Origin of the sequence: Sinorhizobium medicae (genome assembly GCF_007827695.1) — a bacterium.
GTDB classification, from domain to species: domain Bacteria; phylum Pseudomonadota; class Alphaproteobacteria; order Rhizobiales; family Rhizobiaceae; genus Sinorhizobium; species Sinorhizobium medicae.
The window spans coordinates 114841-224150 of record NZ_VITA01000005.1; the positions used below are offsets into that span (position 1 = coordinate 114841).

Consider the following 109310-nt stretch of genomic DNA (forward strand, 5'->3'; position numbering starts at 1 on the left):
GGTCCGCACCTCCGGCAACGGCTGCCTCCAGCCCGTCGGGATCGTCGACGCAGACCTCGAGCAATATCCGGTTCATGCCGATCTCCCTTCGCAACCGAGCAGCGCAGCGCCGATCAGCCCCGGCTCTACCCTACACTCGCCACGCACCACGAGCGGTCGGTCGAAGCGCCTGAGAATGCGGTCCCTCACCGTCCGGTCGATCTCGGCAAGCAGGGGTTCGGCATTGGAAAGACCGCCGCCGACCGGCACGATCGTCGCTCCGGTGATGTTGATCACCAGCGCCAATGGCGAACTCACCAGGTCGACGAAGACGTCGATCGTCCGCGCTGCCTCGGCGTTACCGTCCAGCCAGGCGTCAATGATGTCATGACTTGAGAGTACCTTGCCATGGACCGTCTCATGGAGCCGTTCGAGCCCGCGCGCGCCGCCGACCGTATCGACGCAGCGGCTTTGGCCGCAGCCACAGGGAAAAGGCGGTACTGCTACCGGCGGATGCCCTGCGTCGGCCGCAACGGCAGGACCGTGGCCCCACTCGCCGGCGAAGCCGCCGTCGGAATTGATCAGCCGGCCGTCGATCACCAGGCCTCCCCCGACGCCGGTGCCGAGGATGGCTCCGAAGACGATGCGGTGGCCGCGACCGGCGCCCACACCGGCTTCGGCAAGCGCGAAGCAATCGGCATCGTTGGCGATCACCACAGGCAGATGCAGGGCCGTCTCGAGCTCGGCGACGAGCTCGCGGCCGTTGATGCAGGGGATATTGGCGCATTTGATCCGGCGCGTCTCAGGATCGATTACCCCGGTGATCGATATCGCCACTCGTTCGGGCAGGCCGCCGGCTTCGTCGAGCACGGATTCCATCGCTTCGACGAAGCGGCGAAAATCGGTGAGCGGCGTCACGCGCCGGGGCAAGGGAAATATCCGGTCCGGCGAATGGGTGATGGCGCCCTTGATCGCCGAGCCGCCGATGTCGAAGCAGACGATCATGCATCGCCCCGGATGATCGCCTCGGCGGCGAGCGCTGCGGATAGCAGGCGGTCGTCCTGGTGGTGAGGTGCCGAAAGCTGGAAGCCGACCGGCATGCCGGCCCCACCCGTGCCGCACGGGATGGAGACACCACAGAAATCCAGGAAGTTTCCGATCGAGGTATTGCGCAGCGTCCTGGCGTTTGTCTTGAAGAAGAGATCGTCGTCGGCAAGCAGCGGATCGAGCAGCGGCGCGACATGCGGCAGGGTCGGATGCGCGATCAACTCGCCGGCCGAGATGCTCTCGCCCGCCTCATGGATCAAGCGGTCGCGCGCTTCGAGGAGAGCGATATAGTCGCTGACGGTTATCTTCTCGCCGAGGCGGGTGCGGGCGACGACGCGCGGATCCATGTTGGCGGCCTCGGCCCCTGCGAGGCGCTCCCGATGCAGCGCATAAGCCTCCGCCGTCACCAATGCGCCGTGGCGGGCGGTGAGCTCGAAAATTTCGGCAAAGCTCGGAAAGGCCTGCCGCCGGATTTTTACGCCGGCTGCCTCGAGCCGCTTGATCGCTCCTTCGAAGGCCGTCACGATCTCCGGCTCGGCATCGTCGAAGACGATCGTATCGGCAATGACGATCGAAAGATCGGCGAGCTCGGCACGGCGGATCACCGGTGCGGTCAGTCCATGCATTGCCGCGTCTGCCCAGACCGCATCCTGCACCGTCCGGCAAAGCGGGCCGAGCGAATCCAGACTGCGGGCAAGCGGAAAGACGCCTCTCATCGCGTAGCGCCCGCGTGTCGCCTTGTAGCCGACGATGCCGTTCATTGCCGCCGGGATGCGGACCGAGCCGCCGGTATCGGTACCGATCGCCAGCGGCACGAGGCCGGCGGCGACAGCCGCGGCGGAGCCGGAGGACGAGCCGCCCGGGATGCGGTGGGCATCCGTGGAACGCGGGTTGCGCGGCGTACCGTAATGCGGGTTGATGCCAAGCCCCGAAAAGGCGAACTCGCTCAAATTGGTCCGCCCGATGCTGACCATGCCGGCGCTTGCGAGCTTTGCGACCACCGCCGCGTCGGTAACGGCCCGGGACCTGTTTTCGAGCACGGCGGAACCCGCCGTGGTGACGCTGCCGGCAAGATCGAAGAGGTCCTTCCAGGCGACCGGCAGGCCGTCGAGCAGTCCGAGGGACCGGCCGGCCCTCATGCGCTCGGAGGCGGCCTGGGCTTCCCGTGTTGCGCGCTCCCGCGTGAGCGCGACGAAGATCGATTTGTCGGGATGGCTCCCGATCTCCGTTAGCGTTTCCTCGACGAGGGTGATGGGATCGAGTTGCCCGGACTGAACGCGAACCGCGAGGCTCGCGAGTGTTTGCTGATTGGTCATGGCGCCTTCCTCATCCCGCTCCAGCATATCGCATCCGCCGACCGTACACGACAGTGCCCTGCTTTCCAGCAATGCAATAGAGCAAGGCTCCTCCAGCGACAATTCCTGAAATCCGGCCAGCACAGGTCTTGGCCGAAAAGACTCCCGCGTCGCAGTTGCGCTGCCGGAAACGGGCGACAAGCATAGGTTTGCGATGAAAAACAAATCCCCTATCCTTGGCCGAGTTACGCCGCAGGCCGGAAACGATCGTCGCGGGAAAACCGCTTCACTTGCCTTGTGCCTTTCAACCGCTCTGCCTACATGCCTTTCGGTTCAACTCATCGGCCAGGGAGACGGACATGATATTCGATGCGGCGCGCCTTGCCTTCGCCAATCTCTTTGCGACGGAGACGCGCACGGTCTTCTGGAAGGTCATTGGGTTGACGTTGCTGGCGCTCGTCGCACTCTGGTTCGCGCTGCGCGAAGTTTTCGTCTGGCTTGCTCTGCCCTGGATCGATGCACTCATGCCGGGCACACCCGACTGGGCGGGATGGCTCACTTTCGTTGTCGGATTATTCGCAAGTCTCGGCCTCGCACTCGCACTGGCGCTGCTGCTGGCGCCGGTGACGGCGCTGATTGCCGGCTTCTTTCTCGACGATGTGGCCGAGGTGGTCGAGAAGCGTGATTATCCCGCCGAGGCGCCCGGCACGCCGCTGCCTCTGGTAGAGGCGATCACCGGTTCGGCGAAATTCCTCGGAGTCGTCGTTCTCGGCAATATCGTCGCGTTGTTCCTGTTGTTGGTGCCGGGCGTCAATATCGTCGCCTTCTTCCTCGTCAACGGCTATCTGCTCGGCCGCGAATTCTTCGAGTTCGCCGCCATGCGCCATCGTCCGCCTGCGGAGGCGCGCCTCTTCCGCGCCAAGCATCGCTCGACGGTGTTTCTCGCCGGCCTCTTGCTGGCGGCGTTCCTTGCCGTGCCTCTGCTTAATCTGCTGACGCCGCTCTTTGCCGCGGGGATGATGGTACACCTGCACAAGATGCTTTCAACGCGAGACCCCGACTTTGCGGGCACCGCAACTGCGGGTGCGCGGGGATTGAAGTCGACGGCATGAAGCAATCGCCGAGGGCCTTGAACAGAGGCGCGCGGACGCTGCCTTGACACGCGACGGCGTGTCGTCATTCTGCGCCCGACCTCTACAGCGCCGTGCGTCTTATCAGACGCACAAAGGTCGCTGTAGCACTTTGATCTGCTGCATGTTCTTGTCCTTCAATCGGATCCGATTAAAGGAAACATGCAGTAGCCAGCGACGGAGAAGCACGATGGGCGATGCAGAGGACCGGATCACCCGCCTGGAAGAAGCGGTGGCGCACCAGCTCAAGACGATCGAAGAGCTTTCGGATCAACTGGCCGAACAGTGGAAAATCGTGGAGCAGACGCGTGTGAAGCTCGAGCGTCTGACCGAGCGCTTCCTTAGTCTCGAGGAAGAGTCGCGCGAGGCGGTCCCGGTAACGCGGCCGCCGCATTTCTGATCCGTTCCGCTATAGAAGGAAAAGCCTCCGGTCATCACGAACCGGAGGCTTTCTCGAACATCCTGTATGAAGATCAGTAAGGGCAGGTCTCGTCGGTCATATAGTCGTGAACCTGAACCTTGCCGGCGATGATATCGGCCTTCACCTTCTCGACGGCATCCTTCATTTCCGGCGTGACAAGCGCCTGATTGTGCTCGTCGAGAGCGTAGCCGACGCCATCTTCCTTGAGGCCGAGGTTGGAGACTCCGAATTCGAACTTGTCATCCTTTGCGGCCGTGAAGGCGTCGTAGACGGCAACGTCGACGCGCTTCAGCATCGAAGTCAGCACCTTGCCCGGCTGCAGCATATTCTGGTTGGAGTCGACGCCGATCCCGAGCTTGCCCGCATCCGCTGCCGCCTGGAGCACGCCGACACCGGTTCCGCCGGCGGCGTGATAGACGACGTCGGATCCCTGATCGATCTGCGATTTGGCGATCTCGCCGCCCTTGACCGGGTCGTTCCACGCATCGGGCGTGGTGCCGGTATAGGCTTCCAGCACCTTGACGCCTTCGCCGGTAGACTTCGCGCCGCCCACGTAGCCGCAAGCGAACTTATGGATCAGCGGGATGTCCATGCCGCCGACGAAGCTGACCGTCTTGGTCTTGGAGGCGAGCCCGGCGAGCACGCCGACGAGGTAGGAGCCTTCCTGCTCCTTGAAGACGATCGATTTGACGTTGGGCTTTTCGACAACCATGTCGATGATCGCGAATTCGGTATCCGGATATTCCGGCGCGATCTTCTCGAGCGATGCGGCCCAATTGAATCCGGCCATGACGATCGGGCTGTTGCCGTCGCTGGCGAAGCGGCGCAGCGCCTGTTCGCGCTGCGCGTCGTTGGCGATCTCGAACTCGCGATATTCGATGCCGGTTTCCGCCTTGAATTTTTCGGCGCCGTTGAAAGCCGCTTCGTTGAAGGATTTGTCGAACTTTCCGCCGAGGTCGTAGATGATCGCCGGCTTGATGTCGGCGGCCAATGCGGTCGCGGACATCATCGAGAATGCAAGGAGACCGAGAATGGTTTTTTTCATTGTACAGCCCTGTTGTCGCTATTGATCTTATCGGGTCTTCCGCTGGTCCCGAACGGGGCCCCCACCGCGGAACCCGCCCCTCTCTTTAAGGCTTGGGTGGCCGCATCCTTGCACGGCTTCGGCAAAAAAAACACTCGAAATTTTTCGGATGGTAAAAAGCTAACCGGCCGCCGAAACGGGCTTGGCCGAAGGCGTCTTCCGGCTGAAATCAGGAGCGGAAGTGCCCCCGCACTTCCGCTCGACAGGAGGGGTCAGGCGCCGATCGGGCAGCTGACGCCGGTACCGCGCAGCCCGCAATAGCCGTCCGGATTCTTGGCGAGATATTGCTGGTGATATTCTTCGGCGAAATAGAATGGTCCGGCCATCGCGATCTCGGTGGTGATCTCGCGATCGTGCTTGTACGCCTTCAGAGCTTTCCGGAAAGCGTTTCGCGCGGCATTCGCCTCGGCAAGCTGCTCCTCGTCATAGACATAGATGGCCGAACGATAGGTCGTGCCGACATCGTTTCCCTGGCGCATGCCCTGGGTCGGGTCGTGCTCCTCGAAGAATGTCTTCAGCAGGCGCTGAAACGAAACTCTGGCCGGATCGTAGACCACGAGCACCACCTCGGTGTGGCCGGTCAGCCCCGTCGTCGTCTCCTGATAGGTCGGATTGGGCGTGAGACCGCCGGAATAGCCGGCTGCCGTCACGTAGACGCCCGGGATCTCCCACAGAAGACGTTCCGCTCCCCAGAAGCAGCCCATGCCGAAAAGCACCTTCTTCATGCCGTCCGGGTAGGGGCCCTTGAGCGGCCGGCCGGAGACGAAGTGGTCGGCTGCGGTCGAGATTTCCCCTTCCCGGCCGGCCAGCGCGGTCGCCGCATCGGGCAGGATGGTCTTCTTGTTGAACATATCGATCAGAAACATCTGCGGCTCCTTTCGTCAGCGCTCGCCAGGCATGAAACCAGCTGGACGGGTCCGGCGCTCAGGCGGCAAAGCGCCCCGCGGCGGGTTTTCTCCTGTATCCGGCCATCCACAGGAGGAGGGCGACGCAAAGAAAAACGGCGAAGGCGGGTTGCGCCAGAATCCAATGCAGCGCCCTCAGCCAAATTGCGGGCCCGGCTCCGGTACGCTGAAGCGATTGAACCCAGTTCAACGCGTCGGACCCGATCGCCGCAATACCTTCCGCAAGAGAGGTGACGACCGGCTCCGAGGCCGCGACCGACTGGATCGAATCGATGGTCCCGGCAAAGACCGCGGCCATCAGCGCCAGAAAGCTCGCAAACCGCAGCAGCAACCGCATCCGCTCCCCCTTTCGGCTCATCCTGCGCAAGAGATAGGCGCAAGGCCTGCCAAGCGCAATGGTGCTCGTGCGCAGCACCTTTCACGGCATGTCAATAATATGTCAGAAACCAGTTGATCCCGCGCGTATCATCGGTATATATCGCGCCCGTCCGCCGCTGTTGCCGGCGACGCGGAGAAGCTTCTGCTTTTCCCCATCCAGCCGGATCGACCGTCGGCTGCCGAAGGATGGACAGGTGGCCGAGTGGTTGAAGGCGCACGCCTGGAACGCGTGTATACGTGAAAGCGTATCGAGGGTTCGAATCCCTCTCTGTCCGCCATCAGCACTTGGTCCATTCTGGACACATAGGTTACGATTTATTCCTGAGACATAGGTAACACTGTCGGCCCGAACGGATTTTGAAGTGGTTCCAGTCTGCATGTCTCGTCATCGAAATATCCCAGATCATAATGCATGAAGCTGGCGAGCCATATGTGGTCGCGGCCCGATGCCCTTGTCCAGGCACATTCCGCGATAAACGGCCAGCGACCTGCGGCCTGCCTCGATCAGATCGTGGTCGCTTTGGCATAGAAGTCGGCCCCCCATTCAAGTCGACAAACTCGCCGCGCGTCATCTGAATCTCAGCATCGAAATCGACAATCGCCTACTCGCCGTTGATTCCACAACATTGTTCATGGCTCTACTCCGTGTTCGTCCAGCCATTTCCGGATGCTGGCAACTGCACCCTCGTCCGTAGCCGGTGAGGATGCGGTCGATGAGAGACGCGCACTTCGCCGAACAGAAACACGCTCATCCAAACAGCGCCTCGATGTCGGCCCGGCGGATCGAGCCGTGCTCATTATTTGGTACCATATTCAAGTTCGGTCTCGACCCGGCATTGCCACTCGCTCGGCGCTTCTTGCGAGAGCGCGGCTCCGGAGCGCGATGAGGAGCGCACCGATGACAAGGACGCCGGCGACTGCGAAAGTGACTTGCATCCCGGCCGAAACGGTCCCGGCATTTGCCGCTGCGACATCTTCAGCCGTTGCGAAGGCGAAGATGGCGCCCATGGCCGATGCGCCGGTGACGAGCCCGAGATTTCGCGACAGGTTGAGCATGCCGGAGACGACGCCGCGCCGATCCGGGCGGACATCCCTCATGACAGCGGTGTTATTGGCTGCCTGGAACAGCTGGTAGCCCGGCGTCAGGACGAGCATGGCGGCAAGATAACCCGCGACGCCGAACATTTCCGGAAGCACCGACAGGGCGAACGAACCGGCGGCCATCGCGACGAGACCGGCGAGGATCATGAATGGGGCGCCCAGGCGGTCGACGGCACGGCCGGCAGGCAGGCCGCTGAGGGCGGAGACGACCGGGCCCGCTGCCATCACGATCCCTACCATTGTTGCGCCGAGGCCAAGCGAGCGCGAGAGGTAGAAGGGTCCGACCACCAATGTCGCCATCATCACCGTCGAGACGAGGGTGCTCATGGCGAGCCCCGCGGCGAGAACCGGGTTGCGAAGGGTCTGGAGGCGAATCAGAGGCGATGCCGCCCGACGCTCGACAAGGACGAACAGGCCCGCACCGAGGATGGCGGCCGCCAGCAGAGACAGGTTAAGCGGGCCGAGACCGCCGCGCGAGACCGTCATGGCGAGCGCGTAGGCAGCGATCGTAAAGCCGAGCAGCAGCGTGCCCCGAACGTCGAAGCCCGGGCGCTCCGCCTCAGGCGTTTGGCGATCGGCGGGTAGCGATCGCCAAGCGAGAAGAAAGGCGAGGGCCCCGAGCGGCACGTTGACGAGAAAGATCGCCCGCCAGCCGAGACCGGCAATCAGCACACCTCCAAGGGACGGCCCGAGAGCGGTGCCGACTGCCGACATGGTGCCAAGCAGGCCCATTGCGCTCCCCGTCCTTTCCTTTGCGACGGCATCGCCGACCAGCGCCATTGCGAGCGTCATCATGACCGCCGCCCCGAGCCCCTGCACCGACCTGGCGAAGATCAGCACCGGCAGGTTCGATGCAGCGCCGCTCAAGGCCGACGACAGCGTGAACAGAAGGATTCCGGCTAAAAGCAGCCGCCGGCGCCCGATAATGTCGCCGAGACGGCCGACGGTCACGATCAGCGTGCTGATGGCGAGCAGATAGGCAAGGACGACCCACTGGACCTGCTGAAACGAGGCGGAGAATGCCGCAGCGAGGCTCGGCAGACCGACATTCGCGATGCTGGTTCCAAGTGAGGACAGCAAGACGGAGAGCGAAAGACTGGCGAGCGCCCATTGCGCCGCAGCGGCCCCACCCGATCCTGAAGCCTCGTCCGGTGCGGCAATGGCTGGTTTCGACATGAACATTTCTCCTGAGGACCAAAAGCTCCTCGGGAGGCTAGCCGTTCACCTGGTATGGCGGAACCCGCACGATTTGCACTGCATTCGTGCGTTTCACGCTATATCATGACCGAAACGGTGCTACTATCCATTCATGCCGAAGCCCGATCTCAACCTCCTCGTCACCCTGGACGTGCTGCTCGCCGAAGGCAGCGTCGCGCGCGCCGCGAAGCGGCTGCGCTTGAGCCCCTCGGCCATGAGCCGGGCGCTCCAGCGGTTGCGTGAGACGACGGGCGACCCGCTTCTCGTTCGAGCCGGGCGCGGCCTCGTTGCCACGCCGCGGGCGCTCGAACTGCGCGAGAGGGTCGGCCGGCTGGTGGAGGAAGCGGAAGCCGTCCTGCGTCCGCAAGGAAAACTCGAGATCGAGCGGCTGGTACGGACCTTTACCCTGCGCACCAGCGATGGCTTTGTCGAGAATTTCGGGCCCACCCTCCTTTCCCGTCTGGGCGCGGAAGCGCCCGGCGTGCGCCTGTGTTTCGTGCAGAAGCCGAACAAGGACAGCGGTCCGCTTCGGGACGGGAGCGTCGATCTCGAGACGGGCGTCCTAGCCGAGACGACGGGGCCGGAATTACGGACACAAGCTCTGTTTCGCGACCGGTTCGTTGGCGTCGTTCGCAAAGGCCACGGCCTGAGCAGGGGCGAAGTGACTCCGGAGCTTTACGCGGCCGGCAGGCATATCCTGGCCTCGCGGCGGGGCCTCGACAAGGCCGTAACAGGTATCGACGTAGCGCTGGGGGCGATCGGGTTGGAGCGCGAGATCGTCACCACGGTGGGCGGCTTTTCGAGCGCATTGGCGCTGGCTCGCGCTTCCGATCTGGTCGCCAGCGTTCCGGAGCGCCACACGAGCGTTTTACGGGCCGGAATGCACAGCTTTCCGCTGCCGTTTCAGGTGCCGCAGATCACGGTATCTCTGCTCTGGCATCCGCGGCTCCATGCCGACCCTGCGCATCGCTGGCTGCGCGGCTGCATCCGGGAGGTATGCGGCTCAGTTGCGGTTTGCCGGCTGTAGAAGTTTGATAGGTCGCCAGTCGGCGCAACGCGCTTCAGTCTTCGCCCTCACGCATGACCAGCCTGTTTTCGACGCTCGAAACGCCGATGACGGATGCGGCTGCCTCGCCGGCAGTGGCGATGTCCGCTTCGCTTCCGACGGTACCGGAGAGTACGACGATGTTGCCCAGGGCGATCACCTCCATATCGCTCGTATCCAGGGAGGTTGCGTAGCGAAGGAAGTGCAGGACTTTTGCTGCGAGATCGTCATCGGTCAGATGAGGATCGTCGTCCTTGTGGGAGTAGGTAGGGTATTCATTTGGCATTCCCAGCGTTCCCTCCTTGGACGCAACGCCCGGCAGCACAGGAATGTTCCGGTCGCACTGTTGCCCGTAAATCTTCTGCAATTGCTGCATGTTGGCTCGCTGCGGCCCCGATTCAAGTCGTCTCATCGGATGAGCCTCCCTTGCCTCCGCGGCGCGAACGGGTCTATGGCTTGGAAACCATTCAAGGCTCTTCCATGTCCGACGTCTTCCTGAACGTTCTACCGATCTTTGTCCTGATCCTGACCGGCTGGCTCATCGTCCGCCTCGGCTATCTGAAGCCGGCTGTCGGCGAAGCGCTCGGCGACTTCGTCTTCCGGGTCGCGGTGCCCGTGCTTCTTTTTCGTACCATCGCCGAGGCGGATTTCAAGGAAGGGTCCCCCTGGCCGCTCTGGGTCGCCTACTTCTCCGGCGTCGCGGTGACCTGGGCCATCGGCCACCTTGCAGCAACGATCGGGTTCGGTCGCGACGCGCGCATGGGGGTGCTTGCGGGCGTCTCGTCCGCCTTCGCCAATACCGTCTTCATTGGACTGCCCCTGGTTTCCCGTCTTGTCGGCGAAGACGGCATCGTTGCCCTGTCGATCCTGCTCTCGGTCCATCTGCCGGTCATGATGATCGCCGGAACGGTTCTGATGGAGAGAGCGGATCGCCAGACGACCGGAACGCCGGGGCAGGGGATATGGAAACTCATGGGCGGTGTTGCGCGCAATCTGGTCCGCAATCCGCTTGTGATAGGCCTTGCCTGTGGCGCTCTCTTCCACCTTCTCGGGCAGCCGCTCGGCGGGCCGGTGAAGACCGTCGTCGACCAGCTTGCAGGCGTTGCGGCGCCTGCAGCGCTCGTCTCTATCGGCATGGCCCTCGACAAGTACGGCCTTGCCGGCAACACCGGCCTTGCAACCGTGACGAGCACGCTCAAGCTCCTGGTGCTGCCCGGCGCCGTTTTTGCCGCGTGCCACCTGCTGGGCCTGAACGACAGCTGGACCGCGGCGCTGGTGCTCACCTCCTCAGTCCCGACCGGCGTCAACGCCTGGCTGATCGCCAACCACTTCAATGTCGGACACGGGCTCGCCTCCTCGACCATTACGCTGACGACCGCGCTCGGCGTGGTCAGCGTGTCGATATGGGCTTATCTCTTGATGTGAGGGGCCGCTGACCAGACACGCTTATGGCGGTTAGAACAGCCGGTCGAGCCAGCCATGCCTGTCCGGCGCGCGGCCGTTCTGGATATCGAGCAGTGCCGCCTTCAGGCGGTTTGCGACCGGACCGGCACCACCGTCACCGATGGTGAAGCTGTGCTCGCGGCCCTTGACCTTGCCGATCGGGGTCACAACAGCCGCCGTCCCGCAGGCAAAGGCTTCGGTGAGACGGCCGCTTTCCGCATCCGCCTGCCACTGATCGATCGCATAGGGTTCTTCACGCACCGTCATCCCCATATCGCGGGCGAGCGTGATCAGCGAATCGCGCGTGATGCCCGGGAGAATGGTGCCGGTGAGCGGAGGCGTCTGCAATGAGCCGTCCCGGAAGACGAAGAAGACGTTCATGCCGCCGAGTTCTTCGACAAAGCGGCGTTCCACCGCGTCCAGGAACACCACCTGTTCGCAGCCCTCCTGCATCGCCTCGGCCTGAGCCGCGAGGCTTGCGGCATAGTTGCCGCCGCATTTTGCCTCTCCGGTGCCGCCGGGCGCTGCCCGCGTGAAGTTCTCCGAAACCCATATGGTTACCGCTGGAGCGCCACCCTTGAAGTAGGAACCGACAGAGGAAGCAATGACGCAGTAGAGGTATTCGGCCGAAGGCTTCACCCCAAGCAGTACCTCCGTGGCAATCATGAACGGCCGGAGATAGAGTGCGGCTCCTTCAGCGGCCGGTATCCAGTCCCGGTCGACACGCACCAGTTCGCGTACCGATCGGATGAAGAGCTCCTCCGGCAGGGGCGCCATTGCGAGCCGAAGTGCGGAGTTGCGGAAACGCCGCGCATTCGCATCGGGACGAAACAGCGTGGCGCCGCCGCCGGGCAGCCCATAGGCCTTCATGCCCTCGAAGATCTCCTGCGCGTAGTGCAGCACGAGTGTGGACGGATCGAGATCAAAGGCTTTTCTCGGGCCAACCTTCGCATCGTGCCAGCCGCGGCTTTCGCAATAGCGGATCGTCACCATATGGTCGGTGAACACGCGCCCGAAGCCGGGATTAGCAAGCAGAGCCTCGCGCTCGCTCGTTGCCAAGGGGTTCGCGTTTTGCTCGAACAGGAAAGTCTGCTCACCGGCACCGGTCATCTGTCGTCTGCTCCTTCGTTGCGAGCGATTGATGCGCCCGCATTATATATCTCTGCTGCTGGACGTTCCTTTCATCCTATACGATGAGAAGACAAGACCTGCAGCAATTCAAAAACGCTCCAGCGGCCTTGTGCGTCCGACGCCCGGCGCTGTAGGTGCGAATGGCCTCGGCCATTCCGTGTCGCGGCATTCTACATCATGACGCGGCCGAGCTCATCACAACTGCGGAATATGAAAAACCCGATCGTTCGACCGGGTTTTCGGGAGGATCGGCAGATGCCTGTATACTGGCGGCAAATCAGTTCGCCGGCGCAGGCGCTGGAGCGCCGGTCTGACCCGCGGGAGCCGTTTCGCCGACAGCAGGTGCCGGAGCTGCGCTGCCGGCAGCAGGTGCTGGCGCTGCGCCGCCTTCGGCCGGAGGCGGAGCCGCTGTGTCAGCTGGAGCGGAAGTGCCTTCAGCGGGAGCAGGGGCCGCGTTGCCTTCGGCGGCGGCGGGCGCCTGACCTTCGGCGGGTGCCGCCTCGGTAGAGCCTGCGCCGGCTTCGGGAAGCGGTGCGGGGTTGTCCGAATGCTCACGCAGCCAGGCGATCAAGTTGGCGCGCTCGTCGGTCTTCTTGAGACCGGCAAAGCCCATGGCCGTGCCCGGCACGTGCTTTTTCGGCGCTTCGAGGAAGTAGCTCAGGTGATCGTAGTCCCACACGACCTTGCCGCCTTCGGAAAAGGTCTGCATGCCGGCGGAATAGCTGAAGCCCTCATGCGAGGCGATCGGGCGATTGACGATGTCCCAGAGATTAGGGCCGACCTTGTTCGGTCCGCCCTTCTCCACGGTGTGACAGCTTGCGCATTTCTTGAACACGGCCTCGCCGGCGGGTGCATCGGCGCTGGCGAGCAGAGGCCCGATCGGCTCGGATTTCGCTTCTTCGCCGCCGGCGGCACCGGCTTCGCCGGCCGTTTCCTCCGCGACGATCGCGAAGCCTTCCTTCTCGGGAGCTTCGGAATGGAAAATGCCTTCCGACGCGATTGAGACGGTCATCAGTACGAAGACCGTACCCAACAAGGCACCCACACCCATGTTCACATATGGATTCATCTGCAAACGCTCCCTTTGCCACCGGTGCAAACAAAAAACCGGCCCATCTTGAAATCGCGCGGAACCTATGTCTTTTGGCTCTGCGTTGCAACAGAGATTATCAACCCCGGAGTGAGACGTTTTGACACTTTCTCCGGGTTTCAAAAGGCCGGATCATGAATCGTGAACAAGCGGGCAAAGCCCTCGTACTCATTCCGGCGCGCATGGCGTCGACGCGCCTGCCCGGCAAGCCGCTTGCCGACATTTGCGGGCTGCCGATGATCGTGCAGGTGGCAAGGCGGGCGGCGGAGGCCGAGGTCGGCCGGATCGTGGTGGCCGTGGATCATCCGGAGGTTTTCGCAGCCGTGAGCGACGCCGGCTTCGAGGCGATCATGACGCGGGTCGACCACCAGTCCGGCTCCGACCGGATTCACGAGGCGCTTCTTAAGGCCGATCCGCAAGGTGAGGCGGAAATCGTCATCAACGTGCAGGGCGATTTGCCGACCATCGAGCCCGGCCCGATCCGTGCGGCACTGAAGCCGCTGGAAAATCCTTCGACGGACATTGCCACGCTGACCGTGGCGATCACCGACGAGCACGAAAAGACCAACCCCAACGTCGTCAAGGTCGTCGGCTCGCCGCTGTCGCAGAGCCGCTTCCGCGCGCTCTATTTCACCCGCGCGACCGCGCCCTACGGCGAAGGTCCTCTCTATCACCATATCGGCCTTTACGCCTATCGCCGCAGGGCACTCGAGACCTTCGTTTCGTTGAAGCCGTCGGCGCTTGAAAAGCGCGAATCGCTGGAACAGCTGCGGGCGCTCGAAGCGGGCATGCGCATCGATGTGGAGATCGTCGATTCGGTGCCGCTCGGCGTCGACACGCCTGCAGATCTCGACAAGGCCCGCCGGATCCTTTCGGCCCGGGCCTGAGATTTTCACATCAAGGGGAACTGACGTGACAGCCAAGACCAACCGGATTTCCTTTCAGGGCGACTACGGCGCCAATTCCGACATGGCCTGCCGCGACATGTTCCCGGCGATGGAGCCGCTGCCCTGCCAAACCTTCGAAGATGCCTTCCTGGCGGTGGAAAACGGCGAGGCCGATCTCGCGATGATCCCGATCGAGAACACGATCGCCGGTCGAGTCGCCGACATTCACCACCTCCTGCCGGAATCGCGCCTTAACATCGTCGGCGAATATTTCATGCCGATTCGCTTCCAGCTGATGGTGCTGCCCGGCGTCAAACGCGACGAGATACGTACGGTTCACAGCCATATCCACGCGCTCGGACAATGCCGCAAGATCGTGCGTGCCAATGGCTGGAAGCCGGTGGTCGCGGGCGATACGGCCGGCGCCGCCAAGCTCGTCAGGGAAGTCGGAGACCGCTCCATGGCGGCGCTTGCTCCGCGCCTTGCCGCCGATCTCTACGGACTCGAAATCATCGCCGAGAACGTGGAAGACACCGACAGCAACGTCACGCGCTTCGTCGTGCTGTCGCGGGAAGAGAAACGGGCGGCGCGCACGTCAAAGGACGAGCTGATCATCACGACCTTTGTCTTCAACGTGCGCAATATCCCGGCGGCGCTCTACAAGGCCATGGGCGGTTTCGCGACGAACGGCATCAACATGACCAAGCTCGAGAGCTATCAGCTCGGCGGCAGGTTCGTGGCGACCCAGTTCTATGCGGATATCGAAGGTCACCCCGACGATATCGGCGTGCGCCACGCAATGGACGAGTTGCGCTTCTTCTCCGAAAACGTACGCATTCTCGGCACTTATCCGGCGCATCCGATGCGCGGTGTGCTCTGAAGATCGGCGCCGATGACGAAGGCGGTCTTGGGTCAGTGGCGCGCGAGATCATTTGAACCGCGCCGGAGCCACTGCGATTGATCGTGGCTCCCCAACTCCGTGGCTCCCAACCCTGTGGCTCTGGCTCTCCCCCAACCCCACAGTCATCCTCGGGTCGAGCCCGAGGATGACTGTGGGGGCCGCCATGACCGATCAGACAGGGGCGCTTCGGGTTATGACGGTCCCACGTCAAAATGGCAAAATTCGTTAACCGGCTACGCGTCCAGCGCATGCCTAATTTGCAATCATGGAACTACTTAAATCTTAAGCAAATGCCTATTTAGCTCTCGTACGAAGAAGGAGCTAAGAAGATGAAAATCCGCCAGAAGATCACGGAATATGTAAAGATGCGCCGCGCGGTCCGCGAGCTCAACGCGCTCGACGATCATGCGCTCAGCGACATCGGTATTTCCCGTTCCCAGATTCAGGCTGCCGTCTACGGCCGCTAATACAGCGATGGCTGCGCGCCGCATTTGAGCGCGCAGCATCCAGAGTCTTCCACACCCCGCCTCCGTGCGGGGTGTGAGCGTTTCAGTGATGCCGTTGCCCAGAGCCGCTCGGTGTCTTCTGGGCAAGATCACTAGGCTGCTCTCAGTCGCGCTCGGGCCAGGCGAGCCAGTCGCGCATGAGCTGGTGCGCAATCGCGCCCTTCGGCGGCGGAATGTGCTCGTCTCCCGTGTCGGCGACGCCGGTGGCGCGCTCCAGCATCGCTTCGGTTTCCGCCCGCGTGAACCAGCGAACATCCTCCAGTTCCTGCTCGTCGCGCTTGATGGCGGTCGACCTCGCTTCCGCGTAGCAGCCGATCATCAGCGAATGGGGGAGCGGCCAGGGCTGTGAGGCGTGATAGCGCACGCGGCCGATGCGGATACCGGACTCCTCGAGCGTTTCCCGCCGCACCGCGTTTTCGATCGTCTCGCCCGGTTCGACGAAACCGGCGAGGCAGGAATACATGCCCGGCGCGAAATGCGGACTGCGGCCGAGTAGGCATTGATCACGCTCGAGGTCGATCGTCAGCATGATGACCACCGGGTCGGTCCGCGGGAAGACCAAATGCCCGCATGCGGTACAGATGCGCCGATAACCTCCGCCGGCACCATCCATCGGGCCCCCGCAGCGGCCGCAGAACCGGTTGTTGGCGTTCCATACGATCAGGCTCGACCCTTGAGCGAACTGACCCAGCAATTCCTCCGGCAGCATCTGCTGGCGATAGAGCATGCGGGCGTCGGCTATCTTGAAGGGCTCCGGAACGGTCTCCTCGGTAAGCCCCGAAGGGACGGCAATACGCGGCTCGCCGTTCGGCAGAAATCCAAGCAGGACCGCATCGTCCATGGTCGGCTCGAGCCCCGCCAGTTCATAGGGGGCGAACAGCGGATCGATGATCTTCTCGTCGTGCTTGACGATCAGCTTCGCTCCGGAAAAAGCCAGGAAATGGGCACCGGGATGCTTAAGCGCCGCCTCGACGCAGTCATCCGGCCGATGCTCGGACCGGCGGTCCAGGTGGTTCTCCGCGAAGGCGACGAGCGTGCTTGGCTCCGGGTGCGGGCTGTGAAGGTCGAAGATCGTTTTCGTCATGCTCAGAGATTTTCCATGATGCTGGCTGCGAATGCCCTGTGGTCCTCCTCCGGCCAGGGCTCGGCCCTGCCGAAACCCCAGACGGGCCCCGGCCAGTTCGGATCACCTTCACGGCGGGCTACGATATGCACGTGCAGCTGCCGGACGATATTGCCCAGCGCGCCGATATTGATTTTCGCGGCGCCGGTCGCCTTTTTCAGGCCTGCCGCAACCAGATTGGTCTCGAAGGTCAGCATCGTCTGGTCGAGCGGCGTCAGTTCGAAGACCTCCGAAACGTCGGCGCGCTGGGGTATGAGGATCAGCCATGGCCAGCGGCGATCATTCATCAGCCGCAGCTGGCAAAGACCGAGTGTGCCGATCGGCAGGCCGTCGCGCTGAAGTCGCTCGTCAAGCGTGAAGGTCGTCAAGAAAATCTCCCGGGATCAAACGAATTCGCCTTTGTTTGTATATCGATACCAGTTTTTTGAAGGCTTGGCTTGCATTTGCTACAGATATTGCCGATATGGAGGCCGGGAGGTTGGTGGTGGACGAGCCACTCGCCAACCGGGTCAGGTCCGGAAGGAAGCAGCCCTAACGAGCCCCGGCACGGGTCACCGTGCCAGCCTCCCACCTTCTCCGTCCTGTCGGGACACCACCTTCTTCGTCCCAGTCGGGGCCTTCTTCGTCCCAGTCGGGGCAAGAGTTCGAACAGCGGCAGGGTCGATGAGCGACGAAGCGCCCACTTCAATCCCGATTTCATCCGTCGAGAAGCCCGCCGCCTACCGTGTTCTGGCGCGCAAATACCGCCCCAAGGACTTCTCCGATCTGATGGTCGGACAGGAGCCTATGGTGCGTACGCTCACCAACGCCTTCGAGACCGGCCGCATCGCTCAGGCCTATATGCTGACCGGCGTGCGCGGAGTCGGCAAGACGACGACGGCGCGCATCCTGGCGCGGGCGCTGAATTACAAGACCACCGGGATCGACAAGCCCACCATCGACCTGAGGCTCCCCGGCGAGCACTGCCAGGCGATCATGGACGGCCGCCATGTCGACGTGATCGAGATGGACGCCGCCTCGCATACCGGCATCGACGATATCCGCGAGATCATCGAGCAGGTGCGCTACCGGCCGGTATCGGCGCGCTACAAGGTGTATATCATCGATGAAGTGCACATGCTCTCGACGCAGGCCTTCAATGGGCTGCTGAAGACGCTCGAGGAGCCGCCGGAGCATGTGAAGTTCATTTTCGCGACGACGGAGATCCGTAAGGTTCCGATTACCGTTCTGTCGCGCTGCCAGCGCTTCGATCTGCGGCGGATCAGCGCTTCCGATCTGGTCGGTCTCTTTTCCACCATTCTCGGCAAGGAGGGTGTTCCCTTCGATCCGGAGGCATTGGCAATGGTCGCCCGCGCGGCGGAAGGCTCGGCGCGTGACGGCCTGTCGCTGCTCGACCAGGCGATCGCCCATGGTGGCGGCTCGGTCGAGGTTGAAACCGTGCGCTCGATGCTCGGACTTGCCGACAGGGCGCGGATCGTCGATCTTTTCGAGCACATCATAAAGGGCGATGTCGCCGCCGCGCTGCACGAATTCGCCGCGCAATATGAAGCAGGCGCCAATCCGACGGTAGTCCTGACAGACCTTGCCGACTTCACCCATCTGGTGACACGGCTGAAATATGTGCCTGATGCGATCAACGACCAATCCCTGAGCGAGATCGAGCGTCGGCACGGGGCGGAATTCGCCGGCAGCGTTGCCGTGACGACGCTGTCGCGCATCTGGCAGATGCTGCTCAAGGGCATACCCGAGGCGGAGAGTTCGGCGCGCCCCGCGGGTGCTGCCGAGATGGTGCTGATCAGGCTTGCCCATGCGGCCCATCTGCCTTCGCCCGAAGAGGCGGCCCGGCGGCTCCTCGATCTTTCGGGCAGCGAAGGAGCCGGGCGCCCGTCGCCGAATGGCGGTGGCGGTGGCGGTGGTGCGCAGGCGTTTGCCGCCGCGTCGGTCGAGGCTCGCGCCGTAGCGACGGGTGCGTCGCGCGCCAGCGGCAACGGCGCGACCATGCTGCGCGCGGTGCCGAACTCGGCGGCGCAACCGGTCGAGGTTGGCCGCATCGAAGAGCGTCCGATTGCAAGCCCGGCTGCGAAGCCCGAACCGAAGGTGCCGGTCAACTCGGTCGGCGACATCGCCGATCTCTGCGCGAAGAACCGGGATATAAAGCTGAAGACGCTGGTGCGTGGTTTCCTGAGGCTCGTGCATATCGAGCCCGGCCGGCTCGACGTCAACCTGCCCGACGATGCGCCGAAGACGCTCTTGAACGAACTCGCCGTCAAGCTCAAGGAGTGGACCGGGATCCATTGGGTCGTGAGCTACAGCCGCGAACAGGGCGAGCCGACCCTGGCCGAGGCCGAGCAGCGCGCCCAGGAACAGCGCGTCAACGATGCGCGCGAAGATCCTGACGTCGCTGCCATTCTTGCGCGCTTTCCCGGCGCGAGGATCACAGATGTTCGCATCCGCGCGGCGGAAGAGGAGATCGAGAACCTCGCACCGGCCGCGGCCGAATCCGAGGACGGCGATATCGTCCCGGGGGACGATATCGAATAGGCGCATCGCAGCGATGCGGCACTTTGGAGCACTTCCAGGAAGACTGTGTAAAGGTTTTCCGCCCGGACGTGCGTAGCGATAAAACACTTGGAAATACCAAAGGACAGGAGACGACGATGCGCGACATCATGGGTATGATGGGCAAGGTCAAGGAAATGCAGGCCAAGATGGAGAAGATGCAGGCTGAGATCGCCGCGCTCGAAATCGACGGCGCCTCCGGCGGCGGCCTCGTCACCGTTCGCCTCGACGGCAAGGGCCATATGAAAAGCCTGAAAATCGACCCATCGCTCTTCAAGGAAGACGACGTCGAGATCCTCGAAGATCTCATCGTGGCTGCCCATAAGGATGCCAAGGATAAAGCCGAGGCGGTGCAGGCGGAAAAGACCCGCGAACTGACCGCGGGATTGCCGATCCCCCCGGGCATGAAGCTGCCGTTCTGATCTCCGGTTCCTCGGCCGCTGCCCCGTGATCGCTGTTTTGGGCGGGAAAGCGTGCTATATTGCCCGCCGTTTGCGGGAGGGATAATGACATGAGCATCGCATCGCTGCTCGTCTTTGCCGGTGCGCTTTTGATCGCCGCCGGCTCGCCGGGGCCGAGCATCGCAGCGCTCGTCGCCCGTGTGCTCGCCAAAGGCGCACGTGACGTCTTGCCTTTCCTCGCCGCCATGTGGATCGGCGAGGCGGTCTGGCTCTCCTTCGCGGTTGCCGGCCTCGCGGCGATCGCCGGGACGTTCCATTGGGTTTTCGTCGCGATCAAATGGGCCGGTGTCGCCTATCTCCTCTTTCTCGCCTGGAAAATGTGGGCGGCCGAGCCGCAAATGCCCGGCGAAAATATTCCGGAAACCCGGTCTTCATCGAAGATGTTCTTCGCCGGGCTGACGGTCACGCTCGGCAATCCCAAGATCATGATGTTCTATGTGGCGCTGCTTCCCTCGATCATCGATCTCGGCTCGGTCGGCCTCTTCGGCTGGGCAGAGTTGGTCGCCACCATGTTCGCCGTGCTCGTCGTCATCGATCTGGCCTGGGTGCTGATGGCCGCGAAGGCGCGGCAGTTCCTGAAAAGCCGCCGTGCGGTCCGGATCGTCAACCGGGCCAGCGCCGGCACGATGGCCGGAGCGGCGGTGGCCATCGCGGTGCGTTGATTTCCGGGCAAATGCGATAAAATGCTCCGTGTCTTCGTCCTCGAATCGCGATCGATTTAAGGAGACATGCACTATGCGGTTGGTCTAAAAGCCGGGCATGGCAAAGCGAGTCACCGGTCCCGAAATTGAAAAGCTCATCCAGCTCCTGGCGAAGGTTCCGGGTCTCGGACCCCGTTCCGCTCGCCGCGCGGCGTTGCATCTCGTCAAGAAGAAGGAGCAGCTGCTCGGGCCGCTTGCCGAGGCCATGGGCGAGGCCCATCGCAAGGTCAAGATCTGCTCCTGCTGCGGCAATGTCGACACCATCGATCCCTGCACGGTCTGCGGCGACGAGCGGCGCGATCAGGCGGTGATCATCGTCGTCGAAGACGTCGCCGATCTCTGGGCGCTGGAGCGCGCCGGCGCGATGAACGCCGCCTATCACGTGCTCGGCGGCACGCTCTCGCCGCTCGACGGCATCGGGCCGGAAGATCTGAACATAAGGGCATTGGTCGATCGTGTCGCCAAGGGCGGCGTGCGCGAGCTGATCATCGCCGTCAACGCCACGGTCGAGGGCCAGACGACAGCGCATTACATCACCGATCAGCTCGAAGGGATGGAGGTGAGGATCACCCGCCTCGCTCATGGTGTCCCCGTCGGCGGCGAGCTGGACTATCTTGACGAGGGAACGCTCGCTGCCGCGCTGAGAGCGAGAACGGCGATCTGAGAATTCGCCTCAAGCTTCGATAACAAGGAAAAGAGATGCTGAGATTCCTTTCCGTCCTGTTCCTGGCCAGCCTGTTCTTTGTCTCCGCCTCCTTCGCTGCGTCCAGGTCTGACGTCGAAGCGCAGTTCCGCCAATGGCTTCAAAGCGATCTCTGGCCGGAAGCGCAGAAAGCCGGCGTATCGAGCGGCGCCTTTAAAGCGGCGTTCAAGGGCGTAAGGCTCAATTGGGATCTGCCCGACCTCGCGCCGCCCGGCTTCCCCAAGCCGAAGCAGCGCAAGCAGAGCCAGGCGGAGTTTTCTTCCCCCGGCTCCTATTTCTCGGAAAAGCGCCTGCAGGGTCTCGCTGCGACAGGCCGCAGTCTTGCCTCTACCCACGCCTCCACCCTGAAGCGCATTGAAAGGACCTATGGCGTTCCCGGTACGATCGTCCTGGCCATCTGGGGCAAGGAGTCCGGCTTCGGCCGCGCCAAAATCCCGCACCCGATCATGGATGTGCTGGCGACCAAGGCCTTCATGTCGACGCGGCCGGAGCTTTTCCGGCGCGAACTGATCGCGGCGCTCCATATTCTAGACAGCGGTGACGTCAAGGAGGCCGAGATGCGCGGCTCCTGGGCCGGCGCCATGGGCCAGCCGCAGTTCCTGCCTACGAGCTTCCTGAAATATGCCGTCGATTTCGACGGGGACGGACGCCGCGACATCTGGAATTCCGTACCGGACAGCCTCGCCTCGATCGCCAGTTATCTGGCGCAGAAGGGCTGGCAGCGCGGGCGCGACTGGGGTTTCGAGGTCGCGATCCCGTCGGGCGTCTCCTGTGCCCAGGAGGGTCCGGACCTTGCTCGCCCGATCGCCGAATGGGCCGGCATGGGGATCGGCCGCGTATCGGGCAAGCCCTTCCCGGCGGCAGAACGCGGGGCCTCAGGCATGATGCTGGTCCCGGCGGGCACGCATGGCCCGCAATTCATCGTTACGCCGAACTTCTACGTGATCAAGGAATACAACAATTCCGACCTCTACGCGCTCTATATAGGCAATCTCGCGGATCGCATCGCGACCGGCGGCGGCGCCTTCCGGGGCAAGTGGGGCGACGTCGGCGGCATGTTGCGGTCCGATGTGCTCGGCCTGCAGAAGGCCCTGGTCGCGAAGGGCTACGACGTCGGCAAGGCCGACGGGCTGCCGGGCTACAAGACCCGCCGCTCGCTCGGCGACTGGCAGGCGAAGAACGGCCTCAAGCCCACCTGCTTTCCGGATGTTTCGCTGAAAGCAAAGCTGCGGTGACCTTCGGTTGGGCGCGCGCGTCCGCCCCTCAACCGGCCTGCCTGCCACCTTCTCCCCGCAAGCGGGGCGAAGGAGACTCGCGGCGCCACCTGATCTTCACGGCCGTGTCGAGCGAGCGAGCGATCGCGGCATTTCCCTTCGCCCCGCCTGCGGGGAGAAGGTGACGGCAGCCGGTTGAGGGGCATTCCCACCCTCCGACCCCCGCTCAGTGCATCTCGACGGATCGCTTGTAGCGCTCGTAATGGTCGGGAACGATCGTCTGCCGCTCGATCATGCGGTGCACCCGCGGCGGGTTCGGTCCCCGATGGAGTGCGGTCAGCTTGTCCCCAATGGCGGCGTCGGCCTGGGTACGGCGCTGATTGTGGCGGACATATTCGACCCAGGTCGGCACGTGATAAGTCTCGGTCCAGGTCGTCGGGTTTTCGAGGTCGCGCATGAGCGCCCAATGCCCGGCCCCGTCACGGATGCGGATGCGCCGCCGCTCGGCCATGGTCTTCAGGAATTCGGGTATGTCGTTATCGGCGATATCGTAATCGATCATGACGACGATCGGCCCGCTGCGCGGCTTCAGGTCGAGTTCGAGCAGCGGTTCGTTGAAGCGGTTGAGCGGGTCGAGGTTGAGCGACTTGAACTCCGGCAGGGCGAAGCGCAGTCCGATCGCCGCCCCCACGAGCATCAGAAGACAGGAGCCGATGAGCGCGTTGGCTGCGCCGTATTGTTCGGCGGTGACACCCCACAGCCAACTGCCGCCGGCGATCCCGCCGAAGGTCATCGTCTGATAGAGCGAAAGCGCCCGGCCGACGACCCAGCGCGGTGTCGAAAGCTGCACCGTGGTGTTGAAGAGCGAAAGCGCCAGCACCCAGCACGCGCCGGAAACAGCGAGCACGAGACAGGTCAGCCAGGCTTCCGAACTAATGGCTGTGACCAATGCGCTGAAGGCGAAGCCGGCAAAGGCATAACGCACGATCGCCTCGCTCGTGAGGAATTCCCTCAGCCTTGCGCTCAAAAGCGCGCCGCCGATCGCGCCGAGGCCGAAGGCGCCGAGCATGACGCCGTAAGTGAGCGGCCCGCCGCCGACGAGGTCGCGCGCCACCAGCGGCAGCAGGGCGAGAATGGCGCTCGCCGAAAGGCCGAAGGCGAAGCCGCGCACGAGCACCTTGCCGATATTGGGCGACATCGCCACGTAGCGCAGGCCCGCGGAAACGGCGCGCCCGAGCGTCTCGCGCGGCAGCCGGTTTTCCGGGGTTACCGGTTTCCATCGGGCAAGCGCGAACAGGATCGCGAAATAGCTGAGTGTGTTGGCGGCGAAGGCGGCCGCGGCACCCGCGGCTGCGACGATCGCGCCGCCGATCGCCGGGCCGACGCTGCGGGTCAGATTGAATCCCATGCTGTTCAGCGCCACCGCTGCCGGCAGGTCGTCACGCGGAACCATGTCGCCGACCGAAGCCTGCCAGGATGGATTGTTCAAAGCCGTGCCGCAGCCGAGAAGAAAGGTGAAGATGAGCAGAAGCCACGGCGTAACGATACCGTAATAGGCGCAGACGGTAAGCAGCCCCGAAACGGCGAGCATGAAGCTCTGAGCGACGAGCATGATCCGCCGCCGGTCGAAATTGTCGGCAAGCGCGCCGGAAACGAGTGAGAAGAGCATGATCGGCAGCGAGGTCGAGGCCTGCACCAGCGCCACCATGTTCACCGATTGCGAAATGGACGTCATGAGCCAGGCCGCACCCACGGCCTGGATCAGCCCGCCGAAATTGGAAGCAAGGCTCGCGATCCAGATCGTGCGGAAGATGTCGTGCCTGAAGGGAGCCAACGGCGATGTGCGGTTCGTCACCTCTGATCTCTTTCGGTTGATCTTCATGTCGATGGCTTCGTTATAAACCTCGATTTGCGATGCGCCAGACGCTGAAACTTGCGATCCGGCCGAAAGCTCCCACGCCCGCCTCCGCGACCCTTGCAATTTCCGGCAATGAAGCGTATATGACGCTCAAATTCTTGATCGGTTAGATGAAGGGTGGGGCCGTGAGGACCCGCTCTTTTTTATTAGCCGGTCCGACGAGGAGAGGATCGTTTGTCCGATACGACAACGGCTGAAAATGCAAATGAACCCCGGCTGATTACCGAGACGGGCCTCGACCGGCGTGTTGCCGATATCATCGAGCCGGTGCTCGTGGACCTGGGATTCCGTCTGGTGCGCGTGCGCATGTCCGGCCAGAACGGCCTGACGCTGCAGGTCATGACCGAACGCAACGATGGCACCATGACCGTCGAGGATTGCGAGGAAGTCTCCAAGGCGATCTCGCCGGTTCTCGATGTGGAAGATCCGATCGACAAGGCGTATCATCTCGAAGTGTCGTCGCCGGGCATCGATCGTCCCATGGTGCGCAGGTCCGACTTCATCCGCTGGCAGGGCCATCTGCTGAAGTGCGAGACGTCGGTTCTGGTCGAGGGGCGCAAGCGCTTCCGCGGCAAGATCGTATCGGTGGACGAGGATGGTTTCCGCCTCGAACGCGACCAGCCGGCCTATGGCGAAGAGGCCGGCGTAACGATCCCGTTCACGGCGCTTTCCGAGGCGCGCCTGATCCTGACGGACGAGCTCATCCGCGACGCTCTGACAGCCGACAAGAAGGCGAAGGCCGCGCGCGCCGCCAACGAAAACTTCGAAGAAGAAGATAGAGATATCGAATAAAGCTGGGTGCGCTTTCGATGCGCCTGCAACAGACGGAGACAAGAGACATGGCAGTCAGTGCTAACCGGCTCGAACTTCTGCAGATCGCAGATGCTGTGGCACGCGAAAAGGTGATCGACCGCGAGATCGTTCTGGCCGCGATGGCGGATGCGATCCAGAAGGCGGCTCGTTCGCGCTACGGTTCGGAATCGAACATCCGCGCCGACATCAATCCGAAGACCGGGGAAATCCGTCTCCAGCGCCTCCTGGAAGTGGTCGAAAAGGCGGAAGACTATTCGACTCAGATTCCGATCGAACTCGCCCGCGATCGCAATCCCGATGCAAAGCTCGGCGATTTCATCGCCGATCCGCTCCCGCCCATGGATTTTGGCCGCATCGCCGCTCAGTCGGCCAAGCAGGTTATCGTGCAGAAGGTGCGCGAAGCCGAGCGCGACCGCCAGTACGACGAGTTCAAGGACCGTGTCGGCGAGATCGTCAACGGCACCGTCAAGCGCGTCGAATATGGCAATGTCATCGTCGATCTCGGGCGCGGTGAAGGCATCATCCGGCGCGACGAGATGATCCCGCGCGAAAACATGCGTTACGGCGACCGCGTCCGTGCCTTTGTCTACGACGTGCGCCGCGAGCAACGCGGACCGCAGATATTCCTGTCGCGCACCCATCCGCAGTTCATGGTGAAGCTCTTCACCATGGAGGTACCGGAAATCTACGACGGCGTCATCCAGATCAAGTCGGTTGCCCGCGATCCGGGCTCGCGCGCCAAGATCGCCGTCGTCTCGAACGATTCGTCGATCGATCCGGTCGGCGCCTGCGTCGGCATGCGCGGCTCGCGCGTGCAGGCTGTCGTCGGTGAACTCCAGGGCGAAAAGATCGATATCATCCCGTGGTCGCCGGATCCGGCTTCCTTCATCGTCAATGCGCTGCAGCCGGCGGAAGTGGCGAAGGTCGTTCTAGACGAGGATGCGGAGCGTATCGAAGTCGTGGTTCCGGACGAGCAGCTTTCGCTCGCCATCGGCCGCCGCGGCCAGAACGTCCGTCTCGCCTCGCAGCTGACCGGATGGGATATCGATATCCTCACCGAACAGGAGGAGAGCGAGCGCCGTCAGAAGGAATTCAACGAGCGCACACAGCTCTTCATGGAAGCCCTGGACGTCGACGAGATGGTAGGCCAGGTGCTCGCCTCCGAAGGCTTTGCCCAGGTGGAAGAGCTCGCTTATGTCGATCTCGACGAAATTGCCTCCATCGAGGGCTTCGACGAGGAAACGTCGAACGAGATCCAGACCCGCGCCCGCGAATATCTCGAAAAGATCGAGGCGGAAATGGACGCCAAGCGCAAGGAACTCGGTGTTGCCGACGAGCTGCGCACGATCAATGGGCTCAACAGCCAGATGCTGGTCGCTCTCGGCGAGGAAGGCATCAAGACGATAGAGGACTTTGCCGGCTGCGCCGCCGACGACCTCGTAGGCTGGGTCGAACGCAAGGATGGTGAGACCAAGCGCTTCGAGGGAACGTTCTCGAAGCTCGAGGTTACCCGGGAAGAGGCCGAAGCGATGATCGTGCAGGCTCGTCTCGCTGCCGGCTGGATCACCGAAGAGGATCTGGCCAAACAACAGGAGGAAGAGCCGGAACAGGATGAGACGATCGAAGTCGCCGAAGGCGCGGATCAGGACGCCTGATCGCGATGATCGTCGAAATCGATGCCGACAGCCTCCCCGTGGACCGGGGTCCGAAGGACAGGGGCCCGAAGGGCGGGAGCGCGAAGGACGGGGACGGCAATAACCGGACCTGCATAGTGACGCGCGAAAGCGGTTCTCCTGAAGAGCTGATCCGCTTCGTTGCCGGGCCCGACGGGGTCGTCGTCGCGGATCTGAAGCGGCAACTCCCGGGGCGCGGATGCTGGGTGAAAGCCGAGCGGCAGCTCGTGGAAAAGGCGGTGGCGAAGAAGCTCTTCGCCCGCGCCCTTCGCGCCGAAGTAAAGGCGAATGCCGGGCTCGCGGACGAAGTCGAGAGACTTCTCGCCGAACAGCTCGCGGGTATGATGAACATGGCGCGTAAGGCCGGCCAGTTCATCTCCGGCGCAACCAAGACGGAGCAGGCGGTGCGCGGACTAGCCGCGCTTGCCGTTTTTCATGCGATCGATGCGGCCGCCGATGGCGTTCGCAAGATAGATAAGGCTCGCAAGGCGATGAGTTTCGTCAGCGAGGATGAAACGGAAATACCTGCTTTCCGCCCCTTTACGGGGGCGGAAATGGACGGACTTTTGGGAAGTAATGCCTTTATCCATGCCGCAGCGCTTGCAGGGCAGGCCGGTGAAGGTGTAGTGAAGCGCGCAATCATGCTCGAAAAGTACCGTGGATCCGTCCCGGTCCGGGCCGAAGGCGGCGCTGGCCAGCCACAGCAATGAAGCGCGTCACCGGCAGAGGCCGGCATAGCGAGCATTGCTTGAGACAATTTGGAAGACAGGGTCAGGGGTTTCGTATCCGGCCCTGATCGCTAGGAACGGAACGGAATGACGGACAACAAAGACGACAAGACGATCAGCGTAGCGGGCAAGAAGACGCTGACCCTGAAGCCCTCCGGGGTGACGCAGGGTACCGTGCGTCAGGATATGGGCCGCGGTCGCACCAAGGCGGTCGTGGTTGAGACCAAGAGAACGCGCAGCCCGCTGAAGCACAAGGACGAGCGCCCGATCACGCCGGTTGCCGCCGCACCTGCTGCCGCGCGTCCGGCCGAGCAGCGGCCGATGCCGCCGCAGCCCTCGGGCCGTCCGGCTCCCCAGCCGCAGCCGCATCAGCCGCGCCAGGAACAGAACCGTCCTCGCGGCGGAGTAGTCCTGAACGATCTTTCGGCAAGTGAAATGGAAGCCCGCCGTCACGCCCTGGCCGCAGCCCAGATCCGCGACGCCGAGGAGGCCAAGCGTCGCGCCGAAGAGGAAGTGCGCCGCCGTCGCGAAGAGGAAGAGCGTATCGCTCGCGAGAAGGAAGAGGCCGCGCGCCGCGCCGCCGAAGAGGCTGCGCGTCCCGCAGTGGAAGCTGAAAAGGTCGAGGAGAAGGTCGAGGCTGCGACGCCTGCCGTCGCCGAGACGCGCCCGCTATCGGAACGTCCGGCTCCCGCCGCAACGCCGCCGGCTCCGGCCGGTGTGGCGCCTCGCGGCCGCCGCGCTGGCGAAGACGAAGAGGGAGAGCGCCGCCACAGCAGTGCCGGAGCTCCCCGCGGCAAGGTCGTGCGGCCTGAGCCGGCCAAGCCCGCTCCCCGTGCAAAGGGTGACGAGGGTCGCCGCCAGGGCAAGCTGACGCTCACCGCTGCCGTCGACGAGGATGGCAGCCAGCGCGGCCGTTCGCTTTCGGCGATGCGCCGCCGCCAGGAGAAGTTCAAGCGCAGCCAGATGCAGGAAACGCGCGAGAAGATCTCCCGTGAAGTCATCCTGCCGGAGACCATCACGATTCAGGAACTGTCGCAGCGCATGTCCGAGCGCGCGGTCGACGTCATCAAGTTCCTGATGAAGGAAGGCCAGATGATGAAGCCGGGCGATCTGATCGACGCCGATCTGGCGGAGCTCATCGCCGGCGAATTCGGTCACACGGTCAAGCGCGTTTCGGAATCGGATGTCGAGGAAGGTATCTTCAATATCTCCGACGCGGACGACGAAATGCACGCCCGTCCGCCGATCGTGACCATCATGGGCCACGTCGACCACGGCAAGACGTCGCTGCTCGACGCGATCCGCCACGCCAACGTGGTGGCCGGCGAGGCAGGCGGCATTACGCAGCACATCGGTGCCTATCAGGTTGAGCAGAACGGTCAGAAGATCACCTTCATCGACACGCCCGGCCACGCGGCCTTCACGGCTATGCGCGCCCGCGGCGCCCAGGCCACGGATATCGCTATCCTGGTCGTTGCGGCCGACGACAGCGTGATGCCGCAGACGATTGAGTCGATCAACCATGCCAAGGCGGCCGGCGTTCCGATCATCGTGGCGATCAACAAGATAGACAAACCGTCTGCTGATCCGCAGAAGGTCCGCACCGAGCTGCTGCAACACGAGGTTTTCGTCGAATCCATGGGCGGCGAAGTTCTGGACGTCGAGGTTTCAGCGAAGAACCAGACCAATCTCGACAAGCTGCTCGAGGCGATCCTGCTGCAGTCCGAAATCCTCGACCTCAAGGCCAATCCGAACCGGACGGCCGAAGGTACGGTGGTGGAAGCCGAACTCGACCGCGGCCGCGGTGCGGTCGCGACTGTTCTCGTGCAGAAGGGTACGCTTACCCCGGGCCAGATCATCGTTGCCGGCGACCAGTGGGGCCGCGTGCGCGCACTCGTCAACGACAAGGGCGAGCATGTGAAGTCCGCCGGTCCCTCGACGCCGGTCGAGGTCCTCGGTCTTTCCGGAACGCCCGCTGCAGGCGACCGCTTCGCCGTTGTCGAGAGCGAGAGCCGGGCGCGCGAGATTTCGGAATACCGCCAGCGGCTTGCCCGCGAGAAGGCGGTTGCCCGCCAATCCGGTTCGCGCGGCTCGCTCGAGCAAATGATGACCCAGCTTCAGACCTCCGGTGTCAAGGAGTTCCCGCTGGTCATCAAGGGCGACGTGCAGGGCTCGATCGAAGCGATTTCAGGCGCCCTGGAGAAACTCGGCACCGACGAAGTGCGCGCGCGCATCGTCCATTCCGGCGCTGGCGGGATCACCGAATCGGACGTGTCGCTTGCGGAAGCCTCGAACGCAGCCATTATCGGCTTCAACGTTCGCGCCAACAAGCAGGCGCGGGATGCATCCGAACGCGCCGGCATCGAGATCCGCTATTACAACATCATCTACGACCTGGTGGATGACGTGAAGGCGGCGATGTCCGGGCTGCTGTCGCCCGAGCGGCGTGAGACCTTCCTCGGCAATGCCGAGATCCTGGAGGTGTTCAACATCACCAAGGTCGGCAAGGTCGCAGGTTGCCGCGTCACCGAGGGCAAGGTCGAACGCGGCGTCGGCGTCCGTCTGGTACGCGACAACGTCGTCATCCACGAAGGCAAGCTCAAGACGCTCAAGCGCTTCAAGGACGAAGTCTCCGAGGTGCAATCCGGCCAGGAGTGCGGCATGGCCTTCGAGAATTACGAAGACATACGCGCCGGCGACACGATCGAGTGCTTCCGCGTCGAACACGTCACGCGGACGCTCTAAACGGTCCGGCAGGATGTTGGCGAGCGCCGGACCGGCTCCGGCGCTCGCTTTTTTTAGAGCGGGATGGAAGCGTGCGCGGTTTTCCGCCCGCATTCCGCTCAAACTCTTTAGAATCGATCACATTTCGATGGGCGCTTGATACCGCCTGGGCTGCGTGATCCAGGGTGAAACCATGGCCAAATCCACATCCTCAGCTCCTTCACAGCGCATGTTGCGCGTCGGCGAACAGGTGCGCGCCGCGATCACACAGGTGCTGCAGCGCGGCGACGTGCGCGACCCGCTTATTGAGAGCACGGTGATCTCCATTTCCGAAGTGCGCATGTCGCCCGACCTGAAGCTCGCCACCGCCTATGTGACCCCGCTTGGGGTCGCCGATCATGCGGCGGTCATCGAAGCGCTGAACAAGCACGCCAAGTTCATCCGCGGGCGGCTCGGCCCGCACCTGCGGCAGATGAAATACATGCCGGACGTCCGTTTCCGGGACGATACCAGCTTCGAAAACTATCAGAAGATCGACTCGCTGCTACGCTCTCCGGAGGTCAGTCGCGACCTCGATCGCGACAGTGACGAAGAATAAGCAACGCAACCATGTCCAGACCCCGCAAACCAAAGGGCCGCCCGATTTCAGGATGGCTAATCCTCGACAAGCCTCTCGATTTCGGTTCGACCGAGGCAGTATCCAAGATCAAATGGCTGTTCAAGGCGCAGAAGGCGGGCCATGCCGGCACCCTGGATCCGCTGGCGTCCGGAATGCTGCCCATCGCGCTCGGCGATGCAACGAAGACCGTGCCTTATGTCATGGATGGCCGCAAGATCTACGAATTCACGGTCGCCTGGGGCGAGGAACGCTCAACGGACGACCTCGAAGGGGAGGTCGTCCGCTCCTCCGCGGACCGTCCGGCGGAAGAGGCGATCCGGGCTCTGCTGCCCAAATATACCGGCGTGATCGCACAGGTGCCGCCGCAGTTTTCGGCGATCAAGATCGGCGGCGAACGCGCCTATGATCTCGCACGAGAGGGTGAAACCGTCGACATCCCGGCGCGTGAGGTGGAAGTCTTTCGTCTTTCGCTCATCGGCTCCGCGCCAAGTCTCGCACAGTTCGAAATCGAATGCGGCAAGGGCACCTATGTCCGCTCGCTGGCCCGCGACATGGGCCGTGATCTCGGTTGCTTCGGCCATATCGCGTCGCTGCGCCGAACGTTCGTCGCTCCCTTCGGCGAGGAGGACATGGTGCCGCTCGCCGATCTCGTCGCGTTGGAGAAGATCGAGGACGAGGCGGAACGTCTCGCCGCGCTGGACGAGCATCTGATCGATACCGGAGAGGCCTTGTCCGACCTTCCCCATATCGCCGTCAATGACGACCAGGCGCACCGGCTCCGAATGGGCAACCCGATCATTCTGCGCGGACGCGACGCGCCACTGCCCACGCCGGAGGCCTATGCCACCGTACAAGGCAAGCTTGTGGCGATCGGCGAAATCGCCGAAGGCGAATTTCGGCCGAAGCGCGTTTTCGCAGGCTAGCAGCGTATAACCGTTGTGCGTTGAAGCCCATCTTGTCATTCTGCCCCGCAAGCCGCGCGCGGGAAAAAGATTCGGGCGGCAGGCTTGAGGCACACGGCATGCCGCTTCGATGGAAGCGGCAGAGATGGGCAAGAGGCGGTACCTATGGTTGAAGCGTCAGAGAAGAGCCGGGAAGATGCTTCGTCCGGCAGCCTGCAGGCTGCCGCCGGTTTTGTCCGCGACTATCTTCGCCGACCGTTCAGCTTTTATCTGATCTCGCTGCTGCTCATTGCCATCATACCGCCCTTCATTTTTTCCTTTGTGATCCTGCAGCGCAATTTGGACGCGCAGAGAGAGGAGGTCACCTCTCTGCTGCGAGCCTCGACCGGATCGGTCACACGGATCGTCGAGCGTGAAGTCGACGGCATGCTGACGACGCTCCGGGTGCTGGCGAAATCCGGCGCGGTGGATCTCGCCGATATGCAAGGACTATACGAGCGGGCGTCGGTCGCGTTGGCGGACACCGATTCCCACCTGATCATCGTCGACAGCAAGCACGATCTCCTTCTGAGTACCCGCGTTGCCTTCGGCACGCCGCTGGGGCGTGCGTCGGATCCGGAAGTCGAGCTCGCCTTGCAAAGTACGGCCCCGCTCGTTTCGGGCGTATTCCCCGCCGAAATGGGAAAGGGCTGGGTGTTCACGGTCTATCTTCCGGTGACGACGCCTGACGGAAAAAAATATCTGCTGGGGCTGAGGCAGGACGCCGAGCGAATGACGAGGGCCGTCAATCGCGATACGCTCTCGCCGGGGTGGAATGCCGCGCTCGTCGACGGCAAGGGCAGGGTGATCGTTTCCTCGGACGCGGCGGTGAAATCCGGCGATCCGTTCTTCCTCGATGAATTGCCGTTGATCAGCATCGGTGTCAGCAATATCAGCGCCCGCGGCGTCGACTATCGCGTCGCGTCGGAGTTTTCAGTGGTGACCGGCTGGCGCATCGTCGCCTGGGCACCGAGTGAGATCGTCGATCAGCCGATGCTCTGGTCGTTCGTCTGGCTCTCCTTCGGTGGGATCATCTTTGCAAGCATCGCGGTCGCCGGTTCTTTGACCATTGCGCGGCTGCTAACACAGGGCGTCCGCTTACTGGCAATGGATGCCCGGCGGCTGGGCGCGGGCGAGCCCGTCGAACCGCGCCGTTACGTGATCACCGAAGTCGAAGCGGTGTCCACCGCCCTCGCAAGCGCTGCGACCGCCCGCACCAAAGCCGAAAGTGAAATCCGTCTCCTGATGCGGGAGGTTGCGCATCGGGCGAAGAATCAGCTCACCGTCATCCAGTCCATGCTGGCGCAGTCGGCCAACTCGGCGGAGGATCCTTCGGATTTCGTGGAGGCGTTCAGAAAGCGTCTTGCCGGCCTTGCACGCTCGACCGACCTTATGGTGGCGAATGCGGCCAACGGAGTGGATTTCAGCGAGCTCGTGCGCAACCAGCTTCAGCCGTTCATGCCGGCCGAATCCGATCGTGTCGTGCTCAGCGGACCCGTCCTGCGGCTGGACTCGCAGATGGCGCAGACCCTCGGTATGGCGCTGCATGAACTGGCCACCAATGCCATCAAGCATGGAGCGCTCGCCAACCAGACCGGCATGATCAGGATTGCCTGGACGGTGTCGGACGGGGCGATCGAAATCAGCTGGCGCGAGAGCGGCGCCGATATTGTCGCGCCTTCAGGGCAAAAGTCTCGCAGGGGGTTCGGTACGGTCGTGCTGGAGCGCATGCTCGGCATGGCGCTGCGTGCCGAGCTCGAACGGACCATGCATGCCGATGGCATCGAATGGCGGATACGCATTCCCCGCGACGAGGATGCCGCCGCGCGTGAGGCAGACAGTTGAGGGGCAGTTCGCCGCCTGGAAAACCACCTGAAATGGCGCCGTGGCATCCGCCCGCAATCGAAAGTCACGTCAGGCCGGGGGCGGCCCCGCTCACGCGGTTTCATGACCCTTTCCTTTTGGAACGGTTTCGGTTATAGGCACGCCAGCGAGAGGCGCGGCCTCTTCGTGCGAACGGCCGCAGCTGGACGACATCCCGGCTGCCGGCGACCCTCAAATCCTCGGAACGAAAGGATCAACCGATGTCGGTAACTGCAGAGCGCAAAGCGCAGATCATCAAGGAATTCGCAACCGCCGAAGGCGACACCGGTTCGCCGGAAGTCCAGGTTGCAATCCTGACGGAACGGATCAACAACCTGACCGAACACTTCAAGGACCACAAGAAGGACAACCATTCCCGACGTGGCCTTCTCGCGCTGGTTTCCAGCCGCCGCTCGCTCCTCGACTATCTGAAGAAGAAGGACGAGGCGCGCTACACAAAGCTGATCGGTGCCCTGGGCATCCGTCGCTAATCGACTGGTCCCGGCGGGTTGTCTCGGCAACCCGCCGGCTTTTTTTCTGTGGCCCGTGCGCTCTTCAATTCGCGCAAGGGGCTAATGTACAGGGCGCTATCTAGCGCTGCGCGTCTTATCGGACGCGCAACCGTCCAGCGGACCGGATGGGCCGGGATCGCGGATCAACCAAAGGCCCGTCATGGGGCAGGATTGCAGGATGCTTCGGCGCCTGCTTGCCGAAGCGGCTGCTGCACGCAGCGCGGCAAAGCGGTATGCGGCCGGTTTTCTTTGAAGCCTCCCGTTGTCTTGCCCGTGATGCGCCACCAGGCGGCTTGAGATCGCCCGCGCTTTTATCGAGCCGCGGAGGGTCTGTCGCACACGAAGGACAGAACATGTTCGAGACTCACAAGGTAGAAATCGAATGGGCTGGGCGTCCGCTCAAGCTCGAAACCGGAAAGATCGCGCGTCAGGCCGATGGTGCCGTTCTCGCGACCTACGGCGAAACCGTCGTGCTCGCCACGGTCGTTTCGGCCAAGGCACCGAAGCCCGGCCAGGATTTCTTCCCGCTCACCGTCAACTACCAGGAAAAGACCTACGCTGCCGGCAAGATTCCGGGCGGCTATTTCAAGCGCGAGGGCCGTCCCAGCGAAAACGAAACGCTGGTGTCCCGCCTGATCGACCGTCCGATCCGCCCGCTCTTCCCCGAAGGCTACAAGAATGACACCCAGGTCATCATCACGGTCATGCAGCATGATCTTGAGAACAACCCGGACGTCGTCGCCATGGTTGCAGCTTCTGCTGCGTTGACGCTTTCCGGCGTTCCCTTCATGGGCCCGGTCGGTGGTGCCCGCGTCGGCTACATCAACGGCGAATACGTCCTCAACCCGCATCTCGACGAAATGGACGAGTCGACGCTCGACCTCGTCGTCGCCGGCACACAGGACGCCGTATTGATGGTTGAATCCGAGGCCAAGGAGCTTTCGGAGGAGATCATGCTCGGCGCCGTCGTCTTCGGCCAGAAGGGCTTCCAGCCGGTCATCGACGCAGTCATCAGGCTTGCCGAAGTCGCCGCCAAGGAGCCGCGCGAGTTCGAGCCGGACGACCATTCCGCTCTCGAAAACGCCATGCTTTCGATCGCCGAAGAGGACCTGCGCAAGGCCTACAAGATCACCGAGAAGGCGCAGCGTTATGCAGCCGTCGACGCGGTCAAGGCCAAGGTGAAGGAGCACTTCCTTCCGGAAGGCGTCGAGAACCCGGCTCATACGGCGGAAGAGATCGCCTCGGTCTTCAAGCACCTGCAGGCCAAGATCGTTCGCTGGAACATCCTCGACACCAAGAGCCGCATCGACGGCCGCGATCTCGTCACGGTTCGTCCGATCGTTGCCGAAGTCGGCCTCCTGCCGCGTACGCACGGTTCGGCGCTCTTCACCCGCGGCGAGACTCAGGCGATCGTTGTCGCGACGCTCGGCACCGGAGAAGACGAGCAGTACGTCGATTCCTTGACAGGCATGTACAAGGAAAACTTCATGCTGCACTACAACTTCCCGCCCTACTCGGTCGGCGAAACGGGCCGCATGGGTTCCCCGGGTCGCCGCGAGATCGGCCACGGCAAGCTTGCCTGGCGGGCAATCCATCCGATGCTGCCGACGGCGGAACAGTTCCCCTATACGCTGCGGGTCGTTTCGGAAATCACCGAATCCAACGGCTCGTCCTCGATGGCGACCGTCTGCGGCACATCTCTCGCGCTGATGGATGCCGGCGTTCCGCTGGCCAAGCCCGTTGCCGGCATCGCCATGGGCCTGATCAAGGAGGACGACCGCTTCGCAGTCCTCTCCGACATTCTCGGTGACGAGGATCATCTCGGCGACATGGACTTCAAGGTCGCAGGCACCGAAGCCGGCGTTACCTCGTTGCAGATGGACATCAAGATTGCCGGCATCACCGAAGAGATCATGAAGGTCGCGCTCGACCAGGCGAAGCACGGTCGCGTTCACATTCTCGGCGAAATGGCCAAGGCGATCTCCGAGAGCCGTGGGCAGCTCGGCGAGTTCGCGCCGCGCATCGAAGTGATGAACATTCCGGTCGACAAGATCCGCGAAGTCATCGGCTCGGGCGGCAAGGTCATCCGCGAAATCGTCGAGAAGACCGGTGCCAAGATCAATATCGACGACGACGGCACGGTTAAGATCGCGTCGGCTTCCGGCAAGGAGATCGAGGCAGCCCGCAAGTGGATCCACTCGATCGTCGCCGAACCGGAAGTCGGCCAGGTCTATGAAGGCACCGTCGTCAAGACGGCCGATTTCGGCGCCTTCGTGAACTTCTTCGGTGCACGCGATGGCCTCGTCCACATCTCTCAGCTCGCTTCCGAGCGCGTTGCCAAGACCACGGACGTCGTCAAGGAAGGCGACAAGGTCTGGGTCAAGCTGATGGGCTTCGACGAGCGCGGCAAAGTGCGCCTTTCCATGAAGGTCGTCGACCAGGCGACCGGCAAGGAGATCGCTGCCGAGAAGAAGGACGGCGGCGAAGCCGCCGAATAAACCGGCCTCGGCTGAAACATTCAGGGCGCGGAGCGGATCGCTTCGCGCCCTTTCTTGTGACGATTGGATCGTCCCAGCATCGAAACAATGAAACGACGTATTTTCCGGGAGAAGCCGTTTCACATATTCTGGAAGTGCTCGAAATGCGGCCCCCTCGCCGCGTTCCGAGAGGTTAACCAAGAACGGAATTGAACCTATGAGCCGCGACGCGCTGAAAACACTGTTCCATCCCTTCGCCACCGGGGTCATCGATCCGCCGGGAGAGGGCGAGCGGGTGCTCTTCCTCGGCGCCGAGGCTGGCTACCGGTTGCCGGAAGGCTTCGCTGCGGAAGTCTCTGCTGTACAGCCTCTCAGACCCCTTTACCGGGCGCTTACGGCAGCTCGCGTCGATGTGGTGCCGGTTGCGGACGGGGATGGCTACGACGCTGCGCTCGTTCTCAGCGGCAAGCACAAGGGCGAGAATGAAGACCGGATCGCGGAGGCGCTGAAGCGCACCCGCGCCGGTGCGCTGATCGTGGTTGCGGGCGGCAAGGAGGACGGCATTCAGTCGCTGCGAAAGAGGATCGACAAGTTCGGTTGGGACGGCGACGCAATGCCGAAGTATCACGGCGTCGTCTTCTGGTTCACCCGGCCGGAAAGCGCCGCCGAAGCCATCTCTGCGCTCGCCAAGGTTCCGGTGCGCGTCGATGGACTGTTCGAGGCTGCCCCCGGCATGTTCTCGCATGATCGCGTCGATGCGGGCTCGGAACTGCTCGCGTCGCGCCTGCCGCGCGACTTCACCGGTCATGCGGCGGATTTCGGTGCCGGCTGGGGATATCTGTCCGTCAGGCTCGCTGAGGCTTCGCCAACCCTCAAGGGCATCGATCTGTTCGAGGCGGATTTCGAAGCACTGGAAGCGGCACGCGCGAATATGGCGGCGAACGCGCCTTCGACACCGGCCCGATTCTATTGGCACGACCTGTCAACGGAAGACACGCGCGACAAATACGACCTTATCGTCATGAACCCGCCCTTTCATGAAGGCCATGCCGCCGAGCCGGCGCTCGGTGCGGCTATGATCAAGGCAGCCGCCAAGGCACTGAAGCATGGCGGCCGACTGATGCTCGTCGCCAATCGCGGGCTTCCCTATGAGCCGGTTCTGGCGGAAAATTTCAAGGAGATGGGCGAGACCTGCCGTAACGCGCGCTTCAAGGTGCTCTGGGCGAAAAGGTAAAAGGGCGAACCGCTCCCGCAAACCGGGGCGAAGGGGACTCGCTGCATCACCTGAACCCGCCCCCACCGTCCTATCGAGGGGAGAGAGGGGCGCAGCCAAATCCCCAACCCCGCTCGAGGGGATGGGTTAGTCCTCGGGTCAAACCCGGCAGACGGCTAATCCGCGTCTGCGGTCCGTAATGCCTCGAGCGTCGGCATCGAAGTGATGTTGTAGCCGGAGTCGACGTAGTGGATTTCGCCGGTGACGCCGCGCGAGAGATCCGAAAGCAGGTACAGTGCGGAACTGCCGACGTCCTCAATGGTGACGGTGCGGCGCAGGGGCGAATTCTTCTGCTGCCACGAGAGCATGGCGCGCGCGTCGGAAATGCCTGCTCCGGCCAGTGTCCGGATCGGGCCGGCCGAGATCGCATTGACGCGGATGCCGCGCGTTCCGTAGTCGGCTGCGAGATAGCGCACCGACGCCTCGAGCGCGGCCTTGGCAACGCCCATGACATTGTAGTTCGGCATGACCCGCACCGAGCCGCCATAGGTGAGCGTCAGCATGGTGCCGCCATCGCTCATCAGCTCCGCCGCACGCCGGGCTATTTCGGTGAAGGAGAAGCAGGAGATCACCATGGTGCGGCTGAAATTGTCCCGCGTGGTGTCGGCATAGAGACCCTTGAGCTCGTTCTTGTCCGAGAAGCCAATGGCGTGGACGACGAAATCGAGCTTGCCCCAGCGTTCCTTCATGGCAGCGACGACAGCGTCGACGGAGGCGATGTCCTCGACGTCGCAGGGGAGGAGGAAGTCGGAACCGACCTCTGCTGCCAGCGGCTTGACGCGCTTGCCGAGGGCCTCGCCCTGGTAGGTGAAGGCCAGCTCGGCGCCCTGCGCGGCGAGTGTCTTGGCGATCCCCCAGGCAATAGAATGGTTGTTGGCGACGCCCATGATGAGGCCGCGCTTTCCGTTCATCAATCCGTTCATCGTGTTATCCGTTATAGCGCTGGAAGACGAGCGTCGCGTTGGTGCCGCCGAAGCCGAAGGAGTTCGAAAGAACCGTGTCGATCCTGGCATTGTCGATGCGCTTGCGGACGATCGGCACGCCTTCGAATTCGGCGTCGAGCTCGGTGATGTGAGCGCTTTCGCCGATGAAGCCGGCCTGCATCATCAGGAGGCCGTAGATCGATTCCTGTACACCAGCCGCGCCGAGTGAGTGACCGGTCAGCGATTTCGTGGACTGGATATGCGGCATCTTCTCACCGAAGACCTCGCGGATGGCGCCGATCTCCTTTTGATCGCCGACCGGCGTGGAGGTGCCGTGGGTATTGATGTAGTCGACATCGCCATTCACCGTGGCGAGCGCCTGGCGCATGCAGCGCGCGGCGCCTTCGCCGGAGGGGGCGACCATGTCGTATCCGTCCGAGGTCGCGCCGTAGCCGACGATTTCGGCGTAAATCTTCGCACCGCGCGCCTTGGCACGCTCCAGTTCCTCCAGGACGAGGACACCGGCACCGCCGGCGATGACGAAGCCGTCGCGGTTCGCGTCATAGGCACGGGAAGCAATTGCCGGCGTATCGTTATACTTGGAAGACATGGCGCCCATGGCGTCGAACAGATTTGACATGGTCCAGTCGAGATCTTCGTGACCTCCGGCGAACATCACGTCCTGTTTGCCCCACTGGATCATTTCTGCGGCATTGCCGATGCAGTGTGCCGAGGTCGAGCAGGCCGACGAGATGGAATAGTTGACGCCGTGGATCTGGAACCAGGTCGCAAGGGTCGCGGAGGCCGTGGACGACATCGCCTTTGGCACGGCGAAGGGGCCGATGCGCTTGGGGCTGTTGTTCTTGCGGGTAATGTCCGCCGCTTCGACGATCGTGCGCGTCGAAGGGCCGCCCGATCCCATTATGATGCCGGTGCGTTCGTTTGTGATGTCGCCGGCTTCCAATCCGGAATCCGCGATAGCCTGCTTCATCGCCACATGGTTCCAGGCTCCGCCCTGAGAGAGGAAGCGCATGGCGCGCCGGTCGACCAGATCTGTCGGGTCGAGCGCAGGCGCTCCCCAGACCTGGCATTTAAAGCCGTGCTCGGCAAAATCCGGAGAAAACGTGATGCCCGAACGCGCATCGCGGAGCGACGCGGTGACTTCGTCGGCATCGCTGCCGATCGAGGAAACGATCCCGAGGCCCGTTACAACAACCCGTCTCATGTCAGATGACCTTTTCTTCGATTGGAACCGTGCGGGATCGCCCGCAGTTCAGCCGGCCTTTTCCTGGAAGAGGCCGACCCTGAGGTCGGTGGCCTTATAGATGGTTTCGCCATCGGCCTTCATCCAGCCGTCGGCAATGCCGAGGACCAGGCGGCCGCGCATGACGCGCTTGAAGTCGATGCCGTATTCTACCAGCTTGGTCTTCGGCGTCACCATGCCGGTGAACTTCACCTCGCCCGTGGAGATGGCGCGGCCCTTGCCGGCCTCCCCAAGCCAACCCAGGAAGAAGCCGGTCAATTGCCACATGGCGTCGAGGCCGAGGCAGCCGGGCATGACCGGATCGCCCATGAAGTGACACGGAAAGAACCACAGGTCCGGCGTAATGTCGAACTCGGCGCGAACGTAACCCTTGTCGTGGGGCCCGCCTGTTTCCGAAATGTCGGTGATGCGATTGAACATCAGCATCGGCGGCAGCGGCAGCTGCGCGTTGCCGGGGCCAAACATTTCGCCTCGGCCGCAGATCAGGATTTCCTCGTAGCTGAAGCTGGATTGTCTGGTGGTCATGGATGGTTGCTTCCCGAGTCTATATTGTGTTCTCCGACCTGCTTTAGTGCAAGTCCGGTCTGATTTGAAGCGCAGCTGTCATCCGCGGCTGCGGTGCCGGCTGTCGCTGGTGACGTTCCACGCGGAACGGCATGCGGGTCTACGGCGCCGCGCGTTCTCTCAGACGCGCAAAGGTCGCTGTAGGGCTTTCAGCTGCTGCATGCCTTGTACTTCCATAGGCTACGATTAAAGGAAGCATGCAGCAGGAAATCTCTCGCACAGTTGCCGAACCCGCTCCGGATGGTGACATCATTCCGCCGTCGCTTACAGTATGAATGTGGCCACGGCCAGAGTTAAATGGCCGCAATCCTCCCCTTTGGGCTGATTTTCAGGCCTTTGCGGCCTTCGCATGTGCGGAATCTATTGAAAGCCGCGGCGCCAGAAGTTATATCGCAAACTGATAAATCACGGACCCCGCAGTTATATATCGGAACGGCTGTCGATGACGAAAGCAACGCACATGTCCTCACAGGAGAGACTGCGCAATTCGGGTTTGCGCCCGACGCGCCAGCGCGTCGCGCTTGCCGACCTGATTTTCGCCAAGGGCGACCGTCACCTGACGGTGGAGGAACTCCATGAGGAGGCCGTCACGGCCGGCGTTCCCGTTTCGCTCGCGACCGTCTACAACACGCTCCATCAGTTTACCGAGGCCGGTATGATCCGCGTTCTGGCCGTCGAGAGCGCAAGGACCTATTTCGACACGAATGTTTCGGATCACCACCATTTCTTCATCGAGGGCGAGAACGAGGTCCTCGACATCCCTGTGAGCAATATTCAGATCGACAATCTCCCGGAACCGCCGGAAGGGATGGAAATCTCCCATGTCGACGTGGTGATCCGGCTGCGCCATAAGGTCGAGCGCTGAGCCTTCGATCCTCTTTCTCCGTCAAACCAATCTCATCACATCACGTCGTCCGGATCGCGGCCGGGACCGGCTTTCCCGGTCGGCAGCATCCACCCGTATCGAAGCGCACCGCCGCGCACGGCAAAGGCCGTGAGCACACCCAGTGCGGACGCCACCGCCAGCGGCAATCCGAGCATGCTTGCGAGCACGAAGGCGGAGGCTCCGATGAGGGCGGCGCTCACATAGATCTCCGGCCGCAACAGGACGGAAGGTTCTCCGGCCAGCAGATCACGCAGGACGCCGCCGAAGGTTGCCGTCAGAGTGCCCGTGACGAGGGCGACGATCGGCGAACCCGTCGCAGCCAGTCCCTTCGCCGCGCCCATGACGCAATAGGCGGAAAGACCCATCGCATCGAGCCATACGAGCAGGCGATAGCGTGACTCGAGAAGGTGCGACGTCAGGAAGACGGCGATGGCCACTGCCGCGCAGACGATGATGAAGTTGGGGTTCACTACCCAGAACACCGGCGTCACGCCGAGAACGAGATCCCGAATGGTCCCGCCGCCAATGCCGGTCGCGGAAGCGAGAAACAGATAACCGATAATGTCGAGCTGCTTGCGGGAAGCCGAAAGCGCTCCCGTCGCCGCGAAGACGGCGACGCCCGCATAGTCGAGGAATTCGAGGATCGGCATGGCTGCTCCGCTTTGCTTTACGCCCCTCTCTAGAACTTTTCCCCTCAGACAGGAAAGGCTCTAAACGTCACCTTCGAAAACATGCGGCAGGCTAACGCGGCAGCAGCGTCTGCGTCCGGCCGAGAAGATAATAGGCGAGCAGTCCGGTCCATTCCTTGGCGGCCGTCGTCGCCAATTGGGCATTGAGTGATGGCTGGGTGAAATCCACGCCGAGCCGCACCTTGCCGCTCGTACGGTAATCCACCGGCCAGGGCGTCACCTCGATGTCGTTCGCGCGAAAGAGGCCCACAGAACGGGGCATATGATAGGCCGAGGTCACGAGCGCGCAACGATCGAGCCCGTTTTCCCGGAGGAGGTGCCGTGTATTGCGGGCGTTTTCGAAGGTCGTCCGCGATTCTCCCTCACGGATCAGGCGCTCCGGGCCGATGCCGAAGGTCCCGAAAAAAGCTGCAGAGGCATGCGCGTCGCCCTCGTAGATGCCGCTGAGCGAGCCGTCGCCTCCGGATACGAGGATGCGCGCCCCCGGATGGGCCCGCGCCAGCCTCAGGGTCTCGACGAAACGCTCCGCCGCCTGATTCATCTCGATGCCGCCGCGGCTCGCCATGACCACATTCTCGAAGGCGCCGCCAAGCACGATCATGCAGGCAAGCTCCGCCGGCTCCGGCGAGGGGCGGGGAAAGCGATCCTCCAGGATCTGCAGGAAATAGGAGCCGGCCGTGGTGAAGAGAGTGATGAAAAGCACGGCGAGCCCGAAGACGCTGATACCGCCACCCGTTCGACGGAAGCGGGTGAGCATGAGCAGCACGCCGACGAGCAGCATGAGAAAGGCGAGTGATAGCGGCTGGGCGACGAGCCAGAAGATTTTGGAAACGAGGAACATGCTTCCAGTTTCTCAGCAGATGCGGGTTAAGATTTCATCTACGGAGGCTGCGAATTCTGCGCGTTCTGATGAAGCTTGAACAGCCACCGAACGCGACGAATTCTGGTAGATTCCGGTTTTCCGTTAGAATCGGAGAATGAAACGGAATTCCGACAGTACGGCTTCACGGACACCGAGCGACGCAAAGTCGCGCCGCGAGGTCGCCGTGCATTTCCAGCAGATCGAGGAAAGTCCGGCAAGGCCGGGTCAGGAAACGATGTTCGCCGAATTCGAGCGCTAGGCCTGGCCGCATGAGCGGCGTGTCGCCTCTATCTGCAAACGGGCTGTAAAATTATCCGGAGATTTTGGTGGAGCTAAGCGGGATCGAACCGCTGACCTCTTGCATGCCATGCAAGCGCTCTCCCAGCTGAGCTATAGCCCCATCAGGGTCCGGCTGTGCCGGTCCGGGAAGTTCGCGAGGCGCTTTGTGCCTAGCGAGTGGCGGCTTATTACTTCTGCTTCGTGCAGATGGCAAGCCGAAAGTTCAGGGTCGGTACGATTTATTTTCCGGTTCCGGCCGGATGCCCCGATACCGCTCGTGCACGGCGAAGAGGCGGTTTCGTGCGCCTTTCGGGGCGCGCCCCGGGGGGCAGGCAAGCGGGCGGCGATCCGCCCGCATTGCCAGACTGATCAGACGTCTTCATCCTCATCGGATACGCCGATGATGTCGCTCATGTCGTCGTCGTCGTCCTCGTCGTCGGTCTGGAGGAACGTGTCGTCGTCGTCACCCTCGATCTCGACATCGTCGTCGCCGAGATCCGGCAGGTCGTCGCCGCCCGATGCCTCGTCGTCCGCATCCTCGAGCGAAACGAGTTCGACTTCCGTGTTCTCGGTATCGACTTCCGTTACCTCTTCCTCTTCTTCCTTCTCGAGCACCTTGGCGACGGAGGTCTCCTCGAAGAAGGACAGCGGATAGGACTTGCCCGTATAGGGGGAGACGATCGGATCACGGTTCAGGTCGTAGAATTTGCGCCCCGTTTCCGGGTCGATACGCTTCGTTCCAAGTTCCGGTTTTGCCACAGTCAAAGCCTCTTGAATGGCCGGACAAGCCGGCTCTTGCCGGAAAGCCGGCGGTTAGAAAGGTGTCAAGCTTATGATGATTAGCCGGTCCCCATAATCATCTTGACGAGCTCTGTCAAAGATAAACTTCCGCGAGCCAAGGTCGTCATTTTCTTCGCAGCAGGAGGATGACCCTTTTCGCGCATTGTGTTAGGGAGCCGGCGAGACCGGCGGCCCACCACCAGCGCGCCGGAAAGCACCACCTTCCGCGCCCGCCGTCAGCCGGATTGTTAGAGGAAAACCACCATGTCCCACGGCTCGAACCCGCGACCCGCCACCGCACGCAAGTCTTCCGACCTCAAGGGCACGGTGCGCATCCCGGGCGACAAGTCGATCTCGCACCGCTCCTTCATGTTCGGCGGCCTTGCTTCGGGTGAGACGCGCATCACCGGACTCCTCGAAGGCGAAGACGTGATCAATACCGGCAGGGCCATGCAGGCGATGGGTGCCAAAATTCGCAAGGAGGGCGACACCTGGATCATCGACGGCGTCGGGAACGGTGCGCTGCTCGCGCCCGAGGCGCCGCTCGACTTCGGCAATGCGGGAACCGGCTGCCGTCTGACCATGGGCCTCGTCGGCGTCTATGATTTCGATTCCACCTTCATCGGCGACGCCTCGCTGACGAAGCGCCCGATGGGCCGCGTGCTCGATCCGCTCCGCGAAATGGGTGTCCAGGTGAAGTCGGCCGAGGGCGACCGGTTGCCGGTGACGCTGCGCGGACCGAAGACGCCGAACCCGATCACCTATCGCGTGCCGATGGCTTCGGCCCAGGTGAAATCCGCCGTGCTGCTCGCCGGGCTGAACACGCCCGGCATCACCACCGTCGTCGAGCCGGTAATGACCCGCGACCATACGGAAAAGATGCTCCAGGGCTTCGGCGCGGACCTTTCGGTCGAGACCGACAGAGACGGCGTGCGCACCATCCGGCTCGAAGGCCGAGGCAAGCTGAGGGGTCAGGTGATCGACGTGCCGGGCGATCCGTCTTCCACGGCCTTTCCGCTGGTGGCGGCGCTTCTTGTGCCGGGGTCCGACCTTACCATTCTCAACGTGCTGATGAACCCGACCCGTACAGGGCTCATTCTAACGCTTCAGGAAATGGGTGCCAGGATCGAAGTGCTGAGCAGCCGGCTTGCCGGTGGCGAGGATGTCGCCGATCTGCGCGTACGCTATTCGGAACTCAAGGGCGTGACGGTACCGGAAGAGCGCGCACCCTCGATGATCGACGAATATCCCGTGCTTGCCGTCGCGGCCGCCTTCGCCGAAGGCGCAACGGTGATGAACGGGCTGGAGGAACTGAGGGTCAAGGAATCCGATCGCCTGTCCGCCGTTGCCGAGGGACTGAAGCTCAACGGCGTCGATTGCGACGAGGGCGAGGCCTCGCTCGTCGTACGCGGCCGGCCGGGCGGCAAGGGCCTGGGCAATGATTCGGGCGGCCAGGTCAAAACCCATCTCGATCACCGCATCGCCATGAGCTTCCTTGTCATGGGGCTTGCCTCGGAGCGTCCGGTGACGGTCGACGATGCGACGATGATCGCGACGTCCTTCCCCGAGTTCATGGGACTGATGACAGGGTTGGGCGCGAAGATCGAAGAGACGGAAAACAAGGCGGCCCTATGAGCTTCGTAGTCGCCATCGACGGACCCGCAGCCGCCGGCAAGGGAACGCTGTCGCGCCTGATCGCCAAGCGGTACGGCTTTCACCATCTCGACACCGGACTCACCTATCGCGCCGCCGCCAAGGCACTCATCGATGCCGGATTACCGCTCGACGATGAGGCGGTAGCCGAGAAGACGGCCCGTCAGGTCGACCTTTCCGGCCTGGATCGTGCCGTGCTTTCGGCCCATGCGATCGGCGAGGCGGCATCCAAGATCGCGGTCATGCCGGCCGTGCGCCGGGCACTGGTCGAGGCGCAGCGCGCCTTCGCGCTGAAGGAGCCGGGTACCGTCCTCGACGGGCGCGATATCGGCACGGTCGTCTGCCCCGACGCGGCGGTGAAGCTCTATGTCACAGCTTCTCCCGAAGTGCGGGCGAAGCGGCGCTATGACGAGATCGTCACCGGCGGCGGAACGGCCGACTACACCACGATTTTCGAGGACGTGAAGAAGCGGGACACGCGCGATATGGGCCGTGCCGACAGCCCCTTGAGACCGGCCGAGGACGCGCACTTGCTTGATACTTCCGAAATGAGTATAGAGGCGGCATTCCAGGCGGCGAAGACGCTGATCGACGTTGCCCTGAATAAGACGATTTGAAGAAAGGCTCTTCTTCGGTCCGACCGATATTGCCTTCTTGAAATAAGCCTGAAATTCCGTCCACGCGCCGGATTGCTCCATGATAGGAGCGGACTGGGTTCAGGCCTGTTCAACACCAGCCCCCGGCGCATATGTGTCTCCGGCAGGAGATGCAGCAGGAGATTATATGTCTGCAACCAACCCCACCCGTGATGATTTCGCAGCGCTTCTGGAAGAGTCCTTCGCCAAGACGGACCTCGCCGAAGGCTACGTCGCCAAGGGCATCGTCACGGCGATCGAAAAGGACGTCGCAATCGTCGACGTCGGCCTGAAGGTCGAAGGCCGCGTACCGCTGAAGGAATTCGGCGCCAAGGCCAAGGACGGCACGCTCAAGGTCGGCGACGAAGTCGAAGTCTATGTCGAGCGCATTGAAAACGCTCTCGGCGAAGCTGTTCTGTCGCGCGAGAAGGCTCGCCGCGAAGAAAGCTGGCAGCGCCTGGAAGTGAAGTTCGAAGCCGGCGAACGCGTCGAAGGCATCATCTTCAACCAGGTCAAGGGCGGCTTCACCGTCGATCTCGACGGCGCCGTAGCCTTCCTGCCGCGTTCGCAGGTCGACATCCGTCCGATCCGCGACGTGACCCCGCTGATGCACAACCCGCAGCCCTTCGAAATCCTGAAGATGGACAAGCGCCGCGGCAACATCGTCGTTTCGCGCCGCACGGTTCTCGAAGAGTCGCGCGCCGAGCAGCGTTCTGAAATCGTTCAGAATCTCGAGGAGGGCCAGGTTGTCGAGGGTGTCGTCAAGAACATCACCGATTACGGTGCGTTCGTCGACCTCGGCGGCATCGACGGTCTGCTGCACGTCACCGACATGGCATGGCGTCGCGTCAATCATCCGTCGGAAATCCTGAACATCGGCCAGCAGGTCAAGGTTCAGATCATCCGCATCAACCAGGAAACCCACCGCATCTCGCTCGGCATGAAGCAGCTCGAGTCCGATCCGTGGGACGGCATCGGTGCGAAGTATCCGGTCGGCAAGAAGATCTCGGGCACGGTTACGAACATCACCGACTACGGTGCTTTCGTCGAGCTGGAGCCGGGCATCGAAGGCCTGATCCACATTTCCGAGATGTCCTGGACGAAGAAGAACGTTCACCCCGGCAAGATCCTGTCCACGAGCCAGGAAGTCGACGTGGTCGTTCTCGAAGTCGATCCGACCAAGCGCCGCATTTCGCTCGGCCTCAAGCAGACGCTCGAGAACCCATGGCAGGCATTCGCGCATAGCCATCCGGCTGGCACGGAAGTCGAAGGCGAAGTCAAGAACAAGACTGAATTCGGTCTGTTCATCGGCCTCGATGGCGATGTCGACGGCATGGTTCACCTCTCCGATCTCGACTGGAACCGTCCGGGCGAGCAGGTCATCGAAGAATTCAACAAGGGCGACGTCGTCCGTGCTGTGGTTCTCGATGTGGACGTCGACAAGGAGCGTATCTCGCTCGGCATCAAGCAGCTCGGCCGTGATGCGGTCGGTGAAGCTGCTGCTTCCGGCGACCTGCGCAAGAATGCCGTCGTTTCGGCCGAAGTCATCGGCGTCAACGATGGCGGCATCGAGGTGCGGCTCGTCAATCACGAGGACGTCACCGCCTTCATCCGCCGCGCTGATCTCTCGCGCGACCGCGACGAACAGCGTCCGGAGCGCTTCTCGGTCGGCCAGACCGTCGACGCGCGCGTCACCAACTTCTCCAAGAAGGACCGCAAGATCCAGCTGTCGATCAAGGCTCTGGAAATCGCGGAAGAGAAGGAAGCCGTCGCTCAGTTCGGCTCTTCCGACTCGGGTGCTTCGCTTGGCGACATTCTGGGCGCTGCGCTCAAGAACCGCCAGAACAACGAGTAATCGTTGCCGGACCTGAAATGATGAGCCCGCGGAGAGCGATCTCCGCGGGCTTTTTCATGGCGCAGCCTGGGGGCGAAAACCGCACATTTTCCTCATCCCGCTCACAGCGCCGTGCGTCTTATCAGGCAAGGTCGCCGAGCTTGCGGTAAAGGGTGAAGGCGTCGCTGGCAGGTCGCTCTTCGGCCTGATCCTGTTCGCCGCCCGCCGCCTGTCCCTGCTGCTGGCTGTCGCTTTCCCGTTCTCCCTCGTCATCTCTTTCGTCTTTTTCCGCCTCGCCTTCACTTTTCCGCTTGCGCCCGTCCATCTCGTCGGGATCGCTTTCATTTGCCGGCGGGTAGGGGGCCAGCGCGAAGGGAAACAGTTCGCGTAGAAGCCCGGCTTCGGGGATACGGGCGAATCCCTGCGGCGCCGCAGCGTCTCCGCGGGTCTGAGGCTCCGCCTCGGGAAAAGGCAGGTCGGGGAGCGATGCATTGCTCCCTGCGTCGGATGCGGCGTCCACCGTCGGTTCGACGGCGGCTTCGGCAATTCTGACCGCGCCGTTGGTCTCCCGTGGCCTCGCCGGCGCCTCGTTCTCCGGAAGCAGGGGCGCGGCAGCTCCTTTTTTCCCCGTTTCGGAAAATTGCCAGCTCTTGTTCATCCCCGGCGAGGCAAGGCTGTGACGTATAATCGCCCTCAAGGCCTCCGCCGGGGGTTGCTGCCCGCGTGCGGCGCTCTGCATCCGGGTCGGGGCCCCATCGTCCTCCGCCGCGGAGCGCGACGGGTCGTCGGCATTATCGGAGCCGTAGCTGTCAAGAAGGGCTTCAGCGCCGCGTTCTGCCCCTGCAGCCTTGCCCGCGACTGTCGAAGGTTTTGCGTCCTCCAGCACTGCGTGCATACGCCCGTTTTGACCTGCCGCCTCACCGCGGCGCGGCGCCGATGGTTCCGCCGGATCCGCGCCGCCTTCCGGGAGCTGCTCATCGGAGCTTTCCGGCATGGTGGCCGCCGTTTCCGTCGACTCCCCCTCAAGCGGGCTCCCTGAAGCATTTCTCGCTGCGACGTCCGCGATGCGCGGCGCCGGAGGCGCATTTGCCGGCGCCTTCGGCGAGCGTTGCGGCTCGGCCGGAGCCTGCGCGGCATCGCGTGCCGCACCCTTGGATGCCGTCTCGGCCCGCACGTCCTCGATATCGGCGCCGCCATATGTCTTTTTGAGCATCGCCTGAAGCAGCGCAAGATCGGTCGGCGCGGGTGTTTTCGAGCCCCGAAGCGCCGCCGGTACGTGCGCCGGCAGGGGCAGGCTGCGGAGCGGGGTTCGGTCAGGCGGCATCGCGCCCCGCCGGTCGGCAGCTATCGGCACCGCAACGGCGATCCGCTGCGCGAGGCTGCGGTTGGCCAGATGCTTCTCCAGAAGCAGGCGTTCCGACATGGGCAATGCTGCGATAAAGCCAGTCAAGCGCCGAATGAAGGCGCGTCCGGTCTCCCGCTGCAGGGGTGGAAATTTGAGGATGAGCGCCAGATCTTCGACCAGCCTCACCAGTGCGTCCTTGGAGAGGACCTCTTTGCCCGAAAGATGGCGGGCCAGCGCATCGAGGATCTTCCGGAGTGCCTCGCCACGCTCGCCGGCCGGCAGCGAACGGCGCAGGTCCTGCGTCGTCTCCTCGGCCGTTCCGACGGCTGTCCTGATGGCGTTAAAGGCGGGCAGATCGGGCATGATGCCGCAAGCATAAGCCAGGCACGTTTAGAGAGTGTTAACCATAAGCGATGACCTGGCCATCCCCGCGCCAGTCTTGCGCCTCCCCTTGCGGGAAGCTCTTTCCCGGCCCATCTTTACCCGTGAGCTTGATGGAGCTGACGATGACATTTCGCCCGCCGCAATCGCTGCGCCGCTTCGACCTCACAAGTAATGGCGTGAACGTCCTTGAATACGAACTCATGGCCGAGCGCGCCGACGCGCTGGGACACCACGGTCTGAAGGTCGAGAAGGCGATCGCCGCCCTGAATGGATTTGATCACGACCGGCACGGCCAGTCCGAGCGCGAGCGGCTGCTTGACGAGGCCGCCGACGCGGTTTGGGCATTCTTCATCCAGCGCGAGATCTGCGGCCTGCGGGACGCCAGGGATGCAGTGCACCGCTACGGCATTCCGAAGGAGGTCATGGCACGTCTCGGGGTCGTCAGGAAGCGTTGACCTTTTGAGGTCCGCGCGTCACTGGAACGCGCGGAACTCATGCGCCGAGGGATGCACCCTTACCGATAGGGCGAGTAGCAGACCCGGTAGACGCCGCCATAGGTCAGATACCGGTTGGTCGCCGGATTATATGACCGGTAGCGCGACAGGCACCAGCTGACATGGGTACTGCCACCGCTCTGGACGTAACCTCCGCCATAGTAGCGTGGTGCATAGGATCGATAGCCGTAATATCCGGGGTTCGCGTAGGGATAGTTGTAGTAGCCGGGGCCGTAATGGCGCTGGCCGTAGTAATAGCGGTTCCCATAATACGGGCGGTAGCGGTAGCTGGGACCGAAATAGAAGCTGATCCCGGATCGCCGGTAATAGGGGCTCCAGCCCGGATAGAAGCCGGATCCTCCGTAGTAACCGCGGCGGGAATAGCCGCCGCGCCACCCGTAACGGCCGCGATGCGTAGCATTCTCCACGCCGGCGGGCGCCTTGATCGCGATGTCGAGCGCCGGGCGCGGCATGGCCTGAACGGATGTTACAGGGGGAACCGCGGAGGCGGCGGCGAGCGCACAGGTCACAACGAAACTGCGAAATTTCGTCATCTTCTCCTCACTTTCCGAAAGCCGTTGCTTTCCGGTTTTGTCCCTGCTCCTTAGACGTTTGGTGTCGCATGTTTATTCGTGGCGGCGGAAGCCGAGCCGTCGCGGGGCTGTCCGGTTTCCCCCGCAATCCGCCGTTCTTAAAGATGCGCCTCTCCGGCGCCCATGTCACTGAAATTCTTATCCTATCGCGCTGATTTGAATGTTGAGCACAATGCTGCGCTCCATGTATCCGCGCGCTTTTTCGCGTTCCGGCACGAAAACTTCAAAATGCCTGTTGACACTTCCGCCACGGCCTTTTACATGCCGGTCCGTCGCCCAGATGGCGGAATTGGTAGACGCGCCAGCTTCAGGTGCTGGTACTCGAAAGGGTGTGGAGGTTCGAGTCCTCTTCTGGGCACCAATTTCCAGTCCGTGGCCGCTTTTGCGGTTCGGATAACAAGAAAAGCCCGGATTTCCGGGCTTTTCTTGTTTTCAGGCGCCGAAGCGATCTCAGCGGCCCTGCAATTCGTGCAGCATCTTCTGAGATCTCGGTCAGGCGGCCGTTCCTGTCTCGGCAGTATCCACCGCGCGGGCCACGCCCACGACTTCGTAAATGTCGAGCGCCGTCGAGCGGCCCTTGGCCCTGGCGGTGCCGAGCGGGCGGAATTTCACCATGTCCTTGCATTGCGCCACCACCGCACCGCTTGCCAGAACTGTCGTGCCATAATCCTTGTTCATGCCCTCGAGCCGCGAGGCGACGTTCACGGTATCGCCCATGGCGGTGTATTGCAGCCGTTCCTTGGCACCGACGCTGCCGACGACGGCCGTGCCGGTGTGGATACCGAAGCGGGTGCGGAATTCCGGCAATCCCCTGGCGCGTTGCGCAGCGTTGAAGGCCCGAAGCCTCTCCTCGACGGCGAGTGCGCAACGACAGGCATTCTCGGCATGTCTGACATCGGCGACCGGCGCGTTCCACATGGCGAAGACCGAGTCTCCATGGAACTGGATGATGGTTCCGTCATGCGCGTCGACGATCTCGCTGAAAAGGTCAAAATATTCCGAGAGCATCGCCACCACTTCTTCCGGCGAGCGTCCTTCGCTGATGGTGGTGAAGTCGTAGATGTCGGTGAACAGCGCCGTCACTTCCTGCCGCCAGGCGGCGCGGCCGCCGAAGTGGCCGGATTCGATGCCCTTGCGCACCAGTTCCTTCGGCACATAGAGCGCAAAGGTGAAGATCGCGTCACGGGCCTTGTTCATCGCGCCGTTGAGCATCGAGATTTCGGCCACATGCGAGGAAACCTCGATGGGCGTGGAAAAATCCAGGTCTTGAAGGCGGTTGGCGCTGTCGGTGAGCTGGTTGAGCGATTTCGTGATCAGATGCGCAAGCACGAGCGCCAGGAGAACGGCCACCACCACCACGGCTCCGGAGACGGCAAGTCCCTGAACAAGGGTTTCGTTGGCCGCCGCCAGCAGTTCGTCGAGCGGGGCGGCGACGACGACCCTGTGTCCGGATAGGAGCAATGCCGATTCGAGCGGTGCCACGGTCACGAGATAGGTGCGATCTCCGACCTCGACGAGGGTTGCCTTTCCGGCCGGTGGCGGGTTGCGCCGAATCCTCTCGATCAGCCCGTCTTCCTGCGGCGTGACCACCGGTTGGTCCCGCCCTTTCGATGCCATGATGCGCCGCATCATTACGGTGTCGGAGTGGATGATCGGCCGTCCGACCGCGTCGAGAACGAACGAAACCGAGTCGTCGGTCAGCCGCTCGCGGGACAGAAAATCGGTGATCGTGTCGAGCACGACATCGGCGCCGATAACGATCTTGGGATTGCCGCTGTGAGCCTGCGATATCGTCATCCCCAGATTGCGTGTCGTGGCCATCTCATAGGGGCCTATCGCCACCGGCGCCTGGCCGTTGACGGCGGCGCGGTACCAGGGCCGCGTTCTGGGATCGAATCCGTTCGAAGCAGCGCGGCGTTCGGCGAACTGCAAACCGCTCGCGTCCAGGAACAGGATCCGGTCGAAGGGCTTGCCCTGGTCGTCCCGTTCCATCGAACGCACAGCGATGGCCGCGCCCCGCGGCGCGTCCAGCGCCATGCGCCAGGCGGCCGAGTCCAGATCAACCACATGAAAAAATGCGCCGCTCGGATAACCGACATAGACGCCGTCGATATGCGGCGAGCGGGCGATGCCTTCGCGCAGGACCGCTACTTTGTCATGCATCCGCTCCGGCGGCGGGACCAGAAAGGAATTGGCGACCGATGCGACGAGGTTGACAAGTGCGGAGGTATCGCCGGAAAGCATCCCCAGGCGATCGACCAGACGGCCGACGAAGGCGCTCATATTGTCTTCGGCGCCTGCGATGGCGGCAACGCGCGCGCGGCGATAGTCAAGCCCCACCAGCGTCGCGGACACGACGATGAGCATCGCAACCATCACGAGACCGAGCAGCGATCGCAGTGAGCTGGTCCAGGTCCCAGAAGGCTTGTCCCCGTCGGCAATGTGCATGCTTTCGATGTCCTTGCATCCCGATTCCGGAGTTTTGCAATATTGCTCCGGATTTGCATAGATCACGACGATTTTAGTCGGATGGACCTAAAATCATGAACGGGTCGATTTCCAAAGAGTTGAGGCGTGGGATGCGGGCTCCCGCTCTGCCCGCTTGCTGCGCATCGGCGCAACGGCCATCTCAATAGTCGAGGCCGCGCTTCTGCCGTTCGAGAGATGGCGGCAGCTCGCCGCTTTGAAAGACCGGGCCCTTTCCCTCGCGGCAGCGGTAGACCGTATCGTAACGCGGGCGGCCGTGAGACGACTCGAAGGGACCGTAGCGATCGATGAAAACCTGTTCGCAAACGAGGTTGTCATCGTCACGCAGCGGGTTCACCGGCCGGACGCCCGGCAGATCATGGAAGGACTGCGCAAGTTGGAATGTCGCCTCTCCGGCGAAACCCGCATGGGGCGAAAGGCTCAACATCAGGGCGATGACAGGGCGCGCCAGGGCGAAACGGAACCGGGTCATATACGAACTTTCTCGGGGTACCGGCGAACGGAACGTCCGCCGAAAGACAAGGTATCGCGGCCGGCCAACATGCGCTATAGGCCAGCTAAGCTCCACACCAGCGACCGGGCATCTGAACAGGCTGGCCGAGGCCGCTGCAGTATTTGAATCTCAGCAGATTCCCTGAGCCGTTCTCAGGGATTCGTGCAGTAACGATCTGGGGATTTTCCATGGCGAATACAATACGGTTCCACGAAGGCGATATTTCCGAGGCCGATGCCGCCCGCTACAGGGGCGCGATCGCGATCGATACGGAAACGCTCGGACTGGTGCCCCGCCGCGATCGCCTCTGCGTCGTGCAGCTTTCGTCGGGCGACGGCACTGCCGATGTGATCCGGATCGCTGCAGGCCAGAAGCAGGCGCCGAACCTCGTCGCGATGCTTTCCGATCCAGCGCGGCAGAAAATCTTCCATTTCGGCCGCTTCGACATCGCTGTGCTGTTCCATACTTTCGGCGTGACCGCTTCACCGGTCTTCTGCACCAAGATCGCCTCCCGCCTCGCCCGTACATATACGGATCGGCACGGCCTCAAGGATAATCTCAAGGAACTGCTCGACGTCGATATCTCCAAGCAGCAGCAGTCTTCCGACTGGGCCGCCGATATTCTGTCGCCGGCTCAGCTCGAATATGCCGCCTCCGACGTGCTCCACCTGCACGCGCTGCGCGACAAGCTGACAGCGCGTCTTTTGCGCGATGGCCGGATGGAACTCGCCGAGGCCTGCTTTTCGTTTCTCCCGACGCGTGCCAAGCTGGACCTGCTCGGCTGGGAGGAGACGGACATTTTCGCGCATAGCTGACGCGTGTCGCCGAGGCCGTGCACAGCAACTGAAGGGAGTCTAACTGCGGTCCGTATGGCCGAGGTCTCGCTCAGGCTCGATCACGTCGCGGACGCGTTGCTTCAGCTCCTTGGGCCCGGGGAAGCCTCCGTCGCGCTTGCGTTCCCATATCAACGCCCCATCGACGCGAATCTCGAAATTGCCGCCGGTTCCGGGGATGAGCGCCACTTCGCCAAGCGTGTCGGCAAAGGTCGACAGCAGTTCTTGCGCCATCCAACCGGCGCGCAGCAGCCAGTTGCACTGGGTGCAGTAGAGAATGGTGATGCGTGGCTTCTCGCTCATTGACAGGTCCTGTTCGCTCTGTTCCGGCGACGCAGGAAACATATAACGGCGCCGGCGCGCAATCCCCACCGAGCAATGGCTTCACGCGCATCTCACATAAAAGTCATCTTGGCCGCAGGTGTTTTTAACGCTTCGCCCCTTGTTTTCCAAAAGGCCTGAGGCAAGAGACATCCCCTGATTTGCAAATATCTGCGAAAGGAATTTCATGACCGATACCGCTGCCAACAACCGCCCGCGCGCGATCCTGCCGGCGCTCGAAAGGATCTACCTGCCGCTCGACACCCTCGCCGAGACGCTGCTGCGCATCGTCGCGGGCCTGCTGCTCGTCACCCACGGCTACGGCAAGATCCTCGACCCCTTCGGTGCAGCGGGGATGGTGGAAGGGCTCGGCTTCTATCCGGGTGTGTTCTGGTCACCCCTGCTTTCCGCAACCGAGTTCTTCGGCGGTATCTTCATCGCCATCGGCTTCCTGACGCGACCCGCCGCCTTCGCCGCGACGATCGTGCTGCTGGTCACAGTGTACTTCCACGGCATCGTCCAGGGTCAAGGCCTGGGCGGAGCGGAGAAATCCATTCTCTGGGCGGCGATCACCTTCTTTTTCGCCATCCGCGGTGCCAACAGCCAGTCTGTCGACGCCAAGATCGGCCGGCAGTTCTGAGACGGCCTCTGGATCGTTTCACCGTTCGTAGAACAGTGAAACGATCCAGGCCGTTGACGTTGCAGTTTCCGGCCGAGGGGGGACGCCTTTAGCCCGTTGCCGGCACCACGCTCCGGATCGTCATGCGGTGTATCTTTCCCGCCCGGTCCGACCAGTCGATCGACTGTCCGACGGAAAGGCCGATAAGCGCGGCCCCGATCGGCGTCAGCACGGAGATTTTTCCGGCTTCGATGTCTGCCTCCCCCGGATAGACGAGCCTCACTTCCTTCGCAAAACCGTTATCGGCGTGGAAGGCGACGGTCGAGCCCATTTGTACGCTGTCCTTGGGCAGCTTGCCGGGCGCGGCGATGCGCGCGCGGTCGAGTTCCAGAAGCAGTGCCTCCGCTACTTCCGGAATACGATCGAGCGCCGAAGAGGCGATCGCCGTCAGGCGTGCATGGTCATCGGCATTGATGACGATCGAGGGAAGCTTCTTGCGGGTTATCTTGTCCGCCATGGTGATACCTGTGCCTGGGCGCACCGCACTGCCTGCGCCGTAAATGAATTGTCGAGGATGATTTGCGCTCGCTGCCCGGATGACGGAGGGTTTGGGCCATCCGGCTCGCCGATGCGTAGGCCCCTTACCCGGAGAGCGCACGCATCCGGGCCGGGGTCAGATTCCTGCGATGGGGCAGACCCGGAATGAACAGCGGAAATGGATAGCAAGCACTGGCATGGTCCGAAGGTCGGAAACTTCACCGCGGAAGTCAACCCCGCCGCAGCCTCTTGAAACGCCGCATCGTCCGTGGTCAATCTTTTCCTTGGGGAGCGGCGACCCGCAGAGGCGCTTGCCGCCGCTGAACGGCCATCCGGCTATGGGGAGGTGGAGCGATGACCGAAGCGATCGAGGGGGGCTGCTTCTGCGGCCTCGTGCGATACCGGTTGAAGGCGCGGCCGATGTTCGTGCACTGCTGCCACTGCAGCGATTGCCAGCGGCAACTGGGCAGCGCCTTCGTGATAAACGGCATCGTCGAGGCGGAAAATGTCGAAATTCTCCAGGGCGCGCCCGTGACGATCACGCTTTCGACGGACAGCGGCCGCCCGCATGACGTCTATCGTTGCGCCCGGTGCCAATCGCCGCTCTGGAGCGATTATGGCCGGCGCAAATGGCTCTCCTTCCTCCGCCTCGCAACGCTCGACCGGCCGTCGGCTTTTACCCCGGACGTGCATATCTACACCCGCTCGAAGCTGGATTGGGTGCCGCTACCGGAGGGCGCCAGGGATTTCGAGGCGTATTACGACGTCAAGGCGGAGTGGCCGAAGGAGAGCCTGGAGCGCTTGAACGAGGCGCGCGCACGAGCGTGGGGAGCGGCGGGGTCGTGATCGAGGCGCAGGATGCGGGCGAAAGCCGCGCCGCAGAACTGCCGGTGTTTCGCCGGCGGCAATCCGCGTCCTTCGGCGAAGGCGTGTGTATCAGCGATCGCCTTTGCATTCTCGATCCGCCAAGCCTCTCCCTTTCGGCTCTGATAGCGCGCGCAATTCCATCTTCGGCAGCGCGTGAAACGTTGATATCGAGGTCGCGCACCCGCAAAAGCGGATCACTGTCGAGGGAGAGATTGGCGGGCCGTCTTGCGGCCGATGGTGGCATGTTCGCTCCGGCAGGATGCGCATGGAATATGCGCATCCTGCCGCCGGAAAATCACTCGTCGCTCATCTTCAAGGCCGCGATGAAAGCTTCCTGCGGGATTTCCACCTTGCCAAACTGGCGCATCCGCTTCTTGCCGGCCTTCTGCTTTTCCAAAAGCTTGCGCTTGCGGGTGGCGTCGCCGCCGTAGCACTTCGCGGTCACGTCCTTGCGCAGCGCCGAGATGGTTTCGCGGGCGATCACATTGCCGCCGATGGCAGCCTGGATCGGAATCTTGAACATGTGCTTGGGGATCAGTTCCTTCAGCTTCTCGCACATTTCGCGACCGCGCTTTTCCGCCGCCATCCGGTGTACCATCATCGACAGCGCGTCCACCGGCTCGCCGTTGACGAGGATCGACATCTTCACGAGATTGCCTTCCTTGTGCTCGGTGATCTGGTAGTCGAAGGAGGCATAACCCTTGGAAATCGACTTTAGCCGGTCATAGAAATCGAACACGACTTCGTTCAAGGGCAAGTCATAGGTCAGCATTGCGCGGGTGCCGACATAGGTCAGTTCGATCTGGATGCCGCGGCGATCCTGACAGAGCTTCAATATTCCACCAAGATATTCGTCCGGCGTCAGGATCGTCGCGCGGATCCACGGCTCGTGAATCTCAGCGATTTTGACCACATCCGGCATATCGGCGGGGTTGTGAAGCTCGCGCTCCGAGCCATCGGTCATAAACAGCTTGTAGACGACCGAAGGCGCCGTCGCGATCAGATCGAGGTCGAATTCGCGCTCCAGGCGCTCCTGAATGATTTCCAGATGCAGCAGACCGAGGAAGCCGCAGCGGAAGCCGAAGCCGAGTGCGGCGGAGGACTCCATCTCAAAGGAGAAGGATGCGTCGTTCAGACGCAGCTTGCCCATGGCCGAACGCAAGTCCTCGAAGTCGGCGGCGTCGACCGGGAAGAGGCCGCAGAACACCACCGGCTGGGCCGGCTTGAAGCCCGGCAACGCCTTAGCCGTCGGCCGCTTGTCTTCAGTGATCGTGTCGCCGACGCGGGTGTCGGCCACTTCCTTGATCGATGCGGTGATGAATCCGATTTCGCCGGGGCCGAGCGAATCCATGGCAACCATTTTCGGCGTGAGGACGCCGACGCGTTCAACCTGGTATTTCGCATCCGTCCCCATCATGCGGATGGTCATCCCCTTTTTCAGGGTTCCGTCGATGATGCGTACCAGGACCATGACGCCGAGATAGGTGTCGTACCAGCTGTCCACGAGAAGCGCCTTCAGGGGCGCGGTGTCGCCGCCTTCGCTCTTCGGGGCGGGAAGCTTATGGACGATCGCCTCCAGCACATCCGGAATGCCGAGACCGGTCTTGGCCGAGATCAATACGGCCTCGGAAGCGTCGATGCCGATCACTTCCTCGATCTGCTCCTTGATCCGGTCCGGCTCTGCCGCTGGAAGGTCGATCTTGTTGAGTACGGTGACGAGTTCGTGATTGTTGTCGATCGCCTGGTAAACATTGGCGAGCGTCTGTGCTTCGACGCCCTGGCTGGCATCGACGACGAGCAGCGAACCTTCGCAGGCCGACAGCGAGCGCGAGACCTCATAGGCAAAGTCGACATGCCCGGGCGTGTCGATGAGGTTCAGCACATAGGTCTCGCCGTTGTTCGCCTTGTAATGCAGGCGAACGGTCTGGGCCTTGATGGTAATGCCGCGCTCGCGCTCGATATCCATGCTGTCCAGCACCTGTTCGGACATTTCGCGCTCGGCAAGGCCGCCGGTCGATTGGATAAGCCGATCGGCCAGCGTCGACTTGCCGTGGTCGATATGGGCCACGATCGAGAAGTTGCGGATGTGCGACAGAGGCGTCTTTGAGGATGATGTGCTCATGGGCCGCATATAGCAGCGCGATCAGGCGGCGCAAAGCGGGAAATGAAGGCTTCATTCACTATAAATCCGGGCGCCGGGGCGGGCATTCCGCGTGTGCCTCGGTCTCGCCAAGAGCTGCGGCGTTCGGCACCTGCGCGCTTTTGAACTCAAAGGATTCGCACAGTTCGGGCGGGACGCGTTCGCGCGACAGGAGGCGAACGAGCACGAACAGCGCATAGAGGAGCGCCACCGTCATCGTCGCATAGATGAAAGTGCGCTCACCGAAGGCCGGCGTCAGCAGTGTCACGAGCATCGGCACCAGCGTCGCCGACGCCGACCAGGCGATCAGCATGGTGCTGGCGAGCGGCACGAAATCCGCCGGCTCGGTGCGATCGTTGGCATGCGCATTGGCAATCGAATAGACCGTCTCGACTGCCCCGGCGAAGATCGCGAAAACCAGCATGAGCAGGATGAGGTTGTCGAAGGAGACGGCGAGCGCAGCAAAGCCCGCCGCGATGACGAGCGCACAGGTGACGACCATGACGATCCGCCGGTCGGTGCGGTCGGAGAGGGCGCCCAGCGGATACTGAATGAAGAGCAGGCCGAACTGCATCACGAACATCAAGGCCGCCACGTCTTTCTGGCTGACCGAGTTGGCGGCCGCATAGATGGGCGTGAAGCCCTGTACCAGCATGGAGAGGCCGCCGGACGCAAGCACGCCGACGAAGGCGACCGGGGAAATGCGCCAGACCATCGGAATATCAATGCTGACCCTGGCGGGGGCGGGCGGGGTCGGCAGCCGCGTCAGGCCAATCGGCAGAATGGCGAGCGCGGTGAAGAAGATCGTGATGACGGGCGCGAGATTGCCCTCGGACGGGATCTGACCGAAGAGCCAGGCGCCGGCGCCGAGGCCGATGACGTAGGCCATGTAGAAGAGCGCCATCGCCCGGCCGCGCCGGTGGTTCTCGCTGACATGGTTCAGCCAGCTTTGTGTGATGATGAAATTCATGCTGGCGGCAATGCCGTAGAGCCCGCGTGCAACCACCCAGAGCAGCGGATGAACGCCGAGGCTGATCGTCAGCGCCGCCAGTATGACGAGCGCCATGGAGCAGGAAAACGCCCGGGCATGGCCGACGCGGCGAATGAGCGAGCCACCCATGAGACAGCCGATCAGGCTGCCGAAGGCAATCGCCGTCACCGCAGCGCCCGCAACCCAGTCCGGCGCCGTCGAACGCGTCAAAACGAAGGGTACATAGGCGAGCATCATGCCGTTTCCGACCGCGACAGGCGTCATCGAGGCGACGATGCTCGCGATCGACAGCAGCGACGAACCCGATCTATCCACCTGTGCCCTCCGGACGCTCCGCATAAGGCTGATCTAAATTATTGAGGCTTAATGTCTTTGGGGGAACCGGCGTAGAAACCAAACCCTAGATCAGGAAACCGCCCGGCGCTGTCGTCAAAGCGGCATGCGCAAGGCTTATTTACAGCCCTGGCCTCCTTGACTCCATTATAGTAGAAATGCAATCTCTTATAATGGAAAACCTGGGCAGCCAGCTAGACGAGGTGGTCGGCATGCGCGTGCGCGCGCTTCGCGCGGCGCAGGATCTCACGCTCGATGATCTCGCAAACCGCGCGGGCGTCAGCCGTGCCATGATTTCGCGGATCGAGCGGGGCGAGGCGAGCCCGACGGCGCAGTTGCTGGCAAGGCTCTGCAGCGCGCTGGGTACGACACTTTCGGCGCTCTTCGCTTCCGGGGTGAGCGAGGCTTCGCCCTTGGCCCGGCGGCAGGATCAGCGGCTCTGGCGCGATCCCGAAAGCGGTTATCTGCGCCGGTCGGTTTCGCCCGAAGGCGTAGGCTCGCCGATCGATATCGTCGAGGTCGAGTTTCCGCCCGGTGCCCGCGTCGTGTTCGAGCGCCAGCCGATGGATCGTGGGATCACCCAGCACCTCTGGCTTTTCTCCGGTCGCCTCGAATTGACGATGGAGAGCGGGCAGCAGCTTCTGGAACCGGGCGATTGCCTTTTCATGGGGCTCGAAGAGGCCCACATTTTCCACAACCCCTACGAGGAAGCGGCGCATTACGCCATTGTCCTTTGCCGCAACAAGGTCTGACATGCCCGACGTCGATATCCGTGTGCTCACCGAAGAAGAAGCTCTGGCTTCCCTGCCGTCACTGGCCGACATCCTTTCCGATTGCGTCGAAGGTGGCGCCTCGGTAGGCTTCATGCAGCCGTTTCCGCCCAATGCCGCCGTTTCCTTCTGGAAGGGCGTTGCCGCTGCCGTCGCGCGTGGAGAGACGGTGCTCCTCGGGGCCGAGGTCGACGGCCGGATGATCGGCACCGTACAGCTCGGCATCGGCACCATGCCGAACCAGCCGCATCGCGCCGATATCAAGAAGCTGCTCGTTCACCGAAGCGCCCGCGGTCTCGGCCTGTCGCGCCGCCTGATGGAGGCGGCGGAAACGGAAGCCATCAAGCGCGGCAGGAGAGTGCTGTTACTCGACACGGCGACCGGAGAGCCGGCGGAAGCGATCTACGAGCGCTTCGGCTGGACGCGCGCAGGCGTCGTTCCGGACTATGCACTGATGCCCGACGGCCGCTATTGCGCGACGACGTTCTTCTACAAGCATCTTTAGCGGAGGGCAGGCCCGCGCGGCGGCGACTTCGCCATGCCAGGACAGGTGTGAGTCGGCTGCCTCTGGTGTTTTCCGCTCACGAAACGAAGAAGTGCGACAGTCCCTGGCCGGCGGCGAAAGCGGCATAGCCGAGGACTGCGAAATAGATGGTCGTCGCAACCAGGAACAAATAGCCGCCGGCCACCATCAGCCCGTCGCGCTGAATGATGCCGACCGACAGGAGTAGGATGGCGATGCCGGGAAGCGTGTTCGACAGTGGAATCAATCCGAGCGGAAACATGAGAAGTACGCCCCCGGCCATGATCATCAGGCCGTTGAAGCGGTTCATGAGGGTGCCCTCGGTCAGGAAGTTGAGCCGCGGACGCACGTAGCGGTCCAGCTTCGAGACCAGGGCAGCGCCCTTCCGCAGCGTGGGCACGAGCTTTTCCGTCTCGATCTCGCGGTCCAGAATGCGTTTGGGCAGCCACGGCAGGCGATTGAGCGTGATTGCGAGCGAAATCAGAATGATGGCCGCTCCGAAGACCGTGCTGACGCCGGGAATGGAAACGGGAATCAGGAAGGGCAGAGTCAGCAGCGCACAGAGGAGAAGAAAGCCCTGCTCGCCAATTTCGATCATCAGTTGGCGCAGCGTGATCGTATTGCCCCTGATCGCCGCGATCATGCCGGTGAGCGTCTCGCTGAGACTACGCTGCGTATCGCCGAACTCGACGGCCATGATTTACCCCTCTCAGCTTTGCGGGTCGCTCGGTTCGTTGGACGGCCATCCGCATTTTCTATCCCGAACTCGATGACACAGACCATAGCGCGGGCGCGTGAAACTTCGGTTAGCGGGCCCTCTGGTCATCAATGTGGCGAAGTCCGGCCGAAAATGCTGCACCGCGATGCATCCTGCGGGAGCAAAGAGGAAGGCCCCTTCATCTTCCTGCCGCAATCGATAGTATGAACCGATCTTGAGCACCAATGGGGACAATTGATTCGATGATCAAGAAATGCGCCATCCTGGCTGTCGCGGCCATCTATCTTTCCGGATGCACCACCACCGATCCCTATACGGGAGAACAGAAGATGTCGAACACCGCCGGGGGCGCTCTGATCGGCGCCGGTCTCGGCGCCGCGACCGGCCTTCTCGTGGGCGGCAGTGCCGCGGGACGGCGCGACGCGGCACTCGTGGGTGCGGGCATCGGCGCTCTCGGCGGCGGCCTGGTCGGAAACTACATGGACCAGCAGGAATCCGAACTGCGCGCTCAACTTCAGGGCACCGGCGTTTCGGTCACCCGCGCCGGCGACCGCATCATCCTGAACATGCCGTCAAACATCACCTTCGCGACCGACCGCGACCAGGTGATCCCGGCATTCTACTCAACGCTCGATTCGGTTGCGATCGTGCTGCGCAAATTCAGCAAGACGCTCATCGACGTCGACGGTCACACGGACTCGACGGGCAGCGCGTCCTACAATCAGGGGCTGTCGGAGCGGCGTGCGGCCTCCGTCGCCAACTACCTCGCCAGCCGCGGCGTCGACCAGCGGCGCATGTCGGCAGTCGGCTACGGCATGGAACGGCCGGTCGCCTCCAACGCCAGCGAGATCGGCCGCGTCCAGAACCGCCGCGTCGAAATCTCGATCGCCCCGATCAAGCAGGGCTGAACCCCTTCCGATCGTTCACAAGAGGCCGCGCGGATTTTCCGGGCGGCCTCTTTCCGAGCGGCAACCACCATGCCGGGTTTGCTACACCGGGAAGGCTCGACACGGAGCCTCGCGTCGAAGTGCGGATGCAGCAGACTCGTTTGCGCCGGTTGCGGGAATGGAAGATCGAACTCATTGAGAAGACGAACCAGACTGGCGGGATTGTATTTCGAGCTTTGGTGAGGCTTGCGTGTGGATCCTCGGATCAAGCCCGAGGATGACGACGACAGGACGATGTGGTGTCCCTGTTATCTCGAAGGTGCAGGGCGTTTTCTGCGTTACCCTTTCGGCGGGTAGGCGTGCCGGTTTCCGCGAAAGTCGGTGACGGTGTAACAGCCGCCCCCTTCCGCCTCGATGCTGCTTGCGCTGACGACGGACTTGCCGTGGCCGCCGGGGATGTCGAGGATGTAGGCCGGCTGGCACAGGCCGGATACGCGGCCGCGCAACGAGGCGACGAGGGCCTGGCCCTCTTCGATCGACAACCGAAAATGGCTGGTGCCGGGCGCGAGATCGGGATGGTGCAGGTAATAGGGCTTGACGCGTGTCTCGACGAAGGCGCGCATCAGTTCGGCGAGTATGTCCGGATCGTCATTGACGCCTTTGAGCAGCACGGACTGGCTCACCATGACGATGCCCGCATCGATCAGCCGCGCGGCGGCGGCGCGGGCCGCAACGGTCAGTTCCCGCGGATGGTTGGCGTGCAGCGCCACATAGGTTGCCTTGCCGCTTCCTTTCAGCGCAGCGATCAGCGGCGCGTCGACGCGATCCGGCTCGACGACCGGCACGCGCGTGTGGAAGCGCACGACCTTGACGTGCTCGATCTTTGCAAGCCGCTCCATGATCTCGCCGAGCCGACGGGGCGAGAGCACCAGCGGATCGCCTCCTGTCAGGATCACCTCCCAGATCTCCTGGTGGCCGGAGATATAGGCGATCGCCCTGTCGAGCTCCGCGGGCGTGAGCGTGCCGAGCCCCTCGGGGCCGACCATTTCTCGACGGAAACAGAAGCGGCAGTAAACCGGGCAGACATGGACCGCCTTCAACAACACGCGGTCGGGATAGCGGTGGACGATCCCTGTGACGGGGCTATGCGTGCTGTCTCCGATCGGATCGGCGCGCTCTTCCGGCATGACGGCGAGTTCGGCCATATCGGGAACGAACTGCCGCGCAATCGGGTCGTCCGGATCGTCACGGTCGACAAGGCGCGAAATCGCCGGGCTGATGGCGACGGCATAGCTTGCCGTAACGCGTGAAATCGCCTCCTCCCGCTCTCGGCCGATGAGGCCCGCTTCGACGAGATCACGCGGCGTCCGGATCGTGCGCTCCGCGGTCATGGCGTGACCTCCGCGACCGGAGCCCAGAGGACCTGGTCGATGCGGGAAGCCCCCGTCGCGAGCATGACCAGGCGATCGAAACCAAGCGCAATGCCGCTCGCCTCGGGCATGCTGGAGAGCGCCGCAAGGAAGTCGTCGTCGATCGGGTAGGTCTCGCCATAGACCCGCGCCTTTTCCTCCATCTCGAGCGCGAAGCGGCGACGTTGCTCGGCAGCGTCGGTCAGTTCGCCGAAGGCGTTTGCGAGCTCGACGCCACAGGCATAGAGCTCGAAACGCTCCGCGACCCGCGGGTCGCGCGCTGCGCGCCGCGCAAGCGCTGCTTCGGAAACCGGATATTCGTCGAGGATCGTGGCGCGCCCGAAGCCGAGATTCGGCTCGATCTTTTCGACGAGCACGCGGCTGAAGAGGTCGGCCCAGCCATCGTCGCGCGCGACACGCAAGCCTGCCTTCCGCATGGCCGCCGCGAGGTTTTCGCGGTCCGTGGAACCGTCCTTTGCGATGGAGCCGAGGAGGTCGATCCCGGCGAAGCGCGAGAATGCTTCGGCGACCGAGAGCCGTTCCGGCTCTGCGAAGGGATCGCACTCTCGTCCCCCGTAAACGAGAGACCGCGCCGCAACGGTTTCGGCGGCAAGCGCCAGGATTTCGGCGCAGTCGCGCATCAGCGTTTCGTAGCTTTCTTCTGCCCGATACCATTCGAGCATGGTGAACTCCGGATGATGCAGGGCCCCACGCTCGCGATTGCGGTAGACATGGGCGAAGCAGGCGATGCGCCGTTCGCCGGCTGCAATGAGCTTCTTGCAGGCGAATTCGGGCGAAGTGTGGAGGTAGAGCGGCTGCACAGAGCCGTCGAGTCCAAGCGCCTGCGTCGCGAAGGCATGCAGATGGGCCTCGTTACCCGGGGACACCTGCAGTGCTGCCGTGTCGACCTCGATGAAATCCCGTTCGTCGAAGAACCGGCGGAGCGCCGACTGGATGCGATTGCGCCCGATCAGGAAAGGGCGCCGGTCGGCATGGACATCGCGGGTCCACCAGGGAGAAGCATGCGGCATGATCGGTTCGATCCAGGCTTTCTTCCGCGCGGAAGCCGGTCAGGCTGGCTATTTGCGCGAAATTAGGGTAGTGGCGGCGCGAAAACTGAACTCTCGCGTCCCTTCCGGGCCGATCTCGGCCCGCTCGTGTCGCTGATACCTCTCTTACAAGGAAGACTAATGGTCAAGGTCATCGCTTCTTCGGTCCGCAAGGGCAACGTTCTCGACGTCGACGGCAAGCTCTATGTCGTCCTCACCGCGCAGAACTTCCATCCGGGCAAGGGCACGCCGGTCACGCAGGTCGACATGCGCCGCATTTCCGACGGCGTGAAGGTCTCCGAGCGCTACCGCACGACCGAACAGGTCGAGCGCGCCTTCGTCGAAGACCGCGAGCACACCTTTCTTTATGAAGACGGCGAAGGCTTCCACTTCATGAACCCGGAAACCTACGACCAGCTCGTCATGAGCACCGAAGATATCGGCGATCTGAAGGCCTATCTGCAGGAGGGCATGGCCGTGATGCTGTCGATCCACGAGGGTCTCGCCATCGCCATCGACCTGCCGCGCCACGTCACCCTCGAGATCGTCGAGACCGAGCCGGTCGTCAAGGGGCAGACCGCCTCCTCGTCTTACAAGCCTGCCGTGCTTTCGAACGGCGTTCGCACGCTCGTGCCGCCGCACATCCAGGCCGGCACCCGCGTCGTCATCGCGACGGAAGACGGCTCCTACGTCGAGCGTGCCAAGGACTGATCCGGTCCTGGTCGAGGTCGAAACGGGGACGGTGGCCGAGAGCTGCCGTCCCCGTTTCCTTTTCCCGTGTCTGGTTGCAAATTCGGCGCGCATTTTGTGTATGCGATGCTAGGATGCCGGCCTCTGATCGGGATGAGAGGTGCGGCACTGCATGTTTCCACTATCGCATATGATGAAGGCGTTCATTCGCAAAGGAACCCTGACGGTGATCGACGCCGACGGCAAGAGGCACGTCTTTGCGGGCGAGCCAGGGCCGAGCGTGACGATGCGCCTGACGGACAAGCGACTCTATCGCAGCCTCGTCTTCAATGCCGAACTCGCTGCCGGCGAGGCCTATATGGACGGCACCATGCGCTTCGAGGAAGGCTCCACGCTCCGGGATTTCCTGACGCTCTTTTCGATCAACCGCCTGTCGCTCGGCTCCTATCCGATTCAGAAGCTCTTGCGGGCGGTGAAGATGCGTTTCCGAAAGCGCCAGCAGGCGAATCCCAAGGGCAAGGCGCAGGAGAACGTCGCGCACCACTACGATCTCGGCAATGATTTCTACAAGCTGTTCCTCGATCAGAACATGCTCTATTCCTGCGCCTATTTCCGCGAGCCGGACGAGACGCTGGAGGCGGCGCAGCGAAACAAGCTGAGGCTGCTTGGCGCAAAGCTCTGCCTGAAGCCGGGGATGAAGGTGCTCGACATCGGCTGCGGTTGGGGCGATCTCGCCCTCTATCTGGCGGCTCTCGAAGACGTCGAGGTGCTGGGCGTCACGCTTTCCAAGGAACAGCAGGCGCTCGCTTCCGAAAGGGCGCGTGCAGCCGGGATGGCCGACCGCGTGCGTTTCGAGCTGAAGGACTATCGCGATGTCGAGGGGCCGTTCGACAGAATCGTTTCGGTTGGCATGTTCGAGCATGTCGGCGTCCATCATTATGACGAGTTCTTCAAGAAGCTGAACGCGCTGATGCCGGATGACGGGCTCGCCGTGCTCCATTCCATCGGCCATATGAGCCCGCCCGGCATGGCGAGCGCCTGGTTACGGAAATACATCTTCCCCGGCGCCTATTCCCCTGCACTTTCGGAGGTGTTCGAGGTGGTCGAAGGCAACAGCCTCTGGGTGACCGATCTCGAATTCCTGCGTGTCCATTATGCGACGACGCTCGCCCATTGGGGCGCGCGCTTCGAACAGAACCGCGACAAGGTGATCGCGATGTATGACGAGCGCTTCGCCCGCATGTGGGAGTTCTACCTGATCAGCGCGGAAATGATGTTCCGTACAGGCAGCCAGCTCGTTTTCCACATGCAGCTGTCGCGCTCACGCGATGCGGCGCCGATCGTCCGCGACTACATCACGGACCGACAGCGGGATTACGTCGAGAAGGAGAAGGCGCTCGACCTCACGCTTTGAGCATGGCGGCTCCATTTGCCCGCGGCCTTGACGCTTGTTGACGAGGTCCTTATTCTTTAGAATTGTTCTAAAGAAGGTTTCTTGATGCTCTCCCGGCTTTTCTCCCGTTCCAAACGTCCGTTCCTGTCCTTGAGCGAGCAGGAAATACTAGCGCTCGCCATATCCTCGGAAGAGGATGATGGCCGCATCTATCTTGCCTATGCCGATGCATTGCGTGGGAAATATCCGCATTCCGCCCGGGTTTTCGAGGATATGGCCGAGGAGGAGAGCCATCACCGCCAGGCTCTGATCGACCTGCACGTCTCCCGTTTCGGCAATCGGATCGCGCTTATCCGGCGCGAACATGTGCGCGACTTCCCGGAGCGAAAGCCGGACTGGCTGATTGCCGAGATGCCGATCGAAAAGGCGCGCGCCGAAGCGGAGGCGATGGAGGAGGCGGCGCACCGGTTTTACCTAGAGGCGGCGGCGCGCACGCGCGATGCTGCGACACGCAAGCTCCTGGGCGATCTGGCGATCGCTGAGAAGTCGCATGAATCTCTCGCCCGTCGGCTCGGCCAGGAACATACGCCCGAGGACGTGCGGCATAAGGAAGACGAGACGTCCCGCCGCCAGTTCATCCTCACCTATGTGCAACCGGGGCTCGCGGGGCTGATGGACGGCTCGGTTTCGACGCTCGCGCCCATCTTCGCCGCAGCCTTCGCCACGCAGGATACATGGCAGACCTTTCTCGTCGGTCTCTCGGCTTCCGTCGGCGCGGGTATCTCGATGGGTTTCACCGAAGCGGCCCATGATGACGGCAAGCTTTCCGGCCGCGGTTCGCCGGTCAAGCGCGGCCTTGCCTCCGGCATCATGACTGCACTCGGCGGCCTCGGCCATGCTCTGCCCTATCTCATTCCGCATTTCTGGACAGCCACGGCAACGGCAGCCGCAATCGTCTTCGTCGAGCTATGGGCGATCGCCTTTATCCAGAACCGCTATATGGAGACGCCGTTCCTGAGGGCCGCATTCCAGGTGGTGCTTGGTGGCGGCCTTGTTCTTGCCGCCGGCATCGTCATAGGGAATGCTTAGAGAGCGCAGGAGACAACGTCCGTTTGTATGTAGGCCATCGTGCCGACTGCAGAAGCCCGGGAAAGTATCAGTGGCGTCGTCCGCCGCATTCGTCCGTTAACCCTCCGTTGTCATCCTCGGGCTTGACCAGCATGAGGTGGGGTTCGTATTTCGAGCTTTGGTGAGGCTTGCGCGTGGATCCTCGGGTCAAGCCCGAGTATGACGACGGGGGAGTTTTTCGTCCTAAGGTCTTTGTCCGGCTGGGTTCCTGTGACGAGCACGGAAATTGGAAGATCGGGGCTGCCGCTTGCGGTCGCTGACACGCAACAAAAAAGGCCGCATCTCGCGGCCTTTGAGGAGGAAATCGTTCGGCGGGTCAGTTTCCGACGGAGCCGACGAGCACTTCGCCGCCATTGTCGATGGTGACCCAGCGACCGCTATGGTTCGTGGCCTGGCGCTTGAGGAAGCGGTAGGGCGTGTGTGTCCACAATCTCACGCTGTTGTCGAGATTGTCGAGAACGAAGTCGCCTTGAGCCGTGCGGACGGTGAGTACCGCATGACCCTCGCCGTCAGGCTTGCGCACCACGGTCATCAGCAGGTTGCCGGCGGAAAAGCCCTTCTGCATGAGGCGTCTGCGCTTCTCCAGCGCGAAGTCCTCGCAATCGCCCTGCGCCTTCGGATAGGACCAAACCTCGTCCCGGCCGTTAAGCTCGATATCGGTTACAGGCGCGATCTGCCGGTTGACCGAGGCATTGACCTGGCGAATGGCGGCCCAGCCGCGCGCAGTGACGCGCGGCGCCACCGTCGACTTCGAACGGACGCTGCATTCGCCCCTGTACTTTTGACAGAACTCGTAATGGCCGATCGGCTGCGACGTCACCGCCCCGGTCTGCATCCAGGGAGTGGCTCCCGCCTGTGCGGGAATTGCCGTGTTCGTTGAAATGAAAAGCGCGCACAAGGCCGCGAAACTTGCCTTAACCCCGGTCAAAGACGACATACAAATCCCCTGCAACGCGGCCGCATCCGTTCCTTCCGGACCAACTCGCGCAATCCAAAGTTGTCGACAGCTTTTCTAGGAATTTCCCCTGCGCTGCTCTAATCGTTAATAAAGAGTTAATATACTCGGATCGTCGGAGTCAATCGCCTGATTCGGACTAGTCCATCTTATGGTTAAGGGCCGCGGCTGAAGGGCGCAGAAGCCCGGCAACGCAAAGGCTTGGCCTATACCTTGCGGAGCGATATCCGGAAATCCGTTTAGGCCGGATGGGCTAGCCCGGGCACTCAGGCCTTGGTCAGCATCGCGTCGATTGCCTGTTTCAATTTGGCAATATCCTCTTCGCGGGACAACCGATGGTCGCCGTCCCGGATCAGTGTCATGACGACGTCGTCGGCCGGCATGTGCTCCATCAGCTTGAGGGCGTGCGTATAGGGGACGTCCGGATCGCGCATGCCCTGGAGGATATGAACCGGGCAGCCCGTTTCGATCGGCCCTTTCATGACCAGGTTGTTGCGGCCGTCCTCGATCAGCGCGCGGGTAAAGATGTTGGGTTCGGGGCTGTATTCCGAGGGCTCCTCGAAATACCCCCGTTCGGAGAGCGAAGACTTTTCAGCATCGGTGAGGTTGGGCTCGATGAGCTCGGCCGTGAAGTCAGGGGCGGGCGCTATCAGCACAAGACCGCTGACGCGGTCCGCCTGACCGCGGGCTCTGAGCTCCTGTAGCAGGCGTAGCGCGACCCAGGCTCCCATGGACGAACCGATCAGGATCATGCGCGTCAAGGCCGCGTGGTCGATAACGGCAAGGCTCTCCTCGAGCCATTGCGAGATCGTGCCGTCCCTGTAATCGCCGGTGGACGAGCCGTGACCGGAATAGTCGAAACGAATGCAGTCAGTACCGAGGTCGCGTGCGTGGCGCTCGACCTCGACCGCCTTCGTTCCGGTCATGTCGGATCGGTAGCCGCCGAGCCAGACGAGCGCCGGAAGGCCGGAAGGCTGCGCCGGTGGATTCTCGGTGCGGAAGATACGCATGGCGATGTTTCTCGCCCGGTCGCCCCTTCCCACTTCTATCCGCGTGATCTGGGTTTCAGCCGGCGTGGTCGACATCGCTTAGCTCCTTTGAGGCCTGTTCCGGTGGATTTCCTTCTAAAACAGATTCTTTACGCCATCGACAGAGGATGATTTTCATTGCGGGCCATGCTATTGACTCTGGAGCCGCAATTCACACATTGCCGTCAGTGACTGTTTCAAGCGCTTCTGTTTGAGATCGCGCTGACTGTTTGACCGAATATTTACTATCAATAGCTCGAGGAGAGTACGACCATTCGCAGACCCTTCAAAGCGGACGCTCCAGTCAAGGAAGGACCGCGCGCAAACAAGGAAATCCGGGTCCCCCGGGTTCAGCTTATCGATGCCGAAGGCCAGAACTCGGGCATCGTTCCGATCGATGAGGCGCTCCGCATGGCGGACGAGGCCGGTCTCGATCTGGTGGAGATTGCACCGAACTCCGATCCGCCGGTGTGCAAGATTCTCGACCTCGGCAAGCTGAAATACGCGAACCAGAAGAAAGCCGCCGAGGCGCGCAAGAAGCAGAAGATCGTCGAGATCAAGGAAATCAAGATGCGCCCCAACATCGACACCCATGATTATGAGGTGAAGATGAAGGCCATGAACCGCTTCTTCGAGGAAGGCGACAAGGTCAAGGTGACGCTGAAGTTCCGCGGCCGCGAAATGGCCCACCAGGAACTCGGCATGAAACTTCTGATGCAGGTTAAGGACGACACCCAGGAAATCGCCAAGGTGGAAGCCGAACCCAAGCTCGAAGGCCGCCAGATGATGATGGTGCTTGCGCCGAAGTGATCGCGGAACCTGATCGGACAGGATGCGCTTAGGGAAAGCCGCCCCGGGGGAGGAGTCCGTGGGGCGGCTTTCTTTTTTGGGAGGTCTTCTCCCCATTTATGTGCCTTGCTCGGACCGCCACCCATTTCCGGCCAGACGCATGGAGATCCGGTCTTCGATGCCGGCTTGCCTTTTCTTGGAGGTGCGGTTATAAGCCCCCGTCCGAACGGTCCGGCAGGGCATGCCGTGGCCGCTCTTAACGCTGGAAATGGGCTTCGTCTGCCTGTTTCGCATATCAAGAACAATGGAGTAGCAAAATGCCCAAGATGAAGACGAAATCGTCTGCCAAGAAGCGGTTCAAAATCACCGCTACCGGCAAGGTTCGAGCTGCTGCTGCTGGCAAGCGCCACGGCATGATCAAGCGGTCCAACAAGTTCATTCGCGACGCGCGCGGAACCATGGTTCTCGCTGAGCCTGATGGCAAGAAGGTCGTCAAGAACTACCTGCCTAACGGTCTTTAAGACGTCTGGCGATTTGGATTTTAAGGAGATCATGACATGGCACGTGTAAAACGCGGCGTAACCTCCCACGCCAAGCACAAGAAGACGCTCAAGGCAGCCAAGGGTTTCTACGGCCGCCGCAAGAACACCATCCGCGCCGCCAAGGCAGCGGTTGACCGTTCGAAGCAGTTCGCCTACCGCGACCGCAAGGTCAACAAGCGCAATTTCCGTGCGCTCTGGATCCAGCGCATCAACGCTGCCGTCCGCGAATTCGGCCTCACCTACGGCCGCTTCATCGACGGTCTGAACAAGGCCGGCATCGAAGTCGATCGCAAGGTACTGTCCGACATGGCGATCCATGAGCCGGCAGCATTCGGCGCTCTGGTCGAAGCTTCCAAGAAGGCGCTTGCCTATCTCAAGGATGCCGGCACGGCAAACGAGTTTGAAAGCGCTGTCCGTTAAGCCAGCGTTTTCCCAAGACCGTTTCTGAAATTGTTGGGAAACCCGCGCTGGCAGGACTGGCGCGGGTTTTTTCTTGTTCGGCGCGCGGCGCGATCCTCTCGCTGACGTGTCGTGCCGATACACGGACCGCATCGAGGCAGGACAGCCCGCATTGAGGCAGATGAGATGAGCGAACTGGAAACATTGGAACGTACCTTGCTGGCGGAGATCGAAGCCGCCGCCGACGAGGGAGCGATCGAGGCGGTACGCGTTGGCGCACTCGGCAAAAAGGGATCAATCTCGGAACTCCTGAAGACGCTCGGTTCGATGAGTGCGGAGGAGCGCCAGACCCGCGGCGCCCGCATCAACGCGCTGAAGAACACGGTGAGCGAGGCGATCTCCGCCCGGAAGGCGGAGCTCAAGGACGCGGCGATCGCTGAGCGCCTGGCGCGCGAGACGGTGGACATCAGTCTTCCCGTCCGGTCCTCGCCGGCGGAGCGCGGCCGCATCCATCCGATCAGCCAGATCGTCGATGAAATCACCGCGATTTTTGGCGATATGGGTTTCTCGCTCGCCGAGGGGCCGGATATCGAGACGGACTACTACAATTTCACGGCGCTGAATTTCCCGGAAGGCCACCCGGCCCGCGAGATGCACGACACCTTCTTCTTCGCGCCGGACGAGAAGGGTGAGCGGAAGGTGCTGCGCACGCACACCTCTCCGGTGCAGATACGCACGATGGAAGCCGAGCAGCCGCCGATCCGCATCATCATTCCCGGCAAGACCTATCGTCAGGATTCGGACGCGACCCACTCGCCGATGTTCCATCAGGTGGAAGGCCTCGTCATCGACAGGACGGCGAATGTCGCCAACATGCGGTGGGTACTCGAGGAATTCTGCAAGGCCTTCTTCGAAGTGGATCAGGTGACGATGCGCTTCCGTCCGTCCTTCTTCCCCTTCACGGAACCCTCCTTCGAGGTGGATATCCAGTGCGACCGTTCCGGCCCGATCGTAAAGTTCGGCGAAGGCAAGGACTGGATGGAGATTCTCGGTTGCGGCATGGTGCATCCGAACGTGCTTCGGGCTGGCGGCCTCGACCCGGACGAATTTCAAGGCTTCGCCTGGGGCATGGGCCTCGATCGTATCGCCATGCTGAAATACGGCATGCCGGACCTGCGCGACTTCTTCAATGCCGATGTCCGCTGGATGACCCATTACGGCTTCCGCCCGCTCGACATGCCGACGCTCTTCGGCGGCCTCTCGGCGTAACCGGCGCGGAAAATCAAGGACACAGGTGACAACATGAAGTTCACGCTCTCCTGGTTGAAGGACCATCTGGAAACCGAAGCCTCGCTCGAGGAAATCTGCGCCCGCCTGACGATGATCGGGCTGGAAGTCGAAGATGTCGACGACAAGGCGGCCTTCAAGCCGTTCGTCATTGCAAAAGTGATCTCCGCCGAGCAGCACCCGAATGCCGACAAGCTCAGAGTGCTGATGGTCGATACCGGTTCCGGCGAGCCGGTGCAGGTGGTCTGCGGCGCACCGAACGCGCGCAAAGGCCTCGTCGGCGCCTTTGCCGCGCCCGGTACCTATGTGCCCGGCATCGGTGTGACACTCTCCGTCGGCAACATTCGCGGCGTCGAAAGCCGCGGCATGATGTGCTCGGAAAAGGAGCTGGAGATCTCCGACGACCATAACGGCATCATCGATCTGCCCGAGGATGCGCCTGTAGGCGCCAGCTATGCGGATTTTGCCGGCCTCGACGATCCCGTCATCGAGATCAACCTGACACCGAACCGGCCGGATTGCACCAGCGTCCACGGCATCGCCCGCGATCTCGCGGCATCCGGTCTCGGCACCTTGAAGACGCGGCCGATGCCGTCCTTCGCCGTGGAAGGCGAGACGCCGGTCAAGGTCCGCCTCGATCTCGGCGAAGACGGGCATCTGTGCCCCGGCTTCGCGCTCCGCCTTGTGCGCGGCGTCAAGAACGGTCCGAGTCCCGCATGGATGCGCCGGCGGCTGATGGCCATCGGCTTGAGGCCGATCAATGCGCTGGTCGACATCACCAATTACCTGACCTTCGATCAGGGCCGGCCGCTTCACGTCTTCGACGCGGCAAAGGTTGCCGGCAACCTGACGGTTCGCCGTGCCAGGGAAGGTGAAAAGGTGTTGGCGCTCGATACGCGCGAATACATGCTGTCGCCCGCCAATGTGGTGATTGCCGATGAGGAAGGCGTTGAATCGATCGGCGGCATCATGGGCGGTGAGCATTCCGGCTGCGACGAGACGACGACTGACGTGCTGATCGAATCGGCGCTTTGGGATCCGATGAACATCGCCAGGACCGGCCGCACGCTCAGCATTATCACCGATGCGCGCTACCGCTTCGAACGCGGGGTCGATCCGGAATACATGGTGCCGGGCCTCGAACGCGCCACCGAACTGGTACTGGAACTCTGCGGCGGGACCGCGGCGAGGATGGACGTCGTCGGTTATGACGGCCACACGCCCAAGCGTGCAGATTTCCCCGTCAGCGAGGTGAAGCGCCTCACCGGCCTTGAGGTTTCCTCCGAGGAGAGCGTCTCCATTCTCCGGAAGCTCGGCTTCGGCGTCGAGGGCTCCGGCGAACGCCTGACGGTGAAGGTGCCTTCCTGGCGGCCGGACATCGATGGCAAGGCGGACCTCGTCGAGGAAGTGATGCGCATCCATGGAGTCGACAATATCGTTGCCGCCCCGCTTGCGAGCCATAATGCGGTCAACGGCAGGATCCTGACGGTGCTGCAGATCCGCACACGCCAGGCGAGGCGTGCTCTCGCGAGCCGCGGCATGCTCGAGGCGGTTACATGGTCCTTCATCCCCCAAGAGCATGCGAAGCTCTTCGGGGGCGGCCAGCCGGAACTCAAGCTTGCCAATCCGATCGCCGCCGACATGTCGGACATGCGGCCGTCGTTGCTGCCGGGTCTTCTGGCCGCGGCGCAGCGCAACGCCGACAAAGGCCATGGGGATGTTGCGATCTTCGAGGTATCCGGTACCTATGAGGGCGACACGCCCGGGGCGCAGCGCCGCGTCGCCGGCGGCGTGCGTCGCGGCACAGCCTCGCTCAACGGCGCCGGCCGGCTCTGGTCCAATTCGATGAAGGGCGGCGGCAAGCCGGTCGATGTCTTCGATGCGAAGGCCGATGCGATCGCCGTGCTCGAAGCCTGCGGCGTGCCGATGGCTAATGTCCAGTTCGAAGCCGGTGGCCCGGCCTGGTACCATCCCGGCCGCTCGGCGACGATCAAGCTCGGACCGAAAATCGTCCTCGGCGCTTTCGGAGAATTCCATCCGAAGACCCTCGACGTCCTTGATGTCTCCGGCCCGCTTTCAGGCTTCGAAGTCTATATCGATGCCATGCCCGAGCCGAAAAGGAAGGCGACCCGCACCAAGCAAGCGCTGGAGCTCTCAGCCTTCCAGGCAGTCAAGCGCGACTTCGCTTTCGTGGTTGACCGGGACGTCGAAGCCGCCGCGATCGTCCGCGCCGCCACCGGCGCCGACCGGAAGCTGGTGACCTCCGTCAACGTCTTCGACGTCTTCGAAGGCGCATCCCTCGGCGAGGGCAAGAAATCGGTGGCGATCGAGGTGACGATTCAGCCGGTCGAGCGCACGCTGACGGATGAGGACTTCGAGGCGTTGACCGCGCGCATCGTGGCCAATGTCGCGAAGAGCACCGGCGGCGTACTGCGCGCTTGATTAGCAAGGCCCTGGCCGCCTCGCGATGCGATGCCTCTCAGCCCTTTGCCCTTCTCTTCGGGGGGCAGAGGCGGCGGGGCACAGCCCAGCAGGCGGGGAGAAGGTGGCGGCAGCCGGATGCGGGGCCGCTTCGCCGCTCGGACGCGACCCACAGCGCCTTGCGTCTTATCAGACGCACAAAGGTCGCTGTAGCACTTTGATCTGCTGCATGTTTTTGTCCTTCAATCGGATACGATCAAAGGAAATATGCAGGAACTAACCGTGACGGTGCCAGACCTTGTTGACGATCAGCCACCGGCCGTCGACCTTCAGCAAGGACAGATAGTCGGAATAGCGCGCGCCGGCAAATTCATCGATCACCTTCACGCTGGCGATATCGCCTGTCATGTCGACCATCTCCACTTCCATGAGCGGTTGCGCATCCGGAGGCGCCGCGCCTTCTTTTGTGACCGCGGCAATGAAAGCGTCGCGTGTCATCCACTCGACGGCCCCGCCGGAAGTGCCGACGACCGATGCGTTCGGATGGAAGGCCTTTCGCAACGCTCCCTCGTTCGCGAAGGCCATGCCGTCGACATAGAGATGGACGACCGCGCTGATGGCCTGCTCCTCGGACATATGAGTTCCTCCTTCCCGGAGCGGCTGGTATTCGCAAAGTCTCGCCCCGAGTGCCGCTCCGATTACGGCCGAGACGGACATCGCGATAAACTTAGGGCATCGCAACGGAATTGCGATGCCCTCCAGCTCCCTGAGCTCCGCTTGCCGCCGCTTACCTGTTCGTCAGGGCAAGCGATGCGTCCGTGTAGCGTCGGCCGGCGACGCGTTCCGGAGAAAGCGCTTCGCCGATTTCTGCGCGTTCGCCTTCTGTGAGGACGATCCCGGCGGCGGCCACGTTCTGCTCCAGATGCTCGATCCTGCGCGCCCCGGGAATCGGCACGATGTCCTCGCCCTGATTGACGACCCAGGCGAGTGCAAGCTGGGCAGCGGTCACCTCTCTTGCCGAGGCGAGCCTTTCGAGCGTGCCGATTAGCGCCGCATTGGCCTCGAAATTCTCCTGCTGAAAGCGCGGCAGAGATCGCCGGAAATCGTCGGCAGCGAGATCCTCGAGCCTGCGGATCGCACCCGTCAGCATGCCGCGCCCCAGCGGGCTGTAAGGAACGAAGCCGATGCCGAGCTCGCGGCAGGTGGCGAGAACCTCCTGTTCCGGATCACGCGACCAGAGTGAGTACTCGCTCTGTACGGCCGCGATCGGGTGCACGGAATGGGCGCGGCGGATGGTGGCGGCGCTCGCCTCGGAAAGTCCGAGGGCGCGCACCTTGCCTTCTTTCACCAGCTCGGCCATTGCGCCGACCGTTTCCTCGATCGGTACGGCCGGGTCGACGCGGTGTTGGTAATAGAGATCGATGATATCGATGCCGAGTCTCCCAAGGGATGCCTCTGCAACGGCTTTCGCATTTTCCGGCCGGCCGTCGACGCCCCTGATCGCTCGAGTGGCGGGCTTGCCCGGTTCGATTCGAAAGCCGAATTTGGTGGCGATTACGACCTGATCGCGCCGGTCTTTCAGCGCTTTGCCGATCAGCTTCTCGTTCTCGTAGGGGCCGTAGACCTCCGCCGTGTCGAAGAAGTTGACGCCGAGTTCAACGGCGCGATGAAGCGTGCGGATCGATTGGTTTTCGTCTGCTTCGCCATAGGCGAAGCTCATTCCCATGCAACCGAGGCCGACGGTCGAAACGGTGAGTTCGTTGCCAAGCTTGCGGTATTTCATCGGATTTCCTTTCGGGCTGAACGCGCGGCCTGCGGATCACGCACGGCGTTCCACGAAGATATTGGGCGTAATGAAAACGTCGCCCGATGAGGGCGCTGCGACAAATGGAAGATAGGGGCATCACAGCCGGTTGAAAATCTCTGTCAATTCTCACGGGTTGTTCTATGATTTCGATCAATGAACCGCACTCAGCTTTCCCAACTGGCCGTCCTTTCCGCCGTCGCCGCGCATGGCAGTTTCCGCGGAGCGGCAAAAGAACTCGGCATCGCGCCGTCGGCCGTCAGTCATGCCGTAAGCAGTCTCGAAGCAAGCCTCGGCGTACGCCTGCTTGCCCGCACGACGCGCAGCGTTGCAGCGACGGAGGAGGGAGGACGCCTTCTGGAGCGGCTACAACCGGCGCTCGACGAGATTGCCCACGCGCTTTTGCGAGCGGCCGAGGCCCGTGATCGGCCGGCCGGAAACCTGCGCATCACTGCGCCGCGCTTTGCCGCCGACCTCATTCTCGCGCCGCGCCTCGGTGATTTTCTCGGCACCTATCCGGACATCGTCCTCGAAATCGCCAATGAGGACGGCTTCACCAATATTGTCGAAGAGGGCTATGACGCCGGAATCAGGCTCGGAGAAAGCCTGGAGGCGGACATGATCGCGGTGAAGGTCGGCCCGGAGCTGAAAAGTGCGGTCGTCGCGGCGCCCTCCTATTTCGAGCGCTTCCCGACGCCCCGCCACCCGCGCGATCTGGCGGCCCATCGCTGCATCCGCCGGCGCTTCTCCAACGGCACCATTTATCGCTGGGAATTCGAGAAGGGCGGGGAGGAACTGACCGTTTCGGTGAGCGGTCCGCTGATTCTGGGCGAAGACCGGCCGATCATAACGGCTGCGCTCGGCGGTGCGGGGCTCGCCTATCTGTTCGAACCGCGCGTCAGCGCTCTTCTGGTGGAAGGCAGGCTTATCCGGGTGCTCGAGGACTGGTGCGCGCCCTATGCCGGTCCTTTCCTTTACTATCCAACGCGCCGTCTGATGCGCCCGGCGCTTCGGGCGTTCATCGATTTCTTCCGGCAAAGCGGCTAGTCAGGAAAGCGGCAGCCGGCGCTTTCGCCGGCTGCCCGCGAATATCACGCGGCCTTTTTGTTCGCCTGCGCCGTCGCGATTTTCGTCAGGTCCTCGTCCGTGACGACTTCCTCCTTCAGCGTTGCGTCGAGGAGCGACACTGCGTCCTTGAGGCCGATGGTCTTTGCCCAGGTCTTCAGGGTGCCGTAACGTGAGATCTCATAATGCTCTACCGCCTGGGCGGAGGAGATGAGTCCGGCATCCAGCGCGGGCGTGCCTTTGAATTCCTCCATGATTTCTTCGCCCTCGGCGACGATGCCCTCGATCGCGTCGCAGGTCTTACCCTGGGCGCGCTTGCCGATCAGTTCGAAGACCTGCTGCAGCCGTTCGACATGTGTCTCGGTCTGTTCCTTATGCTTCTCGAACGCCGCCTTCAGCTCCGGGGCCTGCGCCGCCCGCGCCATTTTCGGCAGAGCTTTAAGGATCTTCCGCTCGGCATAGTACATGTCCTTGAGCGTGTCGTGGAACAGGTCTTCCAGTGTCTTTTCTTTTGCCATTATCGTTTCCTTCCTCGTCTAAATCGTGTTGCCTTCGACCCGCAAACAACAGCAAACGGCGAAGATTTGTTCCTCGCGAGTGCAAAAAGCGCGTCTGACGGGCTACTTTCACCGCTCGGTTGCAGCGGGTCGGGTGATCTCATCCGAACGGAAATCGGGTGGTTGCGGTCAGGCTCATCGGGCAATGCTCCCGTCGTCAACAAAATGAGACGGAGAAGAACGATGCCGAGACTTGAAGGAAAGACCGCAATCATTACCGGGGCAAGCTCCGGTATCGGCCGCGCCGCCGCGCTGCTCTTTGCACGCGAGGGGGCAAAGGTCGTCGTAACGGCGCGAAATGAGAATGCGCTTGCGGCGCTCGCCGAGGAGATCGCGGCGATCGGCGGCGAAGCGGCGATTCTTGCCGGCGACGTGCGGGACGAATCCCTGCATGAGGCGCTGACCAAGCTGGCGGTGCGGCGCTTCGGCGGTCTCGATGCCGCCTTCAACAATGCCGGCGTCCTCGGTGCGATGGGAGAGATATCTTCGATCTCGGCCGAGGGTTGGCGCGAGACGCTCGACACCAATCTCACGAGCGCCTTTCTGGCAGCAAAATACCAGGTCCCGGCAATTGCCGCCGGCGGCGGCGGCTCGATCACCTTCACCTCCAGTTTTGTCGGCCACACAGCAGGCTTTGCGGGGGTTGCCGCCTATGCGGCAAGCAAAGCCGGGCTGATCGGTCTGGTACAGTCGCTGGCGGTCGAACTCGGCGCGCGCGGCATTCGCGTAAACGCGCTGCTTCCCGGCGGCACAGACACCCCCGCTAATTTCGCGAATCTGCCAGGAGCGGCGCCGGAGACGCGCGGTTTCGTGGAAGGGCTGCACGCATTGAAGCGCATCGCGCGGCCGGAGGAAATCGCCGAAGCCGCCCTTTACCTCGCCTCCGACGGTGCTAGCTTTGTGACCGGCTCCGCGCTTCTGGCCGATGGCGGAGCCTCGGTGACGAGGGTGTGAGAGCAACCCAGAGGCGTCGAAGGCGATGAGCGCATGAAAAAACCCGGATCCATGAAATCCCTCGAAGATCTCGGGCGCGTGCGCCTTTCGAAAAACTTCTTCCTCCGCGATTTTCTTCACTCGGAGATTGCGGAGTTCTACCGGATCCCGAACATCCCCGACGATCCGGAACTGGCGATCGAGGCCGGCCGGAGGCTCTGTGAAGAGCTTCTGGAGCCGCTGGAGGCGACCTTCGGCAGGCTGCATATCCGCTCGGCCTATCGCAATCGCGCCGTGAACGCCTTCGGCAATGCGAACAAACTCAATTGCTCCACCAATGCGGCAACGGCCGCCGATCATATCTGGGACATGCGCGATGCTGACGGCTGCATGGGAGCGACCGCCTGCATCGCCATTCCCTGGGTCTGGGACCGGGCGCAGGAGGGAGGCGGCTGGCAAAGCCTGGCCTGGTGGATCCACGATCACCTTCCATACGCCTCCCTCTGCTTTTTTCCGAAGCTTTGGGCCCTCAATATCCAGTGGCACGAAAGGCCGCGTCGGACGATCAGGAGCTACGCCGAGCCGCGCGGGCTGCTGACGAAGCCCGGCATGGCCAACCACGAAGGCAGTCATGCGCAGCTTTACCCGGGGTTCCCGGCGCTTGTGAAGGTGGACTGGTGGTGACGTCCTCCACGCCTTCTATTCGCTCACCTCGTTCAGCCGTCTTATCGCTTCGCCGGAAAGCTTGATCTCCGCAGACCTTACAAGGCTTCCCAGTTGGTCGAGGTTGGTGGCGCTGGCAATCGGTGCTGTGACGCCTTCGCGGGCGATGATCCAGGCGAGCGCAATTTCAGCCTGCTTCGCGCCGGTTTCCCCGGCGATTTCATCCAGCACTCCAAGGATACGCATGCCGCGCCCATCGAGATATTTTTCGACGCCGCCGCCGCGAGCGGAGCCCTCCAGATCCTTGTGCGAGCGGTACTTGCCGGAAAGAAAGCCTCTCGCAAGACTGAAATAGGTGATGACGCCGATCTCCTCTTCGATGCAGAGGTTGCGCAGAGCGCCGTCGTAGGAAGCGCGATCATAGAGATTGTACTCGGGCTGCAGCACGTCGTAGCGGGGCAGGTCCTTCGCTGCCGCGACCTGGAGTGCGTCGCGCATCTGCTCTGCATCGAGATTGGAGGCGCCTATCGCCCGCACCTTGCCCTGCGAGCGAAGCGTGTCGTAGGCGGCGAGCGTCTCCTCGTATGGCGTGTCGGGGTCCGGCCAATGTGACAGGTAGAGATCGATATAGTCGGTCTTCAGGCGCCTCAGTGAATCCTCGACCGCCTGCATGATCCAGCGCCGCGAGAGACCCTTGCGTTCCGGTCCGAGTTCCGAGCCGACCTTGGTGACGATGACGGCGCTATCGCGCGGGCGTCCCGATTGTTTCAACCATCTGCCGATGACCGCCTCCGATTCGCCGCCGCTGTTGCCCGGCACCCAGGAGGAATAGACGTCGGCCGTGTCGATGGCATTGAAACCGGCATCGAAGAAGGCGTCGAGAAGCGCGAAGGAGGTTTTCTCATCCGCGGTCCAGCCGAAGACATTGCCGCCGAAGACCAGCGGGGCAATCGAAAGACCTGTACGGCCAAGTCTGCGCATTTCCATGGTTTCACTCCATGTGGTTGGATGAAGACGAGCTGCGATCGGGAGGGTTGCGGCAAAAACATAGGCCAGCTTCCGGTCGAAAGACACCTTCGTCCGCGGTTTTTCTGGGCTAACTGCGGCTTGCTAGGTACGTACCTCGCGGATAGTGTCGGCACAGCTCGGGACCCAAGGGAATGCCGCGTCCTCGTGTCGCGTAGGAAAAGGAGACTGCCAAATGCTGCGTTTCGGAATTTTGTCGACAGCCAAGATCGGCCGTGAACTCGTCGTACCCGCCATTCAGGACGCCGAGAACTGTGTCGTCACCGCGATCGCAAGCCGCGATCTCGCCAAGGCACGGGCCATGGCCGACCGCTTCTCCGTGCCGCATGCTTTCGGCTCCTATGAGGAGATGCTCGCCTCCGATACGATCGACGCCGTCTATATTCCGTTGCCGACGTCACAGCATGTCGAATGGGCGATCAAGGCGGCGGATGCCGGAAAGCATGTGCTCTGCGAGAAACCGCTGGCGCTGAAAGCCGAAGAGATCGATGCCGTGATCGCAGCGCGGGAGCGCAACAAGGTGCTGATCTCGGAAGCCTATATGGTGACCTACAGCCCCGTCTGGCGGAAGGTGCGCGCGCTCCTCGCCGATGGCGCGATCGGCCGGCTCAGGCATGTCCAGGGCGCCTTCACTTATTATAACAGGGATCCGGGCAACATGCGCAACGTCCCGGCGCTTGGCGGCGGCGGCCTGCCGGATATCGGTGTTTATCCGGCGATCTCGACCCGTTTCACGACCGGCAGGGAACCGTTGCGCGTGCAGGCCACCACCGAGCGCGATCCGGAGTTCGGCACCGACATTTATTCGAGCGTTCGTGCTGATTTCGGCGATTTCGAACTCAGCTTCTACATATCCACGCAGCTCGCCGCCCGCCAGGTGATGGTCTTTCACGGCGACAAGGGGTACATCGAAGTGAAGTCTCCCTTCAATGCTGATCGCTACGGCCGTGAGGAGGTGGAACTGACCAATCAGAACCACGGTCAATCGCAGCTTTTCCGGTTCCAGGATGCGCGCCAGTACAAGCTTGAGGCCGAAGCTTTCTCGCGCGCTGCGAAAGGGGAGCCGGAAGAAGTGGTGACGCTGGAAAGTTCACGCCTCAACCAGAAATTCATAGACGCGATCTATCGGGCCAGCGAAAGGGACGGCTGGGAGCCGGTCTGAGCCCACGCAAGATGAGCCCGGCGCACATGGCGCCGGGCCATTCTTTCATGCAGCCTGGAACAGCCGCGCCTGCGACGCTCCCCGCATCTTGAAAAACAGGAAGTCGGCGACGCCGACCATGGCCATGGCGATCAGCGCTATTCCGGCGATGGTCAGCGCCGAATGGGCCGATGCAAGAATGGCGAGGCTGGCGATCTGCCAGAGGACGTCGCCGGCAATGCTGATCCGGGTTGCGATCGTGTTCGGTCCTCCTTTTCTGGCCGCAGCCAGATGGAAGGCACCCCAGGCGAGGAGCCCTGCGCCGAGTGCCATAATCACTTCGGGCGGAAGCCCGGGGCTGGCAAGTGCGGCTACGGGGGCGGCGGCGACGATCAGAACCGATCCGGCGATCAGCGAGAAAATCCCGTCGGCGAGGAATGCTTTGTTGAGGAGTGGGCGGTTGGAAAGATCGAGCATGTCTGTTCTCCATCGGTTGTCGATGGGCAGATGCTGAACCGTCGGGGTCATTAAACCAATTACCTCTGAGGTAATGGATTCTGGGCCATGTTCGGGCGAGTCTGCCGGTGCAACAGAGAGGACATCTATGGAATTCGGCAGCCGTCTGAAGGAATGGCGAGGACATCGCCGCATGAGCCAGCTTGATCTCGCGAACGCTGCGGGAATTTCCGCGCGCCACCTCTCGTTTCTCGAGACGGGCCGCTCAAAGCCGACGGAGGGAATGATCCTGAGGCTCGCCTCTGTCCTCGACGTTCCCGCGCGCGAACAGGGCACGCTCTTCACCGCCGCGGGATATCGGCCGCGCGTTTCCACGAAGGCCGCAGCGGGACTTGATGCGATGCCGCCGGCCGTCGCCCAGGCCATCAGGCTTATGCTGGATCGGCACCAACCTTATCCCGGACTGGTTTTCGATCATCACTATACGGTGCTGCTGATCAATCCGGCTTTCGAAGCACTTGTCGATGCCACCGGGGTTCCGTTCAAGCCGGGGGAGAACTTTCTCGACGGTTTTCTCGGCGCAGAAAGCGTCCGCGGCCTCGTCATGAACTGGGAAGCCGCCGCGGCCGATCTCGTTCATCGGGTGCGCATGGAAGCGTGGCTGCAGGGGCCGCGCAGTCCCTTGCAGCGAAGGCTGGACAGGCTGGTTGCCGATCCGGCCGTCGGAAAGGCGATCGAGAACTTCCCCACGACAGACCGCTTGCCGGTGCTGCCGATTGAACTGCGCCTCGGCGATACGGAGCTCAGCTTCATTACGACTCTCTCGACCTTCGGCTCGGCTCAGGATGCGCTGGTGGAGGGGGTTCTGATCGAATCCTTCTTTCCGGCCGACGATGCGACCCGGCGCTTCTTCGGGCAGAGCGGGCGCGACGTCCAATAGAGCGCCCAGGAGCAGGGACGACTCGGTGATCCGCTGTGCTACGATGTAGAAAAACGCCGGATAGCAGCGCCTTGCTGCTGATCTTCTCCGCACTGTCGGCTACAAGTGACGCATGACTTCGTTCTTTGATTCCGAATCTCCGTCCAACGTCGCCGAATATTCGGTGTCAGAGCTGTCCGGCTCGATCAAGCGCACGATCGAGCAGACCTTCGAGCACGTCCGCGTGCGCGGCGAGATTTCCGGCTATCGCGGCCCCCATTCCTCGGGTCACGCCTATTTCACCTTGAAGGACGATCGCGCCCGCATCGACGCGGTGGTCTGGAAGGGCACCTTCGCGCGGCTGAAGTTCAGGCCGGAGGAGGGGATGGAGGTTATCGCTACCGGCAGAGTCACCACTTTTCCGGGGTCATCCAAGTATCAGGTCGTCATCGATGCGCTGGAGCCGGCCGGCGCCGGGGCGCTGATGGCGCTCATCGAGGAACGCAAGCGCAAGCTTGCGGCAGAGGGCCTTTTCGATGCCGGCCGCAAGCGGCCTCTGCCCTTCATGCCCAAGGTCATCGGCGTCGTGACCTCGCCGACGGGTGCTGTGATCCGCGACATTTTGCACCGGATCGCCGACCGGTTCCCGGTCCATGTTCTCGTCTGGCCGGTGCGCGTGCAAGGCGATGGCGCCTGCGAGGAGATCGTGGCCGCGATCGAAGGTTTCAACGCGCTGCAGCCCGGCGGCCCGATCGCTCGACCGGACGTGCTGATCGTTGCGCGCGGCGGCGGCAGCCTCGAGGATCTCTGGTGTTTCAACGACGAGGCCATGGTGCGTGCAGCGGCCGGCTCCGCCATCCCGCTGATTTCGGCCGTGGGCCACGAGACGGACTGGACGCTGATCGACCATGCGGCCGACCAACGGGCGCCCACGCCGACGGGTGCGGCCGAAATGGCGGTTCCCGTGAAGGCTGATCTCGAGGCCCAGCTTGCCAGTCTCTCCGCCCGGCTCAAGGGCGCAGCAGTGCGGCAGATGGATAACCGCCGCCAGACGCTGCGTTCGCTGGCGCGGGCGCTACCCTCGCTCGATCAACTGCTCGCCTTGCCACGGCGGCGCTTCGACGAGGCGGCCGCCGGCCTCGGTCGTGGCCTGCAGATGAACACCGCCAACAAACGGCGGAGCTTCGAACGGAGCGCGGCCCATCTCCGGCCTGACCTTCTGACGGCGAGGATCGTCGATCGCCGCCAGCGCGTCGTGGACGCCGTCAACCGGGCCGAACGCATCGTCGAGCGTCAGGTTCATCGTGGCGCCGCGCGCGTCGCGTCTGCCGACGCCTCGCTTCGCGCTCTGCCCTCACGACTGATCGGCCAGGTTCATCGCGCTTCGGACCGCGTCTCCGCCATGAGCCGGCGTGCCGATGCGGCGATCGCCGCCGATTTGCGCAGGCTGAAAAGCGCGGTCGCGGCCCAGGATCGCGTGCTGCAGTCGCTCTCCTATCGCAATGTCCTGCAACGCGGCTTCGCGCTGGTGCGCGATGCAGCAGGCGAGCCGGTGAAACAGGCGGCTGCCGTGCATTCCGGAATGGCGCTGTCGGTAGAATTTGCCGACGGCCGCGTTGCCGCCGTAGCGGGCGAGGACGGTACTCCTTCCCAGGCGCCGAAAAAACGACCGGCACGAGCGGGCGAGCCGACGAAGCAGGGCAGCCTCTTCTGATGCGGATACTCCTGGTGCTTGCCCACCCGCTCGAGAATAGCTTTGCGGCAAGCGTCGCCAGAACAGCCAAGGAGAGCCTGGAGGCGAAAGGCCACACGGTTGATCTGCTCGATCTGTATCGAGACGGCTTCGATCCGAGGCTGACCGTTGCTGAACGCGGCAGCTATTTCGACGAGCGCTACGACTCCTCGGAGGTCTCCGTCTGGGTCGACCGACTCAAGGCCGCGGACGGGCTCATGCTCGTCTTTCCACAATGGTGGTTCAATTTCCCGGCGATCCTCAAAGGTTTCTTCGATCGTGTCTTCGCTCCCGGGGTCGCTTTCGACCATGATCGCGCAGGCGGCCGTATCATGCCGCGGCTCGGCAACATCAAGCTATTCTGGGCGCTGACCAGTACCGGGTCCCCCTGGTGGGTCGTGCATCTCTACATGGGAAATCCGGTGCGGCGCCTGCTGAAGCGCGGCATCGCCGCCTTCTGCGGCAAGGGGCTCGACTTCCGCATGATCGCTCTGCACGACATGGATCGGGTGACTGAAGCGAAGCGGAAACGCCATCTCGAGCGGGTGAGAGCGCTGGTGAGCCGGATCTGACCGGCCACCCTATTCGAATACCGCGAGGAAATTCCTGAGCAGCGCGTTCATGGCGTCCCGCTCATCCGGCTCGAGGCTCGCGACGAGGCGCTGTTGGTTGGCGACATGGGCGGTGACCGCCGCATCGACGCGTTTCAACCCCTCTGGCGTAAGCGCGATAATGACGCCGCGCCGGTCTTCCGGGTTGTCCAGACGTTCGACCAGCCCGGCCTTTTCGAGTTGGTCGATGCGGTTGGTCATGGTCCCGGAGGTGACCATCGTGGCCGACAGCAGGTCGCCCGGCGAAAGCCGGAAAGGCGGGCCGGAGCGCCGAAGCGTTGCGAGCACGTCGAAACTCGCGGAGTTCAGGCCATGCTCGGTGAGCGTGCTGTCGATCTCACGCGCCAGATGAGCCCGAAGCCGCGACAGGCGACCGAGCAGGCCCATGGCCACTACGTCGAGGTCGGGCCGCTCTCGGCGCCATTGCGCCAGAATTTTGTCGACGTGATCCATTTCCGTCCGCATCGGAGATAACGAGTGTTTTCTTCCTTCGCCGCTCTAACGTCCGGGTATCTTGACGTCAAGATAAATCAGTGTAGCATCGCGTATCTTGATGTCGAGATTGTTGAGGTAAAGATATGAGCGGGCGCCGCACCGATATTATGCTCACGGCCGTAGCTCCGGCGATTTGGGGCAGCACCTATCTCGTAACGACGGAATTCCTGCCCGCGGGCTATCCGCTGCACGTCGCGATGCTGAGGGCGCTTCCGGCGGGCCTGCTGCTGTTGATCATCGTCCGGCGCATGCCGAAGGGAGTCTGGTGGCTGCGCGCCTTTCTGCTCGGCGCCCTCAACTTCTCTTTCTTCTGGGCGATGCTTTTCGTGTCCGCCTACCGCCTGCCGGGCGGCGTAGCGGCGACCGTCGGTGCCGTTCAGCCGTTGATCGTTGTGGTCCTGTCGCGGGTCATCCTCGGCTCACCGATAAGGCGTCTGAGCGTCATCGCAGGCGCCGCGGGTCTGGCCGGCGTTGCGCTTCTGGTGCTGACGCCGAAAGCCGCGCTCGACCCGATCGGCGTTGCGGCCGGCCTCGCAGGCACCGTATCGATGGCTTTCGGAACGGTGCTGAGCCGTCACTGGACGCCGCCGGTCTCGCCGCTCACCTTCACCGCCTGGCAATTGGCGGCGGGAGGCCTGCTTCTGGTGCCCGTGGCCCTCTTCTTCGAGCCCGCCTTGCCGCCGCTCACCGCCGAAAACCTTCTCGGCTTCGCCTATCTCGGCCTGATCGGCGCAGCCTTCACCTATCTGCTCTGGTTCCGCGGACTGTCGCGGCTCGAGCCCTCTCAGGTCTCGCCGCTCGGCTTCTTAAGCCCGGTCGTGGCGATCCTGCTCGGCTGGGGCATACTTGATCAACAACTCGTCACCGTGCAGGTGGTTGGCATCGCAATCGTCTTCGCAAGCGTGTGGATGAGCCAGCAGGCGCAGATGGGGCATCGGGCGTTGCCGATGCGTGCGTAGCGGATACGGCACCGAGTTTGCCGGCTGTCCCTTCTCCCCGCAGGTCTCGGCAGCGGAGTGAGGGTGCCGCCATTCCGTAAAGCGATCACGCTCGCCCTTGCGCTTGACGGGCAAGCGCTTCACATTGCCGAAAAATCACGCGAGAAGCACTGCCCTTCATGACCGGACACCTTACGTCGGCGCATTATTCCGACCTCCTCCGTTTCGCCAGGCGCCAGACCCGGCGCGCGGCCGACGCGGAGGATCTGCTGCAGGAGGCGCTGATCGTGGCGCTCAGGGCGCGGCGGTTACCGGTCGGCGAAAATCGAGCCTGGTTTCGCGGCGTCATCCGTAATCTGGCCACGATGCAGGCGCGAACGGCAGCACGCCGTATTCGGCGCGAGCAGCAGATGCCCTTGCCGGATTCAGAGGATGATGTGGCTGTGAGCGATGTGCTGGCCTTTGCAGCCACGCTTACGCCCCGCCTCCGGATCGTGATGCTGCTCGCAATAGCAGGCCACAACCGGCCTGAGATTCGCCATCTCCTCAGAATCTCCGATGAGGCGCTGCGCCAGCGCATCCTGATGCTTCGGCGCGCCTGGCGTGACGCTGACCGCGCCGACGCGAATCCGGGAATGATCGGCCTGAACTGCCTGCTGGAGAACGGCCGGATCCGTCAGGCGCTGCTGCCGATGACGCGCGGCAACCGCGCCGCGTTTGCCAGCCACGATCCGGACGGCCATCTCTTCGCGATTAATTTTTCTCCCCGCACTCCTCACGAAACGGCAGCCGGCGGCAACAAGCCTGTGTACAAACAGAAGGGAGCAATCAATGCTATCTAAAACACGCATCGGAAACATCTGCTACTACGTCTCGGACATCGCCCGCACCGAGGCATTCTATCGCGATGTGCTGGGTCTCGACGTTCAGCGCATGGGCGATGACGGTGCCGGCAACGACTGGCTGATGGCGAGCATCGAGAACAATGTCGATCTGATTTTCTTCGTCGCGGAAAGCAAACCCGGCAATACGCCGATCGTCGTCTTCGATCTCGCCGAGGGTGGCATCGACGATGTCGTAGGTGGTCTTGCCGAAAAAGGAACAACGATCGTTACACCGGTAAGCCATGCGCCCGGCGGCTGGTCCGCCGAATTCGCTGATCCGGATGGACACGTCCTGTCGCTCTACCAGTCGGCGGAGACGCCACGGCGGAGGGCAGCCAAGGGTTGATGCGGCTTGGAGCACTTCCAGCGTATGGCGCCTCGTCCGGAAGTGAATAGTCTTAAAAGGTGAGGGCGGCACTTCTCCCCGTCGGAACGGGGAGAAGTGCCGGCAGGCGGATGAGGGGCGGCTTCGGCAGATTCAGGCCCACTCGCCCTTGCGCATGACGGGCACACGGCCGCCGTCGGCGCGTACGCCGTCGATGTCGACCTCACCGGAACCGATCATCCAGTCGATGTGGATCAGGCTCGCATTGCCGCCCTGGGCGCGGATCTGCTCCTGGCTGAGGCTCGCCCCGTCGAGGAAACACTTCGAATAGCACTGGCCAAGCGCGATGTGGCAGGAGGCATTCTCGTCGAAGAGGGTGTTGTAGAAGAGGATGCCGCTTGCCGAGATCGGCGAGGAATGCGGCACAAGCGCCACCTCGCCGAGGCGGCGGGCGCCCTCGTCCGTATCGAGCACCTTGTTCAGAACCTCTTCGCCGCGCGCGGCCTTGGCCTCGACGATACGGCCGCCTTCGAAACGCACCTGAATATTGTCGATCAGCGTGCCCTGATGGGAGAGCGGCTTGGTGCTCGACACATGGCCTTCGACGCGCAGCGCGTGCGGCGTGGTGAAGACCTCTTCGGTCGGGATGTTCGGATTGCAGGTGATGCCGTTCTTGGCGACCGAGGCGCCGCCATGCCACTCGTGGCCGTCCGCCAATCCGATGGTCAGGTTGGTGCCGGGTCCCGTGAAGTGGAGGGCGGCGAAACGTTCCTCGTTGAGCCAGTTCGAGCGCTGGTGCAGATTGGCGTTGTGCTCCTTCCAGGCGGCGATCGGATCGTCGACGTCGACCCGCGATGCGGCGAAGATGGCGTTTGCCAGCTTTTCCACCGCAACCGCTTCGGGATCGTCCGGGAACATCTGCTTCGCCCAGGAGGGGTTCGGATAGGAGACGATGTTCCAGTTGATGTCGAAGTTTGATATCTTCTCCAGCGCCGGCTTGTAGGCGATCGAGTTCGCCTTGTTGGCGCGCGCGACCTTCGTCGGATCCTGAGCCGAAAGCAGCATCGGATTGTCGCCGGCGATGGCAAGGCGCGCAGCGCCACCGGCATAGGCTCTGGCCATCCCCTCGTAAAGCCAGTCGCTGGCGCGGTCGAAACTCTCGTCCGGCGCATGGGCATAGCGGGCGAGAGTCGTTTCCTCGTCGGCGTAGAAGGTCGTCACCAGTCCGGCCCCCGCCTTATAGGCATGCTTGGTGATGAGCCGGACGAGCGGCAGCGCCGCGATCGGCGCGGTCATCACCAGATCCTGGCCCTTCTGCAATTGCAGGCCGATCTTGATGGCGACCTCGGCGAGCTTTTCGAGCTTGACCGGATCGACAGGGTTTTTCACGGATTGGAGGGGGGCGTTCATGGCGGCTCCTGGTCGTCTGCTTGCGGATATTATGCGGTTTTAGACCGGTTCCGCCGAAAACAGAAGCGCCTTCAGGCCGCTGCCCTTTCGGTCTTGAGCAACGCCGCCTCGTGCTTTTCGAGGAAGGCTGTCAGCCTTTGCGGGTAATCCTCGGCGACCGCTGCTTTCACGCTCGGCCTTTCGGCCAGCACCTCGCGCCAGGCGGTGACGCGCGGCAGGCCGTCGAAGATGCGGTGATCGGAAATCCTGTCGAACACGTCGAAATAGCGGAAGATCGGCGCGAAGACTGCGTCCACGAGGCTGAAGGCGCCGCCGGAAAAATAGGGGCCGCTGTCGAGTTCCGCCTCGACGGTGGCAAATTTCATCTCGAGCATTCTGCGCTTTTCTTCAAGCGTGCCGCCGTCCCGCGTGGTCTCATAAACCCAGAGGTCGGAGAGGATTGCGGAGCCGAACTCCATCCAGCCGCGATGGCGCGCCCGCGCCAGCGGATCGGAGGGGTGCAGCTTCGGCCCGGCCTGCGTCTCCTCCAGATATTCGCAAATGACGGTACTCTCGAAGAGGATCGCTTCGCCGCCATCCCGTGGAATACGCAGAAGCGGCACCTTCCCAAGCGGCGAGATCTTCAGGAACCAGTCGGGCTTCTTGGCGAGATCGATATCGACGCGTTCGAAGGGCACGTCTTTTTCGCGGAGCGCGATCGCGGCGCGTTGCACATAGGGGCAAAGATGGTGGCTGATCAGGGTGAGCTGCGCGGTCATCATTCGTCTCCTGGTTCTATTTAGATGCATCTGCATATAACGCGGCTTGCCAAAAGCGTCAATATAGATGTAATTGCATATATGAACGCGAAAAGGGCGGACAACAGCGAGCCGACCGCGGCCGCGACACGGGCATGGATCGGTCTGATGCGGGCGCAGCAGCGCACGCTTTCAGCCATCGAAAGAGACTTCAAGGCCGCCGGTTTGCCGCCGCTTGGCTGGTACGACGTGCTCTGGGAGCTGGTGAAGGCCGAAGGCGGCCGTTTGCGCCCCTTCGAGATCGAGGCCCGCACGCTGCTTGCCCAATATAATCTTTCCCGCCTGATCGACCGGCTGGAGAGGGAAGGCCTCGTGCAGCGAGAGGCATTCGACGAGGACGCGCGCGGCTGCTGGGTCGTGGTCACCGACAAGGGCCGCTCGATGCGCGAGCGCATGTGGCAGATCTATGCGCCTTCGATCGCGCGGCATGTCGGCGCAAAGCTTAGCGAAGAAGAGGCAAGCGCGCTTGCCTCGCTGCTCTCAAAGCTCGGTTGATATCCCGGTCCGGAGGAAATCAGGCGATCAGAGGGGCTGCAATCGCCCTCAAGGCGGCTTGCGCGTCCTTCGGCGTCAGCCGCAGCTGCAGACCTCTTTGCCCGCCATTGATGAAGACCAGACCTTCGGCGAGCGCCGCTTCCTCTATCGCGGTCGGAACGGTCTTCCTCTGCCCGAAGGGGCTGATGCCGCCGACGTGATAGCCGGTCAGCCGCTCGGCGTCTGCCGGTTTCATCATGCTCGCCGACTTCCCGTTGAAGGCCGCGGCGAGCTTCTTCATGCTGACCTCCCGATCGGAGGGCACGATGCAGCAGACCGGCTTGCCGTCGACCTCGGCCATCAGAGTCTTAAAGACGCGAGATGGGTCTTCGCCGAGCGCCTCCGCCGCCTGCAGCCCGACGCGTTCGGCATCGGGATCGTAGTCATAGCTGTGAACGGTAAAGGCAATGCCGGCCTTTGCGAGTGCCTGCGTTGCCCGGGTCGTCTTCGACATGGTTTACGCCCCGAATGCGGCTTCGTAGAGTTCCGGCTTGAAGCCGACGAGCAGCCTGCCGTCAGCATCGAGCACCGGGCGCTTGATCATCGACGGCTGCCTGAGCATCAGGGCGATCGCCTTTTCGGCCGTCAGGTCCTGCTTGTCGGCCTCGTCCAGCTTGCGGAAGGTGGTGCCCGAACGGTTGAGCAGCGTCTCCCAACCGAGTTGGGCGCACCAGCGTTCGAGTTGCGCGCGGTCGATGCCTTCGACCTTGTAGTCGTGGAAATCGTAGGAAGTGCCGCGGCTGTCGAGCCAGTTCCGCGCCTTTTTCATCGTGTCGCAGTTCTTGATGCCGTAGATCGTAACCGTCATGCCGAATCTTCCCGTTCTTCCGGATGTGGGAAGACATAGCCGGACGCTGCGCCCCGGAAAAGACCCGGAAACAAGACTTGAGATCAGAGACTGGTGAACTTGCCGGCAACCTCGGCGGCTTCCGTGGTCTTCAGCCCGGCGATGTTGATGCGGCCGGAGGAGGGCATATAGATGGCGTGCTCGGTCCTGAGCCGCATCACCTCCGCTTCGGAAAGCGGCAGCATCGAGAACATGCCCTCCTGATCGGCGACCGCGCCGAGGCTCTGCCAGCGGGTGCGGAGCCCCTCGGCAAGCGACCGCCGGAGGCCGGTCATCCTGAGCCGCATCGTCTCCAGCTCCTCCGCCCAGTCGCGTCTGAGTTCCGGGTCGCCAAGGATCGTCCGCACGACGGCTGCGCCGTGATCCGGCGGCATGGAATAGCTGGTGCGGGCGAGGCCCGCGAGATTGGAGCGCACCCTGTCCGCCGATGCGGATGAGCTGGTGCGGGCGAAGATCGCGCCCGTGCGCTCGCGATAAAGCCCGAAGGATTTCGAGCAGGAAACCGCCATGAGCGCTTCCGGCACGACGCCGAGAAGATGTCTGAGGCCGGCGACATCCTGATCGAGGCCGCGGCCGAGCCCTTGATAGGCGAGATCGACGAGCGGCAGCAGGCCGCGCTCGGCCACCAGCGCGGCGATCTCCATCCATTGCGCTTCGCTGAGCACGCCGCCGGTCGGATTGTGGCAGCTGGCATGCAGCAGCACCGCATCGCCGGGTGCAGCGCCTTCCAGCGCGCTCACGAGATTATCGAAGATTACCGATTGCGACGGAATGTCGAAAAAATCGTAGGTGGCTATATTGAGCCCGGCCGCCTTGAAGATCGGCGCGTGGTTCGGCCAGCTCGGCAGCCCGAGCCAGATGCCCCGGCCGCCCATGCGGGCGATGAGGTCCGCCGCCAGACGGAGCGCGCCGGAGCCGCCGGGCGTCTGGACGCCCGCCACATGGCTGCGCTCGACTATATCCCCGCCGACGAGCTGCCAGAGGCGATCAAGAAAATCGAGGTCTCCCTCGGGTCCGACATAGGCCTTGCTGTCCTGCGTTTCGAGAAGTCGCTTTTCCGCGGCCTTGACCGCTCGGAAGATCGGCGTGCGGCCGGCTTCGTCACGATAGACGCCGACGCCGAGGTCCACCTTGCCTGGGCGCTCATCCTTCCTGAACAGGCCGATAAGGGCCAGCAAGGGGTCGTCGGCTTGGCGGGTGAGGGCGTCGAACATGGTTATTCCCCAATGAGAAGCTGCATGGAACCATAGTCGTTTCCCACGGCCGGAAAGGCAAGCCGGATCGAGCTTGCGCCCGTCCCCGGAGAGCGGTTCAGGCCTCGAGCGTGCCCGGCTTTCGCGCCGTGCGCGAGGGTTCGGCGCAGGCGATTTTCATCAGGTCGGACCGGCGGCGGGCGAAGCGGGTGGAGACGCGCGTAACGACGAGGCCATCCTGCGGAGCCCGGATCTCGATGGTGCCTTCGGGCGCGCCGGGCCTTGCCAGGATGGTTGCCAGAAGGTCTCCCGCCTTGACGTTGTCGCCTATATCGCGGTGAAAGAGGATCGCACCGGCCTCCGGTGCGCGGATCATCTCGATATTGTCGAGCGGCACGGCTTTGCCTGCGAAAGCCTGGAGCCCGGCCTTCGGGGCCGCCACGATTCCGCGTCCAACGAGAAAGCGGAACACGCCCTCCGCGTCCTTGCGCGCCAGTTCCGGATAGACATCACGCGTGCCACGAAGTTCGACCGTTACCGACAGCCGACCAGGCAAGGTGGTCCTGCGCTCGCCTTCGCGACCGTGCTTCCACGCATGGGCGACCGCCTCCTCGAAAGCGGAGCTTTCGCCGTCGGACAGGAGCACTGCCTTCATGTCGAGGGCCGCCGCGAGATCGGCGGCATCCGGCCAGAAGGCCTCGTCGATATAGGCGTATTGCAGCCCCTCGTCGTCGCAATGGAGGTCGAGCACCAGATCGGCGCCGAGCGCCATGTGCAGAAGATGCCGCTTCAAACGATCGGCCGCCGAGTATAGGTCCGGCTGTTCGAGCAGACAGTCACGGTCTTCAAGGGAGATCAGTGGAAAGTCCCGGTTGAAGTTCGTGCGCGAGCCGAGATCGAAGCGCCCCTGCAGCTCGCCGAAATGCGCTTGCGCCGAGCCGATCGGGTTTGCCTGCGGAACGATGGTGATGCCGCCCAGAATAGCACCGTCCCGATCCGCCTGGCGGAGCCTGTCGAGCAGGAAATGCAGAAGCGCAGTGCCCGGCAGCTCGTTGGCATGAAGCGCCGCCTGGATATAGATACGCGGCGCCTCAGCGCTTGCCCCCTCGAACCGGAACACCGGCAATCGCCACACGACGCCCGGCGTATCGCCGGCGATGATGATTTCTGAAACGTCCACTTTCTCATCCTCAACAACGGGCTGTGCTGTCGGGAGCGTTATGGACTTTGCCAAGGCTCGAATGCAAGCCGTGGCAGCGCCGTCTCAGTCTTCGACAATCGGAAGATCGAGCGCGGAGCGCAGGAGCCCGACACCAGCTTATGGAGCGTCGCATGCTGGCGCCGGTGCCAGGAGATCGGCGCGTGGCGCGAAGCCCGGCATGACTTTGTTGAAGGGAACTGCGCCGCAGCCTTGGCGCGACACAGTCTCGCTGGCCGGGACGACCGCGTGGGTTTTCGGGGTGGTCGCCCAGGCGCGAGCCACGATGTCGGCCGCCAGACGGCAATCGCGCTGGCGTTTGATATGATGGCGATCCTGGCTCTCGATCTCGGCTCGGTGCATGACATCACGCATATCGACGCAATGATTGAACGCAGGCGGGCGGATTCCGGGGAGACACCTCTGGCGTCGAAACTTCGAACTGAACCGGTCGCATCTGGCCGCGATGGCAGATTTCTGTTCCGATGTCAGCGCCATCCTGAGCGAAACGCAACGTTTGGGGACCTGTCGGAATCGGCCACGTTCGTGTTTTCAAAGAGGCGGCATTTTCTCGAATTGAGGCACAGCCGGATAGGGGCGATCCCAGGCCTGTCCGCGCAATGTGTACGTCACCATTTGCGGCACGTACCGGTCTGGATCGTCGAGGCTGGCGGCATGAATGGTGAAGAGATCCGGCATGGCCGAGTACGTCAGGTATACGGGCGATCCGCAGGCGTTGCAGAAGCCGCGCGTCTTCACATTGCCGCTGTCGCCGACCATATCCCAGTGCGTCGCTTCGCCATCGAGCTTCACCGCCTGCCTGTTCGGGAAGGTCAGATAGGACCCGTGCCCGGTGCCGCTCGTCTTCTGGCAGTCGTGACATTGGCAATCATTCATCGCTAGAGGCTCGGCCGAGATTTCATAGCGGATGGAGCCGCAGGCGCATCCGCCGGTGTAAGTCCTTTTCATGTCTTTCTCCCGTAAAGTTGTGAATTGCGAAGGCAATATCCGCCCCTTCACCCCTCGGCGCCGGCGATAGCGCCGATGTTCTCGACGACCTTCTTCCAGCCTTGGCTCATTTTGCTGAACGCCGTCTCGTTCTCCGGCAGCACGAAGCCTGAATGAACAAGGCGAAGGCGCGTGCCGTTTTCGACTCTTGAGAGGATGAACGTGACGACCGTATCCAGGCGTGAGCCGTATCCGACGTTTCCCTCATGACCGCCCTTCCAGGCATAGACGAAACGTTCGTTGGGCTTCACTTCCAGCACCTGGCAGTGAATGGTGCCGTCCCAGTCGCCGGCCGGTGTGGTCCGGTAGGTGAAGCCTTTGCCTTCCACGGGCTCGAAGCCGTCGGGAACCATCAGCCAGCGACCCATCAGATTTGCCGTGGTCAGGGTTTTCCAGATCGTCTCCGGCGGGTGCGGGAAAATCTCGTCGACAACGATGTCTTGCGTGTCGGCCTTCGATGCGGCGTCGTTCATGGATCGATCTCCTTCAGCAACAATCTGAGATTTGCAAAGCGCTCGCGCCAGAAGACGCCGTAATGGCTCATCCAGTCGACCAACGGTTCGAGGCCCTCCGGCTGAGCACGGTAATAAACTTTCCGACCCTCGGGTCGCTCTGCGACAAGGCCGGCCTGCTTCAAAGCCTTGAGGTGTTGAGAAATGGCGCCCTGGGTCACGCCGCTCCCGCGCGTCAGTTCGACGACGGTGATTTCGTCGGAACTGACGACCCGCTCGAACACGGCCCGACGCGTTGGATCGGCAAGAGCGCGCATGACGGCATTGATGGAGGCTGCTTCGGTCATGAAAAAATAATAGCGCCAACTAATTAATTAGTCAACACTATCATTTTTAGATCGTCGGCATCGGTACTCCCTCCACCGCCCGAGAGTGGATTTTTCCGGGTGGGGCGGCTACACCCGTTCGAACCGCGCTCTCTCACGGGAAACCAAGCATGCGACTGCAAGACTGCCACAATTTCCATGATTTTCGCCGCCTTGCCCGCAGAAGGCTGCCGGGCCCGATTTTCAACTACATTGACGGCGCAGCGGACGACGAAGTGACTTTGCGGCGCAATGCCGCCGCCTTCGAGGCCTGCGATCTGGTTCCCAACGTCCTGTGCGGCGTGGCCGAAGTGGACATGTCCGTCACCGTCATGGGCCAGAAGCTCGCTATGCCCGTCTATTGCTCACCAACCGCGCTGCAGCGGCTGTTCCACCATCAGGGTGAACGCGCGGTCGCCGCCGCCGCCAGCAAAACGGGGACGATGTTCGGCGTCTCGTCGCTGGGAACGGTGAGCCTCGAAGAAGCGCGGCGGATCGGCCAGGGCCCTCAGGTGTACCAGTTTTATTTCCACAAGGATCGCGGCCTCAATCGTGCGATGATGCAGCGGGCCAAGGAAGCCGGCGTCGAGGCGATGATGCTGACCGTTGACAGCATCACAGGCGGCAACCGTGAGCGTGACAAGCGCACCGGATTTTCAATTCCTTTCCGGCTCAACCTTGCCGGTATCACGCAATTCGCACTGAAGCCGGCCTGGGCGATCAACTATCTGACACATGAACGCTTCGCCCTGCCGCAGCTCGATGGCCATGTCGACATGGGCGGCGGCACCATGTCGATCAGCCGCTATTTCACCGAAATGCTGGATCCGGCGTTGCATTGGGACGATGTCGCCGAAATGGTCGGCGAATGGGGCGGTCCGTTCTGCCTAAAAGGGGTGATGTCGGTTGCGGACGCCAAAAGGGCCGTCGACATAGGGTGCGCGGGTCTGGTGCTTTCGAACCATGGTGGACGGCAGCTCGATGGCTCCCGCACGGCATTCGACCAGCTCGCCGAGATCGTTGACGCTGTCGGCGATCGCATCGATGTGATGATGGACGGCGGCGTCCAGCGCGGCACGCACGTGATCAAGGCGCTGTCTCTGGGAGCGAAGGCGGTGGGTTTGGGCCGCTATTACCTCTTTCCGCTCGCAGCGGCAGGGCAGGCCGGCGTCGAGCGCGCGCTCGACCTGATGCGCCTTGAGATCGAGCGAAGCATGAAACTCATGGGATGCAAATGCGTTGATGACCTGACGCGAAGCAATCTGAGGTTTCGCTAGAGCGCCATGACATCAGTCGCCGGCGACCTCAGGTCGGTACCCGGCACTCTCATCAGCAGGGGGTCGGCATCTCCGACGAAGAAGGTTAGCGTCGTCATCACGAGCCCCGCCGCACCGCGGTGATCTGCGCCCCGGCGGATCGGCCAAACAGCTGGGCTTCGCACCCGTCAAGTTGGGAAAACTCAACGAAGGTGGCGCGCTGGTGCACGCGCGGCCGTATTTGGAGCCCGCTGATCTTCCAGGTTTTGTTATGGAGGCTCTGCCGGCTCCCCTGCGTCGGGAGACCGGCGTGTAGATCGACATCATCAACGCCGATCTCACGCAGCCTGCCGATCTTGCGGCGGTAGAGGTGAGGCTGCGCGACGATGCCCGCATCGGCATCCTCGTCAATAATGCCGGAACGGCCATCGGCGGTAGCTTCATAGAGCAGAGCACCGACGACATGGCACGGCTCGTCGCGCTCAACACGACCGCACTTCTACGATTTGCCGGCGCAATTGCCCCGCCTGAGCTTCGGCATCCGGAGGAAGGCCAAGCATCGCAGCGTCCTATTCGTTCCTGTTCATGCGGGCGAATGGCGATCAACTGGCGCAGATCGCATCGCCGATCGAAGCCGGGATCATTCGCCCCGTCATAGATCGGATATTCCCCTTTGAAGCGACCAATGAAGCGATGGGTTACGTCGGGACGGGGCGGTCGAAGGGAAAAGCCGTCGTCAAGATCCGGTAAATAGATCGCCAGAGCGGGACGAGGAAAATTGTGCGCGGGCCTTCGCCCCCATCCCGCTCTAACTCATTGAAGTCGATCACGTTCACATTTCTGATATCGGCGGCGTTTGGATGGGCCTGAATCATTCCCACTCGATCGTGCCCGGGGGCTTCGAGGTGACGTCGTAGACGACGCGGTTGATGCCGCGGACCTCGTTGATGATGCGCGTGGCAGCGCGGCCCAGGAATTCCATGTCATAGTGGTAGAAATCGGCCGTCATGCCGTCGACGGAGGTGACGGCGCGAAGCGCGCAGACGAATTCATAAGTGCGCCCGTCGCCCATGACGCCGACCGTCTGCACGGGAAGCAGCACGGCGAAGGCCTGCCAGATGGCGTCGTAGAGGCCTGCCTTGCGGATCTCGTCAAGATAGATCGCATCCGCCTCGCGCAGAATTTCGAGCTTCTCGCGGCTGATCCCGCCGGGGCAGCGGATCGCAAGGCCGGGACCGGGGAAGGGATGGCGGCCGATGAAGCTGTCGGGCAGGCCGAGCTCGCGGCCGAGGACGCGTACCTCGTCCTTGAAGAGTTCGCGCAGCGGTTCGACGAGCTGCATGTTCATGCGCTCCGGCAGGCCGCCGACATTGTGGTGCGATTTGATCGTCACCGAAGGGCCGCCGGTGAAGGAGACGCTTTCGATGACGTCGGGATAAAGCGTGCCCTGCGCGAGGAAATCTGCCCCGCCCAGCTTCCCGGCCTCTTCCTCGAAGACCTCGATGAAGAGGCGGCCGATGATCTTGCGCTTGGTCTCCGGATCGCTGACGCCTTCGAGTTCGCCAATGAAGCGGTCGGAAGCGTCGACGTGGAGCAGATGGAGGTTGTAGTGCTCCTTGAACATCGCGACGACGTTCGCCGCCTCGTCCTTGCGCATCAGACCGTGGTCGACGAGGATGCAGGTGAGCTGGTCGCCGACGGCTTCGTGGATGAGGAGTGCTGCAACCGACGAATCGACGCCGCCGGAAAGCGCGCAGATCACCTTCTTGTCGCCGACCTGGTTGCGGATCGCTTCGACCGCCTTGGCGCGATAGGCCGACATCGTCCAATCGCCCTTGATGCCGGCGATCTTGTGGACGAAGTTGGCGATGAGCTTCGCCCCGTCGGGCGTATGCACCACTTCCGGATGGAACTGGACGGCATAGTATCTGCGCTTCTCGTCTGCGATGAAGGCGAAGGGCGCGTTGGAAGAGGTGGCGACGACTTCGAAGCCATCGGGCAAGGCGGTAACCCGGTCGCCATGCGACATCCACACCTGGTGCCGCGAGCCGAGGGACCAGAGCCCCTCGAAGAGCGGGCAGTCCTTTTCGACTTCGAGGAAAGCCCGGCCGAATTCACGATGATGCCCGCTTTCGACCTTGCCGCCGAGCTGCGCGCACATGGTCTGCTGACCGTAGCAGATGCCGAAGACCGGCAGGCCGCTTTCGAAAATGACGGAAGGCGCACGCGGCGAGCCGACGTCGAGCGTCGAAGCCGGGCTGCCGGACAGGATCACCGCCTTCGGCTTCAGGCGATGGAAACCGTCCTCGGCCGACTGGAACGGCACGATCTCGCAATAGACGCCGGATTCGCGCACGCGCCTGGCGATGAGCTGGGTCACCTGGCTGCCGAAATCGACGATGAGGACGGTATCGGGATGGGCTGTCTGGGTCATAGCGGGCCTTCAAGCAAGCTTGATCATGGCGAGCCTTTAATGAATGCCCGCCGCTGGCGCAACGATAACATTGCACCCGGACAATCAAGCGTCCTCTAAAGAAGGCTCAGAGCCTGATTTCGCCGGTCTCCAACGCGGTCTCGAGCCGATCGATCGTAGCTGCGAGCTTCTCGTCGATCACGTGCAGATATTCGGTCCAGTCGCCGATATGCTTCAGCTCCGCCTTGCCGTCCGAAATGCCGCGCAACCCGATGAGCGGCACGCCGAAGGCCTGGCAGGCGCGCAGTACCGCGAAGGTCTCCATCTCCACCATGTCGGCGTCGATGGCCGCATAGGCGGCGCCGGAGACGATTGCGGCGCCGGTCGAAAGTCGCGCCTGTTTCACCCCGGGAACGGTGAGCGGCAGGTCTATGACGGCCGGAAGGCCGAGGAAAGGCGTTGCGCCCTTTTCGAAGCCGAGCGGTGAGGCGTCCATATCGCGATAAGCGACCGAGGCCGCCTGGTAGACTTCGGTCTGTTCGAGCGTCGCGGAGCCGGCCGACCCCAGTGAGACGACGAGGTCCGGCAGGGTACCCTTCGCTTCGAGCTCCGCCAGCGCCCTGGTCAGGCTGACGGCTGCTTCGACCGGACCGACACCCGTCATCAGCGGCGCCATCCTCTCGCGGAGACAAGGACCGTATTCGGCGTCCACTGCCATCACATAGAGGATCTTTCTTCCGGCCACCGGCTTCAGCTCGAAGCTCATCCTTCGATCCCCTCGCGTCCGCGGACCACCATCATCGTTCCGGTCATCGAGGCGATGAGCTTGGCGGGCCCGTCGGGCCTGACCGCATAGCCGCGCCCGTCCGAGACGATGATCGTCGTGCCGGGCTTCGTCACCTCGCCGCGAAAGAGAAACCGTTCACCGCGCCCCGGCGACAGAAGATTGACCTTGAATTCGATGGTCAGCAACGATGCCTCGGGGTCTATTACCGAATAGCCTGCATAGGTTCCGGCCGCATCGAGCGCGGCCGAAATCACGCCGGCATGCAGGAGCCCGTGCTGCTGCGTCAGCTTGGGATCGAAGGGCAGCTCGATTTCGACCGTACCCGATTCGACGCGCGTGAGCTCGGCCCCGATCGTGCGCATCGCGGCTTGGCGCCTGAAGCTTTCCCGGATGCGCTTTCTGAAGTCATGAGGATCGCTCTCATCCATGGATCGGCTTGCCTTGATTCCGGGGCCCCACTGCCCGATTTTTCCGGAGACTGGCATGCCGGTTGCGACGCGGCAAGCTCAATTCATGAGGAAAATCGAGCCGTTGAGCAAGGTCGCAAAGGCGACCCAGGCAAGATAGGGCACAAACAGCAGGGCCGAAATCCCGTCCTGCCGCAAGCTCGCGATGATGAATGCTGCGATGGACGCGAGCAGCAGGCAGATGACGACCAGCGCGGCAGCGATCTGGTGCAACCCGAAAAACAGCGGCGACCAGAGAAAGTTCAGGACCATCTGGGCGAGCCAGAGTGGCCACTGAGCCGCGCGGCGATCGCCTGAAAGACCAGCCGCGCGGCGATCGCCCAGAAGACCAGCCGCGCGGCGATCGCCTGAAAGACCAGCCGCGCGGCGACGACCCAGAAAACTGCGCGCGCCGGCGATGCCGATCATGATATAAAGAAGGGACCAGGCTGGAGCGAAAATCCAGTCGGGCGGGGTGAAGTCCGGCTTTGCCAGCGATCGATACCATGCATCGGGGATGTTGATATAGCCGATGGCGAGGCCAAGGCCGAGCACGGCTGTGACGAAGAGGATATGTACGAGCGTTCTGTTCATGCCTGCTAGATGGTGCTGCAAGCCATGATTTCCAGCGGCTGCCCGTTTGGCGGTGAAGCGGCGCCACCTATATGATGATCCATGCAGAGCTCCCGGCGTTTTGAGATCCGTCCGGCTGAACCCGACGATCTGATGATGATCGCGTCGGTGCTGGTCCGTACGTGGCGCGCAACGTTTCGCGGCATTATCGCCGATGATTACCTCGATGCCATGACCGTCGAAGAACAGGCCATTCGGCACGCCCGGCGCATGCGTTTCCCGGGCACCTTGATGATGGCCGCAGCCGACATGGACGAGGATCGGGTGGTCGGCTTTGCAAACTATGGCAAGGCCAGGGGCATGCCGCCCGCCTTCGATCGAGAATTGTACGAGCTCTATCTCCTGCCGGAGTTCCACCGCGCGGGCCTTGGTTCTGCGTTGGTGCGGGCTGTCGCCGCGCATTGCCAGGAGACAGGGGGAAACTCGCTTTTTGCCTGGGTGTTGAAGGACAATCCCAACAGGGCCTTTTATGAGCGGCTCGGCGCGCGCGCCGTGGCTCAGGGCAGGGTCAGCGTCGGCAGAGCGAGTCTTGACCAGCTTGCTTACCGCTGGGACGATCTGAGGGCTCTCTCCGGAGATGCATCGGCCTGACCTTCGGCGAGGCGGACGATGTGCTGGTCCCAGGCAACGGGACTTCGGTGCTTCTCGAATCGCCCTCCATAGGAAGAGAAGGCGAAAGCATGACTTGCCGCGGCAACGCCCGCTGCGTCCGCCACCTGCTCCTGCGCGAGGACGGCACCCGTCTTTGCGTCCAGGGTGACTGCAACGCCGCCTTTGGGGGAGGTGAGACCGACAAGTCCTTCGCGGCGGTTGACCGCTATGGCTCCGACATAATTGGCGAGTGCCGCCGTGGTGCGTTCGGGCAGGTCGACGAAACGGAGATCCTCTCCTTTCGCAAAGTGCCCCACGAGCGGCGGCAGGTCGTTGCGCGCGCCTTCATACTGGCAGGCGAACCAGACACGTCCGTCGGCGCCGATGTCGACATGCCGGGTCGAAAGGCGATTGAGGCTCGGCGGCAGCGCATGCTTCTCGATGAGCGCCCCGGTCGCAGCGTCCACGAGCGTGAGGCTCGGCTCCATGTAATCGAGATTGAGCTTGGTGCGGCCGAAGTCCGGATGGGTCTCGATACCGCCATTGGCGATTGCGAGCGTGCGTCCGTCCGCGGCGAGCGTCATATCATGAGGACCGATGCCGTAAGTCGGGAATTCACCGATTTTGGTAAAACCCTGCCGTCCGCCATAGATTCCAATCATGCCGCGATTTGCGGAAAAGTCGTTCTCTGTCGCATAAAGCAGCCGGCCGTCCGCCGAGAAGCAGCCATGGCCGAAGAAATGGCGACCCTCGGCGGAGGTAATGACAACAGGCTCGGCGGTGCCATCAGGCGAAAAGATCATCGCATAAGTGCCCGGCCGGCGGGCAAAGGCCACCGCCAGACGGCATGCCGGGGAGAAAGCCATGCCATGTGCACGCGCAGGCAACAGGCTGCGCTCCACGATTTCTCCCTCTTCGGTAAGCGTGGCGACACCATAGCTGCCGTCCGGTGCCATGAAGCCCGAAGCGAAGACGGCATCGGCCCTTTCGAGTGCAAACGCGACCCTGGGGGCAAGCGTCGCTACCCAGGCGGCACCCGCCATTTTCACGAAGCTGCGGCGGTCGATGAGATTGTTGGTCTTCATGCGGTCTCCTGCAAAGGGGGACGTGCGAGGGGTCGGAGAGGGGCTTTGGCTTTGATTGAACTTCTCCTTCAAACCCTATCTTAAAGCCAAATACGACGCCTGAAACAAAAAAGGCGACTGGCGCCGGTCCCCCTTGTTGAACGGGCACGGTCGCGGTCGCTCTTCGCCGTCTTGCCGGCGGCGAGAGCGCGATCTGGCCGCGCCAATCGTCGCCGGAGCAACATGGCGGCCGGCCTCGGGAGATCCCGGTCTCCCGCCTCGCCTGCCGTGTCGGTTTTCTCCGGTGTTCTTCCGAACGTTGAGTGGCTTCTTCAAATGGCTCCGCGATCTTCTGAAAAACCATTCGAGTTAAGTTCATTGATCCGCAGGGAATAATCGGAGCTCCATATCCAGGAAAATGGCACGGGGATTATGCAGCATGCACACAAAGACATTAGTCGCATATAACGATATATTATAATTGCTGTCAGAACTGCAAATTTTCAGTAACATCTGTAATTTTTAATCAGTATTGAATAAATAATATAAATGAGTATTGCATCTTTCATAGATTATTTCCTACTGCATTTTGTTATATAACGGCTAGACATGAAACTATATGTGGCAAAAGGAAAAATAAGCTACAGTTCACGGCAAAGGTATTTATCTTTGCTTCGATGATTGCTAAGGTAAGATTCGATCCGCAGGAGAGGTGGGGTGTGCGCGTAACTGTCGTTAACGAACTATTTACAAACCGCAGGCGAATGAGGTGCAGCCTGGCGTTGGTGGTTTTGATGTCTTCGACCTATGCTTTGGCACAGGTCCCTTCGACCCTCGATCCGGCGCGCATCGGGGGCAATCTGGAGACGCAGCCGCTGCAGCGCAGGACCCAGTACTCCATCAGTCTCCCCCGCGTTGAGGATGGGGTCGTGCCGGAGGGTGCTTCGGGGGTCACATTCGTCTTTGGCGGCGTGAGGATCGAGGGGGCTGCCGTCCTGCCCGAGGCCAAGCTCCTGGCCGACTGGCCCCACAAGGCCGGCGACACGGTTCGGGTAGATGAGATTTTCGCGCTGGCCGAGTCGATCAGTCAGGCCTATCGCGAGGCTGGCTATGCGCTCTCCTTTGCCATGGTGCCCCAGCAGCAGATCGATGGCGGTGTGTTCCGCATCCAGGTCGTCGAGGGTTTTGTCGAGCGGGTCGTGATAAAGGGCGATCTGTCCGAGGCGGTTCGGGCCGACATGCAGGCTTTTGCCGATCGCATCCTCGCCTCGCGACCGCTGCGCACGGCAGATCTCGAGCGCTACCTGCTGCTGATCAACGATATGCCGGGGGTCACGGCCTCCGGCGTCCTCTCCCCGGCTGCGGTCGAGGCGGGCGCGGTGCTGACGCTGGAGGCGGCGCACGAGCCGGTCGCCGGTTCGGTCGGCTACAATAGTTTCATGCCAGATACTCTCGGCACGCATGTCCTTGAGGCCAGTGGCGGGATGCAGGGCGTTCTTACCGGATCCGGGTCGGTCAGCCTAACGGTCAGGCGGTCATTGATGCCGGATGCCTATCTGGGCGTATCGGGGGACGCCTCGGTCGGGATCGGGACGGAGGGCTTGCGCGTGGGCGTTTCCGGGCTGTGGTCCCGGATCGATCCGCGCGATATTCTGCTCGACGTCATCGATTATAAAGGTTCGCTGGTTAGCGCACAGCTCTACGGGTTCTACCCGATCATCCGTAGCCGTGAAGAGAATCTGTCCATAGGAGCCTCCTTTTCGCTGGACAACGACAATTCGACGATCCTCACCACGGATTTCGTCGACGACCGGCTCCGTTCGGTTTCGGTCTGGGGTAGGTATGACTTCGTGGATCAGACTCGCGCGGTAACCTCGCTGAGGGGCGCGTTGACGCATGGCGTCGATCTTTTCGGGGCGACCGGCAACAGCCGCGCCAACGGGGTTGTGAAATATACGAAGGTCGAACTGGACGCGCAGCGCAATCAGCCTCTGGCCGACGTCCTGGGCGGTGCGCTGTCCCTGCAGGCGACGGCGCACGCCCAGGCGGCTCTTGGCTCGGGCGCCCTGTTCAGTGCGCCCGAGTGTTCCTTCGGCGGCCGCCGGTTCGGTCGGGGGTTCGATTCCGGTATTTTGACTGGCGATCATTGCGCGATGGGAAGCGTCGAGCTGCATTGGGTGCGTTCCGTCGATTTCCCTGATCTCGGCGCCCCGGTGTTCCTGGATTTCTATGCTTTCGTCGATGGAGGCGTCGTCTGGCAGAAGGGCGAGGTGTTGTCCGGAGAACCGGGAAGAGGTCACGCAGCCTCGCTGGGGCTTGGCCTGAGTGTCCAGTTTACGGCGGAGGCTTCGGGTCTACTTGAGGTCAGCCGGCCCGTGTCGCTGTCGGTCGGGACCCCTGATGAGACGCGGATCCTCGGGGCGCTGTCATTCAGGTTCTAGTATGAAGTGCGGGCAGGTTTTGACCATGAAATGCAGGGCCCGGCCAGTCGGGTGATCAAGCAGATCGTGCGCGGCAATGAAGCGTGCCGGACGGAGACAGGAGGCGGCGATGAAGGATCGTCTTTCGGAACGTGATGACAGGCCGGGCTTTTGCATTTCCGGCGCGGGCGGCTTGCCTGGAGCAGGCGGCCTTTTCGGAGCGGGCAGATTGTGCGGCGGCTTGAGCGCACTCGTTCTCGGAACTGTCTTGTCTGGCGGTTTTGTCGAGTCCGTATCGGGCAATCCGCTCGATGGACACGTCGTTTCGGGTTCGGCTTCGATCGGGTCGGACGGTACTGTCATGACTGTGACGCAGGGAACGGACCGTGCGGTGATTGACTGGCGGAGCTTTTCGATCGGGGCGGGAGAGACCACCCGCTTCGTGCAGCCGTCGGCGTCGTCCGTGACGGCCAACCGGGTGACGGGCGGGGACCCGTCCTCGGTTCTCGGGTCTTTGAAGGCCAATGGCACGGTTGTTCTCGTGAACCGGAACGGGATCGTGTTCGGGACGGATGCCCGCGTCGACGCGGGCGGGCTTGTCGCGACGGTCCATGATCTGGATACGGCGGGGTTCATGTCGGGTTCGGACGTTCTGCGCTTCGAGGGGGGTGCTCGGCCCGGCGCCTCGGTCGTCAACCACGGGACGATCAGCGTCAGGGATGCGGGACTTGCGGCCTTCGTTGCTCCGCATGTGCGCAATGAGGGGGTGATCACGGCCGATTTTGGGCGGGTTGCGTTGGCTTCGGCGAAGGGATTTTCGGTCGATCTTTACGGCGACGGTCTGCTGTCTTTCGCGCCCGGCGATGGGCTCGAGGAGACGATTGGCGACGGCGCGGAAGCGCTGGTGCAGAACGGCGGCACGCTTGCTGGGTCCCGGGTACTTCTGACGGCGCATGCGGCGCGGGAAGTGGTGAACGCGTCGGTGAATGTGTCCGGTCTCGTGCGTGCGACGTCGGTGTCGTCACGTGGAGGCGTGATCACGCTTGGGGGATCGGGATCTGTGCGCGTCTCCGGGCGCGGGCGGCTTGATGCGTCCGGCTCGGGGGGCGGCGGCCGTGTGACGATCAAGGCGGGGCCGTTCTCGACGGACGGGACGATCGATGTGCGCGGTGTGGATGCGAGTGGAGCTGCGGTTGCGCGGGGCGGCATAGTGGAGATCACGGCGGACGGCGTGATGCTTGGCGGCGAGATCACTGCGTCCGGCGCGTCCGGCGGCGGCGTGGATGTCGCGTCGCGGGGCGTGCTGTCTCTTGCGGGGCGCGTCGAGGCTCAGGGGCTCCTGGGTTCGGGGGGCAGCATCCGCTATCGCGGGCGGCGGGTCGTGGAGACGGGGACGGGGTCGACGAGCGTATCGGGTCTGACCCATGGGGGGACGATCAGCGTTATGGCGGACCAGTCGATCGCCACGTCGGGTTCCTATGCGGCGGGAGGCGTTTACGGCAAGGGGGGACGCATCGACATGAGCGCGCCGGACGTGCGCCTTCTGTCCGCGGGTCTTGAGGCGCGGGGACGCTAGCAGGGCGGTCTTGTTCGTGTTGGCGGCGGTTTTCAGGGGGGCAAGACAGCTGATACGAAGACGGTTTATTATGACAGCTTCGTCGGGCGGTGGGGCGCTCTTGCCGGGCTTGGGGCCTCGTCATCCACGTTCGTC

At 62.6% G+C, this 109310-nt stretch carries 110 protein-coding genes, 3 tRNA genes, 1 other RNA gene and 4 pseudogenes (1 of these 118 running past the window's edge); 63 read left to right on the plus strand and 55 right to left on the minus strand.

Annotated features, from left to right (window positions below; genetic code table 11):
- The 3 genes in view from FB009_RS10150 to FB009_RS10160 are tightly spaced (each overlapping or abutting the next) and all read right to left on the minus strand, a layout consistent with a single transcriptional unit that may run on beyond the window.
- Positions 1–76, minus strand: partial view of a copper homeostasis protein CutC gene (locus FB009_RS10150; protein ID WP_012067613.1) — the 5' end (the start) only. Its footprint begins 662 nt before the window's first position; only the first 76 of its 738 coding nucleotides appear in the window; its start codon is at positions 74–76; its stop codon lies off the left edge, out of view.
- Entirely contained in the window at positions 73–984 is a 912-nt protein-coding gene (locus FB009_RS10155; protein ID WP_012067614.1) for an ROK family protein, read from the minus strand. The genes FB009_RS10150 and FB009_RS10155 overlap by 4 nt, the downstream gene beginning before the upstream one ends.
- Positions 981–2342, minus strand: a complete 1362-nt coding sequence (locus FB009_RS10160) for an amidase (RefSeq protein WP_028054331.1) — start codon at positions 2340–2342, stop codon at positions 981–983. The genes FB009_RS10155 and FB009_RS10160 overlap by 4 nt, the downstream gene beginning before the upstream one ends.
- A gap of 338 nt (positions 2343–2680) precedes the next feature.
- Between FB009_RS10160 and FB009_RS10165 the strand changes: the two genes are divergently transcribed.
- Together FB009_RS10165 and FB009_RS10170 are read left to right on the plus strand one after the other, a co-directional pair.
- The gene (locus FB009_RS10165) at positions 2681–3433 is read left to right on the plus strand and encodes a sulfate transporter family protein (protein ID WP_012067616.1); all 753 of its coding nucleotides are present in this window, start codon (positions 2681–2683) and stop codon (positions 3431–3433) included.
- A 208-nt stretch (positions 3434–3641) separates the two neighbouring features.
- The gene (locus FB009_RS10170) at positions 3642–3851 is read left to right on the plus strand and encodes a SlyX family protein (RefSeq protein WP_012067617.1); all 210 of its coding nucleotides are present in this window, start codon (positions 3642–3644) and stop codon (positions 3849–3851) included.
- A 73-nt stretch (positions 3852–3924) separates the two neighbouring features.
- On the opposite strand, the gene FB009_RS10175 is transcribed toward FB009_RS10170, so the two are convergent.
- The 3 genes from FB009_RS10175 to FB009_RS10185 form a co-directional block, all read right to left on the minus strand.
- On the minus strand, positions 3925–4917 hold the full coding sequence (locus tag FB009_RS10175; RefSeq protein WP_012067618.1) for a BMP family lipoprotein: 993 nt from the start codon (positions 4915–4917) through the stop codon (positions 3925–3927).
- Positions 4918–5168: 251 nt separating this feature from the next.
- Positions 5169–5822, minus strand: coding sequence for a peptide-methionine (S)-S-oxide reductase MsrA (gene msrA, locus FB009_RS10180; protein ID WP_012067619.1), 654 nt, complete (start codon positions 5820–5822; stop codon positions 5169–5171).
- A gap of 58 nt (positions 5823–5880) precedes the next feature.
- Positions 5881–6198 carry a membrane protein gene (locus FB009_RS10185; RefSeq protein WP_012067620.1) on the minus strand — a complete coding sequence of 106 codons (318 nt, stop codon included), beginning with the start codon at positions 6196–6198 and terminating at the stop codon, positions 5881–5883.
- 229 nt (positions 6199–6427) lie between these two features.
- Here FB009_RS10185 and FB009_RS10190 point away from each other — a divergent pair.
- Positions 6428–6517 (plus strand) — tRNA-Ser (locus FB009_RS10190).
- Between the two features lie 535 nt (positions 6518–7052).
- Here the strand turns inward: FB009_RS10190 and FB009_RS10205 are convergent.
- Positions 7053–8522 carry an MFS transporter gene (locus FB009_RS10205; RefSeq protein ID WP_024311298.1) on the minus strand — a complete coding sequence of 490 codons (1470 nt, stop codon included), beginning with the start codon at positions 8520–8522 and terminating at the stop codon, positions 7053–7055.
- Between the two features lie 127 nt (positions 8523–8649).
- On the opposite strand from FB009_RS10205, the gene FB009_RS10210 reads away from it, so the two are divergent.
- Positions 8650–9564, plus strand: coding sequence for a LysR family transcriptional regulator (locus FB009_RS10210; RefSeq protein ID WP_012067621.1), 915 nt, complete (start codon positions 8650–8652; stop codon positions 9562–9564).
- Positions 9565–9598: 34 nt separating this feature from the next.
- Here the strand turns inward: FB009_RS10210 and FB009_RS10215 are convergent, their stop codons facing one another.
- Positions 9599–9868, minus strand: a complete 270-nt coding sequence (locus FB009_RS10215) for a BON domain-containing protein (protein WP_024311297.1) — start codon at positions 9866–9868, stop codon at positions 9599–9601.
- A gap of 194 nt (positions 9869–10062) precedes the next feature.
- Between FB009_RS10215 and FB009_RS10220 the strand changes: the two genes are divergently transcribed.
- A complete protein-coding gene (locus FB009_RS10220; protein ID WP_012067623.1) occupies positions 10063–11007 on the plus strand; it encodes an AEC family transporter in 945 nt (314 codons plus the stop codon).
- Positions 11008–11037: 30 nt separating this feature from the next.
- Here FB009_RS10220 and FB009_RS10225 read toward each other — a convergent pair whose 3' ends face one another.
- Both FB009_RS10225 and FB009_RS10230 read right to left on the minus strand, forming a co-directional pair.
- On the minus strand, positions 11038–12135 hold the full coding sequence (locus FB009_RS10225; protein WP_012067624.1) for a branched-chain amino acid aminotransferase: 1098 nt from the start codon (positions 12133–12135) through the stop codon (positions 11038–11040).
- A 298-nt stretch (positions 12136–12433) separates the two neighbouring features.
- A complete protein-coding gene (locus tag FB009_RS10230) occupies positions 12434–13225 on the minus strand; it encodes a c-type cytochrome (protein ID WP_012067625.1) in 792 nt (263 codons plus the stop codon).
- Positions 13226–13380: 155 nt separating this feature from the next.
- Between FB009_RS10230 and FB009_RS10235 the strand changes: the two genes are divergently transcribed.
- The 3 genes from FB009_RS10235 to FB009_RS10245 all read left to right on the plus strand — a co-directional run bounded on the left by FB009_RS10235 (position 13381) and on the right by FB009_RS10245 (position 15501).
- A complete protein-coding gene (locus FB009_RS10235; protein ID WP_012067626.1) occupies positions 13381–14133 on the plus strand; it encodes a 3-deoxy-manno-octulosonate cytidylyltransferase in 753 nt (250 codons plus the stop codon).
- Between the two features lie 25 nt (positions 14134–14158).
- Positions 14159–15013, plus strand: coding sequence for a prephenate dehydratase (locus FB009_RS10240; protein ID WP_012067627.1), 855 nt, complete (start codon positions 14159–14161; stop codon positions 15011–15013).
- Between the two features lie 350 nt (positions 15014–15363).
- A complete protein-coding gene (locus FB009_RS10245; protein ID WP_003533421.1) occupies positions 15364–15501 on the plus strand; it encodes a DUF1127 domain-containing protein in 138 nt (45 codons plus the stop codon).
- A 142-nt stretch (positions 15502–15643) separates the two neighbouring features.
- Here the strand turns inward: FB009_RS10245 and nudC are convergent, their stop codons facing one another.
- Positions 15644–16624: an NAD(+) diphosphatase gene (gene nudC / locus FB009_RS10250; protein WP_012067628.1), complete on the minus strand. Its 981-nt coding sequence runs from the start codon at positions 16622–16624 to the stop codon at positions 15644–15646.
- A gap of 2 nt (positions 16625–16626) precedes the next feature.
- Positions 16627–17031, minus strand: a complete 405-nt coding sequence (locus FB009_RS10255; RefSeq protein ID WP_012067629.1) for an HIT domain-containing protein — start codon at positions 17029–17031, stop codon at positions 16627–16629.
- A gap of 105 nt (positions 17032–17136) precedes the next feature.
- On the opposite strand from FB009_RS10255, the gene ffs reads away from it, so the two are divergent.
- From ffs to FB009_RS10285, 6 genes are all read left to right on the plus strand, one after another.
- Positions 17137–17234, plus strand: an RNA gene (gene ffs / locus FB009_RS10260) — signal recognition particle sRNA small type.
- 92 nt (positions 17235–17326) lie between these two features.
- Positions 17327–19204 carry a DNA polymerase III subunit gamma/tau gene (locus FB009_RS10265; RefSeq protein ID WP_024311295.1) on the plus strand — a complete coding sequence of 626 codons (1878 nt, stop codon included), beginning with the start codon at positions 17327–17329 and terminating at the stop codon, positions 19202–19204.
- Between the two features lie 116 nt (positions 19205–19320).
- Positions 19321–19644 carry a YbaB/EbfC family nucleoid-associated protein gene (locus tag FB009_RS10270; protein ID WP_012067631.1) on the plus strand — a complete coding sequence of 108 codons (324 nt, stop codon included), beginning with the start codon at positions 19321–19323 and terminating at the stop codon, positions 19642–19644.
- Between the two features lie 89 nt (positions 19645–19733).
- On the plus strand, positions 19734–20345 hold the full coding sequence (locus FB009_RS10275) for a LysE family translocator (RefSeq protein WP_012067632.1): 612 nt from the start codon (positions 19734–19736) through the stop codon (positions 20343–20345).
- Between the two features lie 97 nt (positions 20346–20442).
- Complete coding sequence (gene recR / locus FB009_RS10280; protein ID WP_012067633.1) at positions 20443–21048, plus strand: recombination mediator RecR; 606 nt, start codon at positions 20443–20445, stop codon at positions 21046–21048.
- A 35-nt stretch (positions 21049–21083) separates the two neighbouring features.
- Positions 21084–22322, plus strand: coding sequence for a lytic murein transglycosylase (locus FB009_RS10285; RefSeq protein WP_012067634.1), 1239 nt, complete (start codon positions 21084–21086; stop codon positions 22320–22322).
- A 205-nt stretch (positions 22323–22527) separates the two neighbouring features.
- Here FB009_RS10285 and FB009_RS10290 read toward each other — a convergent pair whose 3' ends face one another.
- A complete protein-coding gene (locus tag FB009_RS10290; RefSeq protein WP_012067635.1) occupies positions 22528–24183 on the minus strand; it encodes an MFS transporter in 1656 nt (551 codons plus the stop codon).
- Positions 24184–24393: 210 nt separating this feature from the next.
- On the opposite strand from FB009_RS10290, the gene rimP reads away from it, so the two are divergent.
- The 10 genes from rimP (at position 24394) to FB009_RS10345 (ending at position 37803) form a co-directional block, all read left to right on the plus strand.
- The gene (rimP, locus tag FB009_RS10300; protein ID WP_012067636.1) at positions 24394–25011 is read left to right on the plus strand and encodes a ribosome maturation factor RimP; all 618 of its coding nucleotides are present in this window, start codon (positions 24394–24396) and stop codon (positions 25009–25011) included.
- Positions 25012–25058: 47 nt separating this feature from the next.
- On the plus strand, positions 25059–26687 hold the full coding sequence (gene nusA, locus FB009_RS10305; RefSeq protein WP_024311294.1) for a transcription termination factor NusA: 1629 nt from the start codon (positions 25059–25061) through the stop codon (positions 26685–26687).
- A gap of 5 nt (positions 26688–26692) precedes the next feature.
- Positions 26693–27415: an RNA-binding protein gene (locus FB009_RS10310; RefSeq protein WP_012067638.1), complete on the plus strand. Its 723-nt coding sequence runs from the start codon at positions 26693–26695 to the stop codon at positions 27413–27415.
- Positions 27416–27520: 105 nt separating this feature from the next.
- Positions 27521–30178, plus strand: coding sequence for a translation initiation factor IF-2 (infB, locus tag FB009_RS10315; protein WP_012067639.1), 2658 nt, complete (start codon positions 27521–27523; stop codon positions 30176–30178).
- A gap of 172 nt (positions 30179–30350) precedes the next feature.
- Complete coding sequence (rbfA, locus tag FB009_RS10320) at positions 30351–30755, plus strand: 30S ribosome-binding factor RbfA (RefSeq protein WP_012067640.1); 405 nt, start codon at positions 30351–30353, stop codon at positions 30753–30755.
- 11 nt (positions 30756–30766) lie between these two features.
- Entirely contained in the window at positions 30767–31699 is a 933-nt protein-coding gene (gene truB, locus FB009_RS10325; RefSeq protein ID WP_012067641.1) for a tRNA pseudouridine(55) synthase TruB, read from the plus strand.
- Positions 31700–31843: 144 nt separating this feature from the next.
- Positions 31844–33562: a sensor histidine kinase gene (locus FB009_RS10330; RefSeq protein WP_012067642.1), complete on the plus strand. Its 1719-nt coding sequence runs from the start codon at positions 31844–31846 to the stop codon at positions 33560–33562.
- A gap of 239 nt (positions 33563–33801) precedes the next feature.
- Positions 33802–34071 carry a 30S ribosomal protein S15 gene (rpsO, locus tag FB009_RS10335; protein ID WP_012067643.1) on the plus strand — a complete coding sequence of 90 codons (270 nt, stop codon included), beginning with the start codon at positions 33802–33804 and terminating at the stop codon, positions 34069–34071.
- Positions 34072–34445: 374 nt separating this feature from the next.
- Positions 34446–36590 (plus strand): polyribonucleotide nucleotidyltransferase, encoded by a 2145-nt coding sequence (pnp, locus tag FB009_RS10340; RefSeq protein ID WP_012067644.1) that lies wholly within the window; start codon positions 34446–34448, stop codon positions 36588–36590.
- 196 nt (positions 36591–36786) lie between these two features.
- Positions 36787–37803, plus strand: coding sequence for a class I SAM-dependent methyltransferase (locus FB009_RS10345; protein ID WP_012067645.1), 1017 nt, complete (start codon positions 36787–36789; stop codon positions 37801–37803).
- A gap of 155 nt (positions 37804–37958) precedes the next feature.
- On the opposite strand, the gene fabI is transcribed toward FB009_RS10345, so the two are convergent.
- The 3 genes from fabI to fabA are packed head-to-tail and all read right to left on the minus strand — an operon-like array spanning position 37959 to position 40554.
- Complete coding sequence (gene fabI / locus FB009_RS10350) at positions 37959–38765, minus strand: enoyl-ACP reductase FabI (protein ID WP_012067646.1); 807 nt, start codon at positions 38763–38765, stop codon at positions 37959–37961.
- Between the two features lie 4 nt (positions 38766–38769).
- On the minus strand, positions 38770–39990 hold the full coding sequence (gene fabB, locus FB009_RS10355; protein WP_012067647.1) for a beta-ketoacyl-ACP synthase I: 1221 nt from the start codon (positions 39988–39990) through the stop codon (positions 38770–38772).
- A gap of 48 nt (positions 39991–40038) precedes the next feature.
- The gene (gene fabA, locus FB009_RS10360) at positions 40039–40554 is read right to left on the minus strand and encodes a 3-hydroxyacyl-[acyl-carrier-protein] dehydratase FabA (RefSeq protein ID WP_012067648.1); all 516 of its coding nucleotides are present in this window, start codon (positions 40552–40554) and stop codon (positions 40039–40041) included.
- 481 nt (positions 40555–41035) lie between these two features.
- On the opposite strand from fabA, the gene irrA reads away from it, so the two are divergent.
- Complete coding sequence (gene irrA / locus FB009_RS10365; RefSeq protein WP_012067649.1) at positions 41036–41458, plus strand: iron response transcriptional regulator IrrA; 423 nt, start codon at positions 41036–41038, stop codon at positions 41456–41458.
- A gap of 35 nt (positions 41459–41493) precedes the next feature.
- On the opposite strand, the gene FB009_RS10370 is transcribed toward irrA, so the two are convergent.
- Positions 41494–42129 carry a trimeric intracellular cation channel family protein gene (locus tag FB009_RS10370; protein WP_012067650.1) on the minus strand — a complete coding sequence of 212 codons (636 nt, stop codon included), beginning with the start codon at positions 42127–42129 and terminating at the stop codon, positions 41494–41496.
- Between the two features lie 91 nt (positions 42130–42220).
- Complete coding sequence (locus tag FB009_RS10375) at positions 42221–43009, minus strand: YdcF family protein (protein WP_012067651.1); 789 nt, start codon at positions 43007–43009, stop codon at positions 42221–42223.
- A gap of 136 nt (positions 43010–43145) precedes the next feature.
- On the opposite strand from FB009_RS10375, the gene FB009_RS10380 reads away from it, so the two are divergent.
- A complete protein-coding gene (locus FB009_RS10380; protein ID WP_012067652.1) occupies positions 43146–43289 on the plus strand; it encodes a hypothetical protein in 144 nt (47 codons plus the stop codon).
- 65 nt (positions 43290–43354) lie between these two features.
- Here FB009_RS10380 and FB009_RS10385 read toward each other — a convergent pair.
- Both FB009_RS10385 and FB009_RS10390 read right to left on the minus strand, forming a co-directional pair.
- A tRNA-Ala gene (locus FB009_RS10385) sits at positions 43355–43430 on the minus strand.
- A 248-nt stretch (positions 43431–43678) separates the two neighbouring features.
- Positions 43679–44068 carry a TIGR02300 family protein gene (locus tag FB009_RS10390; protein ID WP_012067653.1) on the minus strand — a complete coding sequence of 130 codons (390 nt, stop codon included), beginning with the start codon at positions 44066–44068 and terminating at the stop codon, positions 43679–43681.
- Between the two features lie 285 nt (positions 44069–44353).
- On the opposite strand from FB009_RS10390, the gene aroA reads away from it, so the two are divergent.
- The 3 genes from aroA to rpsA all read left to right on the plus strand — a co-directional run bounded on the left by aroA (position 44354) and on the right by rpsA (position 48232).
- Positions 44354–45724 carry a 3-phosphoshikimate 1-carboxyvinyltransferase gene (gene aroA / locus FB009_RS10395; protein ID WP_145161583.1) on the plus strand — a complete coding sequence of 457 codons (1371 nt, stop codon included), beginning with the start codon at positions 44354–44356 and terminating at the stop codon, positions 45722–45724.
- Positions 45721–46359 (plus strand): (d)CMP kinase, encoded by a 639-nt coding sequence (cmk, locus tag FB009_RS10400; protein ID WP_012067655.1) that lies wholly within the window; start codon positions 45721–45723, stop codon positions 46357–46359. The genes aroA and cmk overlap by 4 nt, the downstream gene beginning before the upstream one ends.
- 166 nt (positions 46360–46525) lie before the next feature.
- A complete protein-coding gene (gene rpsA / locus FB009_RS10405) occupies positions 46526–48232 on the plus strand; it encodes a 30S ribosomal protein S1 (RefSeq protein WP_012067656.1) in 1707 nt (568 codons plus the stop codon).
- A 121-nt stretch (positions 48233–48353) separates the two neighbouring features.
- Here rpsA and FB009_RS10410 read toward each other — a convergent pair whose 3' ends face one another.
- On the minus strand, positions 48354–49919 hold the full coding sequence (locus FB009_RS10410) for a hypothetical protein (RefSeq protein WP_024311292.1): 1566 nt from the start codon (positions 49917–49919) through the stop codon (positions 48354–48356).
- 143 nt (positions 49920–50062) lie between these two features.
- Here FB009_RS10410 and FB009_RS10415 point away from each other — a divergent pair, with 143 nt between their 5' ends.
- On the plus strand, positions 50063–50395 hold the full coding sequence (locus FB009_RS10415) for a DUF6665 family protein (RefSeq protein ID WP_012067658.1): 333 nt from the start codon (positions 50063–50065) through the stop codon (positions 50393–50395).
- Between the two features lie 59 nt (positions 50396–50454).
- Here FB009_RS10415 and FB009_RS10420 read toward each other — a convergent pair whose 3' ends face one another.
- Positions 50455–50988, minus strand: coding sequence for a BA14K family protein (locus tag FB009_RS10420; protein WP_012067659.1), 534 nt, complete (start codon positions 50986–50988; stop codon positions 50455–50457).
- A gap of 313 nt (positions 50989–51301) precedes the next feature.
- On the opposite strand from FB009_RS10420, the gene FB009_RS10425 reads away from it, so the two are divergent.
- Positions 51302–51388, plus strand: a tRNA-Leu gene (locus FB009_RS10425).
- Positions 51389–51519: 131 nt separating this feature from the next.
- Here FB009_RS10425 and cya1 read toward each other — a convergent pair.
- Both cya1 and FB009_RS10435 read right to left on the minus strand, forming a co-directional pair.
- On the minus strand, positions 51520–53475 hold the full coding sequence (gene cya1, locus FB009_RS10430) for an adenylate cyclase Cya1 (protein WP_012067660.1): 1956 nt from the start codon (positions 53473–53475) through the stop codon (positions 51520–51522).
- Between the two features lie 181 nt (positions 53476–53656).
- On the minus strand, positions 53657–53986 hold the full coding sequence (locus tag FB009_RS10435) for a hypothetical protein (RefSeq protein ID WP_012067661.1): 330 nt from the start codon (positions 53984–53986) through the stop codon (positions 53657–53659).
- 209 nt (positions 53987–54195) lie between these two features.
- Here FB009_RS10435 and FB009_RS10440 point away from each other — a divergent pair, with 209 nt between their 5' ends.
- Positions 54196–54822: a ribonuclease D gene (locus FB009_RS10440; protein WP_012067662.1), complete on the plus strand. Its 627-nt coding sequence runs from the start codon at positions 54196–54198 to the stop codon at positions 54820–54822.
- Positions 54823–54861: 39 nt separating this feature from the next.
- Here FB009_RS10440 and FB009_RS10445 read toward each other — a convergent pair whose 3' ends face one another.
- Positions 54862–55143, minus strand: a complete 282-nt coding sequence (locus FB009_RS10445) for a SelT/SelW/SelH family protein (protein ID WP_012067663.1) — start codon at positions 55141–55143, stop codon at positions 54862–54864.
- 205 nt (positions 55144–55348) lie between these two features.
- Between FB009_RS10445 and FB009_RS10450 the strand changes: the two genes are divergently transcribed.
- Complete coding sequence (locus FB009_RS10450; RefSeq protein ID WP_012067664.1) at positions 55349–55801, plus strand: DoxX family protein; 453 nt, start codon at positions 55349–55351, stop codon at positions 55799–55801.
- An 88-nt stretch (positions 55802–55889) separates the two neighbouring features.
- On the opposite strand, the gene rnk is transcribed toward FB009_RS10450, so the two are convergent.
- Complete coding sequence (gene rnk / locus FB009_RS10455; protein ID WP_012067665.1) at positions 55890–56297, minus strand: nucleoside diphosphate kinase regulator; 408 nt, start codon at positions 56295–56297, stop codon at positions 55890–55892.
- A gap of 374 nt (positions 56298–56671) precedes the next feature.
- On the opposite strand from rnk, the gene FB009_RS10460 reads away from it, so the two are divergent.
- Positions 56672–57163, plus strand: a complete 492-nt coding sequence (locus FB009_RS10460; RefSeq protein WP_018209098.1) for a GFA family protein — start codon at positions 56672–56674, stop codon at positions 57161–57163.
- Between the two features lie 35 nt (positions 57164–57198).
- Here the strand turns inward: FB009_RS10460 and FB009_RS10465 are convergent.
- The 3 genes and pseudogenes from FB009_RS10465 to FB009_RS10475 all read right to left on the minus strand — a co-directional run.
- A pseudogene (locus FB009_RS10465) lies at positions 57199–57428 on the minus strand (type II toxin-antitoxin system CcdA family antitoxin); the annotation flags it as partial.
- 51 nt (positions 57429–57479) lie between these two features.
- Complete coding sequence (gene lepA, locus FB009_RS10470; RefSeq protein WP_012067667.1) at positions 57480–59315, minus strand: translation elongation factor 4; 1836 nt, start codon at positions 59313–59315, stop codon at positions 57480–57482.
- Between the two features lie 49 nt (positions 59316–59364).
- On the minus strand, positions 59365–60630 hold the full coding sequence (locus tag FB009_RS10475; RefSeq protein ID WP_145161587.1) for an MFS transporter: 1266 nt from the start codon (positions 60628–60630) through the stop codon (positions 59365–59367).
- Between the two features lie 191 nt (positions 60631–60821).
- On the opposite strand from FB009_RS10475, the gene FB009_RS10480 reads away from it, so the two are divergent.
- Both FB009_RS10480 and FB009_RS10485 read left to right on the plus strand, forming a co-directional pair.
- Entirely contained in the window at positions 60822–61400 is a 579-nt protein-coding gene (locus FB009_RS10480) for a helix-turn-helix domain-containing protein (RefSeq protein ID WP_024324674.1), read from the plus strand.
- A gap of 1 nt (position 61401) precedes the next feature.
- Positions 61402–61923: a GNAT family N-acetyltransferase gene (locus FB009_RS10485; RefSeq protein ID WP_012067670.1), complete on the plus strand. Its 522-nt coding sequence runs from the start codon at positions 61402–61404 to the stop codon at positions 61921–61923.
- A 76-nt stretch (positions 61924–61999) separates the two neighbouring features.
- Here FB009_RS10485 and FB009_RS10490 read toward each other — a convergent pair whose 3' ends face one another.
- Positions 62000–62638: an exopolysaccharide biosynthesis protein gene (locus FB009_RS10490; protein ID WP_012067671.1), complete on the minus strand. Its 639-nt coding sequence runs from the start codon at positions 62636–62638 to the stop codon at positions 62000–62002.
- 263 nt (positions 62639–62901) lie between these two features.
- On the opposite strand from FB009_RS10490, the gene FB009_RS10500 reads away from it, so the two are divergent.
- Positions 62902–63567 (plus strand): OmpA family protein, encoded by a 666-nt coding sequence (locus FB009_RS10500; protein ID WP_012067673.1) that lies wholly within the window; start codon positions 62902–62904, stop codon positions 63565–63567.
- A 317-nt stretch (positions 63568–63884) separates the two neighbouring features.
- Here FB009_RS10500 and FB009_RS10505 read toward each other — a convergent pair whose 3' ends face one another.
- Both FB009_RS10505 and epmA read right to left on the minus strand, forming a co-directional pair.
- Positions 63885–64937: a lysine-2,3-aminomutase-like protein gene (locus FB009_RS10505; RefSeq protein WP_012067674.1), complete on the minus strand. Its 1053-nt coding sequence runs from the start codon at positions 64935–64937 to the stop codon at positions 63885–63887.
- Entirely contained in the window at positions 64934–65986 is a 1053-nt protein-coding gene (gene epmA, locus FB009_RS10510; RefSeq protein WP_012067675.1) for an EF-P lysine aminoacylase EpmA, read from the minus strand. Before epmA ends, FB009_RS10505 begins: the two co-directional genes overlap by 4 nt.
- Positions 65987–66145: 159 nt before the next feature.
- On the opposite strand from epmA, the gene efp reads away from it, so the two are divergent.
- The 3 genes from efp (at position 66146) to mbfA (ending at position 69176) form a co-directional block, all read left to right on the plus strand.
- Positions 66146–66715 carry an elongation factor P gene (gene efp, locus FB009_RS10515; protein WP_012067676.1) on the plus strand — a complete coding sequence of 190 codons (570 nt, stop codon included), beginning with the start codon at positions 66146–66148 and terminating at the stop codon, positions 66713–66715.
- A 151-nt stretch (positions 66716–66866) separates the two neighbouring features.
- On the plus strand, positions 66867–68108 hold the full coding sequence (gene cfa1 / locus FB009_RS10520) for a cyclopropane-fatty-acyl-phospholipid synthase (protein WP_012067677.1): 1242 nt from the start codon (positions 66867–66869) through the stop codon (positions 68106–68108).
- Positions 68109–68192: 84 nt separating this feature from the next.
- The gene (gene mbfA / locus FB009_RS10525; RefSeq protein ID WP_012067678.1) at positions 68193–69176 is read left to right on the plus strand and encodes an iron exporter MbfA; all 984 of its coding nucleotides are present in this window, start codon (positions 68193–68195) and stop codon (positions 69174–69176) included.
- Positions 69177–69531: 355 nt separating this feature from the next.
- Here the strand turns inward: mbfA and FB009_RS10530 are convergent, their stop codons facing one another.
- A complete protein-coding gene (locus FB009_RS10530) occupies positions 69532–70152 on the minus strand; it encodes a transglutaminase-like cysteine peptidase (RefSeq protein WP_012067679.1) in 621 nt (206 codons plus the stop codon).
- A gap of 284 nt (positions 70153–70436) precedes the next feature.
- Positions 70437–71255 (minus strand): alpha/beta hydrolase, encoded by an 819-nt coding sequence (locus tag FB009_RS10535; RefSeq protein ID WP_012067680.1) that lies wholly within the window; start codon positions 71253–71255, stop codon positions 70437–70439.
- A 216-nt stretch (positions 71256–71471) separates the two neighbouring features.
- Here FB009_RS10535 and infC point away from each other — a divergent pair, with 216 nt between their 5' ends.
- From infC to pheT, 5 genes are all read left to right on the plus strand, one after another.
- On the plus strand, positions 71472–72008 hold the full coding sequence (infC, locus tag FB009_RS10540) for a translation initiation factor IF-3 (protein WP_080665864.1): 537 nt from the start codon (positions 71472–71474) through the stop codon (positions 72006–72008).
- 296 nt (positions 72009–72304) lie between these two features.
- Positions 72305–72508, plus strand: coding sequence for a 50S ribosomal protein L35 (gene rpmI / locus FB009_RS10545; protein WP_004435490.1), 204 nt, complete (start codon positions 72305–72307; stop codon positions 72506–72508).
- 36 nt (positions 72509–72544) lie between these two features.
- A complete protein-coding gene (gene rplT, locus FB009_RS10550; protein ID WP_012067682.1) occupies positions 72545–72949 on the plus strand; it encodes a 50S ribosomal protein L20 in 405 nt (134 codons plus the stop codon).
- Positions 72950–73114: 165 nt separating this feature from the next.
- Entirely contained in the window at positions 73115–74197 is a 1083-nt protein-coding gene (gene pheS, locus FB009_RS10555; protein ID WP_012067683.1) for a phenylalanine--tRNA ligase subunit alpha, read from the plus strand.
- 33 nt (positions 74198–74230) lie between these two features.
- Positions 74231–76657, plus strand: coding sequence for a phenylalanine--tRNA ligase subunit beta (gene pheT / locus FB009_RS10560; protein WP_127580434.1), 2427 nt, complete (start codon positions 74231–74233; stop codon positions 76655–76657).
- A gap of 255 nt (positions 76658–76912) precedes the next feature.
- Here the strand turns inward: pheT and FB009_RS10565 are convergent, their stop codons facing one another.
- Both FB009_RS10565 and FB009_RS10570 read right to left on the minus strand, forming a co-directional pair.
- Positions 76913–77272, minus strand: coding sequence for a nuclear transport factor 2 family protein (locus tag FB009_RS10565; protein WP_012067685.1), 360 nt, complete (start codon positions 77270–77272; stop codon positions 76913–76915).
- Between the two features lie 151 nt (positions 77273–77423).
- Positions 77424–78419 carry an aldo/keto reductase gene (locus FB009_RS10570; RefSeq protein ID WP_012067686.1) on the minus strand — a complete coding sequence of 332 codons (996 nt, stop codon included), beginning with the start codon at positions 78417–78419 and terminating at the stop codon, positions 77424–77426.
- Positions 78420–78596: 177 nt separating this feature from the next.
- Here FB009_RS10570 and FB009_RS10575 point away from each other — a divergent pair, with 177 nt between their 5' ends.
- Positions 78597–79487, plus strand: coding sequence for a LysR family transcriptional regulator (locus FB009_RS10575; RefSeq protein WP_012067687.1), 891 nt, complete (start codon positions 78597–78599; stop codon positions 79485–79487).
- 44 nt (positions 79488–79531) lie between these two features.
- Here FB009_RS10575 and FB009_RS10580 read toward each other — a convergent pair whose 3' ends face one another.
- The gene (locus FB009_RS10580; RefSeq protein WP_012067688.1) at positions 79532–80023 is read right to left on the minus strand and encodes a YciE/YciF ferroxidase family protein; all 492 of its coding nucleotides are present in this window, start codon (positions 80021–80023) and stop codon (positions 79532–79534) included.
- Positions 80024–80245: 222 nt separating this feature from the next.
- Here FB009_RS10580 and FB009_RS10585 point away from each other — a divergent pair, with 222 nt between their 5' ends.
- Together FB009_RS10585 and FB009_RS10590 are read left to right on the plus strand one after the other, a co-directional pair.
- On the plus strand, positions 80246–81016 hold the full coding sequence (locus FB009_RS10585) for an SDR family oxidoreductase (protein ID WP_012067689.1): 771 nt from the start codon (positions 80246–80248) through the stop codon (positions 81014–81016).
- A gap of 33 nt (positions 81017–81049) precedes the next feature.
- A complete protein-coding gene (locus tag FB009_RS10590) occupies positions 81050–81679 on the plus strand; it encodes a hypothetical protein (protein WP_012067690.1) in 630 nt (209 codons plus the stop codon).
- 15 nt (positions 81680–81694) lie between these two features.
- On the opposite strand, the gene FB009_RS10595 is transcribed toward FB009_RS10590, so the two are convergent.
- Positions 81695–82645: an aldo/keto reductase gene (locus tag FB009_RS10595; protein ID WP_012067691.1), complete on the minus strand. Its 951-nt coding sequence runs from the start codon at positions 82643–82645 to the stop codon at positions 81695–81697.
- A gap of 214 nt (positions 82646–82859) precedes the next feature.
- Between FB009_RS10595 and FB009_RS10600 the strand changes: the two genes are divergently transcribed.
- A complete protein-coding gene (locus FB009_RS10600) occupies positions 82860–83846 on the plus strand; it encodes a Gfo/Idh/MocA family protein (RefSeq protein WP_012067692.1) in 987 nt (328 codons plus the stop codon).
- 45 nt (positions 83847–83891) lie between these two features.
- Here the strand turns inward: FB009_RS10600 and FB009_RS10605 are convergent, their stop codons facing one another.
- On the minus strand, positions 83892–84302 hold the full coding sequence (locus FB009_RS10605) for a hypothetical protein (protein ID WP_028054335.1): 411 nt from the start codon (positions 84300–84302) through the stop codon (positions 83892–83894).
- A gap of 127 nt (positions 84303–84429) precedes the next feature.
- On the opposite strand from FB009_RS10605, the gene FB009_RS10610 reads away from it, so the two are divergent.
- From FB009_RS10610 to FB009_RS10620, 3 genes are all read left to right on the plus strand, one after another.
- Positions 84430–85221, plus strand: a complete 792-nt coding sequence (locus FB009_RS10610) for a helix-turn-helix domain-containing protein (RefSeq protein WP_012067694.1) — start codon at positions 84430–84432, stop codon at positions 85219–85221.
- A gap of 112 nt (positions 85222–85333) precedes the next feature.
- Positions 85334–86914 carry an exodeoxyribonuclease VII large subunit gene (gene xseA / locus FB009_RS10615; RefSeq protein ID WP_012067695.1) on the plus strand — a complete coding sequence of 527 codons (1581 nt, stop codon included), beginning with the start codon at positions 85334–85336 and terminating at the stop codon, positions 86912–86914.
- Positions 86914–87504, plus strand: a complete 591-nt coding sequence (locus FB009_RS10620; protein ID WP_012067696.1) for an NAD(P)H-dependent oxidoreductase — start codon at positions 86914–86916, stop codon at positions 87502–87504. The genes xseA and FB009_RS10620 overlap by 1 nt, the downstream gene beginning before the upstream one ends.
- Before the next feature lie 9 nt (positions 87505–87513).
- On the opposite strand, the gene FB009_RS10625 is transcribed toward FB009_RS10620, so the two are convergent.
- A complete protein-coding gene (locus FB009_RS10625) occupies positions 87514–88008 on the minus strand; it encodes a MarR family winged helix-turn-helix transcriptional regulator (RefSeq protein ID WP_012067697.1) in 495 nt (164 codons plus the stop codon).
- A 113-nt stretch (positions 88009–88121) separates the two neighbouring features.
- Between FB009_RS10625 and FB009_RS10630 the strand changes: the two genes are divergently transcribed.
- The 3 genes from FB009_RS10630 to FB009_RS10640 all read left to right on the plus strand — a co-directional run bounded on the left by FB009_RS10630 (position 88122) and on the right by FB009_RS10640 (position 90206).
- The gene (locus tag FB009_RS10630) at positions 88122–88997 is read left to right on the plus strand and encodes an EamA family transporter (RefSeq protein ID WP_012067698.1); all 876 of its coding nucleotides are present in this window, start codon (positions 88122–88124) and stop codon (positions 88995–88997) included.
- 158 nt (positions 88998–89155) lie between these two features.
- A complete protein-coding gene (locus FB009_RS10635; protein WP_012067699.1) occupies positions 89156–89818 on the plus strand; it encodes an RNA polymerase sigma factor in 663 nt (220 codons plus the stop codon).
- The gene (locus FB009_RS10640) at positions 89808–90206 is read left to right on the plus strand and encodes a VOC family protein (protein WP_012067700.1); all 399 of its coding nucleotides are present in this window, start codon (positions 89808–89810) and stop codon (positions 90204–90206) included. Before FB009_RS10635 ends, FB009_RS10640 begins: the two co-directional genes overlap by 11 nt.
- 132 nt (positions 90207–90338) lie before the next feature.
- On the opposite strand, the gene FB009_RS10645 is transcribed toward FB009_RS10640, so the two are convergent.
- The gene (locus FB009_RS10645) at positions 90339–91595 is read right to left on the minus strand and encodes an aminopeptidase (RefSeq protein WP_012067701.1); all 1257 of its coding nucleotides are present in this window, start codon (positions 91593–91595) and stop codon (positions 90339–90341) included.
- 71 nt (positions 91596–91666) lie between these two features.
- The gene (locus tag FB009_RS10650; RefSeq protein WP_024311274.1) at positions 91667–92353 is read right to left on the minus strand and encodes a glutathione S-transferase family protein; all 687 of its coding nucleotides are present in this window, start codon (positions 92351–92353) and stop codon (positions 91667–91669) included.
- A gap of 81 nt (positions 92354–92434) precedes the next feature.
- Between FB009_RS10650 and FB009_RS10655 the strand changes: the two genes are divergently transcribed.
- Positions 92435–92887 (plus strand): MarR family winged helix-turn-helix transcriptional regulator, encoded by a 453-nt coding sequence (locus FB009_RS10655; protein WP_024311273.1) that lies wholly within the window; start codon positions 92435–92437, stop codon positions 92885–92887.
- 19 nt (positions 92888–92906) lie between these two features.
- Here FB009_RS10655 and ybaK read toward each other — a convergent pair whose 3' ends face one another.
- The 8 genes from ybaK to FB009_RS10695 all read right to left on the minus strand — a co-directional run bounded on the left by ybaK (position 92907) and on the right by FB009_RS10695 (position 97971).
- Positions 92907–93380: a Cys-tRNA(Pro) deacylase gene (gene ybaK, locus FB009_RS10660; RefSeq protein WP_012067704.1), complete on the minus strand. Its 474-nt coding sequence runs from the start codon at positions 93378–93380 to the stop codon at positions 92907–92909.
- Between the two features lie 3 nt (positions 93381–93383).
- The gene (locus FB009_RS10665) at positions 93384–93734 is read right to left on the minus strand and encodes an ArsC family reductase (RefSeq protein ID WP_012067705.1); all 351 of its coding nucleotides are present in this window, start codon (positions 93732–93734) and stop codon (positions 93384–93386) included.
- 83 nt (positions 93735–93817) lie between these two features.
- A complete protein-coding gene (tatA, locus tag FB009_RS10670) occupies positions 93818–94987 on the minus strand; it encodes a tyrosine aminotransferase (protein WP_012067706.1) in 1170 nt (389 codons plus the stop codon).
- 97 nt (positions 94988–95084) lie between these two features.
- On the minus strand, positions 95085–96146 hold the full coding sequence (locus FB009_RS10675; protein ID WP_012067707.1) for a succinylglutamate desuccinylase/aspartoacylase family protein: 1062 nt from the start codon (positions 96144–96146) through the stop codon (positions 95085–95087).
- A 138-nt stretch (positions 96147–96284) separates the two neighbouring features.
- Positions 96285–96527: a hypothetical protein gene (locus FB009_RS10680; protein ID WP_164829991.1), complete on the minus strand. Its 243-nt coding sequence runs from the start codon at positions 96525–96527 to the stop codon at positions 96285–96287.
- 189 nt (positions 96528–96716) lie between these two features.
- Positions 96717–97133 carry a GFA family protein gene (locus FB009_RS10685; RefSeq protein WP_012067708.1) on the minus strand — a complete coding sequence of 139 codons (417 nt, stop codon included), beginning with the start codon at positions 97131–97133 and terminating at the stop codon, positions 96717–96719.
- Between the two features lie 47 nt (positions 97134–97180).
- Complete coding sequence (locus FB009_RS10690) at positions 97181–97645, minus strand: SRPBCC family protein (protein WP_012067709.1); 465 nt, start codon at positions 97643–97645, stop codon at positions 97181–97183.
- Positions 97642–97971 (minus strand): ArsR/SmtB family transcription factor, encoded by a 330-nt coding sequence (locus FB009_RS10695; RefSeq protein WP_012067710.1) that lies wholly within the window; start codon positions 97969–97971, stop codon positions 97642–97644. The genes FB009_RS10690 and FB009_RS10695 overlap by 4 nt, the downstream gene beginning before the upstream one ends.
- A gap of 149 nt (positions 97972–98120) precedes the next feature.
- Here FB009_RS10695 and FB009_RS10700 point away from each other — a divergent pair, with 149 nt between their 5' ends.
- The 4 genes and pseudogenes from FB009_RS10700 to FB009_RS10720 form a co-directional block, all read left to right on the plus strand.
- Positions 98121–99266, plus strand: a complete 1146-nt coding sequence (locus tag FB009_RS10700; protein ID WP_012067711.1) for an alpha-hydroxy acid oxidase — start codon at positions 98121–98123, stop codon at positions 99264–99266.
- 142 nt (positions 99267–99408) lie between these two features.
- Positions 99409–99514, plus strand: a pseudogene (locus tag FB009_RS32990) (NADP oxidoreductase coenzyme); the annotation flags it as partial.
- A 2-nt stretch (positions 99515–99516) separates the two neighbouring features.
- A pseudogene (locus tag FB009_RS33145) lies at positions 99517–99771 on the plus strand (SDR family NAD(P)-dependent oxidoreductase); the annotation flags it as partial.
- A gap of 1 nt (position 99772) precedes the next feature.
- Positions 99773–99995: pseudogene (locus FB009_RS10720) on the plus strand (zinc-binding dehydrogenase); the annotation flags it as partial.
- Between the two features lie 121 nt (positions 99996–100116).
- On the opposite strand, the gene guaA reads toward FB009_RS10720, so the two are convergent.
- The 4 genes from guaA to FB009_RS10740 all read right to left on the minus strand — a co-directional run bounded on the left by guaA (position 100117) and on the right by FB009_RS10740 (position 103485).
- Positions 100117–101679 (minus strand): glutamine-hydrolyzing GMP synthase, encoded by a 1563-nt coding sequence (gene guaA, locus FB009_RS10725; RefSeq protein ID WP_012067712.1) that lies wholly within the window; start codon positions 101677–101679, stop codon positions 100117–100119.
- Positions 101680–101785: 106 nt separating this feature from the next.
- The gene (locus FB009_RS10730) at positions 101786–102424 is read right to left on the minus strand and encodes a 5'-methylthioadenosine/S-adenosylhomocysteine nucleosidase (protein WP_012067713.1); all 639 of its coding nucleotides are present in this window, start codon (positions 102422–102424) and stop codon (positions 101786–101788) included.
- Entirely contained in the window at positions 102421–102873 is a 453-nt protein-coding gene (locus FB009_RS10735; protein WP_024311271.1) for a PaaI family thioesterase, read from the minus strand. The genes FB009_RS10730 and FB009_RS10735 overlap by 4 nt, the downstream gene beginning before the upstream one ends.
- Before the next feature lie 78 nt (positions 102874–102951).
- Positions 102952–103485: a TspO/MBR family protein gene (locus FB009_RS10740; RefSeq protein WP_012067715.1), complete on the minus strand. Its 534-nt coding sequence runs from the start codon at positions 103483–103485 to the stop codon at positions 102952–102954.
- An 81-nt stretch (positions 103486–103566) separates the two neighbouring features.
- Here FB009_RS10740 and FB009_RS10745 point away from each other — a divergent pair, with 81 nt between their 5' ends.
- Positions 103567–104115 carry a GNAT family N-acetyltransferase gene (locus tag FB009_RS10745; RefSeq protein ID WP_012067716.1) on the plus strand — a complete coding sequence of 183 codons (549 nt, stop codon included), beginning with the start codon at positions 103567–103569 and terminating at the stop codon, positions 104113–104115.
- Here the strand turns inward: FB009_RS10745 and FB009_RS10750 are convergent.
- Complete coding sequence (locus FB009_RS10750; RefSeq protein WP_012067717.1) at positions 104067–105200, minus strand: DUF1513 domain-containing protein; 1134 nt, start codon at positions 105198–105200, stop codon at positions 104067–104069. The two genes, FB009_RS10745 and FB009_RS10750, sit on opposite strands and share 49 nt — an antisense overlap.
- Before the next feature lie 773 nt (positions 105201–105973).
- Here FB009_RS10750 and FB009_RS10755 point away from each other — a divergent pair.
- Both FB009_RS10755 and FB009_RS10760 read left to right on the plus strand, forming a co-directional pair.
- Positions 105974–107620: a ShlB/FhaC/HecB family hemolysin secretion/activation protein gene (locus FB009_RS10755; protein ID WP_012067718.1), complete on the plus strand. Its 1647-nt coding sequence runs from the start codon at positions 105974–105976 to the stop codon at positions 107618–107620.
- Positions 107621–107729: 109 nt separating this feature from the next.
- Positions 107730–109175 (plus strand): two-partner secretion domain-containing protein, encoded by a 1446-nt coding sequence (locus tag FB009_RS10760; RefSeq protein WP_012067719.1) that lies wholly within the window; start codon positions 107730–107732, stop codon positions 109173–109175.
- The last annotated feature ends 135 nt before the right edge of the window (positions 109176–109310 follow it).

What these genes read in the sequence shown, in the direction of transcription:
- FB009_RS10155 (WP_012067614.1), bottom strand. Translation starts at nt 984, where the DNA reads ATGATCGTCTGCTTCGACATCGGCGGCTCGGCGATCAAGGGCGCCATC.
- FB009_RS10160 (WP_028054331.1), bottom strand. Translation starts at nt 2,342, where the DNA reads ATGACCAATCAGCAAACACTCGCGAGCCTCGCGGTTCGCGTTCAGTCC.
- FB009_RS10165 (WP_012067616.1), top strand. Translation starts at nt 2,681, where the DNA reads ATGATATTCGATGCGGCGCGCCTTGCCTTCGCCAATCTCTTTGCGACG.
- FB009_RS10170 (WP_012067617.1), top strand. Translation starts at nt 3,642, where the DNA reads ATGGGCGATGCAGAGGACCGGATCACCCGCCTGGAAGAAGCGGTGGCG.
- FB009_RS10175 (WP_012067618.1), bottom strand. Translation starts at nt 4,917, where the DNA reads ATGAAAAAAACCATTCTCGGTCTCCTTGCATTCTCGATGATGTCCGCG.
- msrA (WP_012067619.1), bottom strand. Translation starts at nt 5,822, where the DNA reads ATGTTTCTGATCGATATGTTCAACAAGAAGACCATCCTGCCCGATGCG.
- FB009_RS10185 (WP_012067620.1), bottom strand. Translation starts at nt 6,198, where the DNA reads ATGCGGTTGCTGCTGCGGTTTGCGAGCTTTCTGGCGCTGATGGCCGCG.
- FB009_RS10205 (WP_024311298.1), bottom strand. Translation starts at nt 8,522, where the DNA reads ATGTTCATGTCGAAACCAGCCATTGCCGCACCGGACGAGGCTTCAGGA.
- FB009_RS10210 (WP_012067621.1), top strand. Translation starts at nt 8,650, where the DNA reads ATGCCGAAGCCCGATCTCAACCTCCTCGTCACCCTGGACGTGCTGCTC.
- FB009_RS10215 (WP_024311297.1), bottom strand. Translation starts at nt 9,868, where the DNA reads ATGCCAAATGAATACCCTACCTACTCCCACAAGGACGACGATCCTCAT.
- FB009_RS10220 (WP_012067623.1), top strand. Translation starts at nt 10,063, where the DNA reads ATGTCCGACGTCTTCCTGAACGTTCTACCGATCTTTGTCCTGATCCTG.
- FB009_RS10225 (WP_012067624.1), bottom strand. Translation starts at nt 12,135, where the DNA reads ATGACCGGTGCCGGTGAGCAGACTTTCCTGTTCGAGCAAAACGCGAAC.
- FB009_RS10230 (WP_012067625.1), bottom strand. Translation starts at nt 13,225, where the DNA reads ATGAATCCATATGTGAACATGGGTGTGGGTGCCTTGTTGGGTACGGTC.
- FB009_RS10235 (WP_012067626.1), top strand. Translation starts at nt 13,381, where the DNA reads ATGAATCGTGAACAAGCGGGCAAAGCCCTCGTACTCATTCCGGCGCGC.
- FB009_RS10245 (WP_003533421.1), top strand. Translation starts at nt 15,364, where the DNA reads ATGAAAATCCGCCAGAAGATCACGGAATATGTAAAGATGCGCCGCGCG.
- nudC (WP_012067628.1), bottom strand. Translation starts at nt 16,624, where the DNA reads ATGACGAAAACGATCTTCGACCTTCACAGCCCGCACCCGGAGCCAAGC.
- FB009_RS10265 (WP_024311295.1), top strand. Translation starts at nt 17,327, where the DNA reads ATGAGCGACGAAGCGCCCACTTCAATCCCGATTTCATCCGTCGAGAAG.
- FB009_RS10270 (WP_012067631.1), top strand. Translation starts at nt 19,321, where the DNA reads ATGCGCGACATCATGGGTATGATGGGCAAGGTCAAGGAAATGCAGGCC.
- FB009_RS10275 (WP_012067632.1), top strand. Translation starts at nt 19,734, where the DNA reads ATGAGCATCGCATCGCTGCTCGTCTTTGCCGGTGCGCTTTTGATCGCC.
- recR (WP_012067633.1), top strand. Translation starts at nt 20,443, where the DNA reads ATGGCAAAGCGAGTCACCGGTCCCGAAATTGAAAAGCTCATCCAGCTC.
- FB009_RS10285 (WP_012067634.1), top strand. Translation starts at nt 21,084, where the DNA reads ATGCTGAGATTCCTTTCCGTCCTGTTCCTGGCCAGCCTGTTCTTTGTC.
- FB009_RS10290 (WP_012067635.1), bottom strand. Translation starts at nt 24,183, where the DNA reads ATGAAGATCAACCGAAAGAGATCAGAGGTGACGAACCGCACATCGCCG.
- nusA (WP_024311294.1), top strand. Translation starts at nt 25,059, where the DNA reads ATGGCAGTCAGTGCTAACCGGCTCGAACTTCTGCAGATCGCAGATGCT.
- FB009_RS10310 (WP_012067638.1), top strand. Translation starts at nt 26,693, where the DNA reads ATGATCGTCGAAATCGATGCCGACAGCCTCCCCGTGGACCGGGGTCCG.
- infB (WP_012067639.1), top strand. Translation starts at nt 27,521, where the DNA reads ATGACGGACAACAAAGACGACAAGACGATCAGCGTAGCGGGCAAGAAG.
- rbfA (WP_012067640.1), top strand. Translation starts at nt 30,351, where the DNA reads ATGGCCAAATCCACATCCTCAGCTCCTTCACAGCGCATGTTGCGCGTC.
- truB (WP_012067641.1), top strand. Translation starts at nt 30,767, where the DNA reads ATGTCCAGACCCCGCAAACCAAAGGGCCGCCCGATTTCAGGATGGCTA.
- FB009_RS10330 (WP_012067642.1), top strand. Translation starts at nt 31,844, where the DNA reads ATGGTTGAAGCGTCAGAGAAGAGCCGGGAAGATGCTTCGTCCGGCAGC.
- rpsO (WP_012067643.1), top strand. Translation starts at nt 33,802, where the DNA reads ATGTCGGTAACTGCAGAGCGCAAAGCGCAGATCATCAAGGAATTCGCA.
- pnp (WP_012067644.1), top strand. Translation starts at nt 34,446, where the DNA reads ATGTTCGAGACTCACAAGGTAGAAATCGAATGGGCTGGGCGTCCGCTC.
- FB009_RS10345 (WP_012067645.1), top strand. Translation starts at nt 36,787, where the DNA reads ATGAGCCGCGACGCGCTGAAAACACTGTTCCATCCCTTCGCCACCGGG.
- fabI (WP_012067646.1), bottom strand. Translation starts at nt 38,765, where the DNA reads ATGAACGGATTGATGAACGGAAAGCGCGGCCTCATCATGGGCGTCGCC.
- fabB (WP_012067647.1), bottom strand. Translation starts at nt 39,990, where the DNA reads ATGAGACGGGTTGTTGTAACGGGCCTCGGGATCGTTTCCTCGATCGGC.
- fabA (WP_012067648.1), bottom strand. Translation starts at nt 40,554, where the DNA reads ATGACCACCAGACAATCCAGCTTCAGCTACGAGGAAATCCTGATCTGC.
- irrA (WP_012067649.1), top strand. Translation starts at nt 41,036, where the DNA reads ATGACGAAAGCAACGCACATGTCCTCACAGGAGAGACTGCGCAATTCG.
- FB009_RS10370 (WP_012067650.1), bottom strand. Translation starts at nt 42,129, where the DNA reads ATGCCGATCCTCGAATTCCTCGACTATGCGGGCGTCGCCGTCTTCGCG.
- FB009_RS10375 (WP_012067651.1), bottom strand. Translation starts at nt 43,009, where the DNA reads ATGTTCCTCGTTTCCAAAATCTTCTGGCTCGTCGCCCAGCCGCTATCA.
- FB009_RS10380 (WP_012067652.1), top strand. Translation starts at nt 43,146, where the DNA reads ATGAAACGGAATTCCGACAGTACGGCTTCACGGACACCGAGCGACGCA.
- aroA (WP_145161583.1), top strand. Translation starts at nt 44,354, where the DNA reads ATGTCCCACGGCTCGAACCCGCGACCCGCCACCGCACGCAAGTCTTCC.
- cmk (WP_012067655.1), top strand. Translation starts at nt 45,721, where the DNA reads ATGAGCTTCGTAGTCGCCATCGACGGACCCGCAGCCGCCGGCAAGGGA.
- rpsA (WP_012067656.1), top strand. Translation starts at nt 46,526, where the DNA reads ATGTCTGCAACCAACCCCACCCGTGATGATTTCGCAGCGCTTCTGGAA.
- FB009_RS10410 (WP_024311292.1), bottom strand. Translation starts at nt 49,919, where the DNA reads ATGCCCGATCTGCCCGCCTTTAACGCCATCAGGACAGCCGTCGGAACG.
- FB009_RS10415 (WP_012067658.1), top strand. Translation starts at nt 50,063, where the DNA reads ATGACATTTCGCCCGCCGCAATCGCTGCGCCGCTTCGACCTCACAAGT.
- FB009_RS10420 (WP_012067659.1), bottom strand. Translation starts at nt 50,988, where the DNA reads ATGACGAAATTTCGCAGTTTCGTTGTGACCTGTGCGCTCGCCGCCGCC.
- cya1 (WP_012067660.1), bottom strand. Translation starts at nt 53,475, where the DNA reads ATGCACATTGCCGACGGGGACAAGCCTTCTGGGACCTGGACCAGCTCA.
- FB009_RS10435 (WP_012067661.1), bottom strand. Translation starts at nt 53,986, where the DNA reads ATGACCCGGTTCCGTTTCGCCCTGGCGCGCCCTGTCATCGCCCTGATG.
- FB009_RS10440 (WP_012067662.1), top strand. Translation starts at nt 54,196, where the DNA reads ATGGCGAATACAATACGGTTCCACGAAGGCGATATTTCCGAGGCCGAT.
- FB009_RS10445 (WP_012067663.1), bottom strand. Translation starts at nt 55,143, where the DNA reads ATGAGCGAGAAGCCACGCATCACCATTCTCTACTGCACCCAGTGCAAC.
- FB009_RS10450 (WP_012067664.1), top strand. Translation starts at nt 55,349, where the DNA reads ATGACCGATACCGCTGCCAACAACCGCCCGCGCGCGATCCTGCCGGCG.
- rnk (WP_012067665.1), bottom strand. Translation starts at nt 56,297, where the DNA reads ATGGCGGACAAGATAACCCGCAAGAAGCTTCCCTCGATCGTCATCAAT.
- FB009_RS10460 (WP_018209098.1), top strand. Translation starts at nt 56,672, where the DNA reads ATGACCGAAGCGATCGAGGGGGGCTGCTTCTGCGGCCTCGTGCGATAC.
- lepA (WP_012067667.1), bottom strand. Translation starts at nt 59,315, where the DNA reads ATGCGGCCCATGAGCACATCATCCTCAAAGACGCCTCTGTCGCACATC.
- FB009_RS10480 (WP_024324674.1), top strand. Translation starts at nt 60,822, where the DNA reads ATGGAAAACCTGGGCAGCCAGCTAGACGAGGTGGTCGGCATGCGCGTG.
- FB009_RS10485 (WP_012067670.1), top strand. Translation starts at nt 61,402, where the DNA reads ATGCCCGACGTCGATATCCGTGTGCTCACCGAAGAAGAAGCTCTGGCT.
- FB009_RS10490 (WP_012067671.1), bottom strand. Translation starts at nt 62,638, where the DNA reads ATGGCCGTCGAGTTCGGCGATACGCAGCGTAGTCTCAGCGAGACGCTC.
- FB009_RS10500 (WP_012067673.1), top strand. Translation starts at nt 62,902, where the DNA reads ATGATCAAGAAATGCGCCATCCTGGCTGTCGCGGCCATCTATCTTTCC.
- FB009_RS10505 (WP_012067674.1), bottom strand. Translation starts at nt 64,937, where the DNA reads ATGACCGCGGAGCGCACGATCCGGACGCCGCGTGATCTCGTCGAAGCG.
- epmA (WP_012067675.1), bottom strand. Translation starts at nt 65,986, where the DNA reads ATGCCGCATGCTTCTCCCTGGTGGACCCGCGATGTCCATGCCGACCGG.
- efp (WP_012067676.1), top strand. Translation starts at nt 66,146, where the DNA reads ATGGTCAAGGTCATCGCTTCTTCGGTCCGCAAGGGCAACGTTCTCGAC.
- cfa1 (WP_012067677.1), top strand. Translation starts at nt 66,867, where the DNA reads ATGTTTCCACTATCGCATATGATGAAGGCGTTCATTCGCAAAGGAACC.
- mbfA (WP_012067678.1), top strand. Translation starts at nt 68,193, where the DNA reads ATGCTCTCCCGGCTTTTCTCCCGTTCCAAACGTCCGTTCCTGTCCTTG.
- FB009_RS10530 (WP_012067679.1), bottom strand. Translation starts at nt 70,152, where the DNA reads ATGTCGTCTTTGACCGGGGTTAAGGCAAGTTTCGCGGCCTTGTGCGCG.
- FB009_RS10535 (WP_012067680.1), bottom strand. Translation starts at nt 71,255, where the DNA reads ATGTCGACCACGCCGGCTGAAACCCAGATCACGCGGATAGAAGTGGGA.
- rpmI (WP_004435490.1), top strand. Translation starts at nt 72,305, where the DNA reads ATGCCCAAGATGAAGACGAAATCGTCTGCCAAGAAGCGGTTCAAAATC.
- rplT (WP_012067682.1), top strand. Translation starts at nt 72,545, where the DNA reads ATGGCACGTGTAAAACGCGGCGTAACCTCCCACGCCAAGCACAAGAAG.
- pheS (WP_012067683.1), top strand. Translation starts at nt 73,115, where the DNA reads ATGAGCGAACTGGAAACATTGGAACGTACCTTGCTGGCGGAGATCGAA.
- pheT (WP_127580434.1), top strand. Translation starts at nt 74,231, where the DNA reads ATGAAGTTCACGCTCTCCTGGTTGAAGGACCATCTGGAAACCGAAGCC.
- FB009_RS10565 (WP_012067685.1), bottom strand. Translation starts at nt 77,272, where the DNA reads ATGTCCGAGGAGCAGGCCATCAGCGCGGTCGTCCATCTCTATGTCGAC.
- FB009_RS10570 (WP_012067686.1), bottom strand. Translation starts at nt 78,419, where the DNA reads ATGAAATACCGCAAGCTTGGCAACGAACTCACCGTTTCGACCGTCGGC.
- FB009_RS10575 (WP_012067687.1), top strand. Translation starts at nt 78,597, where the DNA reads ATGAACCGCACTCAGCTTTCCCAACTGGCCGTCCTTTCCGCCGTCGCC.
- FB009_RS10580 (WP_012067688.1), bottom strand. Translation starts at nt 80,023, where the DNA reads ATGGCAAAAGAAAAGACACTGGAAGACCTGTTCCACGACACGCTCAAG.
- FB009_RS10585 (WP_012067689.1), top strand. Translation starts at nt 80,246, where the DNA reads ATGCCGAGACTTGAAGGAAAGACCGCAATCATTACCGGGGCAAGCTCC.
- FB009_RS10590 (WP_012067690.1), top strand. Translation starts at nt 81,050, where the DNA reads ATGAAAAAACCCGGATCCATGAAATCCCTCGAAGATCTCGGGCGCGTG.
- FB009_RS10595 (WP_012067691.1), bottom strand. Translation starts at nt 82,645, where the DNA reads ATGGAAATGCGCAGACTTGGCCGTACAGGTCTTTCGATTGCCCCGCTG.
- FB009_RS10600 (WP_012067692.1), top strand. Translation starts at nt 82,860, where the DNA reads ATGCTGCGTTTCGGAATTTTGTCGACAGCCAAGATCGGCCGTGAACTC.
- FB009_RS10605 (WP_028054335.1), bottom strand. Translation starts at nt 84,302, where the DNA reads ATGCTCGATCTTTCCAACCGCCCACTCCTCAACAAAGCATTCCTCGCC.
- FB009_RS10610 (WP_012067694.1), top strand. Translation starts at nt 84,430, where the DNA reads ATGGAATTCGGCAGCCGTCTGAAGGAATGGCGAGGACATCGCCGCATG.
- xseA (WP_012067695.1), top strand. Translation starts at nt 85,334, where the DNA reads ATGACTTCGTTCTTTGATTCCGAATCTCCGTCCAACGTCGCCGAATAT.
- FB009_RS10620 (WP_012067696.1), top strand. Translation starts at nt 86,914, where the DNA reads ATGCGGATACTCCTGGTGCTTGCCCACCCGCTCGAGAATAGCTTTGCG.
- FB009_RS10625 (WP_012067697.1), bottom strand. Translation starts at nt 88,008, where the DNA reads ATGCGGACGGAAATGGATCACGTCGACAAAATTCTGGCGCAATGGCGC.
- FB009_RS10630 (WP_012067698.1), top strand. Translation starts at nt 88,122, where the DNA reads ATGAGCGGGCGCCGCACCGATATTATGCTCACGGCCGTAGCTCCGGCG.
- FB009_RS10635 (WP_012067699.1), top strand. Translation starts at nt 89,156, where the DNA reads ATGACCGGACACCTTACGTCGGCGCATTATTCCGACCTCCTCCGTTTC.
- FB009_RS10640 (WP_012067700.1), top strand. Translation starts at nt 89,808, where the DNA reads ATGCTATCTAAAACACGCATCGGAAACATCTGCTACTACGTCTCGGAC.
- FB009_RS10645 (WP_012067701.1), bottom strand. Translation starts at nt 91,595, where the DNA reads ATGAACGCCCCCCTCCAATCCGTGAAAAACCCTGTCGATCCGGTCAAG.
- FB009_RS10650 (WP_024311274.1), bottom strand. Translation starts at nt 92,353, where the DNA reads ATGACCGCGCAGCTCACCCTGATCAGCCACCATCTTTGCCCCTATGTG.
- FB009_RS10655 (WP_024311273.1), top strand. Translation starts at nt 92,435, where the DNA reads ATGAACGCGAAAAGGGCGGACAACAGCGAGCCGACCGCGGCCGCGACA.
- ybaK (WP_012067704.1), bottom strand. Translation starts at nt 93,380, where the DNA reads ATGTCGAAGACGACCCGGGCAACGCAGGCACTCGCAAAGGCCGGCATT.
- FB009_RS10665 (WP_012067705.1), bottom strand. Translation starts at nt 93,734, where the DNA reads ATGACGGTTACGATCTACGGCATCAAGAACTGCGACACGATGAAAAAG.
- tatA (WP_012067706.1), bottom strand. Translation starts at nt 94,987, where the DNA reads ATGTTCGACGCCCTCACCCGCCAAGCCGACGACCCCTTGCTGGCCCTT.
- FB009_RS10680 (WP_164829991.1), bottom strand. Translation starts at nt 96,527, where the DNA reads ATGCACCGAGCCGAGATCGAGAGCCAGGATCGCCATCATATCAAACGC.
- FB009_RS10685 (WP_012067708.1), bottom strand. Translation starts at nt 97,133, where the DNA reads ATGAAAAGGACTTACACCGGCGGATGCGCCTGCGGCTCCATCCGCTAT.
- FB009_RS10690 (WP_012067709.1), bottom strand. Translation starts at nt 97,645, where the DNA reads ATGAACGACGCCGCATCGAAGGCCGACACGCAAGACATCGTTGTCGAC.
- FB009_RS10695 (WP_012067710.1), bottom strand. Translation starts at nt 97,971, where the DNA reads ATGACCGAAGCAGCCTCCATCAATGCCGTCATGCGCGCTCTTGCCGAT.
- FB009_RS10700 (WP_012067711.1), top strand. Translation starts at nt 98,121, where the DNA reads ATGCGACTGCAAGACTGCCACAATTTCCATGATTTTCGCCGCCTTGCC.
- guaA (WP_012067712.1), bottom strand. Translation starts at nt 101,679, where the DNA reads ATGACCCAGACAGCCCATCCCGATACCGTCCTCATCGTCGATTTCGGC.
- FB009_RS10730 (WP_012067713.1), bottom strand. Translation starts at nt 102,424, where the DNA reads ATGAGCTTCGAGCTGAAGCCGGTGGCCGGAAGAAAGATCCTCTATGTG.
- FB009_RS10735 (WP_024311271.1), bottom strand. Translation starts at nt 102,873, where the DNA reads ATGGATGAGAGCGATCCTCATGACTTCAGAAAGCGCATCCGGGAAAGC.
- FB009_RS10740 (WP_012067715.1), bottom strand. Translation starts at nt 103,485, where the DNA reads ATGAACAGAACGCTCGTACATATCCTCTTCGTCACAGCCGTGCTCGGC.
- FB009_RS10745 (WP_012067716.1), top strand. Translation starts at nt 103,567, where the DNA reads ATGCAGAGCTCCCGGCGTTTTGAGATCCGTCCGGCTGAACCCGACGAT.
- FB009_RS10750 (WP_012067717.1), bottom strand. Translation starts at nt 105,200, where the DNA reads ATGAAGACCAACAATCTCATCGACCGCCGCAGCTTCGTGAAAATGGCG.
- FB009_RS10755 (WP_012067718.1), top strand. Translation starts at nt 105,974, where the DNA reads ATGTCTTCGACCTATGCTTTGGCACAGGTCCCTTCGACCCTCGATCCG.
- FB009_RS10760 (WP_012067719.1), top strand. Translation starts at nt 107,730, where the DNA reads ATGAAGGATCGTCTTTCGGAACGTGATGACAGGCCGGGCTTTTGCATT.